General features: G+C 60.5%; 99 protein-coding genes, 1 tRNA gene and 1 pseudogene (1 of these 101 running past the window's edge). 41 read left to right on the top strand and 60 right to left on the bottom strand.

All coding sequences use genetic code 11. The features are described 5' to 3' along the window. The first annotated feature begins 48 nt into the window (after window positions 1–48). The 3 genes from JET17_RS07370 (at window position 49) to JET17_RS07360 (ending at window position 3,633) form a co-directional block, all read left to right on the top strand. Window positions 49–1,365, top strand: coding sequence for a dicarboxylate/amino acid:cation symporter (locus JET17_RS07370; protein ID WP_012313369.1), 1,317 nt, complete (start codon window positions 49–51; stop codon window positions 1,363–1,365). Between the two features lie 69 nt (window positions 1,366–1,434). After that, window positions 1,435–2,661, top strand: coding sequence for an OprD family porin (locus JET17_RS07365; RefSeq protein ID WP_012313368.1), 1,227 nt, complete (start codon window positions 1,435–1,437; stop codon window positions 2,659–2,661). A 75-nt stretch (window positions 2,662–2,736) separates the two neighbouring features. Further along, window positions 2,737–3,633: an NAD(P)-dependent oxidoreductase gene (locus JET17_RS07360; protein ID WP_012313367.1), complete on the top strand. Its 897-nt coding sequence runs from the start codon at window positions 2,737–2,739 to the stop codon at window positions 3,631–3,633. A gap of 112 nt (window positions 3,634–3,745) precedes the next feature. Here the strand turns inward: JET17_RS07360 and JET17_RS07355 are convergent. Further along, a tRNA-Ser gene (locus JET17_RS07355) sits at window positions 3,746–3,835 on the bottom strand. Window positions 3,836–4,125: 290 nt separating this feature from the next. Between JET17_RS07355 and JET17_RS07350 the strand changes: the two genes are divergently transcribed. From JET17_RS07350 to JET17_RS07340, 3 genes are all read left to right on the top strand, one after another. After that, the gene (locus JET17_RS07350; RefSeq protein ID WP_012313366.1) at window positions 4,126–4,815 is read left to right on the top strand and encodes a crotonase/enoyl-CoA hydratase family protein; all 690 of its coding nucleotides are present in this window, start codon (window positions 4,126–4,128) and stop codon (window positions 4,813–4,815) included. A 117-nt stretch (window positions 4,816–4,932) separates the two neighbouring features. Beyond that, a complete protein-coding gene (locus JET17_RS07345) occupies window positions 4,933–5,652 on the top strand; it encodes a lysophospholipid acyltransferase family protein (RefSeq protein WP_012313365.1) in 720 nt (239 codons plus the stop codon). 63 nt (window positions 5,653–5,715) lie between these two features. Next, complete coding sequence (locus tag JET17_RS07340) at window positions 5,716–6,687, top strand: magnesium and cobalt transport protein CorA (RefSeq protein ID WP_012313364.1); 972 nt, start codon at window positions 5,716–5,718, stop codon at window positions 6,685–6,687. A 32-nt stretch (window positions 6,688–6,719) separates the two neighbouring features. Here the strand turns inward: JET17_RS07340 and JET17_RS07335 are convergent, their stop codons facing one another. Then, entirely contained in the window at window positions 6,720–7,454 is a 735-nt protein-coding gene (locus JET17_RS07335) for an amidotransferase (protein WP_012313363.1), read from the bottom strand. A 526-nt stretch (window positions 7,455–7,980) separates the two neighbouring features. Between JET17_RS07335 and JET17_RS07330 the strand changes: the two genes are divergently transcribed. After that, window positions 7,981–8,781, top strand: a complete 801-nt coding sequence (locus JET17_RS07330) for a cytochrome c (RefSeq protein WP_012313362.1) — start codon at window positions 7,981–7,983, stop codon at window positions 8,779–8,781. Window positions 8,782–8,839: 58 nt separating this feature from the next. Here the strand turns inward: JET17_RS07330 and JET17_RS07325 are convergent, their stop codons facing one another. The 4 genes from JET17_RS07325 to JET17_RS07310 all read right to left on the bottom strand — a co-directional run bounded on the left by JET17_RS07325 (window position 8,840) and on the right by JET17_RS07310 (window position 12,215). Then, entirely contained in the window at window positions 8,840–9,172 is a 333-nt protein-coding gene (locus JET17_RS07325) for a ribonuclease E inhibitor RraB (RefSeq protein ID WP_012313361.1), read from the bottom strand. Between the two features lie 175 nt (window positions 9,173–9,347). After that, entirely contained in the window at window positions 9,348–9,584 is a 237-nt protein-coding gene (locus JET17_RS07320; RefSeq protein ID WP_012313360.1) for a hypothetical protein, read from the bottom strand. Between the two features lie 215 nt (window positions 9,585–9,799). Next, window positions 9,800–11,872, bottom strand: coding sequence for an LTA synthase family protein (locus tag JET17_RS07315; RefSeq protein ID WP_012313359.1), 2,073 nt, complete (start codon window positions 11,870–11,872; stop codon window positions 9,800–9,802). A gap of 148 nt (window positions 11,873–12,020) precedes the next feature. Further along, window positions 12,021–12,215: a PLDc N-terminal domain-containing protein gene (locus JET17_RS07310; protein WP_012313358.1), complete on the bottom strand. Its 195-nt coding sequence runs from the start codon at window positions 12,213–12,215 to the stop codon at window positions 12,021–12,023. Between the two features lie 126 nt (window positions 12,216–12,341). Between JET17_RS07310 and JET17_RS07305 the strand changes: the two genes are divergently transcribed. Further along, on the top strand, window positions 12,342–13,280 hold the full coding sequence (locus JET17_RS07305; protein ID WP_012313357.1) for a ZIP family metal transporter: 939 nt from the start codon (window positions 12,342–12,344) through the stop codon (window positions 13,278–13,280). Window positions 13,281–14,200: 920 nt separating this feature from the next. Here JET17_RS07305 and JET17_RS07300 read toward each other — a convergent pair. Beyond that, a complete protein-coding gene (locus tag JET17_RS07300) occupies window positions 14,201–14,731 on the bottom strand; it encodes a hypothetical protein (protein ID WP_012313355.1) in 531 nt (176 codons plus the stop codon). Window positions 14,732–14,790: 59 nt separating this feature from the next. Next, complete coding sequence (locus JET17_RS07295; RefSeq protein ID WP_012313354.1) at window positions 14,791–15,315, bottom strand: ankyrin repeat domain-containing protein; 525 nt, start codon at window positions 15,313–15,315, stop codon at window positions 14,791–14,793. 268 nt (window positions 15,316–15,583) lie between these two features. On the opposite strand from JET17_RS07295, the gene JET17_RS07290 reads away from it, so the two are divergent. Beyond that, window positions 15,584–15,856 (top strand): DUF3509 domain-containing protein, encoded by a 273-nt coding sequence (locus tag JET17_RS07290; RefSeq protein ID WP_012313353.1) that lies wholly within the window; start codon window positions 15,584–15,586, stop codon window positions 15,854–15,856. A gap of 117 nt (window positions 15,857–15,973) precedes the next feature. Here JET17_RS07290 and JET17_RS07285 read toward each other — a convergent pair whose 3' ends face one another. From JET17_RS07285 to aroC, 3 genes are all read right to left on the bottom strand, one after another. Next, on the bottom strand, window positions 15,974–16,510 hold the full coding sequence (locus JET17_RS07285; RefSeq protein ID WP_012313352.1) for an oxidase: 537 nt from the start codon (window positions 16,508–16,510) through the stop codon (window positions 15,974–15,976). Continuing rightward, entirely contained in the window at window positions 16,510–17,664 is a 1,155-nt protein-coding gene (locus JET17_RS07280) for an MFS transporter (protein WP_012313351.1), read from the bottom strand. Before JET17_RS07280 ends, JET17_RS07285 begins: the two co-directional genes overlap by 1 nt. Before the next feature lie 149 nt (window positions 17,665–17,813). After that, entirely contained in the window at window positions 17,814–18,905 is a 1,092-nt protein-coding gene (aroC, locus tag JET17_RS07275) for a chorismate synthase (RefSeq protein ID WP_012313350.1), read from the bottom strand. Window positions 18,906–19,077: 172 nt separating this feature from the next. Here aroC and JET17_RS07270 point away from each other — a divergent pair, with 172 nt between their 5' ends. Next, the gene (locus JET17_RS07270) at window positions 19,078–20,040 is read left to right on the top strand and encodes an alpha/beta hydrolase (protein ID WP_012313349.1); all 963 of its coding nucleotides are present in this window, start codon (window positions 19,078–19,080) and stop codon (window positions 20,038–20,040) included. An 81-nt stretch (window positions 20,041–20,121) separates the two neighbouring features. Then, on the top strand, window positions 20,122–20,910 hold the full coding sequence (locus JET17_RS07265; RefSeq protein ID WP_012313348.1) for a hypothetical protein: 789 nt from the start codon (window positions 20,122–20,124) through the stop codon (window positions 20,908–20,910). A gap of 82 nt (window positions 20,911–20,992) precedes the next feature. On the opposite strand, the gene prmB is transcribed toward JET17_RS07265, so the two are convergent. Next, the gene (gene prmB, locus JET17_RS07260) at window positions 20,993–21,901 is read right to left on the bottom strand and encodes a 50S ribosomal protein L3 N(5)-glutamine methyltransferase (protein ID WP_012313347.1); all 909 of its coding nucleotides are present in this window, start codon (window positions 21,899–21,901) and stop codon (window positions 20,993–20,995) included. Between the two features lie 179 nt (window positions 21,902–22,080). Between prmB and JET17_RS07255 the strand changes: the two genes are divergently transcribed. The 6 genes from JET17_RS07255 (at window position 22,081) to JET17_RS07230 (ending at window position 26,219) form a co-directional block, all read left to right on the top strand. Then, window positions 22,081–22,671, top strand: a complete 591-nt coding sequence (locus JET17_RS07255) for a cysteine hydrolase family protein (RefSeq protein ID WP_012313346.1) — start codon at window positions 22,081–22,083, stop codon at window positions 22,669–22,671. 89 nt (window positions 22,672–22,760) lie between these two features. Continuing rightward, window positions 22,761–23,081 carry a hypothetical protein gene (locus tag JET17_RS07250; RefSeq protein ID WP_012313345.1) on the top strand — a complete coding sequence of 107 codons (321 nt, stop codon included), beginning with the start codon at window positions 22,761–22,763 and terminating at the stop codon, window positions 23,079–23,081. A 96-nt stretch (window positions 23,082–23,177) separates the two neighbouring features. After that, window positions 23,178–23,738, top strand: a complete 561-nt coding sequence (locus JET17_RS07245; protein WP_012313344.1) for a Smr/MutS family protein — start codon at window positions 23,178–23,180, stop codon at window positions 23,736–23,738. Window positions 23,739–23,808: 70 nt separating this feature from the next. Next, on the top strand, window positions 23,809–24,354 hold the full coding sequence (gene folE, locus JET17_RS07240; protein WP_012313343.1) for a GTP cyclohydrolase I FolE: 546 nt from the start codon (window positions 23,809–23,811) through the stop codon (window positions 24,352–24,354). A gap of 57 nt (window positions 24,355–24,411) precedes the next feature. After that, window positions 24,412–24,783, top strand: coding sequence for a glutaredoxin family protein (locus JET17_RS07235; protein ID WP_012313342.1), 372 nt, complete (start codon window positions 24,412–24,414; stop codon window positions 24,781–24,783). A gap of 1,148 nt (window positions 24,784–25,931) precedes the next feature. Next, a complete protein-coding gene (locus tag JET17_RS07230; RefSeq protein ID WP_042111249.1) occupies window positions 25,932–26,219 on the top strand; it encodes a hypothetical protein in 288 nt (95 codons plus the stop codon). 466 nt (window positions 26,220–26,685) lie between these two features. Here JET17_RS07230 and JET17_RS07225 read toward each other — a convergent pair whose 3' ends face one another. Then, entirely contained in the window at window positions 26,686–27,288 is a 603-nt protein-coding gene (locus JET17_RS07225) for a glutathione S-transferase family protein (RefSeq protein WP_012313341.1), read from the bottom strand. A gap of 144 nt (window positions 27,289–27,432) precedes the next feature. Here JET17_RS07225 and JET17_RS07220 point away from each other — a divergent pair, with 144 nt between their 5' ends. Then, complete coding sequence (locus JET17_RS07220; protein ID WP_012313340.1) at window positions 27,433–28,623, top strand: benzoate/H(+) symporter BenE family transporter; 1,191 nt, start codon at window positions 27,433–27,435, stop codon at window positions 28,621–28,623. Window positions 28,624–28,746: 123 nt separating this feature from the next. Here JET17_RS07220 and JET17_RS27715 read toward each other — a convergent pair whose 3' ends face one another. The 4 genes and pseudogenes from JET17_RS27715 to JET17_RS07205 all read right to left on the bottom strand — a co-directional run bounded on the left by JET17_RS27715 (window position 28,747) and on the right by JET17_RS07205 (window position 32,095). After that, the gene (locus tag JET17_RS27715; protein WP_371928088.1) at window positions 28,747–29,610 is read right to left on the bottom strand and encodes a methyl-accepting chemotaxis protein; all 864 of its coding nucleotides are present in this window, start codon (window positions 29,608–29,610) and stop codon (window positions 28,747–28,749) included. After that, window positions 29,608–29,832 (bottom strand): annotated as a pseudogene (locus JET17_RS27710) (HAMP domain-containing protein); the annotation flags it as partial. The pseudogene JET17_RS27710 and the gene JET17_RS27715, both read right to left, overlap by 3 nt. Window positions 29,833–30,929: 1,097 nt before the next feature. Further along, a complete protein-coding gene (locus JET17_RS07210) occupies window positions 30,930–31,211 on the bottom strand; it encodes a hypothetical protein (RefSeq protein WP_012313338.1) in 282 nt (93 codons plus the stop codon). Between the two features lie 122 nt (window positions 31,212–31,333). After that, on the bottom strand, window positions 31,334–32,095 hold the full coding sequence (locus JET17_RS07205; RefSeq protein ID WP_012313337.1) for an SDR family oxidoreductase: 762 nt from the start codon (window positions 32,093–32,095) through the stop codon (window positions 31,334–31,336). A 216-nt stretch (window positions 32,096–32,311) separates the two neighbouring features. Here JET17_RS07205 and JET17_RS07200 point away from each other — a divergent pair, with 216 nt between their 5' ends. From JET17_RS07200 to kdsA, 3 genes are all read left to right on the top strand, one after another. Then, the gene (locus tag JET17_RS07200) at window positions 32,312–33,313 is read left to right on the top strand and encodes an NADP-dependent oxidoreductase (RefSeq protein ID WP_012313336.1); all 1,002 of its coding nucleotides are present in this window, start codon (window positions 32,312–32,314) and stop codon (window positions 33,311–33,313) included. A gap of 137 nt (window positions 33,314–33,450) precedes the next feature. After that, entirely contained in the window at window positions 33,451–34,290 is an 840-nt protein-coding gene (locus tag JET17_RS07195; RefSeq protein WP_012313335.1) for a lipopolysaccharide kinase InaA family protein, read from the top strand. Between the two features lie 36 nt (window positions 34,291–34,326). After that, on the top strand, window positions 34,327–35,169 hold the full coding sequence (kdsA, locus tag JET17_RS07190; protein WP_012313334.1) for a 3-deoxy-8-phosphooctulonate synthase: 843 nt from the start codon (window positions 34,327–34,329) through the stop codon (window positions 35,167–35,169). Between the two features lie 131 nt (window positions 35,170–35,300). On the opposite strand, the gene JET17_RS07185 is transcribed toward kdsA, so the two are convergent. After that, window positions 35,301–35,564 (bottom strand): DUF3077 domain-containing protein, encoded by a 264-nt coding sequence (locus tag JET17_RS07185; protein ID WP_012313333.1) that lies wholly within the window; start codon window positions 35,562–35,564, stop codon window positions 35,301–35,303. Between the two features lie 13 nt (window positions 35,565–35,577). After that, window positions 35,578–35,859, bottom strand: coding sequence for a hypothetical protein (locus tag JET17_RS07180; RefSeq protein WP_012313332.1), 282 nt, complete (start codon window positions 35,857–35,859; stop codon window positions 35,578–35,580). Between the two features lie 500 nt (window positions 35,860–36,359). Here JET17_RS07180 and JET17_RS07175 point away from each other — a divergent pair, with 500 nt between their 5' ends. Then, a complete protein-coding gene (locus JET17_RS07175; protein WP_012313331.1) occupies window positions 36,360–37,250 on the top strand; it encodes a glycosyltransferase family 2 protein in 891 nt (296 codons plus the stop codon). Here JET17_RS07175 and JET17_RS07170 read toward each other — a convergent pair. Together JET17_RS07170 and pyrF are read right to left on the bottom strand one after the other, a co-directional pair. After that, window positions 37,247–38,440: an O-antigen ligase family protein gene (locus tag JET17_RS07170; protein ID WP_012313330.1), complete on the bottom strand. Its 1,194-nt coding sequence runs from the start codon at window positions 38,438–38,440 to the stop codon at window positions 37,247–37,249. The genes JET17_RS07175 and JET17_RS07170 overlap by 4 nt on opposite strands. A gap of 117 nt (window positions 38,441–38,557) precedes the next feature. After that, window positions 38,558–39,259, bottom strand: a complete 702-nt coding sequence (gene pyrF / locus JET17_RS07165) for an orotidine-5'-phosphate decarboxylase (protein WP_012313329.1) — start codon at window positions 39,257–39,259, stop codon at window positions 38,558–38,560. 183 nt (window positions 39,260–39,442) lie between these two features. On the opposite strand from pyrF, the gene JET17_RS07160 reads away from it, so the two are divergent. Beyond that, window positions 39,443–39,610, top strand: coding sequence for a DUF2897 family protein (locus tag JET17_RS07160; protein WP_012313328.1), 168 nt, complete (start codon window positions 39,443–39,445; stop codon window positions 39,608–39,610). An 89-nt stretch (window positions 39,611–39,699) separates the two neighbouring features. On the opposite strand, the gene JET17_RS07155 is transcribed toward JET17_RS07160, so the two are convergent. The 11 genes from JET17_RS07155 to JET17_RS07105 all read right to left on the bottom strand — a co-directional run bounded on the left by JET17_RS07155 (window position 39,700) and on the right by JET17_RS07105 (window position 53,327). Beyond that, on the bottom strand, window positions 39,700–40,032 hold the full coding sequence (locus tag JET17_RS07155) for a ComEA family DNA-binding protein (RefSeq protein ID WP_012313327.1): 333 nt from the start codon (window positions 40,030–40,032) through the stop codon (window positions 39,700–39,702). 186 nt (window positions 40,033–40,218) lie between these two features. After that, entirely contained in the window at window positions 40,219–42,228 is a 2,010-nt protein-coding gene (locus JET17_RS07150; protein WP_012313326.1) for a polysaccharide biosynthesis protein, read from the bottom strand. 44 nt (window positions 42,229–42,272) lie between these two features. Continuing rightward, window positions 42,273–43,277, bottom strand: coding sequence for an MraY family glycosyltransferase (locus JET17_RS07145; protein ID WP_012313325.1), 1,005 nt, complete (start codon window positions 43,275–43,277; stop codon window positions 42,273–42,275). Beyond that, window positions 43,274–44,242, bottom strand: a complete 969-nt coding sequence (locus JET17_RS07140) for a UDP-glucose 4-epimerase family protein (protein ID WP_012313324.1) — start codon at window positions 44,240–44,242, stop codon at window positions 43,274–43,276. The genes JET17_RS07145 and JET17_RS07140 overlap by 4 nt, the downstream gene beginning before the upstream one ends. 59 nt (window positions 44,243–44,301) lie before the next feature. Next, entirely contained in the window at window positions 44,302–45,432 is a 1,131-nt protein-coding gene (locus JET17_RS07135; protein ID WP_012313323.1) for a glycosyltransferase family 4 protein, read from the bottom strand. After that, window positions 45,429–46,574: a glycosyltransferase family 4 protein gene (locus JET17_RS07130; RefSeq protein WP_012313322.1), complete on the bottom strand. Its 1,146-nt coding sequence runs from the start codon at window positions 46,572–46,574 to the stop codon at window positions 45,429–45,431. Before JET17_RS07130 ends, JET17_RS07135 begins: the two co-directional genes overlap by 4 nt. Further along, on the bottom strand, window positions 46,571–47,467 hold the full coding sequence (locus tag JET17_RS07125) for a GDP-mannose 4,6-dehydratase (RefSeq protein WP_012313321.1): 897 nt from the start codon (window positions 47,465–47,467) through the stop codon (window positions 46,571–46,573). The genes JET17_RS07130 and JET17_RS07125 overlap by 4 nt, the downstream gene beginning before the upstream one ends. Further along, complete coding sequence (gene gmd / locus JET17_RS07120) at window positions 47,467–48,498, bottom strand: GDP-mannose 4,6-dehydratase (protein ID WP_012313320.1); 1,032 nt, start codon at window positions 48,496–48,498, stop codon at window positions 47,467–47,469. The genes JET17_RS07125 and gmd overlap by 1 nt, the downstream gene beginning before the upstream one ends. A 267-nt stretch (window positions 48,499–48,765) precedes the next feature. After that, entirely contained in the window at window positions 48,766–50,181 is a 1,416-nt protein-coding gene (locus JET17_RS07115; protein ID WP_012313319.1) for a TolC family outer membrane protein, read from the bottom strand. Continuing rightward, on the bottom strand, window positions 50,178–51,503 hold the full coding sequence (locus JET17_RS07110) for an HlyD family type I secretion periplasmic adaptor subunit (protein WP_012313318.1): 1,326 nt from the start codon (window positions 51,501–51,503) through the stop codon (window positions 50,178–50,180). The genes JET17_RS07115 and JET17_RS07110 overlap by 4 nt, the downstream gene beginning before the upstream one ends. A gap of 12 nt (window positions 51,504–51,515) precedes the next feature. After that, a complete protein-coding gene (locus tag JET17_RS07105; RefSeq protein WP_012313317.1) occupies window positions 51,516–53,327 on the bottom strand; it encodes a type I secretion system permease/ATPase in 1,812 nt (603 codons plus the stop codon). Window positions 53,328–53,893: 566 nt separating this feature from the next. On the opposite strand from JET17_RS07105, the gene JET17_RS07100 reads away from it, so the two are divergent. From JET17_RS07100 to rfbC, 11 genes are all read left to right on the top strand, one after another. Next, the gene (locus JET17_RS07100) at window positions 53,894–54,775 is read left to right on the top strand and encodes a hypothetical protein (RefSeq protein ID WP_042111247.1); all 882 of its coding nucleotides are present in this window, start codon (window positions 53,894–53,896) and stop codon (window positions 54,773–54,775) included. A 17-nt stretch (window positions 54,776–54,792) separates the two neighbouring features. Beyond that, window positions 54,793–56,241: a DUF4214 domain-containing protein gene (locus JET17_RS07095; RefSeq protein WP_012313315.1), complete on the top strand. Its 1,449-nt coding sequence runs from the start codon at window positions 54,793–54,795 to the stop codon at window positions 56,239–56,241. Window positions 56,242–56,386: 145 nt separating this feature from the next. Continuing rightward, complete coding sequence (locus JET17_RS07090) at window positions 56,387–58,945, top strand: glycosyltransferase family 2 protein (protein WP_012313314.1); 2,559 nt, start codon at window positions 56,387–56,389, stop codon at window positions 58,943–58,945. Then, a complete protein-coding gene (locus tag JET17_RS07085; RefSeq protein ID WP_012313313.1) occupies window positions 58,945–61,371 on the top strand; it encodes a glycosyltransferase family 2 protein in 2,427 nt (808 codons plus the stop codon). Before JET17_RS07090 ends, JET17_RS07085 begins: the two co-directional genes overlap by 1 nt. Before the next feature lie 53 nt (window positions 61,372–61,424). Beyond that, window positions 61,425–62,480, top strand: a complete 1,056-nt coding sequence (locus JET17_RS07080; RefSeq protein WP_012313312.1) for a glycosyltransferase family protein — start codon at window positions 61,425–61,427, stop codon at window positions 62,478–62,480. Continuing rightward, a complete protein-coding gene (locus JET17_RS07075; protein ID WP_012313311.1) occupies window positions 62,477–64,285 on the top strand; it encodes a GT99 family glycosyltransferase N-terminal domain-containing protein in 1,809 nt (602 codons plus the stop codon). The genes JET17_RS07080 and JET17_RS07075 overlap by 4 nt, the downstream gene beginning before the upstream one ends. A 67-nt stretch (window positions 64,286–64,352) precedes the next feature. Then, on the top strand, window positions 64,353–66,512 hold the full coding sequence (locus tag JET17_RS07070) for a hypothetical protein (protein ID WP_012313310.1): 2,160 nt from the start codon (window positions 64,353–64,355) through the stop codon (window positions 66,510–66,512). Between the two features lie 379 nt (window positions 66,513–66,891). Next, window positions 66,892–67,968, top strand: a complete 1,077-nt coding sequence (rfbB, locus tag JET17_RS07065; RefSeq protein ID WP_012313309.1) for a dTDP-glucose 4,6-dehydratase — start codon at window positions 66,892–66,894, stop codon at window positions 67,966–67,968. Then, a complete protein-coding gene (gene rfbD / locus JET17_RS07060) occupies window positions 67,965–68,870 on the top strand; it encodes a dTDP-4-dehydrorhamnose reductase (protein WP_012313308.1) in 906 nt (301 codons plus the stop codon). Before rfbB ends, rfbD begins: the two co-directional genes overlap by 4 nt. Then, the gene (gene rfbA, locus JET17_RS07055; RefSeq protein WP_012313307.1) at window positions 68,867–69,757 is read left to right on the top strand and encodes a glucose-1-phosphate thymidylyltransferase RfbA; all 891 of its coding nucleotides are present in this window, start codon (window positions 68,867–68,869) and stop codon (window positions 69,755–69,757) included. Before rfbD ends, rfbA begins: the two co-directional genes overlap by 4 nt. Further along, window positions 69,757–70,305 carry a dTDP-4-dehydrorhamnose 3,5-epimerase gene (rfbC, locus tag JET17_RS07050; protein WP_012313306.1) on the top strand — a complete coding sequence of 183 codons (549 nt, stop codon included), beginning with the start codon at window positions 69,757–69,759 and terminating at the stop codon, window positions 70,303–70,305. Before rfbA ends, rfbC begins: the two co-directional genes overlap by 1 nt. 120 nt (window positions 70,306–70,425) lie before the next feature. Here the strand turns inward: rfbC and JET17_RS07045 are convergent, their stop codons facing one another. Next, complete coding sequence (locus tag JET17_RS07045; RefSeq protein ID WP_012313305.1) at window positions 70,426–71,358, bottom strand: KpsF/GutQ family sugar-phosphate isomerase; 933 nt, start codon at window positions 71,356–71,358, stop codon at window positions 70,426–70,428. A 254-nt stretch (window positions 71,359–71,612) separates the two neighbouring features. Between JET17_RS07045 and JET17_RS07040 the strand changes: the two genes are divergently transcribed. Beyond that, the gene (locus tag JET17_RS07040; RefSeq protein WP_012313304.1) at window positions 71,613–72,722 is read left to right on the top strand and encodes an acyltransferase family protein; all 1,110 of its coding nucleotides are present in this window, start codon (window positions 71,613–71,615) and stop codon (window positions 72,720–72,722) included. 52 nt (window positions 72,723–72,774) lie between these two features. Beyond that, the gene (locus tag JET17_RS07035) at window positions 72,775–73,719 is read left to right on the top strand and encodes an NAD-dependent epimerase/dehydratase family protein (protein ID WP_012313303.1); all 945 of its coding nucleotides are present in this window, start codon (window positions 72,775–72,777) and stop codon (window positions 73,717–73,719) included. A gap of 43 nt (window positions 73,720–73,762) precedes the next feature. Here JET17_RS07035 and JET17_RS07030 read toward each other — a convergent pair whose 3' ends face one another. The 18 genes from JET17_RS07030 to mtnA all read right to left on the bottom strand — a co-directional run bounded on the left by JET17_RS07030 (window position 73,763) and on the right by mtnA (window position 100,393). Beyond that, window positions 73,763–75,382, bottom strand: a complete 1,620-nt coding sequence (locus JET17_RS07030) for a glycosyltransferase family 4 protein (protein ID WP_012313302.1) — start codon at window positions 75,380–75,382, stop codon at window positions 73,763–73,765. Next, window positions 75,379–78,264, bottom strand: a complete 2,886-nt coding sequence (locus JET17_RS07025; RefSeq protein ID WP_012313301.1) for a glycosyltransferase family 4 protein — start codon at window positions 78,262–78,264, stop codon at window positions 75,379–75,381. Before JET17_RS07025 ends, JET17_RS07030 begins: the two co-directional genes overlap by 4 nt. A gap of 18 nt (window positions 78,265–78,282) precedes the next feature. After that, window positions 78,283–79,668 (bottom strand): class I SAM-dependent methyltransferase, encoded by a 1,386-nt coding sequence (locus JET17_RS07020; RefSeq protein ID WP_052293009.1) that lies wholly within the window; start codon window positions 79,666–79,668, stop codon window positions 78,283–78,285. A gap of 166 nt (window positions 79,669–79,834) precedes the next feature. Next, window positions 79,835–81,043: an ABC transporter ATP-binding protein gene (locus tag JET17_RS07015; protein ID WP_012313299.1), complete on the bottom strand. Its 1,209-nt coding sequence runs from the start codon at window positions 81,041–81,043 to the stop codon at window positions 79,835–79,837. 1 nt (window position 81,044) lies between these two features. Then, window positions 81,045–81,845: an ABC transporter permease gene (locus JET17_RS07010; protein ID WP_012313298.1), complete on the bottom strand. Its 801-nt coding sequence runs from the start codon at window positions 81,843–81,845 to the stop codon at window positions 81,045–81,047. Window positions 81,846–81,957: 112 nt separating this feature from the next. Beyond that, window positions 81,958–83,154 carry a glycosyltransferase family 4 protein gene (locus tag JET17_RS07005; RefSeq protein ID WP_012313297.1) on the bottom strand — a complete coding sequence of 399 codons (1,197 nt, stop codon included), beginning with the start codon at window positions 83,152–83,154 and terminating at the stop codon, window positions 81,958–81,960. Between the two features lie 125 nt (window positions 83,155–83,279). Beyond that, window positions 83,280–84,641: a phosphomannomutase/phosphoglucomutase gene (locus JET17_RS07000; RefSeq protein ID WP_012313296.1), complete on the bottom strand. Its 1,362-nt coding sequence runs from the start codon at window positions 84,639–84,641 to the stop codon at window positions 83,280–83,282. Between the two features lie 130 nt (window positions 84,642–84,771). Further along, on the bottom strand, window positions 84,772–86,214 hold the full coding sequence (locus JET17_RS06995; RefSeq protein WP_012313295.1) for a mannose-1-phosphate guanylyltransferase/mannose-6-phosphate isomerase: 1,443 nt from the start codon (window positions 86,212–86,214) through the stop codon (window positions 84,772–84,774). Between the two features lie 310 nt (window positions 86,215–86,524). Then, the gene (locus tag JET17_RS06990) at window positions 86,525–87,973 is read right to left on the bottom strand and encodes an MBL fold metallo-hydrolase RNA specificity domain-containing protein (RefSeq protein ID WP_012313294.1); all 1,449 of its coding nucleotides are present in this window, start codon (window positions 87,971–87,973) and stop codon (window positions 86,525–86,527) included. A gap of 104 nt (window positions 87,974–88,077) precedes the next feature. Next, window positions 88,078–88,341 (bottom strand): lipopolysaccharide assembly protein LapA domain-containing protein, encoded by a 264-nt coding sequence (locus JET17_RS06985; RefSeq protein ID WP_012313293.1) that lies wholly within the window; start codon window positions 88,339–88,341, stop codon window positions 88,078–88,080. A 20-nt stretch (window positions 88,342–88,361) separates the two neighbouring features. Beyond that, a complete protein-coding gene (gene ihfB, locus JET17_RS06980; RefSeq protein WP_012313292.1) occupies window positions 88,362–88,658 on the bottom strand; it encodes an integration host factor subunit beta in 297 nt (98 codons plus the stop codon). A gap of 256 nt (window positions 88,659–88,914) precedes the next feature. Continuing rightward, the gene (gene rpsA / locus JET17_RS06975; RefSeq protein WP_012313291.1) at window positions 88,915–90,591 is read right to left on the bottom strand and encodes a 30S ribosomal protein S1; all 1,677 of its coding nucleotides are present in this window, start codon (window positions 90,589–90,591) and stop codon (window positions 88,915–88,917) included. A gap of 123 nt (window positions 90,592–90,714) precedes the next feature. After that, on the bottom strand, window positions 90,715–91,401 hold the full coding sequence (gene cmk, locus JET17_RS06970; RefSeq protein ID WP_012313290.1) for a (d)CMP kinase: 687 nt from the start codon (window positions 91,399–91,401) through the stop codon (window positions 90,715–90,717). After that, window positions 91,398–93,638: a bifunctional prephenate dehydrogenase/3-phosphoshikimate 1-carboxyvinyltransferase gene (locus JET17_RS06965; RefSeq protein ID WP_012313289.1), complete on the bottom strand. Its 2,241-nt coding sequence runs from the start codon at window positions 93,636–93,638 to the stop codon at window positions 91,398–91,400. The genes cmk and JET17_RS06965 overlap by 4 nt, the downstream gene beginning before the upstream one ends. A gap of 160 nt (window positions 93,639–93,798) precedes the next feature. Then, entirely contained in the window at window positions 93,799–94,893 is a 1,095-nt protein-coding gene (gene pheA, locus JET17_RS06960) for a prephenate dehydratase (RefSeq protein WP_012313288.1), read from the bottom strand. Further along, window positions 94,893–95,978, bottom strand: a complete 1,086-nt coding sequence (gene serC / locus JET17_RS06955) for a 3-phosphoserine/phosphohydroxythreonine transaminase (RefSeq protein WP_042111243.1) — start codon at window positions 95,976–95,978, stop codon at window positions 94,893–94,895. The genes pheA and serC overlap by 1 nt, the downstream gene beginning before the upstream one ends. 252 nt (window positions 95,979–96,230) lie before the next feature. After that, entirely contained in the window at window positions 96,231–99,002 is a 2,772-nt protein-coding gene (gene gyrA, locus JET17_RS06950) for a DNA gyrase subunit A (RefSeq protein ID WP_012313286.1), read from the bottom strand. Between the two features lie 314 nt (window positions 99,003–99,316). Further along, window positions 99,317–100,393, bottom strand: a complete 1,077-nt coding sequence (mtnA, locus tag JET17_RS06945; protein ID WP_012313285.1) for an S-methyl-5-thioribose-1-phosphate isomerase — start codon at window positions 100,391–100,393, stop codon at window positions 99,317–99,319. 110 nt (window positions 100,394–100,503) lie between these two features. Here mtnA and ubiG point away from each other — a divergent pair, with 110 nt between their 5' ends. The 3 genes from ubiG to JET17_RS06930 are packed head-to-tail and all read left to right on the top strand — an operon-like array spanning window position 100,504 to window position 102,660. Then, window positions 100,504–101,202, top strand: a complete 699-nt coding sequence (gene ubiG / locus JET17_RS06940) for a bifunctional 2-polyprenyl-6-hydroxyphenol methylase/3-demethylubiquinol 3-O-methyltransferase UbiG (RefSeq protein WP_012313284.1) — start codon at window positions 100,504–100,506, stop codon at window positions 101,200–101,202. Between the two features lie 2 nt (window positions 101,203–101,204). Further along, the gene (gene mupP, locus JET17_RS06935) at window positions 101,205–101,876 is read left to right on the top strand and encodes an N-acetylmuramic acid 6-phosphate phosphatase MupP (RefSeq protein ID WP_012313283.1); all 672 of its coding nucleotides are present in this window, start codon (window positions 101,205–101,207) and stop codon (window positions 101,874–101,876) included. 43 nt (window positions 101,877–101,919) lie between these two features. Then, window positions 101,920–102,660 (top strand): YciK family oxidoreductase, encoded by a 741-nt coding sequence (locus JET17_RS06930; protein WP_012313282.1) that lies wholly within the window; start codon window positions 101,920–101,922, stop codon window positions 102,658–102,660. Between the two features lie 140 nt (window positions 102,661–102,800). Here JET17_RS06930 and JET17_RS06925 read toward each other — a convergent pair whose 3' ends face one another. The 7 genes from JET17_RS06925 to JET17_RS06895 all read right to left on the bottom strand — a co-directional run bounded on the left by JET17_RS06925 (window position 102,801) and on the right by JET17_RS06895 (window position 110,631). Then, entirely contained in the window at window positions 102,801–103,586 is a 786-nt protein-coding gene (locus tag JET17_RS06925) for a TenA family transcriptional regulator (RefSeq protein WP_012313281.1), read from the bottom strand. Between the two features lie 39 nt (window positions 103,587–103,625). Continuing rightward, on the bottom strand, window positions 103,626–106,082 hold the full coding sequence (locus JET17_RS06920) for an EAL domain-containing protein (RefSeq protein WP_012313280.1): 2,457 nt from the start codon (window positions 106,080–106,082) through the stop codon (window positions 103,626–103,628). 115 nt (window positions 106,083–106,197) lie between these two features. Beyond that, window positions 106,198–108,030 (bottom strand): ABC transporter ATP-binding protein, encoded by a 1,833-nt coding sequence (locus JET17_RS06915; RefSeq protein WP_012313279.1) that lies wholly within the window; start codon window positions 108,028–108,030, stop codon window positions 106,198–106,200. Further along, window positions 108,023–108,655, bottom strand: coding sequence for a DsbA family protein (locus JET17_RS06910; RefSeq protein ID WP_012313278.1), 633 nt, complete (start codon window positions 108,653–108,655; stop codon window positions 108,023–108,025). Before JET17_RS06910 ends, JET17_RS06915 begins: the two co-directional genes overlap by 8 nt. A gap of 4 nt (window positions 108,656–108,659) precedes the next feature. After that, the gene (locus JET17_RS06905; protein WP_012313277.1) at window positions 108,660–109,592 is read right to left on the bottom strand and encodes a rhodanese-related sulfurtransferase; all 933 of its coding nucleotides are present in this window, start codon (window positions 109,590–109,592) and stop codon (window positions 108,660–108,662) included. Between the two features lie 204 nt (window positions 109,593–109,796). Then, the gene (locus JET17_RS06900; RefSeq protein ID WP_012313276.1) at window positions 109,797–110,096 is read right to left on the bottom strand and encodes a BolA family protein; all 300 of its coding nucleotides are present in this window, start codon (window positions 110,094–110,096) and stop codon (window positions 109,797–109,799) included. A gap of 10 nt (window positions 110,097–110,106) precedes the next feature. Then, window positions 110,107–110,631, bottom strand: a complete 525-nt coding sequence (locus JET17_RS06895) for a DUF2059 domain-containing protein (protein WP_012313275.1) — start codon at window positions 110,629–110,631, stop codon at window positions 110,107–110,109. Window positions 110,632–110,786: 155 nt separating this feature from the next. Here JET17_RS06895 and JET17_RS06890 point away from each other — a divergent pair, with 155 nt between their 5' ends. After that, window positions 110,787–112,181 (top strand): class II fumarate hydratase, encoded by a 1,395-nt coding sequence (locus JET17_RS06890; protein WP_012313274.1) that lies wholly within the window; start codon window positions 110,787–110,789, stop codon window positions 112,179–112,181. Between the two features lie 166 nt (window positions 112,182–112,347). On the opposite strand, the gene JET17_RS06885 is transcribed toward JET17_RS06890, so the two are convergent. Both JET17_RS06885 and pap read right to left on the bottom strand, forming a co-directional pair. Then, window positions 112,348–113,310, bottom strand: a complete 963-nt coding sequence (locus tag JET17_RS06885; protein ID WP_012313273.1) for a DMT family transporter — start codon at window positions 113,308–113,310, stop codon at window positions 112,348–112,350. A 119-nt stretch (window positions 113,311–113,429) separates the two neighbouring features. After that, window positions 113,430–114,923, bottom strand: a complete 1,494-nt coding sequence (gene pap, locus JET17_RS06880) for a polyphosphate:AMP phosphotransferase (RefSeq protein ID WP_012313272.1) — start codon at window positions 114,921–114,923, stop codon at window positions 113,430–113,432. A 156-nt stretch (window positions 114,924–115,079) separates the two neighbouring features. Between pap and mnmC the strand changes: the two genes are divergently transcribed. Then, on the top strand, window positions 115,080–115,343 hold the start of the coding sequence (mnmC, locus tag JET17_RS06875) for a bifunctional tRNA (5-methylaminomethyl-2-thiouridine)(34)-methyltransferase MnmD/FAD-dependent 5-carboxymethylaminomethyl-2-thiouridine(34) oxidoreductase MnmC (RefSeq protein ID WP_012313271.1). It continues 1,710 nt past the right edge of the window; 264 of the gene's 1,974 nt are visible here — the first part of the coding sequence; the start codon lies at window positions 115,080–115,082; its stop codon lies beyond the right edge, outside the window.

Below are 115,343 nucleotides of genomic sequence, written 5' to 3'. Positions count from 1 at the left end.
AGCGCTCGACCACACCAACTCCAAAAACAATCAGGTAGTGGAATCGATATGAACACTTCGACCGAAGCGACGCACCCTGCCGCGCAACTGAAGCCCGCGGCCCGCACACGACAGCCCTTCTATAAAGCGATGTATTTCCAGGTTTTGCTGGGGATTGTCCTGGGTGGGCTCGTCGGACATTTCTGGCCAGATTTCGCCGCCTCACTAAAACCATTGGGTGATGCGTTCATCAAGCTTATCAAGATGATCATCGGCCCTGTGGTGTTCTGTACCGTAGTGACCGGCATCGCGGGCATGCAAGACCTGAAAAAGGTCGGTCGTGTGGGAGGCAAGGCACTGCTTTACTTCGAGATAATTTCCACCGTCTCGCTAGTCATAGGGTTACTCGGCGGCCACCTGTTCAACCCAGGCGCCGGGTTTCACGTAAACCCTGATTCACTGGATGCCTCTGCAGTGACAGGTTTTGCTGAGAAAGCGCAGCACCTGGGTATCGTCGAATTCCTGATGAGTATCATCCCGAATACGTTCGTCTCAGCGCTGGCAGATGGCAACATCCTGTGCATTCTGCTGATTTCAGTACTTTTTGGCTGTGCCTTGTCCGCAATGGGGGATAAAGGTAAGCCGGTGTACACCATGATCGAAGGCGTTTCGGGCGTGTTCTTCGGTATTGTCCATATCATCGCCAAGTTTTCAGCAGTCGGCGCATTTGGTGCAATCGCGTTTACCGTTGGCACGTATGGCGCCGCATCGCTGCTGCCGCTGCTCAAATTGATCGCAAGCTTCTATGTGCTTTGCATATTCTTCATCGTGCTGGTGTTGGGCTTCGTTGCAAGGCTTTGCGGGTTCAGCATCCTGCGGTTCGTCTCGTATATCAAGGATGAACTACTGATTGTACTGGGCACCAGTTCATCTGAAGTTGTGCTCCCCCAAATCATGGAGAAGATGGAACGACTCGGTTGTTCGAAATCGGTCGTCGGCCTGGTAATACCCACCGGCTATTCCTTCAACCTGGACGGCACCAACATCTATTTGACCATGGCTGTTCTGTTCATTGCTCAAGCACTCGACATTGAACTTACGTGGGGGCAGCAACTGACCTTGATCATTGTTGCCATGCTGAGTTCAAAAGGTGCCAGCGGGGTTTCGGGGGCTGCGTTCGTGATGTTGACCAGTACCTTGCTCGTCGTGCCCGTTGTGCCCGTTGCGGGAATGGTGCTGATCTTGGGCATCCACCGCTTTATGGGCACTGGCTTGGCGATGACCAACCTCGTCGGGAATGGTGTCGCAGCACTGGTTGTATCCGCCTGGGAAAAAGAACTGGATCGCGGCAAGCTGAACCAGCAACTGCACCCCACCAAACACTGATCCCCACTGCTTGACCTCCACGGCCCTGCCGACAGGGCCGAGGATTGCTGCGCCCTGGAGAAAACAATAATGAATTCCAAACTGCGCTACGCCGTAACGCTGGCGGGGATGACGTGTGTCACACCCCTGCTGGCCGCCAGCTTTATCGAAGACAGCAAGGTACGCCTGGATATCCGCAACTTCTATTACAACGCAGACTTTCGCGACGGTACGGGTGTATCAAAGCGGGAAGAATGGGCACAGGGATTTCTGCTCAACTATGAATCTGGATTTACCCAAGGAGATATCGGCGTTGGCCTGGATGCACTGGGCTATCTCGGCGTCCGTCTCGACTCCAGTGCAGATCGGACGGGAAGCGGGCTTCTGCCAACTACTGCATCGGGAGAGGCGGTTGAAGAGTACTCCAAGGGCGGTTTAGCAGCGAAAGTCAAAGTGTCGAGGACTGAACTGCGCTACGGCATCGCGCTCCCCAAGGTACCGGTTTTGCAATTCAATGGTAGCCGGCTTTTCCCGCAGTCCTTCCAAGGGACGCAGATCAGTTCCAGCGAAATTGACGGGCTGACCGTCAACATGGCGCAATTCAACCGCACAACCAGCCCCGACTCCACCGACCAACAACACATCATGCTGGCGGCAAAAAACGGCCGTTACTCAACCGCCGGCGTTGGTAATCACTTCCGGTACGCTGGCGCGAGCTACAAGCCCGACCCAACACTGACGCTCAGCTACTACCACGGTGGCCTCGAGGACGTTTACGCGCAGCACTTTCTCGGCGCGACCCAGCGCCGAAAGCTTGGCCGTGGGTGGCTCGAGTTGGACCTGCGGGCTTTCTTCAGCCATGAAGCAGGCAATGCCAAGGCCGGTCGTGTTGACAACGAGGCTTACTCCGCCCTGGTCAGTTACACACTCGACAATGGCCACAGCATGCTTGCCACCTATCAGCATATGGAAGGTGACACCGGCTTCCCCTACATCAATAACCCGTATTTGCCCAACTACGTTCAATACCACGACTTCGCAGAAGCAGGTGAGCGCAGTTGGCAGTTTCGCTACGGCTATGACTTCAGTCACCTGGGTGTGCACGGGTTGAGCTTTTATACCAGCTATACCCAGGGGACACATCTGGACAAGCGAGGCGGCGGCGGCGAGTGGGAGCGCGACGTGGATGTGACCTACGAGATTCCACACTTCAAAGGCTTTTCGATTCGCTGGCGTAACGCCCTTTACCGAAGCGATATCAACCGTGGCATCGACGAGAACCGCTTGATCCTCAACTACTCGCTTGCATTCAAGTAAACAGCCCCTTTCTCTCCTGAAACTTTGCGAACAGAACGTGTCGTTTTTCAGGCAACCGATTACGAGGAGCCCGTGATGTACATCAAAACGCTGGGGTTGATTGGTTTTGGCGAGGCCGGTGCGATACTCGCCCAAGATATTGCCCGCCAGGGTGTCCATGTGCAGGTATACGACAAGCTTCAGCAAGATGAAGCTTGTCGCGGCGCCCTGTTGACAAAGGCACAGGCATGTGGGGTCAGGCTTTGTGCTTCGGCTATCGATGCCAGTGACGGCGCCGACCTGGTCATGTCTGCAGTGACCGCCGGTGCCGCCCTTGAGGTCGCCCTGCACCTCATGCCACAGCTCAGATCCGGGCAAGTTTTCATGGATCTGAATTCTGTGGCGCCAGCAACAAAAAAAGCAGCGCACCAAGCCGCAACGCACCATGGTGTGGACTATGTCGATGCGGCAGTCATGGCACCGCTGCCGCCACAGCGCTTGAAAACCCCCATGCTACTGGGCGGCCCTCGGGCACTTGAACTCGAAACTGCGCTAAAGGGGCTCGGCTTGAATGTTCAAACCGTAGCAAACACCATTGGTGTGGCGTCTTCCATCAAGATGTGCCGCAGCATAATGATCAAAGGGCTTGAAGCGTTGACAACCGAGTGCATGGCCACTGCGCGGCAATATGGCGCAGAGGATTTCGTACTCGCTTCACTGCATGAAAGCTTTCCTGGCTCAGGCTGGGACGGAACACTTGCGCACTATCTCATCAGCCGAGTCGCCGAACATGGCTTCAGACGCGCAGAGGAGATGGAGGAAGTAGCGCGAACGGTATCTGACGTTGGCGTGGATGCGAATATGAGCTTGGCGACTGCCGCAACACAGCGCGCATTTGCACAAGCGATCCGTAACGCAGGGCTTGTATATGCCGACCTTCTGCCTTTTGACTGGGTTCAGGTAGTCGATAAACTACAGGCCACGCCCACCTAAGCGCCATAATCGCATGCTGGCCAGAATGGCCAGGCTGCAAAACGCCCACCGAGCGCAACCGTAAAAACAAAAATCCCCCAAACCTTTCGGCTTGGGGGCTCTTCGTAGAATGTGGCGGTGAAGAAGGGATTTGAACCCTTGATACGATTTCTCGTATACACACTTTCCAGGCGTGCTCCTTCGACCACTCGGACACTTCACCGTTTTCTCTTCAAGCCATTCAGCCTGTCGAGGCGCGCTAATTTAGTAGAAGACCTTTTCTTTGGCAAGCATTTTTTTCAGTTTTTTCATGCATTTAAGCCAAACCACGGAAAAGCCGAGGCTGCCAGGGCAAAGCCGCCAATCTCGCCAGCGCTTTTACCGCACCCGGCCGCCCTGCCCTGATTGCGCAAGGCATGAGGGCCAGTCGCTGACTGGCTGGTCAGCCTTGCTGCTTTACCTGGCCCGCAGCGCTGGGTAACGTCGTCGCCACGCCACCTAAAGGACTCTGTCATGAGCGAGCTGATTACCTACCACGCCGAAGACGGCATCGCCACCCTGACCCTGAACAACGGCAAGGTCAACGCCATCTCACCGGATGTCATCACTGCCTTCAACGCCGCCCTGGACCGCGCCAAGGAAGATCGCGCCGTGGTCATCATCACCGGGCAGCCAGGCATCCTGTCCGGCGGCTATGACCTTAAAGTGATGACCGCAGGCCCCAAGGAAGCCATCAGCCTGGTCACCGCCGGCTCCACCCTGGCCCGGCGCCTGCTCTCTCACCCGTTCCCGGTGATTGTCGCCTGCCCCGGCAACGCCGTGGCCAAGGGCGCCTTCCTGTTGTTGTCCGCCGACTACCGCATCGGTGTCGAGGGGCCTTACAAGATCTGCCTGAACGAAGTGCAGATCGGCATGACCATGCACCACGCCGGCATCGAACTGGCCCGCGATCGCCTGAACCGCGCAGCATTCCAGCGTTCGGTGAACAATGCCGAAATCTTCGACCCACATGGCGCGATGCAAGCGGGCTTCCTCGACAAGGTGGTGCCGGCCGAGCAGTTGCTCGACACCGCACTGGCCGCTGCGCGTGAATTGAAGAAGCTGAACATGCTGGCGCACAAGAACACCAAGCTGAAGGTGCGCAAGGGCCTGCTGGATGCCCTGGATGAGGCGATCGAGCTGGACCAGAACCCGCTCGGTTGACCCTGGAGGCCCTCTGGCCGGTACGCCGCCCTTAGGGCCATTACGGCGAACCCAAGGTTTGCCCAACCCAGTGCACAGCCGTACACTGCACCGCGACTGTCTGGTGTGAGTCGTACCATGCTTTACTGCCTTCGCATGCTCCTGCTGGCGCTGCACTTCCTGCTGGTCGGGGCCATTGGCCTGCTGATCGGCCTGCTGCGCCCCTTCAATCGCGACAACAGCCGCATCTTCGCCCGCCTTTACAGCCGGCCGGCCACTTGGCTGCTGCGCATCAAGGTCGAGGCCGAAGTCGGCCCGCTGTGGGACCAGCCACCCGGCTGCGTGATCATTGCCAACCACCAGTCCAACTTCGACCTGTTCATCCTCGGCCATGTGGTGCCCCGGCGCACTGTCGCCATCGGCAAGAAAAGCCTCGGCTGGATCCCGCTGTTCGGGCAGTTGTTCTGGCTGGGCGGCAATGTACTGGTGGACCGCAAGAACGCTTACCAGGCGCGCAAGGCCATGCAGGTGACCACGCGCATCCTGCGTGACGACACCTCGATCTGGATTTTCCCGGAAGGCACGCGCAACCCCGAAGACCAATTGCTGGCGTTCAAGAAAGGCGCCTTCCACATGGCCCTCGAAGCGGGCGTGCCAATCGTGCCGGTGTGCGTCAGCCGCTATGCGCGGCGCCTGGGCCTGAACAGCTGGCGGCGCCGCACAGTGATCGTGCGCTCACTGCCGCCGATCAACACCGAAGGGTTGACCCAGCAAGACATTCCAACGTTGATCGAGCAGTGCCGCGGGCAGATGCAGCAGTGCATCGACCACATGGAAGGCGAGCTGGCCAAACGCTAGGTTGCCCTCAAGGCCCATACAGCCCAAGCTGTAACCCGTGTGCAACCGGACAAGTGGATAACCATGGGTCGAGTCGTGGCATCGGCGGTGTACAGCGCCGGCAGAAAAGTCACCAACATCAGCATCGACGAGGGCAGCGAGTGGGCGCGCAAGCCCGGGCATTTCGTCTGGATCGGCCTGGAAGAGCCCAATGCCGAAGAACTGGCCAACCTGCAGTGCCAGTTCAACCTGCACGAACTGGCCATTGAAGACGCACTGGAGAAACACAGCCGGCCCAAGCTCGAAACCTTCGGCGACGCGCTGTTCATCGTCACCTATTCACCCGTGCGCCATGAGGGCAAGCTGGAGTTCATCGAAACCCACATCTTCGCCGGCAACGGCTACATCATTACCTGCCGCAATGGCCACTCCAAATCCTATGCCCTGGTGCGCCAACGCTGCGAGGCGCGCCCCTTGCTGTTGGAGCACGGCGAAGATTTCGTGCTTTACGCACTGCTGGACTTCGTTACCGAAAACTACCAACCGGTCAGCGAAGCCATCCATGGCGAGATCGAAGAGCTGGAGCAGAGCGTGCTCACCGGCTCATTGCTCGAAGACGACATTCGCCGCCTGCACAGCCTGCGCCGTGACATCTTGCGCCTGCGCCGCTATGTGGCACCGATGGTGGAGATAAGCGAGGAGCTGCAGCGCCTGAGTTTCCCCTTCATCGACAAGAACATGCGCCCCTACTTTCGCGACGTGCAGATCCACGTGACGCGGCAAATGGAAGATTTGGTCGGGATCCGCGACATCGCCAGCCAGACCATCGAGATTGGCATGCTGCTGGAGTCACGGCGGCAAAGCATCGTGCAGCGCAAGTTCGCAGCGTGGGCGGCGATTCTGGCTTTCCCCACGGCGATTGCCGGGATCTACGGGATGAACTTCCAGAACATGCCGGAGCTTGGCTGGCATTACGGGTATTTCGGGGTACTGGCGGTGATCGGGCTGGGATGCACCGGCCTGTTCGCCAGTTTCAAGCGCTCCGGCTGGCTTTAGCGTGTCGGGGCTGCTTTTGCAGCCCCTGTGGTTCAGGCAGCGCTGTCGCTGGCCTTGGCTGGCTGCTGGATGAAGCGCATCATCCACTCGCCGACCAGGTCGCCCTGGTGTTCAGTGGCCAGGCTAGCCACTGCCTTGTGGTAAACCTCATCCCCCAGGTATTCCTGACGCGCATCCAACAAGGCCCGCGAATAGTCGTGGACAAACTCCGGATGCCCCTGGAAGCACAGCACCTGGTCGCGAATGTGATACGCCGCATTCGGGCAGAAATCGCTCGACGCGATCACCGTGGCGCCTTCAGGCAGCTCGGTCACCTGGTCCTGGTGGCTGATCAGCAGGGTCAGCTCGGAAACCTCAGGGTCCATCCATGGCGCATGCGCCGCCAGCGAGTAGCGATGGATGCCAACGCCCCACCCCTTGTCGGCCCGCTCGGCCTTGCCACCCAGGGTCAACGCCAGCAACTGATGGCCGAAGCACACACCCAGCAGCTTTTCGCCGCGCTGGTAAAGCTTGAGCAAATACGCCTTGAGGGTCTGGATCCATGGATCGGTACCGAACGAGTCCGCCTTGCTGCCTGTCACAAGGTAGGCATCGAAACGTTCATCGTCGGCGGGGTAATCGCCGTTCATCACGTTGTACACACGAAACTCGGCTGCGATCGGCTGCCGCGAGAAGAGCTGCTCGAACATCCTGCCGTAGCCCTGATACTGCGCGGTCAACTCCGGTCGCAGGACATCGGTCTCAAGGATGCAGATGCGTAACGACATAGGGATAGTCCTGAACGACATGGGTGGGAATCAGCTGTAGAGACTGCCGTGAAAGGCACGTACAAGCAAGTAGGCTGCACTGACGAACGGTCACATTTTGTCGGGTAGGCGCAGGGTGTTGCGCCACTGTCTAGCCAGAGCGTGCCAGAGGGCTGGCTTTTTGCCTCATATCATCAAACAATCGATTTTCAGCTTTAATAGAACAAAGGGTTCTTAAACATGGATGACGTTCACCCTACTGTTGGTTGTATATCGATGCAAAGAGGTAAGTGGTAGGGCGTGCAGGCACGCTGCGGTGATCGACCCGAAGTGCGACAAGGAAGCCAACGGGTATTCAGGAATAACAACAAGAAGGCGGTCCGCCATGTTCAGACAATCGAAACTTCGCCAAGCTGGGCTCATTTTATTCGCCACGACGTTGCTGTTGATCTTGCCGAACCTGACACGTTTGTTCGGATGACGATGGCAGTGGCCTCAAGGGGCAACGCACAGGTAACCTGCCGGCCATGACGGTCGGAGCGTGCCCATGCGCCTAGGTTTTGCCCTGCTAGCCCTTCTTCTCAGCCTGCCCCTGTCGGCGGCCCAACTGCACCTGGAACTCGACGGCTCGTCGCGCACTCTGGACAGCGCAGATTTGCTGCGCATGCCGCAAGCACGCGAAATAAACATCGAGCAGGACGTCTCTTATAAACGGCCCATGCGTTACCGCGCGGTGCCTTTGGCCACGCTGTTGCAAGGCATAAAGGCAGATGATCACCTGCAGGCCGTGGCGCTGGACGGTTTCGCTGCCGAAATGCCGGCCGCGCCGTTGCTGCAAGAGGGCCCGGCACGCGCCTGGCTGGCCATCGAAGACCCCGCCGCGCCGTGGCCGGCACTGGGCAACGGCAAGCCAAGCGCCGGGCCGTTCTACCTGGTGTGGACCGCCCCACAGGCAAGCGGCATCCGCCCCGAGCAATGGCCGTTTCAGATCGCCACCATCCGCCGCCTGGCGGCGGTGGAACAACGCTTCCCGGCGCTGCTCCCTGACCCGAAGCTGCCGGCCGAAGACCCGGTGCGCCAGGGCTTTGCCCTGTTCCAGCAGAACTGCCTGGCCTGTCATCGGCTCAACGGTGCGGGGGATGCCCAGTTCGGCCCGGACCTGAATGTGCCGCATAACCCGACCGAGTATTTCCAGCCGGGGTTCCTGCGCCAGTACATTCGTGACCCGCAAAGCTTGAGGCAGTGGCCACAGGCGCGGATGCCGGGGTTTGCCGAAAGTGTTTTGAGTGAAGAGGAACTGGATGCCCTGCTGGCTTATCTGGGGCATATGGCCAAGCGTAGGCCTTGAAGGCCAATCGCCGGCTGGCCGGCGATTGGATCGGGCTGCAAGGCAGCCCCAGTGGGTTTCAGGCTATCGGCCGTTCCTGCTTGACGCCCCACCCCTCTACTTCGCCGCCATAGGGTGACACGACCTGCTCGAACGCCTCTTCGAAGTCCCCGATACCACCATAGGTGGCATACATGATCTTGCTCAGTTCCAGGTGCCACACACCATCACCCCGTTCTCGCACCTGAGCATTGAGCGACTCACCGCGAAACTGCCCGGCCGCGCGTCGCGCACCGGCTTCATCTGGAAATACCGCGTAGAACTCGATGGGATGGATACGGCTGAAATCGAAACCGCCAGCTTTCATCTGACGCAGGACATTGCTGCTGATATCGTCGTTCTGGCTGCTCATGAATCGTCCTCCTGAATAAAGCAATGGATAGACTTTCCGTGCACTACGCACCTGCCGGCATTGCCGTGCAGTTCGAGCTGATGCAAGACGCGAATTGACAGGTGCAGCCCCGCAGAACAGGCCAACACCTCCCACTAGCGTAGTGCCTGGCACGGCACCACGCCAACCGCGCGGGTCAGGAAGATTCCTGGATACGGGTGATGACCACGCCGTTCTGCTCCTTGAGCCAACGTGCCGTGGGGGATGGGGCCCGGTCCTGGAAGTCGTTGAGGTCCAGTTCATCCATGACCGGGAAAAGATGCGAACGAATGGCACGAGCTGCCTCTTCCTCGCTGGGGCACTGTTCGCCGTGCATCAGCAGCGTGATTGGCTCGCCTTTCTGGTCGGCAAAGATGACTTCCCACTCTTTCATTGAATAGCCCTCTCAAGCAGAGAACACCGGGGTGATGCCTGTTAATGCTTGACCGTGAGCCGGGGGTTTTGTTCAGTCAGTTGCAGCCACTGGTGACCGCAGGCCGGCGCCCTACCTTGTGGGAGCAACTGTCTTGCTCAACCTCTAAAAGCTGGCGCGATCCCTGTGGGAGCCGGCTTGCCGGCGATGGGCCGCCAGGCGGCCCTGTTTGCAAGTTACTTCGGTGTACCGTGCACCACACCGGCCGTGTTGTCGAGCAGGCTCTTGGTCGCGGTCTGGATATACGCTTCGAGCTGCTTGAGCATTTGCGGCTGGTCGGGGCTTTCGATCAGCTCGGCCTTGAACTCGCTGCCCAGCTGGTAGCGGTAAAGGCGCGGGGTCATGTCCTTGGACTCGATGAGGATGCGGTCACCCTGCACCAGGCCAACGATCTGCTCGCTGCCCGACGGCTTGATCATGCCAACGCCCTGGTCGCCCTCAGGCAGGTTGAGCAGGTCGCGGCCCCAGCACTGGTGCCGTGCCTGGCCACCCAGGCGGCCCATGATGGTCGGCACGATGTCGACCTGGGTACCCACGGTGTGGTTAAGCGCACCGAACTTCTCCTGGATACCCGGCGCGATCAGCAGCAGCGGCACGTTGAAGCGGCCCAGGTCCAGTTCGGTAACCTGCTGGTGGTTGCCAAAACCATGGTCGCCAACGATGACGAACAGGGTGTCCTTGAAGTACGGCTCCTTGCGCGCCTTCTCGAAGAACTGGCCCAGCGCCCAGTCGGAGTAGCGCATGGCGGTCAGGTGCTCGTCCAGGCGGCCCTGGCCGGTGACCTTCTCGACCGGCAGGTCCTTGGGCAAGGCATACGGGGTGTGGTTGGACAGCGTCTGCAGCAGCGCGTAGATCGGCTTCTTGCCATCATGCTTGGCCAGTTCTTCGTTGCCACGGTCGAACATGTCCTGGTCGGAAACGCCCCAGGTCGGGTCGGAGAACACCGGGTCGACGAAGTCGTTGCGGCCGATGAAGGTGGTCATGCCCTGGTTGCCGAAGAAGCCGGACTGGTTGTCCCAGGCGAAATCACCGTTGTAGACGTACACGTCGTCGTAGTCACGGGCGCTCAGCAGCGCCGGCAAGCCCGACAGCTTGTGGCCGCCTTCCGGGGTCTGCATCAGGTATTCGAAGCCCGGCAGGTTGGGGAAGCAGGCCATGGTGGCGAACATGCCCTGGTGGGTATGGGTACCGTTGGAGAAGAAGCGGTCGAACAACAGCCCTTCCTTGGCCAGCTTGTCGAAGTACGGGGTGATGTTGTTCGGGCTGCCCAGGGCGCCTACCGAATGGCCGGCGAAGCTCTCCATGAGGATCACCACGACGTTCTTGACCGGCAAGGTACCTTCGGCCGGCGGCACGAAGTCACGGCGCACGGCGGCCTCGTCGGTATCGACCAGCGTGTCGTAAGGGGTCAGGAGATGTTCACGCACGGTCTGCGTGGCCAGGTTCTGCTCCAGCACCGGCTTCCAGATGTTGGCACGGTCCTCGCCGAAACGGCTCTTGGCAGCGTCGATCAGGGTCAGGGTACCGTTGAGGCCCAGCTGGTTGACGAAGTTGGAGTCAGTGGTGAAGGCATCGCCCCAGCGCATGGGCGGGCCCTGGCGCAGGGTGCCACGGGCGGCAACCACAGCCACCAGCAGGATCACCATGAACACGGCCAGGCGGTGGTACCACGGCGCAATACTGCGCTGCACGGCAACGCCACTGCCACCGACGCCACGGGTCAGGCGGTCGATGCCCTTGAACAGCAGGCTCAGCAGCCAGGTGCCGAACAGCCAGGCCAGCAAGTAGCGGACCACCGGGAAGCCGTACCAGAGCATGCTCATCACGGTTTTCGGGTCTTCCTTGATGTACTGGAAGACCAGGCCGTTCAGGCGCTGGTGGAACTCGCGGTAGAAGTCCAGCTCCATCAGGCCGAGGAACATCACCACGCTCGAGGTGAGGGTCAGCCAGAGGCGGAACAGGCCGCGCCGGGCCATGGCCCATGGGCTCAGCGTTGCCAGCAGCAACGGGATGCTCAGGTACACCACCACGCGCAGGTCGAAGCGCAAACCGTTGAACAAGCCTTCGGCAACGGTGGAATAAGGGGTGTCGCCGATCATGTCACTGTTGTAGACCAGCAGCGCGAGGCGCACCAGGCTGAGCATCAGCATGATCACCAAGGCACTGAGCAGCGTATAGGCCAAGTGCGATTTCAAGGTCGGCGAGAAAGCTCGCGCGCCCTGTTGCTTCAAGGCATCCGTGTTAGCCATGAATGGGAAGATCCTAGGATTGCGTGTTTGCGGGATGGCGCCGGCGCTAGACCAACGCAGCATTGTGCGGGTGCGGATTCTGTTTAAACCAATGTGAAAATTTTGTCACGGCGCTGTTGCTGGTTTTGTCTGCGCGAGCAAAATGCCCCTATCCAAGGCGCACATTGCCCCTGGGACCGGCAATGGCCCAGATCACCAGGCCGACCACCGGCAGCAAGGCGATCAGCAGTATCCACAGCACCTTGACCCCTACCTCCCGGCCACTCTTGATCACATTGAGGATTGCCCAGATATCCAGCGCCAGAATGATCAGGCCAACCAGCCCATTGAACGTCGAACCCATGGCAACCCCCCCGTTGAAAGTCAGTGTGGCTGAGCATAGTCAGCTATCACGTCGATAGAAGGGAATCCTTGGCCTGCCCTGCCGGTCACTGGATAGACTGCAAGCATTCACAGATTCGAGGTTCGTATGCCCCCAGCCCATACCCAAACCCCCGCCTCGCCCTCCTTGTTGAGCGCCTGGCGCCAGCAGGCGGCCAATACCCCGTGGCTCAGCGCGGGCCTGGGCGTGAGCTTGTTGGCGGTCATCGTGCTACTGGCGGCGAGTTTCTGGAACGCCGTCAACGGCGAACATGCCGACAGCCTGCACCTGGCGCTGCTCGGCGGGCTGTCCGGTTTCGGCGCCACGGCCTTGGGCGCGGTACTGGCCGTTGTGCTGCGCGATGTCAGTGCCCGCAGCCAGGACGTGATGCTGGGCTTTGCGGCCGGCATGATGCTGGCCGCCAGTTCGTTTTCATTGATATTGCCCGGCCTTGAAGCTGCCCGCGAAATTACCGGCAACGGCCCGGCCGCCGCCTTTACCGTAGTGCTGGGCATGGGCCTGGGTGTGCTGCTGATGCTCGGGCTCGACCGCTTCACCCCGCACGAACACGAAAGCACCGGCCCCTGCGGCCCTGAGGCCGAGCGCATCAGCCGGGTATGGCTGTTCGTGCTGGCGATCACCCTGCACAACCTGCCCGAGGGCATGGCTATTGGCGTGAGCTTTGCCAATGGCGACATGAATGTCGGCCTGCCGCTGACCAGCGCCATCGCCATTCAGGACATCCCCGAGGGCCTGGCCGTAGCGCTGGCCTTACGCGCAACCGGGTTGTCCAACTTCAAGGCCGCGCTGGTAGCGATTGGCTCGGGCCTGATGGAGCCGTTGGGCGCGGTGATCGGGTTGGGGATTTCCACAGGTTTCGCCCTCGCCTACCCCATCAGCATGGGGCTGGCGGCGGGGGCGATGCTGTTCGTGGTGTCCCACGAGGTGATACCCGAAACCCACCGCAATGGGCATCAGACCGCAGCGACGCTGGGGTTGATGGGCGGGTTTGCGGTGATGATGTTTCTGGATACGGCATTGGGTTGAAACGACTTACCGACGCCGCTCTTGTAGGAGCGGCCTCGTGTCGCGAAAGGGCTGCGCAGCAGACCCAGCAATTTGTGTTGCGCTGCTGAGACCTGGGGCCGCTTTGCGGCCCTTTCGCGACACAAGGCCGCTCCTACAGGCGTGTGAGCTGCCTTGAGCGCTTTCAGTACCATTATCACCTGGCTTTGTTCAGCGCGGCCAGCTGCACCTTGCTGCAGGTAGGAGCGGCCTCGTGTCGCGAAAGGCTGCGCAGCAGACCCAGCAATTTGTGTTGCGCTGCTGAATCTTGGGGCCGCTTTGCGGCCCTTCGCGACACAAGGCCGCTCCTACAGGCGTGTGAGCTGCCTTGAGCGCTTTCAGTGCCATTATCACCTGGCTTTGTTCAGCGCGGCCAGCTGCACCTTGCTGCAGGTAGGAGCGGCCTCGTGTCGCGAAAGGGCTGCGCAGCAGACCCAGCAATTTGTGTTGCGCTGCTGAATCTTGGGGCCGCTTTGCGGCCCTTCGCGACACAAGGCCGCTCCTACAGGCGTGTGAGCTGCCTTGAGCGCTTTCAGTGCCATTATCACCTGGCTTTGTTCAGCGCGGCCAGCTGCACCTTGCTGCAGGTAGGAGCGGCCTCGTGTCGCGAAAGGGCTGCGCAGCAGACCCAGCAATTTGTGTTGCGCTGCTGAATCTTGGGGCCGCTTTGCGGCCCTTCGCGACACAAGGCCGCTCCTACAGGCGTGTGAGCTGCCTTGAGCGCTTTCAGTGCCATTATCATCTGGCTTTGTTCAGCGCGGCCAGCTGCACCTTGCTGCAGGTAGGAGCGGCCTCGTGTCGCGAAAGGGCTGCGCAGCAGACCCAGCAATTTGTGTTGCGCTGCTGAGACCTGGGGCCGCTTTGCGGCCCTTTCGCGACACAAGGCCGCTCCTACATCCGATTCAGCTGTGAACGGCCACCTTGAGCGCCTCTAAGGCCGGCTCTACCTTGATACGCAGTTCAGCACCCAGCTCCAGCACACGCGCCAGGTCGTTCTGGCCGACCATCACCACTTGCAACTCATCATCGAGCAACTGGCTGAAGTTGAGCAGCACATAACCACCGGCCTCTTTGTTCAGCGCCGCCATTTGCACCTGGATGCGGTTGAGCGCCGTCAACGGCTCGGTACGCGCCAGTTGCTTGGGCTTGAGGGTGAACGGCACGCTCTTGTCGAACGAATCGCTGATGTGCTGGAACAGCTCCTGATAGCTGTCGGCCTGGAACACAACGGTGTCGGGCAGGCTACCAAGCACCACCCACTCGCCCAGCGGGATGGGGAAGCTGTCGTCGTAGTTGATGTCCGGGTTGGCGGCGAGGAAGGCAGCGGGGTCGGCGTAGGCCTGCGCGGCCTCGTCGGCGATGCGCTCGATGTCTTCATCGCGCATGCAGCCGGCGCCGATGAGGCTGATGAATTCGAGCAACTGGTTTTTCATGAAGGGGGCCTGCGACGGGTGAAAAGTCGCCAAGGATAGCCGCAAACGCCCCCGGGCGGTTAGCCTGCAAGCGCCTGCAGGCGCGCTGCGGTATCGGCTGCGCCCATGGTGTGCGCCGCCATCAGCGCGGTGGCGCCGCGCGCATCCTGGTGTGCCGGGTCGGCGCCTTGGGCCAGCAGGTAGTCAAGAATCTCTACACGGTTGAACATGGCCGCCAGCATCAGTGCAGTACGCCCGTCCTGCGCAGCGGCGTCGACCGGCACGCCGTTTTCCAGCAACAGCCGGATCATCGCCAGGTCACCCTTGAACGCCGCACCAGCGATCGGAAGTTGGCCGTTGTCGTTGGCAACAAGCGGGTCGGCACCATGGCTCAGCAATACGCGAACCGCTTCATGGTGGCCATGGTAGCAGGCTAGCATCAGCAGCGTGTCGCCGTTGTGGTTGCGCAGATTGGCTGGCAAGCCACTGGCCAGAAGACGCTCGAGCATCTCGGCATCCCCCTGACGGGCACGCTCGAAGACCTGCTCGGCGAATGCCGCGGTCTCGTCATCGGTCATGGCGGCGGGTGCTTGTTGTTCAGACATCTGGAACCTCCTGTCAGAAAAGATTGCCCAAGTGTTTGTCAGGCAAGCCCAGCAGGTCAAAGGTTCAGAATCTATAGCGCCGATAGGCATTGGCCGGCTCGTGCAAATTGCACTGTGCAAAATGCACGACCATGCAGCCTGCACGGCACCACCCTCCAGGAAACAATGCTAAGGCATTGAAAATAAAGGATTTTTATAAGAACCGAGTTCTGGCACGTTCACTGCAACTATCAACTCACGTCTGCCCACACATCAGTCAGGAGTTGATATGGACCTCATTCAGGAAAAGTTCGTCTCGGTGTTCTCGGCCTATCAGGTCACCACCCAGCCTCGCCCCGACGGCGGCATCCTGCTGACGCTGCGTGCCACCGATGGCAGGGTTACCCGCCGTGTGCTGACCTACGGGCAACTGCACAGCGCCGAACAGCTGTCTTGGGCAATCAGCGCCATTCGCCGCGACCTGGCCGAGCAAGCCAGTGAACTGCCGGTGATTTCGATGCTGCAGAGCCAGCAGCGCTTCGCGTTGCCGACCTACCGTTGAGTTTTGTCTGCACCGGCCGCTTCGCGGGTAAACCTGCGCCCACAGGTACTGCATTGCCCATAGGGATGGCGGGGTACCTGCAGGCACAGGCTTGCCCGCGAGGGGCCGGAGCGGACACTAGAACTCGTCGATCCCGGCGTACGCACGCGCAGTATCATCCCCGGTAAAGCGCGCCTGCATGCCCTGTTCGCTGGCGTACAGCCGCAGCGCCAGGCAGAACGGGTTGTCCCCCAGCTCCACCCAGCGCCGGCTCCCTGCCGGAATCACCAGTTGGTCGCCTTTCTCACACACCAGCGCATACACATAGTCACCCAGGCGAAGCCCGATCTGGGCACGACCTGTGACTACGGCAAATACTTCATCAACCTCATGCACATGCTCATCGCGCAGGTCGACCTGTGCCGGGTCGGCACCGTCGCGGTTGAGCACACTGAACGCTGCGCAGCCCTGGGCAGTCATCAACCGGTCAAGGTGTTCGCGGCAGGCGCTCATTACTTCATCCTGGCTGCTGCCTGGCCGTATGCGCAGCTCCAGCGCAGCGTGGTCAAAACGCACGCCCTGCTCTGCCAGCGTTGCGGTGATGTCGTCGTGGTGGGTCAGTACCTTGTTCGGCAAGGCCGGGCTGGACGGGTGGAATACACAGAGGATACTCATCAGCGGCTGGTCCTGGTCGATTTCAAACGAGTGGCAATGATAACGGCTGCCGCGAGCGCTGCGGCGCTGGCCATACCAAAGGTGAAGGTGGGGCCCAGCAGCTTCCAGCTGTAGCCCGAATACAACGCCCCCAGCGCACCGCCGGTGCCAGACAGCGCGGCATACAATGCCTGGCCCTGGCCTTGCTGACGTGCGCCGAAACTGGCCTGGACGAAGGCGATGGAGGCAGCGTGGAAGCAGCCGAACGTGGCTGCGTGCAGCACCTGGGCGAAGATCAGCACACCCGGCTCGCCCGCCAGGTTGCCCAGCAGCAGCCAGCGCAGGGCGGCCAACAGGAAGCTGGCCAGTAGCACCTGCTGCACGCTGAAGCGCGTGAAGATGCGGCTCATGACCATGAAGATCAGCACTTCGGCCACCACCCCCAACGCCCACAGCAGGCCGATGGCGCCGCGGCTGTAGCCCAGGTGTTCCAGGTGCAACGTGAGGAAGGTGTAGTAAGGCCCGTGGCTGAGCTGCATCAAGGCCACGCACAGGTAGAAGCCAACCACCCCAGGCGCCCGCAACTGGCGCAGAAAGCCGCCCGCGTCGCGCCGCTCGCCCTGCTCCACCGGTTGGGCATTGGGCACCCACAGGCTGGCCGCGACAATGCCCGCCATGATGGTTACCAGGGCGACCGGGTAGATATCCAGGCTCAGCCATTCGAACAACCGCCCAAGGCCGACCACGGTGAGGATGAAACCGATCGAGCCCCACAGGCGCACCTGACTGTAGCGCGCCGTCTGCCCGTGCAGGTGGGCCAGGGTGATGACCTCGAACTGCGGCAGCACCGCGTGCCAGAAGAACGCGTGCAGGGCCATCACCAGCGCCAGCCAGGCGTAGCTCTTGCCGAAGAAGATCAGCGAAAAGGTGGCCAGGGTACACAGCGCGCCGAGGCGCACGATCAGCAGCCGCTGGCCGCTGCGATCACCCAGCCAGCCCCACAGGTTGGGGGCGATGCAGCGCATCAGCATGGGGATGGCTACCAGCTCGCCGATACGCGCCGGGGGGAAGCCGAGGTGGTCGAAGTACAGGGCCAGGAACGGGGCTGTCGAACCCAGCAGAGCGAAGTAGAAAAGGTAGAAGCTGGACAGGCGCCAGTAGGGGATCGGATTCATCAGGGCTCAGCCGGAATGGGGTATTGCCTGTACCGGCCCTATCGCCGGCAAGCCGGCTCCTACACTGCACCTGTGGAGCCGGTTCAAGCCGGCGCCCATGCTGCCCGTGTGGGAGCCGGCTTGCCGGCGATAGGGCCGGTACTTGCGAATCAGAGCTGGCCCAGAACCGGAGTTGCGACCTTCACCTCGGCATTCTGCGCCCGGTGACGCAACAGGTGATCCATCAGCACGATAGCCATCATCGCTTCGGCGATCGGCGTGGCGCGGATGCCAACGCACGGGTCGTGACGGCCCTTGGTGATGACATCGACCGGGTTGCCGTCCACGTCGATGGAGCGGCCCGGCACGGTGATGCTCGAGGTCGGTTTGAGCGCCAGGTGGGCGACGATCGGCTGGCCAGAGCTGATACCGCCCAGAATCCCGCCCGCGTTATTGCTGAGGAAGCCTTCGGGGGTCAGCTCGTCGCGGTGCTCGGTGCCGCGCTGGGCGATGCTGGCGAAGCCGGCACCGATTTCAACACCCTTGACCGCGTTGATGCTCATCAGCGCATGGGCCAGCTCCGCGTCCAGGCGGTCGAAGATCGGCTCGCCCAGGCCTGGCATCACGCCTTCGGCCACCACGGTGATTTTTGCCCCGACCGAGTCCTGATCGCGGCGCAGCTGGTCCATGTAGGCCTCAAGCTCCGGCACCTTGTCCGGGTCGGGGCTGAAGAAGGCGTTGTCCTGCACCGAATCCCAGGTCTTGAAGGGGATTTCGATCGGCCCTAGCTGGCTCATGTAGCCGCGCACCTGGATGCCCTGGGTGGCCAGGTACTTCTTGGCGATGGCACCGGCCGCCACGCGCATGGCGGTCTCGCGGGCCGAGCTGCGGCCACCGCCGCGGTAGTCGCGGATGCCATACTTGTGGTGGTAGGTGTAGTCGGCGTGTGCCGGGCGGAACAGGTCTTTTATCGCCGAGTAGTCCTTGGACTTCTGGTCGGTGTTGCGGATCAGCAGCCCGATCGAGCAGCCGGTGGTACGGCCTTCGAACACGCCGGAGAGGATCTCCACTTCGTCGGGTTCCTGGCGCTGGGTGGTGTGACGGCTGGTGCCGGGCTTGCGCCGGTCGAGGTCGTGTTGCAGGTCGGCGAGGGAGATTTCCAGGCCCGGAGGGCAGCCATCGACAATGGCGACCAACGCCGGGCCATGGCTTTCGCCAGCGGTGGTGACAGTGAACAGCTTGCCGTAGGTATTGCCGGACATGGACGCTCCGCGAGTCTGCCTGAGGTTGACGAAAGCAGCAGTATACAGATGGAATGGTGGTCTGTGAGCGCCCTGTCACCGGCTTGCCGGCGATAGGCGATCATGGCCAGGCCACCTGCCGAACCTTCCCATGAACGGTGGGTCAAACGCTCATCTCCCCATGTAGTACCGCATGATGCCGCGCCTCGTCGCCTTCTTCCTCCTGCTGTGCACCGGCCTTGCCCAGGCAGCCTCACCCACCGTCCTGCAACGCCCTATCGACCTGGACACCGGGCAAGGTGTGCTGCATGGCAGCCTGCTGTTGCCGCAACAGGCCACCCCGCCCCCTGTGGTGTTGATCATCGCCGGCTCCGGCCCTACCGACCGCGATGGCAACAACCCGGCCTCTGGGCGTATCGACAACCTCAAACGCCTGGCGCTGCTGCTGGCCAACGAGCACATTGCCAGCGTGCGCTACGACAAGCGCGGTGTGGCCGCCAGCCTGCCGGCCACGCCCGATGAGCGCAACCTCAGTGTCGAGCGCTACGTCGCTGATGTGGTGGCCTGGAGCCGCAAGCTCAAGGCCGACCCGCGCTTCGGCCCGCTGATACTGGTCGGCCACAGCGAAGGCGCCCTGATCGCCAGCCTGGCCGCCGAGCAGGCCGGCGCCAGCGCCGTCATCACCCTGGCTGGCAGCGGCCGGCCCATCGCCGATGTGCTGCGCGAACAACTGGCGCAACGCATGCCGCCAGCGCAACTGGCCCGCAGCAGCGCCCTGCTCGAACGCCTGCAGGCCGGGCAGACCAGCCTGGATGTCCCCGCCCCCCTGCGCCAGGTATTCCGCCCCAGCGTGCAGCCCTACCTGATCTCACTGTTCCGGCAAGACCCGGCCAAGGCCTTCGCCCGCCTGCCGATGCCTGCGCTGATCATCCAGGGCCGCAACGACGTGCAGGTCGATGTGGCCGACGCCGAGCGCCTGAAGGCGGCCAAACCCGATGCCCAACTGGTACTGATCGACGGCATGAACCACATGCTGCGCATCAGCCCCAAGGCCATGAGCGAGCAGCGCGACAGCTACCTGAACCCTGAACTGCCGCTGGCCCGTGAGTTGGGTGAGCGGGTGGTGACGTTCATTCATCAATTGCCCTCAGCCTGAGGAGATCGCCGCACAATGGCCTCAGGTCCTGGGCGATACGGCCGATAAGCTCGGTATTGGCTTGCATGTGAGAACGCCCTGATGACCGATGCCCCCGCCGCCGTAGAGCCGGCCGAAGAGCCGCAAGCCCCGGAAAGCCCAGTGCTGCCCTGGGCTGACCTGGCAGTAGAACACTTTCAGTTGCTGCGCCTGGCGCCGCTGCCTACCGACCGCAACAGCGGCGCACGGCCGCTGCGTTTCGTCGAGTTCGGCCATGCCGAGCGCCACGACAAGGCGCACAGCCTGCTGCGCATGGAAATCCGCCTGCCCGGGCAGAAGGTGCGCAAGGAGCAGAACCATCTGGATGTGCGGGTCGACCACCTTGAGCGGCGGGTGAGCATCGGCAGCGACAGCGGCCTGCAGCTGGAGCCACTGAACCGCGGCTTGGGGCGTTTCATGCTGGCCCAGGCCGTGCAATGGCTGCAGCGCAAGTGGTCGCACTACCACATCGAAGGCATGGCGCTACCGAACAAGGATGCCCTGAACGAAGACACGCGCCTGCGCCGTGACCGCTTCCTGAGCGCGACCGGCATCGAGGTGGAGTACGCCGACGGGCAGCACCTCAAAGGCCGTACTGTCGAAGCCACGGTGGGCCAGCTCAAGGGCGGCTGGAACAGTGAGAAGGTGCAGCGGGTGGCCATGCTCGAGGCGGCCGGGATGCTGCAGCAGGCCGAGCAAAACCTTCTGGAGAAGGAGGCGCAACTGCGCGAGCGCGATGAGCGGGTGGCCAAGTACCAGCGCGAGGACAGCGGGCTGCGCTTTACCATTACCTGCCTGGTGGCGTTTGCGGTGTTCCAGGCTGGGTTGTTGATCTGGATTGCCACCCGCTAGAGCAAGTGGGCGCATGCCATGGGTGTTACAGCGGTTTTGAGACCGTGCAACCAAGACATGCCCCCGCCCTGTCAAGGCCCTATCAAACGCGGGCCTTGAACAGCTCCTGATGCTGCCGGCACTGCTCCGCCGTCAGCATGAACACCCCATGCCCACCGCGCTCGAAGTCCAGCCAGGCGAAGTCGACCTCCGGGTACAGCGCCTCGACATGCACCTGGCTATTGCCCACCTCGACAATCAGCAGGCCCTTCTCGCTCAGGTGCTCGGCTGCCTCGGCCAGCATGCGCCGCACCAGGTCCAGGCCATCGTTGCCGCAGGCCAGGCCCATCTCCGGCTCATGGTGATACTCGGCCGGCATGTCGCCGAAGTCCTCGGCATCGACATACGGCGGGTTGGACAGGATCAAGTCGAAGCGCTGCCCCGGCAGGCCCGCGAAACCGTCGCCCTGCACCGTGTACACACGCTCGTCCAGGCCATGGCGCTCGATGTTCTGGTTGGCCACTTCGAGCGCTTCGAAGGACAGGTCGGCCAATACCACCTCGGCCTCGGGGAACACCTCGGCCGCCACGATCCCGATGCAACCGGAGCCCGTGCACAGGTCGAGAATGCGCGCAGGCTCGTTGGCCAGCCATGGCTCGAAGCGTTTTTCGATCAGCTCACCGATTGGCGAACGCGGTACCAGCACACGCTCGTCAACGATGAACGACATGCCGCAGAACCACGCCTCACCCAGCAGGTAGGCAGTGGGTACACGGTCTTCGATACGGCGCTTGAGCAGGTGCTGCAGGCGTACACGCTCGTCGTCCTCAAGCTGGCAATCCAGGTAGCTGTCAGCGATTTCCCACGGCAGGTGCACGGCGCCCAGCACCAGCAGGCGGGCTTCATCCCAGGCGTTGTCGGCACCGTGGCCGAAGAACAGCTCGTGCTCGTGGAAGCGGCTGACCGCCCAGCGGATATGGTCGCGCAAGGTGCGCAGACGAGATGTGATCACGGGGTACTCCTATTCAGATCTGGACAAAAGTCTAACAGCCCGCACCACACAAATGTTCCTGCGGATCGCCCAGCGGGTAGCCACAGGCCAGTAACTGCGCCGGTTTCGATGTCAACCATTCCCATTGGCGCCAAGGCAAGGGAGAATAGGTATACAAAAGCCCTTCCAAGGAGCCCTTGATGTCCGTTCCAACCACGATGTTCCGCCTCACTGGCCGCGATTACCCGCCGGCCAAGCTGAGCCAAGCCAGCCTGATCGTCATCGATGCGCAAAAAGAGTACCTCAGTGGTCCCCTCGCGCTGTCGGGCATGGACGAGGCCGTGGCCAACATCGCCAGGTTGCTCGACGCCGCCCGCAAGGCCGGCCGTCCGATCATCCACGTCCGCCACCTCGGTACCGTCGGCGGTCGCTTCGACCCGCAAGGCCCCGCTGGTGAATTCATCCCGGGGCTGGAGCCACGCGACGGTGAAATAATCATCGAAAAGCGCATGCCCAACGCGTTCAAGAACACCAAGCTGCACGAAACCCTGCAGGAGCTGGGGCACCTGGACCTGATCGTCTGCGGTTTCATGAGCCATTCCAGCGTCAGCACCACCGTGCGCCGGGCCAAGGACTATGGTTATCGTTGCACCCTGGTGCAAGACGCTTCGGCGACCCGCGACCTGGCCTTGAAAGACCGCGTGATTCCCGCTGCGCAGATTCACGAGTGCGAAATGGCCGTAATGGCCGACAACTTCGCCTGCGTCGCCCCCACCGCCAGCCTGATCTGAGCCTGGCGAGCTGACCACCGCCCGGCTGCCGGGCGGAACCCGGGGGCCGGTTGCGGGTCGAATTCCGGATATCCACAGAGGAAATCGGAATGAAGCTCAAAGGCAGTTTCGACGCCAAACGCCTGCGCCAGCGCGAGCCAAGCAACTGGGGCGCACGCTTGGCCGCAGGCCTGTCGGCGCTGCTTGCCACGTTCGGTGTGCTGCTGGCCATGGCCGGCATCGCCGGGTTGCTCGGTAATTACCCGGCCTTTGCCGAGCTCAATGCCAACCGCCCGCTTTCGATAACCCTGAGCGTGGTCGGGCTGTTGCTCCTGTACCTGGGCGTGCGCTTCTGGCGGCGCAGCCGCATTCGCCTGCGCCGTGGTCGGGAGCTGAACATGTCGCCGCACCTTATGAAGAAGCACGACTGAAGGCTTTGCTGAAGCCTCCTGGCCCTGCCGGCGGCAGGGCCATTGCTGACGCCACAGGGTTGATCGCGTAAACTACGCCGCCCACGTGGAGGCCCCATGCAAGACGACGATTTTTCCCTGTTCAGCGCCGAGGTGCGCGGCGTCAAGCCGATCAAGCACGACCGTGCCGAGGTCGGCAAACCCAAGGCTGACCGCAAGCAGCTGGCCGGCCTGCGCCAGGCGGCGACCGTGCGCAGTGACCAGCCGTTGGTGATTGACGGCCTGTCCGACCAGTTCGTCATCGACGTGGGTGCCGAAGACGAGTTGATGTGGCGCCGCGACGGCGTGCAGGAAACCCAGCTGCGCAAGCTCAAGCTCGGCCAGATCGCCTTCGAGGGCAGCCTCGACCTGCACGGCATGACTGTCGAGAAGGCCCGCGAAACCCTGTGGGCTTTCATTGCCGAGGCCACCAAGCTGGAAGTACGCTGCGTACGCGTGACCCACGGCAAGGCCGCGCGCCTGGATGGCAAGCGCCCGATGATCAAGAGCCACGTCAACACCTGGCTGCGCCAGCACCCGCAGGTGCTCGGTTTCGCCTCCTGCCAGGCCCGCCACGGCGGCACCGGTGCCGTGTACGTAATGCTCAAACGAACCATGATGGAAGGCCGCGACGAGTAACGCCGCGCTTGCAGCGCAGGCTTTGCCGCCGTAACCTTCGTTTTTGCGATTTTTTCCCACAGGTAGATACATGTCCCTGGAACAGAACTACACCGAGATCCTCAGCCAGATCGGCGAGGACGTCTCCCGTGAGGGCCTGCTCGACACGCCCAAGCGGGCTGCAAAGGCCATGAAATACCTTTGCCGCGGTTATGAGCAGACGCTGGAAGAAGTGACCAACGGCGCACTGTTCACCTCCGACAACAGCGAAATGGTGCTGGTCCGGGACATCGAGCTGTATTCGATGTGTGAACACCACATGCTGCCGTTCATCGGCAAGGCGCACGTGGCCTACCTGCCCAAAGGCAAGGTACTGGGCCTGTCCAAGGTCGCACGGATCGTCGACATGTTCGCCCGCCGCCTGCAGATCCAGGAAAACCTCAGCCGCCAGATCGCCGAGGCCGTGCAGCAGGTGACCGGCGCTGCGGGTGTGGCGGTGGTTATCGAAGCCAAGCACATGTGCATGATGATGCGCGGTGTAGAGAAGCAGAACTCGACCATGCTCACCTCGGTGATGCTCGGCGAATTCCGCGACAACCCGGCCACGCGCATGGAGTTCCTCGGCCTGATCAAATGATCGGCGCGTGACCCGAGCCGGCCCTGTGGGTCGGCTTTTTATTTTCAGGAGTTGCAGATGATCGTCAAAGCCTTGCGGGTTGGCCTCGGCCAGCTCATCGTGTTCGGCGACCTGATCAGCCGCCCGGCCAAGCGCAAGCGTGATGCCGCGGCCCAGGCGCATGTCGAGCAGCAGGCCAAGGGCCTTGCGCTGTACCAGTTCCATGCGTGCCCGTTCTGCGTGAAAACCCGCCGCACCCTGCACCGCCTGAACGTGCCAGTGGCATTGCGCGATGCCAAGAACGACCCAGAGCACCGCCAGGCGCTGCTCGAAGGTGGCGGCCGGGTGAAGGTGCCGTGCTTGCGCATCGAAGAGCAAGGCAACGTGACCTGGATGTATGAGTCCAAGGCAATCATTGCCTACCTGGACAAACGCTTCGCGAGTATCTGAGGCGGTTTTTTGTAGGAGCGGCCTTGTGTCGCGAAAGGGCCGCAAAGCGGCCCCAAGACTCAGCTGAGCAACACAAATTGCCGGGGCTGCTGCGCAGCCCTTTCGCGACACAAGGCCGCTCCTACCCGCAGCAAGGTGCAAATGGCCGCGCTGAATAAAGCCAGGTGGTGACGACACTGGAAGCGCTCAAGGTCGCGGTTCACGCCTGTAGGAGCGGCCTTGTGTCGCGAAGGGCCGCAAAGCGGCCCCAAGACTCAGCTGAGCAACACAAATTGCCGGGGCCGCTGCGCAGCCCTTTCGCGACACAAGGCCGCTCCTACCCGCTGCAAGGTGCAAATGGCCGCGCTGAACAAAGCCAGGTGGTGATGACACTGGAAGCGCTCAAGGTCGCTATTCACGCCTGTAGGAGCGGCCTTGTGTCGCGAAAGGGCCGCAAAGCGGCCCCAAGACTCAGCTGAGCAACACAAATTGCCGGGGCTGCTGCGCAGCCCTTTCGCGACACAAGGCCGCTCCTACCCGCTGCAAGGTGCAAATGGCCGCGCTGAACAAAGCCAGGTGGTGATGACACTGGAAGCGCTCAAGGTCGCTATTCACGCCTGTAGGAGCGGCCTTGTGTCGCGAAAGGGCCGCAAAGCGGCCCCAAGACTCAGCTGAGCAACACAAATTGCCGGGGCCGCTGCGCAGCCCTTTCGCGACACAAGGCCGCTCCTACCCGCTGCAAGGTGCAAATGGCCGCGCTGAACAAAGCCAGGTGGTGATGACACTGGAAGCGCTCAAGGTCGCTATTCACGCCTGTAGGAGCGGCCTTGTGTCGCGAAAGGGCCGCAAAGCGGCCCCAGGATATCAGCGGCGCCACAGATATCCTGGGGCTGCTGCGCAGCCCTTTCGCGACACAAGGCCGCTCCTACCCGCAGCAAGGTGCAAATGGCCGCGCTGAACAAAGCCAGGTGGTGACGACACTGGAAGCGCTCAAGGTCGCGGTTCACGCCTGTAGGAGCGGCCTTGTGTCGCGAAGGGCCGCAAAGCGGCCCCAAGACTCAGCTGAGCAACACAAATTGCCGGGGCTGCTGCGCAGCCCTTTCGCGACACAAGGCCGCTCCTACCCGCTGCAAGGTGCAAATGGCCGCGCTGAATAAAGCCAGGTGGTGATGAAACTGGAAGCGCTCAAGGTCGCTATTCACGCCTGTAGGAGCGGCCTTGTGTCGCGAAGGGCCGCAAAGCGGCCCCAGGATATCAGCGGCGCCACAGATATCCTGGGGCTGCTGCGCAGCCCTTTCGCGACACAAGGCCGCTCCTACCCGCAGCAAGGTGCAAATGGCCGCGCTGAACAAAGCCAGGTGGTGACGACACTGGAAGCGCTCAAGGTCGCGGTTCACGCCTGTAGGAGCGGCCTTGTGTCGCGAAAGGGCCGCAAAGCGGCCCCAAGACTCAGCTGAGCAACACAAATTGCCGGGGCCGCTGCGCAGCCCTTTCGCGACACAAGGCCGCTCCTACCCGCAGCAAGGTGCAAATGGCCGCGCTGAACAAAGCCAGGTGGTGATGACACTGGAAGCGCTCAAGGTCGCTATTCACGCCTGTAGGAGCGGCCTTGTGTCGCGAAGGGCCGCAAAGCGGCCCCAAGACTCAGCTGAGCAACACAAATTGCCGGGGCCGCTGCGCAGCCCTTTCGCGACACAAGGCCGCTCCTACCCGCTGCAAGGTGCAAATGGCCGCGCTGAACAAAGCCAGGTGGTGATGACACTGGAAGCGCTCAAGGTCGCTATTCACGCCTGTAGGAGCGGCCTTGTGTCGCGAAAGGGCCGCAAAGCGGCCCCAAGACTCAGCTGAGCAACACAAATTGCCGGGGCCGCTGCGCAGCCCTTCGCGACACAAGGCCGCTCCTACGGAACCTGTGAGGCCTGCTCAGCCCACCATCGGCACATGCCGAGGATGCGCGGCCACCCGGTCCAGCCAGGCTCGCACCCCCGGGTACTCGGCCAGGTCGAACCCACCCTGATGCGCCACATGGGTGTAGGCATACAACGCCACATCGGCAATCGAATATTGCTCACCCACCAGATACGGCGTCATCTGCAACTGCCGCTCCATCACCCTCAATGCCTTGTAGCCGCCCTTGTGCAGCTTGCGGTATTCGTCCACGCGCTCGTCAGGCAAACCCAGGTAAAACTGGATGAACCGCGCCACGGCGATGTACGGCTCATGGCTGTACTGTTCGAAAAACTGCCACTGCAGCACCTGGGTACGCAAACGCGGCTCGCTGGGCAGGTACTCGCTGCCATCGGCCAGGAAATTGAGAATGGCGTTGGACTCCCACAGGCAGGTGCCGTCCTCGAGCTGCAGCACCGGCACCTTGCCATTGGGGTTCATCGCCAGAAATTCGGGCGTTTCGGTCCCCCCCTTGAGGATATCCACCGGATGCCATTCATAAGGGCTGTCCAGCAGACTCAGCATCAGCTTGACCTTGTAACAGTTGCCCGACTGGTAGTCGCCATAGACTTTGTACATCGCCCCTCCCTCCCATGCAGTTGCGCATTCGTGCCCAATAGTTGGCGACTGTACGGCTAAAAGCAATGCCCGCTGTATGGCAAGAATCAACCCGGCGCGCGTTAGTCTGAAAAAACTGCTTACACATGGACAAGGACTTACCCCATGACCGATGCCACCTCCGCACGCCTGCGGCCCCTGGCAGACAGCTCAACGTCGGCCGTCGTCGCCGGCTTCATCGCCATGCTCACCGGCTACACCAGCTCGCTGGTGCTGATGTTCCAGGCTGGCCAGGCTGCGGGCCTTTCCACGGCGCAGATCTCGTCGTGGATCTGGGCCCTGTCCATCGGCATGGCGGTCTGCAGCATCGGCCTGTCGCTACGCTACCGCACGCCGATCACCGTGGCCTGGTCGACGCCCGGGGCTGCGCTGTTGATCACCAGCCTGGGCGGGGTCAGCTACGGCGAAGCGATCGGTGCCTATATCACCTGTGCCGTGCTGGTGATCATCTGCGGCCTGACCGGCAGCTTCGAACGCCTGGTCAAACGCATCCCGGCATCACTGGCCTCGGCATTGCTGGCTGGCATCCTGTTCAAGATCGGCAGCGAGATCTTCGTCGCAGCGCAGCACCGCACGCTGCTGGTGCTGGGCATGTTCTTCAGTTACCTGCTGGTCAAACGCCTGTCGCCCCGCTACTGCGTGCTGGCAGCTTTACTGGTGGGCACCGCGCTGTCCGGCGCACTGGGTTTGCTGGACTTCAGCGGCTTCAGGCTGGAAGTGGCCACACCGGTGTGGACCACGCCTAGCTTCTCGCTGGCCGCGACCATCAGCATCGGCATTCCACTGTTCGTGGTGGCCATGACCTCGCAAAACATGCCGGGCGTTGCCGTGTTGCGCGCCGACGGTTATCAGGTCCCGGCTTCGCCATTGATCTCCACCACGGGCTTTGCCTCACTGCTGCTGGCCCCGTTCGGCTCGCACGGCGTCAACCTGGCGGCCATCAGCGCAGCGATCTGCACCGGGCCGCACGCCCATGAAGACCCAAGCAAGCGCTATACAGCGGCAGTGTGGTGCGGGATTTTCTACGGCATTGCCGGGGTATTCGGCGCCACACTGGCGGCGTTGTTCGCTGCGTTGCCCAAGGAGCTGGTGTTGTCTATTGCGGCATTGGCGCTGTTCGGCTCGATCATGAACGGCCTGACGGTGGCCATGAGTGAGGCGCGCGAGCGGGAGGCAGCGCTGATTACCTTCATGGTGACGGCGTCGGGGTTGACCCTGTTTTCGATCGGGTCTGCATTCTGGGGGATTGTGGCGGGGGTGGTGACCCTGCTGATTCTCAACCCGCGCAGGGCCTGACCGAAGGGGTGCCGTACCGGCCCCATCGCCGGCAAGCCGGCTCCTACAGGTACACCACTGATTTCAAGGCATGCGGTGTAACTGTGGGAGCCGGCTTGCCGGCGATGGGGCCGGTACAAACGATCACAAACGAAAATGCCCCACCATCCCCTTAAGGTCACTGCCCAACTGCGCCAGCTCGATACTTGACTGCGCATTACCCTGCATTGCCAACGCCGCCTGATCGGCACTCCCACGAATCTGCGTGACACTGCGGCTGATCTCTTCGGCCACCGAACTCTGCTGCTCTGCCGCCGCGGCAATCTGCTGGTTCATCTGCTGAATCAACGACACCGCCGCCGCAATACTGCCCAGGGCGCTTTCGGTTTGCAGCGCATCGGCCACCGCCAGGCGTACCAGGTCGGTACTGCCACGGATCTGCGCCACCGACTGCTGGGCATTGCCGCGCAGGCTGGCAACCAACCGCTCGATCTCCTCGGTGGACTGGCGGGTACGCCGGGCCAGCGCCCGCACTTCATCGGCCACTACGGCAAAACCACGCCCCTGCTCGCCCGCCCGCGCCGCTTCGATGGCGGCATTGAGCGCCAGCAGGTTGGTCTGCTCGGCGACGCTCTTGATCACTTCCAGCACATCGCCAATGGTGTGGATCTCGGCGCTCAGGCTGTCGATACCCGCGCTGGCAGCATCCGCCGCCGCCGCCAGTTGCTCGATACGCTGCATGCTCTGGCGCACCACCACCTGGCCGGAATCGACCTTCTCGTCAGCGGCCTGGGCCGCCAGTGCCGCCTCTTCGGCATTGCGCGCCACATCGTGCACGGTGGCGGTCATCTGCTGCATGGCGGTCGCCACCTGCTCGGTCTCTTCCTTCTGGCTACCCACTTCGCGGTTGGTCTGCTCGGTGACCGCAGACAGGGCCTGGGCACTGCCAGCCAATTGCTCGATGCCCTGCTGCAGGCCGCTGACGATGCCTGACAGCCCGGCAGCCATCTGCTGCATGGCCTGCATCAACTGGCCCACTTCATCGTTGCGCGCAGCTTCCACGTCCAGGCTCAACTCCCCGGCAGCGATGCGCTGGGCACGGCCAATCACCCGTTTAAGCGGGCCGACCACCGCCCGCGTGATCAGCCACCCCGCCAGCACGCCCACCAGCAGCGCCAGGCCGGTAGCCAGGGCGATGGCCACGGCATTGCGCGTCAGCTCAGCCTGCATCGCCTGCTCGTCCGCCGCATAGGCCTGATCGACCCGCTGCGTAGCCTGCTCGGCACGCGCCTGCAGTTGCGCCTTGATACCGTGCTCTTTGCCGAGCAGGTCGGTGTATTCGTTGAGTTTGTCGGAGAAGCTGGTGATATGCCCCTGCACCTCGCCCAGCACGCTCTGGTACCCCGCATCGCCGACCGCCGCCTTGAGCTGCTCGACCAGCCCTGCCGCTTCAACTGTCTGGGCGATGCGCCCTGCGCCTGCACCTTCCTCACCCTTGCGGCTCTGGTCCAGGCGCACGCGTGCCTCGTCCATGGCCTGCAGCATCAAGCGTGATACCTGGGCCACCTGCGCGGCCTGCTCCAAAAACTCCCCGCCTTGCTGGCCTTGTGACTGCTTGAGCGTGTAGGTGCCGTCATCGGCCAGGCCAGCCTGCAATACATCAAGGTTGTTGGCCACGCTGGAGACCGACCAACTGGCCATGTCCAGCGCCAGCTCCTTGGCCTGCACCGCTTCGACAAAGGCTTCGAAGGCCTGGCCATACGCCGCCAGGTCCGCTTCGGCCGCCGCCAGTGCCGGCAGGCTACGGGCGCGTTCGCTGAGGTTGTGCAGGCCGCTGCGCAAGGCGTCGGCCTCCTTGATATCGGAGCGCAGGGCAAAGGCCTGTTCGTGCTGGCGCAGCTTGAGCAGGTCGGTATTGAACTGGCCCAGCTGGCGCAGGCCACCGAAATGCTGGCCGACGCTGTACAGCGCGGCAATGCCAATAGCGGCCACCGCCAGGGTCAGCAGCAATACCAAGGCAAAGCCCAGGCCTAGCTTGCGGGCCATGCCCAGGTTGGCCATAAAACCCTGCCTGCCCGTCTCCATACGCCGCCCCCTTGCTCTCAGGATTTGCAAAGGCCAAGCGTGGCAACGATTGCGTTGAACTCACAAGGGCTTGAGGCCGCAATAGTGTCAAATAGCTATGAGCGTGTCGTAATCAGCTTGCTGAAGGTCGCCCCGTATGCGAAAGAGACAACAGAGCGCGGGAACCCTGCCCATGAGCGACATTGATACGCAAACTGGTCGGGGCCGGTGGGCACGCCACCGGAAAATGACCCGCCCAGGCATCATTTGCAGATGACGATCATGCTACGGCTGGTATAACCCGCAGGGTTTATGCCGAACAGGAAGTCCCCTTCCTCCTCATCGTCACTGGTCGAGCGGGCGACAACTTTGTAACCACGGGCCCCACAGGACTGCGCCGCCTTGCTATAGCACTTGTCCCACGATGACGAGAGGCCCGAGCAATTGATATGCAAGCCCTTGCGGCCTTTTCTCATCTCAGTCTTGGCAGTTGCCGCGCACCCTGCGATCGCCACGATGGCCAAGAACAAAACTAAATGCTTCATTGCTGTCCTTAGATGAAGTGACTTCATCGTAAGACCGGTCACCAACGATCCAGTTCTTGCCCCAACCCTATCACAGAGAAATCAAACTCCGTACCATCGCCCCGTCGGCGCAGGGCCCCTTTTCAAATAGCCGTGGCCCCACCGTCCACCGTAAGGCTGTGCCCGGTAGTGAACGCAGCTCCATCACTGCACAGGTACAACACCGCACTGGCGATTTCCTCGACCTTGCCGATGCGCCCGACCGGGTGCATCGCGGCGGCGAACTCGGCCTTGCGTGGGTCGGCCTCGTAGGCGCGGCGGAACATGTCGGTATCGATCACCGCTGGGCACACCGCATTCACCCGGATGCGCTTCTTGGCATATTCGATGGCCGCCGATTTGGTCAGGCCGATCACCGCGTGCTTGGACGCGCTGTAGATGCTCATCTTCGGCGCCGCGCCCAAGCCTGCCACCGAGGCAGTATTGACGATCGCCCCGCCGCCCTGGGCCAGCAACAGCGGCAGCTGGTACTTCATGCACAGCCACACCCCTTTGACGTTGACGCCCATGATGGCGTCGAACTCAGCCTCGCTGCCCTCAGCCAGGCGGCCCTGCTCGATTTCGATACCGGCATTGTTGTAGGCATAGTCCAGGCGACCGTAGGCCTGGATGACCTGCTCATGCAGCCGGCGCACATCAGCGTCACGGGTCACATCACAGGCCACGAACAGCGCCTGGCCACCGGCATCTTTGATCAACGCCACGGTGCCCTCTCCACCGACCGGGTCGAGGTCGGCCACCACCACTTTGAGGCCCTCACGGGCAAACGCCAGTGCCGTCGCCCGGCCGATACCCGCCGCACCGCCAGTGACCAGTGCTACCTGGCCGGAAAAGGTCATGCTCATCGAATGCTCCAATCATGAGTGCAGGAAAGCGCGGCTACCACAAGGGGGTGCAGCAGCCTTTGGCTTCTGCGCTCAGAGTCTAGTCAGCCTGCCAACCCACTGGGCAGCATCATCAAGCCAGCGGTTGGGCTATCATGCTTACCAGTGATTTTGCAGACCTGCTGTCATCACCACGTTAAATTGACCTTTCTGCTCCCTGCCCACAAGGATCCCGCCATGACCCAGAACAACCGCCGCTTCCTGCTGGCCAAACGCCCGACCGGCGCCGTACGCCGTGACGATTTCACCTTCGAGACGGTGCCCGCCGATGCCCCCGGCGAGGGTCAGATCCAGGTACGCAACCTGTACCTGTCGCTGGACCCGGCCATGCGCGGCTGGATGAATGAAGGCAAGTCGTACATCCCGCCCGTGGCACTCGGCCAGGTAATGCGCGCCCTGGGCGTAGGCGAAGTGGTGGCCTCCAACCACCCCGACTTCAAACCCGGCGACCATGTCAGCGGCGCCCTCGGCGTGCAGGACTACTTCACCGGCGAACCCCAGGGCATGCACAAGATCGACCCCAACCTTGCCCCCCTGCCCCGCTACCTGTCAGCCCTGGGCATGACCGGCATGACCGCCTACTTCGCCCTGCTCGACGTCGGCCAGCCAAAAGAGGGTGACACCGTGGTCATCTCCGGTGCTGCCGGCGCCGTAGGCAGCATCGTCGGCCAGATTGCCAAGATCAAAGGCTGCCGCGTCGTCGGCATTGCCGGCGGCGCGCAGAAATGCCAGTACCTCAAGGATGAACTGGGGTTCGACGGCGTCATCGACTACAAGGCCGAAGACGTGCTGGCCGGCCTGAAGCGCGAATGCCCCAAGGGCGTTGACGTGTACTTCGACAACGTCGGTGGTGAGATCCTCGACGCCGTGCTCACCCGCATCAACTTTAAGGCCCGCATCGTGATCTGCGGGGCGATCAGCCAGTACAACAACAAGGAAGCAGTCAAAGGCCCGGCCAACTACCTGGCGCTGCTGGTAAACCGTGCGCGCATGGAAGGGTTCGTGGTGATGGACCACGCCAAGGAGTACGGCAAGGCCGCGCAGGAAATCGCCGGCTGGCTGGCCAGTGGCAAGGTCAAGAGCAAGGAGGATGTGGTGGAGGGGCTGGAGACGTTCCCAGAAACCCTGCTCAAGCTGTTCAGTGGGGAAAACTTTGGCAAGCTGGTGTTGAAGGTTTGAAAAAAAGGGGCCGCCTGTGCGGCCCCATAACATATTTCCATGTTAAGTATCGTTAAGAACTTGTAGGAAAAATGTGAAAAAACTGTAGTATTAAACGCCAATATGTATGGCTCTTTGATACTACAAGGAACGAGGGTGTGGTTGGCGATTCACAGATCTGGCAAAACGAATATCCCCATACCCTGCGCCATCGCAGCACCACCTTGCATCTTCAGGCCCCCATTGCCGCACACACCCGGCAAGCCTTCGAACGACTGATCGAGCAGACCGCCAGTGCCAAGCGGGTAAGCGCACCGCTGCAATGCTCCCAAAGCCTGCTGTTCACCAAACGTGAAAAGCTCGATTCGCTGAAAAAGAAGCTGCGCATGCAGCGTGGCCTGCCCAAGCGCAACGGCATGTATGACTGGTCCCTCGAAGAACTGATCAACACCCGCGAAGCAGCCAGGCGGGGTGCGCGGGTGCCCAGGCTGGTCGGCTATGGCTACAGCCGCTCCCGGTTCGGCCTGATGCAGGACTTTTTCCTCATCACAGAGTTGCTGAGCGGGCACGAGGATGGGTTGGCAACAGTGCGCCAAAAGCCCGAAACCGTGCACCGGGTGATCGCGGCCGCCTTCGAACTGCTGCATGCCCTGCACTGCCAGGGTGTCACGCACATGGACCTGTGGGCGGCCAACGTCATGCTCCCGGAGAAAGGACAAGCGCAGGCCATCGACCTGGAAAACAGCTTCTCCGGGCCCACGGCCTACCCGAGCGAAACCTTGGGTTTTCAGTTCGGCTTTTTCTACTACCGAGAAATTTATCGCTATATAACCGAAGCGGACTATGATGCTGCGGTAGAATGCGCACTGGCCGAGTACTTCCCTGATGTGCAACGCGCCGCCTTCAACCGGGTGTACGCGCTTGCCAAGCATGAGGAAATCGGGCGCCTGGAGCGCCGCGAAATCTTCACCAGCGGTGTACTCGAAAGTCGTTGGTAGAGCGCCATGGCTACCCCAGACTTCATAGAGTAGAAAATGATCAAGATTACCCAGAACATCGAATGTTCCAACGCCGCCCCGTTCGTGCTGTTCGGCGGTATCAACGTCCTTGAGTCCGAGGACCTGGCCCTTACCGCCTGCGCCGAATACGTGCGGGTAACCGAGAAGCTGGGCATTCCTTATGTGTTCAAGGCAAGCTTCGACAAGGCCAACCGTTCCTCGATCCACTCCTACCGTGGCCCAGGCATGGAAGAAGGCCTGCGCATCTTCGAGAAAGTAAAAGCCGAGTTCGGTGTACCGATCATCACCGACGTGCACGAGATCTACCAGTGCGCCCCAGTGGCCGAAGTGGTCGACGTGCTGCAGCTGCCTGCCTTCCTGGCCCGCCAGACCGACCTGGTGGTGGCGCTGGCCAAGACTGGCAAACCGGTGAACATCAAGAAGCCGCAGTTCCTGAGCCCTTCGCAGATGCAGAACATCGTGCAGAAGTTCAAGGAAGCAGGTAACGACCAGTTGATCCTGTGCGACCGCGGCACCTGCATGGGCTACGACAACCTGGTTGTGGACATGCTGGGCTTTGGTGTGATGAAGCGCACCTGCGATGACCTGCCGATCATTTTCGACGTGACCCACGCCCTGCAGAACCGTGACCCTTCGGGTGCTGCTTCTGGTGGCCGCCGTGAGCAGGTGGTTGACCTGGCCCGTGCCGGCATGGGCGTTGGCCTGGCTGGCCTGTTCCTGGAAGCTCACCCGAACCCGGACCAGGCCAAGTGCGACGGCCCAAGCGCCCTGCCGCTGGACAAGCTGGAGCCGTTCCTGGCGCAGATCAAAGCGCTGGATGACCTGGTGAAGTCGTTCCCGCCGCTGGTTATTGGTTGAGTCGCTTTTACGTGATTTGAATGGGCCGGTACGCGCGAGTGTACCGGCCCTTTTTGTTGGCATTCAGGGTTTGGCTTGGGTATTGCGGTGTAACGGAAACCGAGTGCCCGAAGATTCTGTGACAGGCAGCCTCAGCCCCTCATCCCCAACTCAGCATCATCCATCAGCGCCTTGGCCATCGCGCTCAGGTAATGCGAAGCCCAGATCATCATCGGCTTCTCATCCATCAGCCCAACGATGGTCAGCTCGCGCACATACCCCATCAACTCCGAAGCCTGCTCACGGGCATCCTGGCAAGGTATACCCGGCTCGATGCGGAACAAGGGATGGCTCTGGTGCTCACCCTGAAAAAACGTGGTCACACCTGCTGTGACATGGGTAACGTCTGTAGTCATTGCCGTATTCCCCTCAATGCAGGCCGTTAGTACGCTCCAAGGCCAGCGACAGCGCATCCGACTGCCCCCAGGCAATCTGCATGGCCCGCAGCCCGTTTACCATCAACTCACGGGTGGCCTCATCCTCGATTGCGTAGAGGGCCATGTGGCAGTGGTTGTAGGCCAGCATCAGGTAATGGGTGACGTTCATGACCACGTGATCGATTGGCACGATGCGCTCGCTGATGGCGCTGGAGAGGGTCTTGTCGGAGGGAAGGTCGAAATTATGGGGTGGATCGGGGACGATTTTTTTCATGAGCAACTCCTGAACGCTTGAGTCTGCCTCTTCCGTTTCCACAGGAAGGGTGGCAGCTGTACACGGAGTGGAAACCCGAGTGCATTCAGGAAAACTCGGTAGGCACGAGGCCTTCCGGGTACAGCCGCCATTACACGACAAACCCGAAATGCTTTTGGCGGGTTTCCACACCCGATCGCTGAACCGACAGCGACCCAAAGAGGCTAATGGGCAGCGGTTTCAGGAACAATCAGACGCGTGTCGACAGAACGTGTAGGGTATTTCCTCAGGCTGGGCGCCACCAGTCCTGATTCGTAGGAAACTTCTGAATTAACGAGTGGATCTATGCCTCTCCGTATCCATCGCACCCTGCTCCACGATGCCTGAAGTATCCCTCGCATCCCCCTTCCTTTAGAATGACAAATACCTGCATAAGATGCTGAATTGGCACCGTTTTGGAAAACGAGCAGCTAGTCTGCATAGAAGCGTCACACGACATGGATCAAAGCTAGGGGTTTGAAATGGTTTCTCAGAATCACGGCGTTACTGACACACCGTTGGTGACAGTGATCATCGCGTCCTACAACCACGCGCGTTACATCGAAGCCAGCATCAACAGCGTCGTCAACCAGACCTACAAGAACATCGAACTTCTAGTAGTGGACGATGGTTCCAAGGACGACAGCCCTGCAGTGCTCAAGCGGCTGCAGGCACAACACGGCTTCGATCTGCGCTTCCAGGCCAACCAAGGCCTGGCGCGTACCCTGAACGACGCGATTGCACGCGCCAAGGGCGACCTGATCGTGCCTTTCGGCTCAGACGACATCATGCTGCCCCACCGTATCGCCACCCAGGTGGAGTACATGCACGGCAAGCCTGAAGTAGGCATCTGTTCGGCCAACATCGAAACCATCGACCATGACGGCAAGGTGATGGGCGCGCGCGAACAGCGTAAACGCAACCTGCCCTTCCGCCGCCTGGACTTCGACGACCTGTGGCTGGACCGCAAGCCAGGCCCCATGGCTGCCACCCTGATGCTGCGCCGCGAAGCCCTGGAGAAGGTCGGTGGCTTCAATGCCGATATCCGCCTGGAAGACGTGTACATAGAACTGTCGATCGCACGGGCCGGTTACTACATCGACGTGCTGGGCGAGGTGCTGGCGCAGTACCGCGACCACCCGACCAACACCTTCAAGAACGGCCGCTTCATGGTCGACAACGTGCTCAAGACCTACGCACACTTCAAAGACCACCCGCAGTACGAGCAGGTGTGCATGAAGTTCCGCAACTCCATGGTGCTCAAGTACGCCAACCGCGACAAGCAACTGACGCGGGAGATCCTGGCTGATATCCCGCTCAAGTACTGGAACAGAAAGACCTTGCGTGGCCTGTGGCGGCTGCTCTGGTCTTAAGCGGGCTTTTTACCGGCCCGGTGTATCAGCCACTGGGCGTAGACCACGGCCATTGGCATCCAGATCAGGAACCAATGCTCTTTCGGGCGTGACATGAAGGCGCTGCCTTCGGTCAGCCCTGACGCAAAGCCGAAGATCAGCCAGGTTGCCGCAAGCGTAACCCCTGGGTGCTGGCGGTAAGCCCAGCAAAAGCGCATGGCCAGGCCGTAGAGCACCAACCAGAGCACCAAGCCCACGACCCCACCGGCATACAGCACGCCCAACTCGATGTTGTGCGGGTCGGCCAGCGTCTGCTCAAGGCCTGGAATGATCACCGTCATCGGGGCGTCGTAACCATGGCCAAGCCAGGGGTGTTCACCGATCTGGCGCAGCGATTCCATCCAGATTTCGGGGCGGTAGGACACGCCACGCTGGGTGATCGCTTCAGGGTAGAGCACCGCAACCCCGACCAAGGCCAGGGCCACGGCCGCCATTGCGATCAAGCCGTGGCGCCGGTCACCCACGATCAGCAACCAGCCCAGTGCAGCCGCCAGCCCGATCAACGGCGTGCGCGAGCCCGTGGCCAGGATGGCCATGCCCAGTACCGCCAGGCAGGCAAGTGCCAGGATGTTGAGCGCGCCGCGCGTCTGGAACCAGGTCGCCAGCCATATAGCAGCGAAAGCGCCGAACACATGGGCAGTCAGCAAGGGGTTATAGAGTGCGCCGTAGCCATCCAGGCGCCCACCCTCAGCCGCCTGCCAACCCAAGAAGTAGATCAGCGAACCACCAGCGGCCACTGCGGCAAACAGGGCAGCCAGGCGCACACACTGGTGAAGCTGCGACGGTGACTGCAAGCTGATGAGGCCGGCCGACAGCAACACCATGGCGATGTACAACGGCCGCTTGAGCAAGCTGCCGACCGAGTTTTCCGTGTCGGACCAGGCAATACTCAGCAGGGTGTAGGCAGAGAACACCAGGAAGGCAATGAACAGCGGGTTGCCAAACAACGCCTTGGCCTGCCGTGGCTGCAGGATCAGGACGATCAAGGTGGGCGCGGCAAGCAGCAGGTAAAAAAGCTTGTGATACAGCGAGCGGTCCCACGCCCAGAACATCCCGGTCAGCAGCGCCAGCCAGCCCAGCGGCAACACATAGCGCGTGATCATGCCTGCCCAGCGTTGAGCCGGCGACTGTATCGACACATCAATTGACATCTAGCATCCTCTGGCAAACGGGAATGTTCAGTGTGAGCCCTGCATTCCAATGTAAGGATCGTAGGGCTCGCTGAACGCCACCCATATTGAAAGGTTGCTTTGAAGCGGCTGCAGGTATCAGCTGCGGATCTCAGCCACCACTGCTGCCAAGGCTTGGGCGGGGTCTGCCGCCTGGCTGATCGGGCGGCCGATCACCAGGTAATCCGAGCCGGCATCCAAAGCCTGGCGCGGGGTCAGAATGCGGCGTTGGTCATCTTGCGCGCTGCCAGCGGGGCGAATGCCCGGGGTTACCAACTGCAGCGACGGGTGCGCAGCCTTGAGCGCCGGCGCTTCCAGTGCCGAGCACACCAGCCCGTCCATGCCGGCCTTCTCGGCCAGCGCCGCCAGGCGCAGCACCTGCTCTTGCGGTTCGATGTCCAGGCCGATGCCGGCCAGGTCTTCACGCTCCATGCTGGTCAGTACGGTCACGCCGATGAGCAGTGGCTGCGGGCCGCTACGCTTGGCCAGCACTTCGCGGCAGGCCGACATCATGCGCAGGCCGCCGGAGCAGTGCACGTTTACCATCCACACGCCCATTTCGGCGGCAGCCTTCACGGCCATGGCGGTGGTGTTGGGGATATCGTGGAACTTGAGGTCCAGGAACACCTCGAAGCCCTTCGCGCACAGGGACTCGACAATGCCGGACGCGCTGCTGGTGAACAGCTCCTTGCCAACTTTAACCCGGCACAGGGCAGGGTCGAGCTGGTCGGCCAGTTTCAGGGCGGCGTCACGGGTGGGGAAATCCAGGGCGACGATCAGGGGCGTCTGGCAGGCGGACATGGTCGGGGTCTCTTGGCAAGTCGTAAACGGCGCGCATTGTAAACGAAGTGGCCCAGGCTTTGGGGCCCGCGGGTCACGAGATTTGGCCAAGCCACGCCCGGCTCCTATAATTGAACCAACGAATACGGCCATTGCTCAACATGCATACACGCCACGTTGCGTGCGATCACAGGAGATAACCCCATGCCTTGGTACGCCTGGCTGATACTCATCTTAGCCCTTGGCTCGATCGTGGGCGGGCTGATGATGTTGCGCGATACGGCGAAGAAGCTGCCCTTGACCGATGAGCAGTTGAAGAAGGTACACGAGCGCAATGCCGAGGCGGATGCCAAGGATGCGCAGGACCGCTAGGGCTGGGGTATGGACCGAGCGCCGCGCGGGCGGCGCTCGAACTCAAGGGCGCTAGCACAATCAGGACGAGCTAGCGGAAGCCCACGCCCCTACTCCACCGTCAACTTGTCGCGATTGCGCTCGAGCAGCGCATTGCCGATGCCTTTGATCTCCAGTAACTCGTCCACCGACGCGAACGGCCCGTGGGCATCCCGGTAGGCGACGATCGCTTCAGCCTTGGCCTTGCCGATGCCGTTGAGCCCCTGCTGCAAGGTGATTGCATCTGCACGGTTCAAGTTCAGCCGGCCAGCCGCGGCCGCCGCTTGAGCCACCACAGGTGCCGGCTCGGCCATCATTACGTTGGCCGCCGGCGCGGCGCTTGCCGCCATGGAAAGACCAGCGAACAGTGGCAGGAACAGGTAGGAAAGAACGGTATTACGCATTGCGGACACTCCTTCGAGAAAGTTTACGAGGCAGCGTTTCCTTGGCTGCCCGGTAAAACTAACGGCTCGAAGGCCACTGAGAAAGCACGCTGATCAACCGATTGGTTACCAAATTCAACAGCTGACAGCACACAATGGCGTCAGCTGTAGGAAGGCGCCCAGCGCGTTGAAAGAGCAAGGCCAGGGCTAGCGGTCCCGACGCTGCTGCTGGTAAACCCAGTCGACAATGTCACCCTCTGGCGAGTAGCCGCTGACCAGTTCGCGCAGCAGTTGCCGCACGCGGGTGAAGTCATCTTCGGCCACGGCCTTGAACAGCATGGCCAAGCGCTCGCGCAATACGTCCCAGGCGATGAAGTCTTCGTTGGCCGCCATGATCATCGGGTGCGCCGTTGGGGAGACGTCATCGCCAATCAGCAACTCTTCATAAAGCTTCTCGCCGGGCCGTAGCCCGCTGAACTCGATGGCAATGTCACCGTGCGGGTTATCCGGGCTGCGCACACTGAAGCCCGACAGGTGGACCATCTTTTCTGCCAGCTCGACGATTTTTACCGGCTCGCCCATGTCCAGCACGAACACATCGCCGCCCTGCCCCATGGCCCCCGCCTGCACCACCAGCTGCGCAGCCTCGGGGATGGTCATGAAATAGCGGGTGATCTTGGGGTGGGTCACCGTCAGCGGGCCACCGGCTTTGATCTGCTGATGGAACAACGGAATCACAGAACCGGAAGAGCCCAGCACATTGCCAAAGCGCACCATGGTGAAGCGGGTTTTATTCACCCGGGAAATCTTGCTGCTGTCGCCATACATCACCGGCGCCGCTTCGCGGCTCAGCGCCTGCAGGATCAACTCGGACAACCGCTTGGAGCTGCCCATCACGTTGGTCGGGCGTACGGCCTTGTCGGTGGAGATCAGCACAAAGTTGGCCACCCCCGTCTGCAGCGCGGCCTGCGCCGTGCACAGCGTGCCGAACACATTGTTGAGGATGCCTTCGGCCACGTTGTGCTCGACCATTGGCACGTGCTTGTAGGCCGCCGCGTGATACACGGTGTCCACCCGCCAGGTGCTCATCACATCGGCCAGGTGCTGCTGGTTACGCACCGAACCCAGAATCGGCAACAACTGCACCGCCAGCGACTCGCGCGTAATGCGCTGCTCAAGCTCGGTGAGGATGCTGTACAGGTTGAATTCACTGTGGTCGAACAGCAGCAGGGTCTTGGGCTCCAGCCCGATGATCTGCCGGCACAGCTCGGAGCCGATCGAGCCGCCCGCGCCGGTCACCAGCACGGTACGCTTCTTGTTGCAGCGCCAAAGCAGTTCATCCTGCGCCGGCACCGGGTCGCGGCCCAGCAAGTCGGCAATGTCGACATCCTGGATGTCATCGACCTTTACCCGGCCACTGGCCAGGTCGGCAAACGCCGGCACACTGCGCACATGCAACGGGTACGGTTCGAGGAAGGCAAGGATCTCTTTGCGCCGCGCACGTGAAGCGGTTGGCAGCGCCAGGAGGATTTCCTGGGCGCCGGTTTCTTTGATCATCTGTTCAAGGTGCTTGGGCTTGTACACCTGCAGGCCGGAAATGACCCGGTTGGCCAGGTCGCCGTCATCGTCAATGAAGGCCACGGGGCGCATCACACGCCCCATGCGCAATGCCGCCAGCAACTGGTTGCCGGCCGTGCCTGCGCCGTAAATGGCAACTTTGACCTGGCCATCATCGCGGTTGGTAAAAGGGATTTGATGAGCACCGCTGAACCAGTCGCCCAGAAAATACTGGCGCATGATCAGGCGCAAGCCGCCCATGATGACCAGGCTCAGCCACCAGTAATTGAAAATGATCGAACGCGGCACGATGACCTGATGGTTGCTGTACCAATAGACCACCACAGCCAGTATCAAGGAGGACAAGGTGACCGCCTTGATGATGGCAACCAGCGCGTCATTGCCGAAGTAGCGCATCACCGCGCGGTACATGCCAAAGCGGATGAACAGCGGAATGGCCACGACCGGCGCAGCCAGGAACAGCCAGGTGTGTTCGATGATGGGGTTGTACATTTCATCGATGCCCAGGCGCACGATGAACGACAGCCACAGTGCAAACCAGATAAGCACGACGTCGGTGCACACCTGTATCAGGCGCTTCTGACGCCGGGACAGGTTCACCAGGTACTGGCGCACCCTGTCTTTGTTCGCGTCACTCATCCGGTTCTCCTAAGCCACATATGCCCCAGTCCATTCTGGCCATGTTATTCGCGTTTGCCTGCGCGATACTTGATCGCCAGCAGTGTAAGAGGCGCGTAGGCAATCAAGGTTCCCGTCGCGCCATCAAGCTTGAACAGCAGCACGGCTGCAGCCACGGGCAGCAACCAGCCGATATTGATGGCCGCCACCGCCAGGCTGACGGGCAGATGGCTGCCGTATTGCCGCGACGCATACTGGTAGGCATGGCTGCGATGGGCTTCATAGACTTTTTCGCCCCGCAACAGGCGCCGCCCCAATGTGAACGTGGCATCCACCACGAACACACCCATAAGTATTAACCACCCCCAGAATAATAGCGGGTTTATCCAGGCTGCCTGCAATGCCAGCAGGCCCAGCACGATACCCAGGAAACCACTGCCGGCATCGCCCATGAATATGCGCGCCGGGGGGAAGTTCCAGGCCAGGAAACCCGCCACCGTCGCTGCCAGCAGCAACGGCAAGGCAATCGCCTGTGGGTTGCCGGTAATCGCGTAGAGCAGGCAACCGCCCAGGCACACGCAAATGGCCTCGATACTGGCAATACCGTCGATGCCATCCATGAAGTTGTAGAGGTTCAGCAACCAGACCAGGTACAACGCGGCGAGGATGGCGCCTAGCCAGGCAATGCCCAGCGGCAGGCCGAACAGCGTGATGGCAGGCATGCCCCCCAACCAGTACAACCCCCAGGCGGCCGCCACAAAGTGGCCGAGCAAGCGCCAGCGTGCGGCGATGTGCCCGTGGTCATCCATGAAGCCGATCAGCGCAACCAGCCCCCCGGCCCCGAGCAGGCCGACCAGCAACCCGACTGCGACCACCCCGCTCCACCCCAGCACCAGCAGGGCGGCCAGGAATGTGATGACGAACGCCAGGCCGCCACCGCGTGGCGTGGGCAAGGTGTGCGAACTGCGCGCATTGGGGATGTCCAGCAAGCTGCGCGCCAGCGCGTAACGCCGAAGCCCTGCGGTCAGGGCTAGGGAAATGAGACCAGCAGCGATAATCAGCCAGATCATGGGCGGTGGGTTTCCAGAAAAGAGCGGGCGGTGGCGTCAAGCCCCTGCTGCAAGGTAAACGGGGGGCGCCAGCCCAGCAGCTGCTGATTCTTGGCAATGTCCACCTGCAACGACCCGAGCAAACGCTGGGCCAGGTCGTGCCGGCCGAGCAGATTGGCGGCGCGCTGGAGCAAGGCCGGGGGCACCGGCAACAGCCGCGCCGGGCGGCCGAGCGCACGCCCCAGGGCACGCAAGAGCTCGCTCAAGGAAACATCCTCACCATCGCTGGCCATGAAGGTCTGGTTACGGGCCTGTGGGTGATCGATGCAGGTAACCACAAGATCCACGAGGTTTTGCACCGAGACCAGGCTACGCCGGTTGTCGACAGCCCCCAGCGGCAAAGGCACCCCGCGCTGCACCCAGCGCATCATGCTGTGGAAGTTGGCTTTGACCCCAGGGCCATAGACCAGCACCGGCCGGATAATCACAACCTCCATCCCGGTGGCCACGGCTAGCTGGCACAACGCCTGCTCCGCTTCATGTTTGGAAATGCCGTAGGCATCCAGTGGCATGGCCGCGTCATCGGCGCGCAGGGGCCGGCCTGCAATACTGGCCTCGCCGTTGACCTTGACCGAGCTGATGAACACGAAGCGCCGTACGCCTGCCGCGGCGGCTTGCCGGGCGAGGTTGAGCGTGCCCTCGACATTCACCCGACGGAACGCGGCCAGGCTGTCAGCGGCGGTTTCTTTCATCACATGCACGCGCGCGGCGGCGTGCACCACGGCATCGACGCCGGCCAGAGCTTCACGCCAATCGGTCGTGGCGGCCAGGTCGCCTACGGTGACCGCCGGTATGTCCGCCGGCCCCGTCCCAGCATGGCGCAAAGCCGCCCGAGGGGCGTAAACACCTATTGACGCCAGCCTGCGGCAGAGCGCGCTGCCGACAAAACCGCTGGCGCCGGTGACAAGAATGGTTTGTCTATCCATGAGTGAACATCCAGCCCGCAGGCGTAACATTAGTGCACGGGCAGCCGGCCCCCTGGGAATCAGGCGTGGCCTTGCCTGCCTTGTAACAGGCTACGGTAAAGTTCGGCGTAAGAGGCGGCCATCAAAGGCGCGGTAAACACCTCTTCATAGCGCTGCAACGCCTTGGCCCCCATGGCCTGGGCCATGGCTGGGGCGTCCCACAGGCGCTGCATGGCCTGTGCGAGCGCCGTGGCATCCCGGGGCGGCACCACCAGCCCGGTCTGATCGGCCAGGTTGATGAACGTGGTACCCGAGCCCATTTCACAGGAAATCAGCGGCTTGCCATACATGGCAGCCTCCAGCAGCGAAATGCCGAACGACTCGGAGCGCAGGTGCGACGGGAACACGAAGCCGTAGCACAGCTCCAGCAGCGCGGCTTTGTCTTCATCGGGCAGCCCGCCGAGAAAGTGCACATTTTCCAAACCCAGTTCGGCTGCCTGCTGCTTAAGCTGCCCTTCAAGGAAGCCCCCGCCCATGATCGCCACTGGCAAGCCATTGAGTTTTGCGGCCTGCAGCAAATAGTCAAGGCCCTTGTAGTAGCGCAACGCGCCGACGAACAGGAAAAACCGCTCACCCAACCGCGCGCGCCAGTACGCCAGCTTTTGCGCGGATGCCTTGGGGTAGGTCGACCGGTCCAGGCCATAGGGGATGATCGAGACCTTGTCTTTGAAGCGCGTCAGCACCGGGCTATGCGCGGCATAGTTGGGCGATGAGGCGACAACCCGGTCCACGCTCTGGAAAAACCGGTGCATCAACGGCTGGTAGAGTTTGAGCAACCACTTCTGCTTGACGATATCCGAGTGGTAGCTCACCACAGACGGCTTGTTCACCCGTGCCATGAAATGCACAAGGTCCATGTACGGCCAGGGGAAATGGTAATGCACGATATCCGCCTCCCTGGCCAGCTCGGTGAAGTCTTTGAGCGCCGACAGCGAGAAGCCGGTAGAGGCTAGGTGCAGGTCAAGCTTGGCGCGGTGGGCCAGGTGGTTGGCCACCGGCTGGTTGCGCGCCGCCCCGCGGTTGCTGAGGTAGAGCACTTGCGAATCGATACCTTCGGCTCGGCAACCTTCGGCGATCTGGAAAATGACCTGCTCGATACCGCCCATGGAGTCGGGGTAGTAGGTCTTGAAAAAATGCAGAACCTTGATCATTGCCCTTCCCTGACTTTGCGGTAAACCTCGAGGGTGGCTTGCGTGCAGCGCTCCCACGAAAACCCGCCGGCATGGCGCAGCCCCTGCTCTACGGCGGCCGCGCGCCAGGCTTGATCCTCAAGCCCGCGCTGCAACAGCGCCGTCAGGCCGTCCACGTCATCGGGCGCGCACATCAAGGCGGCCTGGCCTGCCACTTCAGGCAGCGACGAGCTGTTGGAACACACCACTGGCACCCCGGAGCTCATGGCTTCGAGCACGGGCAAACCGAACCCTTCGTAATGCGAGGGGAAGGTGAACAACCGGGCCCCGGCAAACAGCAACGGCAGGTCTTGGGCGGCAGCGAAACCCAGGTAACGGGCCCAGCCCTGCTGCTGCGCCTGGGCGATGCGGGCGTGGATCGCTTCGCTGCGCCAACCGTGGTAGCCGGTAAGCATCAGCGGCCAGCGCTGGCGCAGCGCCAGCGGTAACCTGCCGTAGGCGTCCAGCAAGGTTTCGATGTTCTTGCGTGGCTCGATGGTGCCCACGAACAGGCTGTAACCGCCTGGCTCCAGGCCATGACGGGCAAGGGTTTCGCGGAGCATTTCGGGGCTACGCGGGTAGAACTCCGGCGAGCTGGCCAGCGGCACCGCATGGATGCGCTCGATGGGCCAGGCAAAGTAATCGGCCAGCTCCTGACGGGTGTAATGCGAATCGGTGATCAACGCATCGGCGCGCTCCAGCGTAAGCATGAGCTCTTTTTGCAGGTAACGCGCAATCTGCGGCGCATGGCAGTGCGCCCAGGTGAACGGTGACAAGTCGTGGAAGGTCGCCACACTGCGGCCGGCGAAGGGCGGCAGGTAGTAATTGGGGCTGTGGTAGATGAATTCTTCATAGCCCTGCAACGCCCGCTTGCGCAAAAAGGGCATCAGCCGGCGATACGCTTCGACCGCCAAGGCGTTCTTCTGCACGAAACGCTTGAGGCCATGCACGGCATCGGACTGGTCCGAAGGCTGGGGCAGGCCTGGCAGGAAGCGCCGCCCGGCAAACAGCTGCAGGTCGGTGATCTCGCTACTTTTCTGCAGCCGCGACGCCAGTTCGTAGGTATAGCGCCCAATGCCGGTCAGCGGGAAGCGGATCGGCTCGACGGAAAGGATGAGCTTCATTTACCCGCAAGCATCCAACCCAGGGTTTCATCCAGTGTCGGGGTTTGCCAGCCGGGTACCAGGCTACGCAGCAGGCTGTTGTCGCCGCACAAGGTCTTGACCTCGTTGGCGCGGACAAAGGCCGGGTTCACCTGCACGTCGATCTGGTGCCCGGTAATGGCCGAGCATTTAGCGATGACTTCGCGCAGCGAATGGGTTTGCCCGGAGCTGACGTTCACCGTCTGCCCCAGCGGGCGCGCTTCGATCAGCCCGCGGTAAGCCTGCACCACCGCACGTACGTCGCTGAAATCGCGCCATACGTCGAGGTTGCCCAGTTCGATGGTGCCTGCCTTGCGGCTGAAGTGCGAAACGATCTTGGGCAGCAGGAAGTTTTCTGCCTGCCCAACACCTGTGTAATTGAAGGGGCGCGTGATGACGATTGGCAGGCGGTCGAACCACAACCGCGCCATGTATTCCATGGCCAGCTTGCTGACCGCGTAATCATTGGCGGGCGCCGGCGGCGTCTGCTCGCCCAGCATCCCTTCGGAAACATTGCCATATACGTTGGCACTGCTGGCAATCAGCACACAGTCCGGTGCCTTGCCGCAGGCTGCGATGGCTTCGAGCAGGTTGCGCGTGCCTACCAGGTTGACCTGGTAGAACGCATCGGCTGCGCCGTGCCCGACAAACGCAATGGCAGCCAGATGCACGATGACATCCGGCTGCACTTCGGCCAGCAACGCACGCAGGCCCGGGCCGTCGGTAAGGTCGACCTGGTGGTAGTCCGGGGCATCCAGCACCTGGCTGCCCGTACCGACTACTTCATAGCCACTGGCTCGCAACTCGGCCGCCATGTAGCGGCCGGTGAAACCCTGAATCCCTGTGATAAGCGCGCGTTTACTGGCCATTTGCATCAGAACGAGAACCCTTTTTCGTTACGACGCAGGTCGGCTTCGACCATCATGCGGCACAGCTCTTCCAGGCTGGTTTTTGGCTCCCAACCCAGTACTTCCTTGGCCTTGGCCGGGTTGCCGATCAGCAGCTCCACTTCGGCAGGGCGGTAGAATTTCGGGTTGATCACGACCAGCACCTTGCCGGAAGCGGCGCAGGTACCCTGCTCTGCCTCGTCCTTGCCGCTCCAGTTGATTTCGATGCCGGCGGCCTTGAAGGCCATGGTAACGAAGTCACGAACGGTTTCAGTACGGTTGGTGGCCAGTACGAAGGTGTCTGGCACCTCAGCCTGCAGCATGCGCCACATGCCTTCGACGTATTCCTTGGCAAAGCCCCAGTCGCGCTTGGCGTCGAGGTTGCCCAGTTCCAGCTTGTCGAGCAGGCCGAGTTTGATCTTGGCTACCGAATCGGTGATCTTGCGGGTCACGAACTCACGGCCGCGCAGGGGCGACTCGTGGTTGAACAGGATGCCGCTGGTGGCGAAGATGTTGTACGACTCACGGTAGTTGATGGTCATCCAGTGAGCGTACAGCTTGGCCACGCCGTAAGGGCTGCGCGGGTAGAACGGGGTGGTTTCTACCTGCGGGATTTCCTGCACCTTGCCGAACATTTCGGAGGTGGAGGCCTGGTAGAAGCGCACTTTCGGGTTAACGATGCGGATGGCTTCGAGCAGGTTGACCGCGCCCAGGCCGGTGATTTCGGCGGTGGTCAGCGGCTGTTCGAACGACACGCCAACGAAGCTTTGCGCAGCGAGGTTGTACACCTCGGTGGCTTCGGTGGTTTGCAGCAGGCGGATGCTGGCCGACAGGTCGGTGAGGTCGTACTCGACCAGGTGCAGGTTGGGGTTGGTGTGGATCCCCAGTTCCTCAATGCGCCAGAAGTTGACCGAGCTGGTGCGACGGTAGGTGCCATAGACCGTGTAGCCCTTTTCCAGCAGCAGTTCCGCCAGGTAGGCGCCGTCTTGACCAGTGATCCCAGTGACGATTGCTTTCATGCGACTTAACCAACTCCGATAGTGCCGTGCGGGCATGTGTGATTATTAGACCGGCGCGGGCTGTTCCTGCCGCGCGCACGTTAAGGTTCGATGACGGAGTATACATCTGTTGGGCGAAGTGCTCGACTCAGAAAAAGCTTGTGTTGGGTAGCGGGTAATTTTTGCCTCGGCGGTAGGCGTGGTTGGTGGGCGCAGGTGCCTGGCGAGGGATTTTGCAGGGCCTGTGAGAGCGAGCGCCGCGCGGGCGGCGCTGGCCCCCTCCACCGTTCAATTCAGCGCAGCCGCGCCATCAACACGCGCCACATCGCCACCAGGCAGGCTGGTCTCAGGCACCGGGCTCAACCACACGTTGACGTTGTCCACGCTTTCCTGGTTCAACTCCCCTGCCCAGCGATTGAGCAGGAACAGGTTAGTGATGAAATCGTATTGCGACCTCAACAGATCACGCCGCGCCTTGAACTCGTTCTGTACGGCCGTCAGCACATCCACGGCGTTGACCACGCCGTAGGTGAACGCCTTTTGCGCGGCAACGCTGGACTTCTGCGCCGAGGACAAGGCATTACGGTTGGCGCGGATCTTCTCGACACTGGACTGGGCAGTGAGGTACGCCGTGGTGGTTTCTTTAACCACTTGGCGGCGCACACCTTCCATCTGCTCTTCGGCCGCCAGTTGCTCGTCATACAGCCCACGCACCCGGGCAGAGGTGGAACCGCCGCTATAGATCGGGATTTTCACCCCGAACGTGGCCACATAACTGTCGCTGCGCGGCGCCTGGGTATTGTCGTAACCCTGGTCACTCTGCTGTGCACTCAAGCTCAGGGACAGCTGAGGATAATGCTCGCCCTTGCCCTCGCGCACCGCAGCATTGGCGGCCTCGGCGCCGCTTTGCGAAGCCTTGAGCATCGGGTTGGTTTCAACCGCCTGGGTAATCCAGCTTTGCAGCGGGCGCGTCGGCGCCTGCAGTGCCACATCATTACGCACCCGACTCAGCGGTTCGTTGATCGGCCGCCCGACAATTTCGGCCAGTGCCTCACGGCTGACCTGCACCTGGTTGCGTGCGTCGACCTCTTGCGCCGCCAGCGAGTCGACACGCGCCTGCATGTCGAGCTTGTCGGTGATCTTGGCCATCTGCCGGTCGAACATCATGCTGACGCGGTCGAGGTTCTTTTGCGTGGCGCGGCGCTCGGCCTGCACCAGCGCCAGCTCATCGTCTGCCGCCAAAGCAACGAAGTAGCGCTTGGCCAGGTCGACGGTCGCTTCGGCCAAGGTATCCTCGGCCTGCTGGCCTTTCTGGGCCTTGACGCTCTTGGACTTCTGGTAACGCTCCCAGGCCGGCTTGTTGTACAGGTACTGGGTCAGGCTGAGCGAGTAACTTTCGTTGTTATAGATGTCGCGCGACAGTTCATTCTTGCGCAACACGCGGCTGGAGTTAGCGTTGGCCGACACCTGCGGCAGCAAACCACCCAGGGCTTCACGCTGCTGCTCAGCCGCCGAACGCGCCCGGGCGTAGGCGGCCAGCACGCGGGGGTCTTCCAGGCGGGCCTCGCGGTAGAGCCCTGCGAGGTCCAGGGCGTAGGTCGATGCGGCGACACCTTTTGGCATTTCGCCCTGGGACTCCACCGCCATCGCCTGCCAGGCGGTCATGCAAATCAAAACACCAGGTAGCAAACGCAGCACAATCATTCCTCGATCAGCGATTCAGCGAACATGTTGCGCGCCGGTTTCAGCAGGTACTGCAGCATCGTGCGGTCGCCTGCGTTGATCAGGACATCAGCTGGCATGCCGGGTTGTAGCTTGCGGTTGCCGAGTTTTTCCATGCCGTCCTCCGTGACCTTAACCCGGACCAGATAGTACGGGTCACCCGTACGTTCCTCAGTCAGGCTATCCGCGGAGATACGGATCAGCGTGCCTTCGATAACCGGGGTTGTCGCTTGGTTGAAGGCACTGAAACGGATATCCGCCGTTTTGCCAAGCTCAAGGCGGTCGATGTCTTTGGTCGCGACCTTGGCTTCGACCACCAGCTCCGAAGAGGCCGGGACGATATCGAGCAGTGGTGTGGCCGCACTGACCACACCGCCGATGGTGTGCACCTTCATGTCCAGCACCATGCCGCTTTCGGGTGCGCGGATCACCACCCGCGACAGGCGGTCACGCAGCGCAGCTTCTTTTTCCTGCAGGTCGAACACCTGGGCCTGTACTTCGGAGAGTTCGTTGGCCACATCCGAGTCGAATTTCTTCTTCAACTGCACGATCTGCAGCTCGGTTTCGCCGATCTGCAGCTTGGTCTTGGTGATGGTCGACTCATGGTCGGCCACTTCGGTCTTGAGCAGGTCGAGCTTGCGCTCCTGCTCAAGCAGGCGCTGGTTGTCGACGAAGCCTTCGGCCAACAGCTCTTTGAGCTGCTTGATTTCACCGGTGTAGGACTTTTCCAGGTTGCGCTTGGTGCGGATCATGTCGTTGAGGCCAGCGATCTGCTGCTTCATCTGCTCGATGCGCTCGCGGTTGACCGAGATCTCGCCTTGCAACGCATCGTGCCGCGCCTTGAACACCTGCTGCTCACCGGCCAGGGCTTCCATGGCCCGGTCCGAATCGGTGCCGTCCATGGTTACAGGCGGGATAGCCTGTAACCCATCGCGCTCGGCGCGCAAGCGCGCTTCTTTATAGCGAGCCACGATCAGCTGGTTACGGGTGGACTCGTACTCGGAGCTAAGCTGAGCTTCATCCAGCACGATCAGCGGGTCGCCCTGCTTGACCATGTCACCGTCACGGGCCAACAGTTCCTTGACGATACCGCCTTCCAGGTGCTGCACGGTCTTGCGGTAGTTTTGCACAGTGACAACGCCGGAACCGTGTACGGCATTGCTCAACGGGGCGACGGCAGCCCAGGTGCCAAAAATGCCGAAAGTAACGAAAACGATGGTCAGGCCGATGCGGCGAATACCGCGATCGGAGGTGGGCATGTCATCGAAATTGTGGTCGAACGTGGTGATTGCTTTGCTGCTCATCAAAAAATCCTTTTATGCGCCAGTGCTGGTCGTGGTGACGGGCGCAGCGGCAGGAGCCGCAGGGGGAGCCGGGCGAGGTGCGGTGGGCGCGACGGCCGGAGGTTGCGGCGCGGCCGGTTGGGCGACGCGCTGCTGGCCCTTGGCCTGCTGTGCGGCCAGCTCGGCGATGACGCGATCACGCTCGCCATACATCGAGATGGTGCCGCCAGCCATGACCAGGACGCGGTCCAGGCGCGTGAGGATGTTGGGGCGGTGCGACACGATGAACACCGTGGCGCCGGTTTCCTTGAGCTTTTGCAGGGCTACGCCCAGTGCGCGCTCGCCCACATCGTCCAGGTTGGAGTTGGGCTCATCGAGCACGATCAGGCGCGGGTTGCCATAAACGGCACGGGCAAGGCCGATGCGCTGGCGCTGGCCGCCTGAAAGGTTGACGCCGTCCTTACCAATCACGGTGTCGTAGCCGTCCGGGAGCATCAGGATCATTTCGTGCACACCGGCCATCTGCGCCGCCTGCACCACCTTCTGCGGGTCGACTTTGTCGAAGCGGGCGATGTTTTCGCTGATGCTGCCTTCGAACAGCTCGATGTCCTGCGGCAGGTAGCCGACGTAAGGGCCGAGGGCCTGCTTGTCCCAGGTCGAGATGTCGGCGCCATCCAGGCGCACCACGCCGTGCTGGGGTGGCCAGATGCCCATCAGGGCGCGCACCAGCGTGGACTTGCCCGCAGCGCTCGGGCCAACGATGCCGACGACGGAGCCGGCTGGCGCCACGAAGCTGATGCTGCGCAGTACCGGGGCCTTGGCGCCTGGGGGCGCGACAATCAGGTTTTCCACCTGGATGTGGCCTTCCGGGGCAGGCAGTGGCATGCGCTCCGGCTCTTTGTTGAGGTCGTCCATCACCTTGCTCAGGCGGTCGTACTGAACCTTGGCGGCGACGAAACCTTTCCAGCTACCGATCATCTGGTCGATGGGTGACAGCGCTCGGCCCAGCAGCAAGGAACCGGCCATCAGCAGGCCTGGGTTGATTTCGTGAGTCACTACCAGGTAAGCACCGATGGCCAGCATGATCGACTGCGACCAGGTGCGGAACGTCTTGGAAATCGAGGTGACCACGCCGCCCTTATCGCTTGCCTCTGACTGCAACAGCATGATGTTGCGCTGGCGCTTGGCCCAGCGATTCATCAGCGTTTCAAGCATGCCCATCGACTCGATGACTTCGGCATTGCGCAGGGTTTTGGTGGTGATGACGTTAGAGGCGACGTTCTCTTTGTTGGCAGTGGCCAACGCCTTGCCGGTCACGCGGTGGTTGACCACCGCCAAGACCGCGAGTGCTACACCGCACCCAAGCGTCATCCAACCGAACCAAGGATGGAACAGGAACATTACCGCTGTATAAATGGGAAACCATGGTGCATCGAAAAACGCAAAAAGCCCCGTACCGGTGAAAAACTGACGCAATGCGGTCAAATCGTTCAACGACTGCGCAGTGGCGTCCGAACCACCACTGTTCAGTGCGCGCTTGAAGCTGGCCCGATACACATCGCGGCTGAGCATCACATCCAAACGGTTGCTGATACGCACCATGATGCGTGAGCGCACCCACTCCAGCGCACCCATGGTGGCGACCAGAATGGTAAGAATAAGGGTAAGCATCAACAACGTGGAGGTGCTGCTGGAAGGTACGACGCGCCCGGACACCTGAATCATGAAGAAGGTGGGCACCAGCATCAGCGCATTGACGAAGAAGCTGAAGAAACCGACCGAAAGGAAGCTGCTTTTACAGGCTTTGAGTGCGGTTTGCAGGTTATTTTCGGATTGTGAACTCATGGTATCCATACTGAGAAAGACAAAAGCGGCCGGCAGTGTAACACCCAGCGAGAAGAACGCAGCCTGCCTTATCTGCAAGCGCGGCGCATGCACAGCCGATGAACAGTACTATTTATGAAAAAACGATGACATTCGTCAATAAACCGGCATAAAAAGGTTCATAACTGTTTACTTACGCAGCAGAAGGCCATCACTCATCATGAAGCCGACCAACGGCCCCCCGGTTCTGCGACAGCCTGCCGCACCTTAATTTTGACCGATATTAAATTGACTAACCGATAAACGGGCAAGATAAATCCTTGTTTTTACGAGAAAAAAATCATAACTCAAAGCTCATCACTACTCGCGCAGTCCCTTACCATACGCGGCCTGCGATCCTTAACCCGAGGATTTAGTTCAGTTTTTCGATGAATTTTTTTTTAGCTTTGTGAGTTGACAACATTTCCACATCCCTTCATCTTCGCCCCTCGCAAGGAGCCTTTACCGGCCGCTTCAGGTGTACGCACGGGTTTGAGCAAGTTAGCTACCGGTGTTTCGTTTAAAAGGAGCTTAACAACGCCATGTCTATGCCTTCCCAGCCCCTCGATGGCTTGAAGATCAGTTCCCGCGTTACATTGCTGGAACCGGGCATGTACATTTTTCGATATGCCTCGCAGCCGCCTGCCGACAAACCTGTGTGCATCGCGCTTCAACAAGCACCGCTAGGCAAAGGCTCGATCGATTTCTTCCCTGCAGAGGGCGTCAGCAAGAACATGCTGACCAAACTGGGCGACACCATTGTGGCCCGGGTCAAAGGTGGCGTGACCACCGTACTGATCACCGAATACCACATGTTCGACGACGTGATCGACCCGGTCGACCTGCGCATCGACCGCATCGACACCTCGCCCGCCATCATGCGCACTTTTGCCGTGGTGGCCAGCAGCGAACCAGCCCCAACCCTTACCGCAACCGCTGGCCCCACCGCTTTCGAGCTCACCGCGCACCTGCAACACACAGGCGAAGTGGTTTCCAGCGAAGGCCGCATCGGCACGCCCGGCAGCGACGAATTCATCGAGAGCTTCGCTATCAACTGGCCGAACAAGCCGGATGGCGTCGACCTGCTCTACACCTGCATGGTGGCCGGCTCCGGCCCCAGCCGTAATGTGTCCACCGGCACCTTCGTTGGCGCGCGAGGCGAAGGCCTGCCGCTGATCTGCGTGGGCTTCAGCCTGGTCGGGCCACAACGCAAACACTACGAATTGACAGGCCATATCGTGTTCGGCAATGCCGAGCCACAACGCCTGCTCGCCAATCAGATGATGCATGGCCCCACCGGCAACGAGCCGTTGGTGGCGCTGCATATCGCCGTTACTCCCGTTACGAAGATGAACGCTGCCCGCTCTAAGTCTCCGTGGGAAAACTCTGCGCAACCGCAGAACCTCAGTGCAACAAGCCAATTGGCTTGAAGTAACAGGAATACACCATGCAATACGATAGCCCCGTCTCGTCCACCGAGTTCCAGACCTTCCTGGCCGCTACCACCCTGTCCGACAGCACTGTTGACGCGATCAGCTCCCTGCTGGGCCTGGAAGCCGAAGGCACAACCGTTAACGTTGCAAGCTTCGACGGCGTGAACCTGGAGCTGCCAGCTGGCGGCGCCGTAGACGTTGTTACCGGCGAAATCGCTGGTGTTGCCGCCGACCTGCTCACTCTGGACCTGTCCGCAGCTGAAGCTGCCGGCGCTCGCGCTTACATCCTGGAAAGCGATGCCAGCCTGAACGTCACCCTGCAAGGCCAGTCGGGCAACGTTGCTCCAGCCGCTTTCGCTGCCCTGGCAGCCGACGTAGCTGTAGCCGCTGACGCCAACGCCGAAATCGGCCTGGTTGTCACCACTGGCAACGGCAACGACGTAATCACCGTCAATGGCGACCAGAACACCTTCATCGACGGCGGCGACGGTAACGACACCATCGTGACCGGCAACGGCAACAACACCGTTATCGCTGGCGCTGGCAACAACAACGTCAAAACTGGCTCGGGCAACGACACTGTCGTGCTGAGCGGTGAAGAGCACACCGACATCGTCGACACCGGCGCTGGCTACGACGTGGTTCAGCTGGACGGCTCGCGTGATGACTACGCGTTCGCCACCAACGCCAACTTCAACGTTACCCTGACCGGCAACCAGACTGCCTCGATCTCGAACGCCGAGTTCCTGACCTTCGTCAACGGCGAAGAAGTCGAGACCGTTGCTCTGGCCTACAGCGATGCTGAAGCCGCTGCACTGCGCCTGTTCCAAGGCGTACTGGACCGTGACGCAGACCTGGAAGGCGCCAAGTCCTTCGTTGGCCAAGTCAACAACGGCACTTCGCTGACCGACATCGCCAACGAGTTCCTGAACTCGAACGAATACGCCGGCGCCAACAACGCTACCGACGTGAACGAGCTGTATCAGGCGCTGCTGGGCCGTGCTGCTGACGATTCGGGTGCAAGCACCTGGACCGACATGCTGGCCAACGGTGGTTCGCTGGCTGACGTGGCTGCTGCTATCGCTGTTTCCAGCGAAGCTCAGACCCTGGACGCTTCGAACGGCGACTTCATCCGTGACCTGTACACCAACGTACTGGGCCGCGAAGCTGAGCAACAAGACCTGGACTTCTGGGTATCCTCGCTGTTCAACGGCGCAAGCCGTGCCGATGTTGCCAAAGACATCGTCACCTCGGACGAAGCTGGCGTTAAAGCCAACAACGACTTCATCGAGTCGCTGTACCAGTCCGCTCTGGACCGTGCTTCGGAAGAAGGCGAGAAGGACTACTGGTCTGCCCAGATCGCCCAAGGCGCTTCGCACGCCGACGTGGCCATCGGCATCGTTGGTTCCAACGAAGCTGTTGCAAACATCGACAACGTCGTTGTACTGCACGGCCAGGTGTAACTAGCCCTGCTGTAGCCAGGCATTCACTCCGCCGCAAGGCGGGGTGCATGCAAAAGGGGGCGACTTTCGGGTCGCCCCTCTTTTTATTTTTTGTAGCCAAGCCAAGCTTATGTCCAGACACCTCGACCATGGGCGAGAAACGCTCATGGACATGTTCCACCGCCATCGCCAAGCCAACGAGCAGGGCCTAGCGGCTGCTGCACTCGAGCGTGCCATGCAAACCGCCGAGTACCGGCCGGAAGCATTGGTGTGGAAAGGCATCGCGGCATTGCCGCAAACGCCTGAGCTGGCCTTTTTATTCTTTGCCAATGCCGCCAAGGCACTACCCGACCGGGCGGACATCCACGCCCTGATCGGCCGCAGCCTGCTGGCGCAAAAGCACTTCCAACTCGCCACGCGCTACCTGACCACGGCCTGGAAAACCCAGCCCAACGACCTCGCCCTGCGCATGACGCTGTGGCAAGCACGCAGCCAATCGGAAACTCCCGCCGAACTGCGCCGCATGGTGCTTGCCCACCTGCCTGACATTCACACCGGCCAGGAACTGGCACAAGTGCTTAAGCTGCTGGCCGCGCAACCTGACGCGCCCGGCACGGTCGGCGTGGTGCGCTACCTGCCCGAGCAGCGGGAGATACAAGGTTGGGCCGTAGACCTGGCCAACCTGCAGGCACCGGCAGCACTGAAAATCGAAGCCAACGGCAAGCAGTTCGACACCCAGGCCACTGCCCAGCACCCATTGCTGAGCGCCGCCGGGCTGCCTGCCACCCATGGCGGCTTGCGGGTGAGCGTGCCGAACCCGACTGCGGCCGTACACCTGCGCTTCGCCAACGGCACTGCACTGCTCGGCAGCCCCGTCTTCGCGATGCCGGCATTCGTACCGCCCGCCAGCGTGAACGGCGGCGGCGAACAGCAGCCAGTCGACGTGCTGATCCCCGTGTATGACGGCCTCAACGAAACCCTGGAATGCATCAACAGCGCACTGGAGGCGCGCAAGCTCAACCGCACCGCGCACCGGCTGGTGGTGATCGAAGACCAGACCCCCGTGCCCGCCCTGGCCAAGGCACTCAAAGTGCTGGCCGCCAAAGGTAAGATCACCCTGGTGCACAATGCCGTGAACCTTGGGTTCATCCGCAGCATGAACCGCGCCATGGCCCTGAGCCCGAACAAGGACGTGGTGTGGCTGAACGCCGATACCCGCGTGCATGGCGCCTGGCTCGACCGCCTGCGCCAGGTGGCCTACAGCGATGCCAGCATCGCCTCGGTCACCCCGTTCACCAACAATGGCGAGTTGATGAGCTTCCCGCAGAGCCGGGTGAGCCACGCCATGCCCTGCCCCAAAGCGCAAGCCGAACTGGATGACCTGGCCCGCCAAACCGACAGCCCGCCAATGGAAATAGAAACCGGTTGTGGCTTTTGCCTGTACATTAAGCGCGAGGCATTGGACCAGGTGGGCTATCTGGACGAAGTCCACCTTGCGCGTGGCTATGGCGAAGAAACCGACTGGTGCCTGCGCGCCCGCGAGCACGGCTGGCGGCACATGGGCGCGCCCAATGTGTTCGTGGCGCACCAGGGCGGCATCTCGTTCGGCGCCGAAAAGGCCCTGCGCGTGGCGCACAACAACGCCATTTTGCGCAAACGCTACCCAGACGCCTCCGCCCGCTACAACACCTTCTGCCTGCGCGACCCGATCAAACCGGCCCGCCAAGCATTACAAAAAGCGCGCCTGGCCAAGCTGGCCAGCCTGACCCCCGATGCCCGCCAAGCCCACTGGCCAACCCAACCCCGCCAGCCCACTATAGAAGCCGGCTTGCCGGCGATGAGGCCCTCAGCCGCCCCATCCCCCCTCAAGCAATGCGCAACATCCAGCCCCGGCGAAACGCTGCACATCCACAACGGCTCACACAGCGACGCGGCATTCAACCTCGCCTGGCGCCATGAGCACCATCGCACCTGGGCGACCCTGCAAGCCCCACTGCAGCCACTGCCCTTGACCCTCGACTTCGAACTGCCGGGCGAATACCCCCAGTTGGTCGAGGCACTGCGCCTGCTGCCGCTGAACGGTATCGCTTACCAGCAACTGGCGCGCTGCCCCGTTACCCTGTGCGAGCTGCCTGCCCTTCTGGGCATGCCCTACAGCATCATCTGCCGCGATAGCCGGCTGCTGAGCCAGGATGAAGCGTTCGACTGGCAGCACTTCGCTCACAATGCCACAAGCGTACAACTGCCATGGCAAACCTTGCACCGCGACTACGCCAGGGCCCTACCCAAGGCGAACCTCGTATTGCCAGGCCCTACCGAACACCCACCAGTCTCGGCAGATACGCCACGCGTGCTGCTGATTGGCGACAGCCTGAGCAACCCAGCAATTGCCCAACGCTGGCTGGCCCTGGCACGGCAGATCATCAGCGACCAGTTGCCGCTCGTACTACTGGCCAAAGACGACAGCCCTTGGCTTAAGGCACTCCAGGCTACGGGCGCCGTCTACCGGCTGCCGGGCCTGCACGGTTTCAGCCTGGCCGAACGCGCCGTAGCTGCAGGCTGTGGCGGCGTGCTAAGCCTGGATGACGCCCCCGGCGCCGACTGGCAGGCAGCGCTGCTGGCCGACGAACTGGCCGCCCCGCTGTTTGCGAGCCCAAGCCCGCTGGCCGCCGAAGCCGGGGCGAGCCCAACCACCTCCCTACCCTTTTCACTGAGCCAAGCCTGATGACTCAAGACCTCTTGGAAAAGCCCCAGGCGGGCCAGCAACCCGTCCAACTTAACGGTTACACCGGGGCCATCATTGGCCTGCAGGGGGACGTGCTGCAAGGCTGGGCAATCGATACCGCCCACCCGGAACTGCGCCCGGTGGTGGAAGTGTTCATCGACGGCGCGACCGTCGCCTTGGCGCGTGCAGACCAATACGAACCACTCGCCCCAGTGGGTGATCAGTTCCATGGGTTCACCGTTCAGCTGCGCAAAAGCTGGCTGGACGAAGCGCGACTGATTACGGCACGCATCGCCAACCAGGCATTCGAGCTGGAAGGCCAGGTACATTTGCCTGCTGCTCCCAGCCAGGAAGCTTCGGCCATTACCTCGCAGGTGTGGCACACCGGGGGTCTACGCGTAGGTGGCTGGTCATGGGACCCGCAATCACCACGCCGTCATGTTGAAGTGACTGTGCGCGAAGGGAATCAGGTCATCTGCACTGCGACTTGCAATGTGCATAACCAGGCACTGGCGTATCGCGATACCAGTGATCACGGCTTTGCCATTGACCTGCCGTGGGAGATGGCCGATGGCAAGGTACATGTGCTGGATGTAGTCGATGATCGCGGGCAACCGCTTGCCGGCAGCCCGATTCGCCTGTGCTGCTGGCCGGAAGGGGTAGAGGGTTTGATTCGGCAGCTGGATGCGAAGCAGGATCCGGCAACCATCGCCCTGCTCACTGAAGTGGCCAAAGAGCAGTCAATGCGCTTGCCCAAAAGCGCAGGGTGGCATCTTTACCCGCAGTGGTTCGAGGCGTTCCAGCGCTTGGAAGGCCTGGAAAAGCCTGCCATGCAAGGCAAGGTCGGCTTGCTGATCATCAGCGCAGGGGATTGCGAGCAGGAAAAGGCCAGCCTTGAAAGCCTGGGTGCAGACCGTGCAGACGTACATCAAGTCGCCATCGCCTCCCCTACCGATTTGGCACCCGCCGTGCAGCAATTGTTGGCAGAGGGTTGTGATCGAATTCTACCTTTGGCGGCAGGTGATCGCTTGGCCCCGTTGGCCCTCGCGCACCTTTGTGCGTTGCTGGACGATGGCAGTGCCTGGGCATTTGCAGACTGCGATCGTGACGGCCCACAAGGTGAGCGCAGCCTCCCTTGGCTGAAGCCAGTGTGGGACATTGACCTCTTCATCGGTGCGGATATCTTCACTCCAGGAGCAATATTCGGCGCAGACATCATCAAGCAGGCATTGAATCTGTTGACAGCGCGTGCCGAACAATCTGCGGTAGGCTGGCATGACTTGGTTGCCGCGATTGCATTGGCCACCCAAGAGAGCAACGCGAGTGTGGTGCACTTGCCCCGAGTGCTTTACCACCGTACCAACAACGCGCCAGCCAGCCCCGAGCAGGCAGAGCCATCGTCCGAACGACTGCGTGCCATCGAGTGGCTCTGCCAAGAATTGGCCCCCGGCACGACAGTGAGCCCTGTGGAGGACTACCCCGCACTGCTCAGGGCGCATTGGCCTCTGCCAGAGCAACTGCCGCGGGTGAGCTTGATCGTACCCACCCGGGACCAATTCAAGCTGTTGCACGCGTGTATTGAAGGGTTGTTAAACGACACAGATTATCCAAACCTGGAGATCATTGTTGTCGACAATGAGTCGAGCGACCCCGACACCTTGTCTTATTTCGAGGATATCAAGGCACGCGGCGTGACCGTACTGGCACACCCCTACCCGTTTAACTATTCGACCATCAACAATCGTGCGGCGAGCATTGCCACGGGTGAAGTGATCGGCCTCGTCAACAATGACATCGAGGTTAAAAAAAGTGCCTGGCTGAAAGAAATGGTAGCGCAACTTTACCGACCGGGTGTCGGCGCTGTGGGCGCGAAACTACTTTGGCCGAATAGCATGGTCCAACATGGTGGAGTTGTTGTCGGCATTAACGGCCTGGCGGCGCACACTGGTAACAATCTCGAACAGCGTGACGCTGGTTATCTCGGGCTGAATCAAATCACTCGTAAGCAAAGCGCAGTTACTGCGGCATGCATGTTAGTGCGCAGAGAGATTTTCGAAGAAGTGGGTGGTTTAGACGAAAGAGCCTTTCCGGTAGCGTTCAATGATGTGGATCTGTGCTTACGCATCCGACAGTTGGGCATGCACGTGGTTTGGACCGCGTTCGCGCAATTGATTCATGCTGAGTCAGCCAGCAGAGGAAAGGACCAAACACCAGAAAAAATGAATAGAGCTCAGCGTGAGCAGCGTAATTTTATAGGCCGCTGGACCCAAGCTGGATACTCGGACCTTTTTTATAACTGCTCACTTAGCACAGACTATCTAAGCGGCCCCTATGGCGGGCTTGCCATGCAGCATTATTCAGTAAAAAAACGCAAACAGCATTTAACATCAAAAGCTCTATTAGTCAGCAGAACTTCACTCAAGTGAAGCTTCGCAGCCAGAACACTAATGAGCCTCCTTGGACGTAACGTTAAAAGAAAATGAAAAATCCATCAGTACTTTTCGTATCAAACACTTCAAGACATGCGAGACCTTATTACGACCCGTCAACACGATATCGGTGTTTTAATTTCGCTCAAAGTCTTTCGGCGAAAGGCTTTCCTACTGCGTGCACCACACAAGCCATATTCCAAAAACAGCCATCATTGTTTTCTAACTATGATTATTTTGTATTTCACCGACCGGCTCTGACAGCTGAACTGGCTGAATTCATTTTATCGATGCCTACAGAGAGGCTTATTGCTGACTTCGACGACCTGAATTTCAGCGTAATTCATGCCATCGAAACCCCAGCAGTTAGAACTCGCTCAGAAAACGTCTCAACCGTAAGTAAGAGCCTAGCCAAGATTGCTGGTGCGGCCTCTCTATTCACTCAATTTAGCTCGTCCACTGTCCCGCTAGCCGACTATCTGTCCAGGCTTTTCTCTGCAAAAAAATCTGTTGTTATACATAACGGTGTGGATCCAACTTTTGCCGGCATTTCAGAAATGGTGAGGGAGCGAAACCCAATCTCTCATCGTCCTTACACATTCGCCTACTTTCCCGGCACAGCCTCACACAACCCTGATTTGCAGATGATTGAGGAGCCTCTCCAAAGGGCACTGGCATCTGACTCATCATTTAAACTTATGATAGCCGGCCCGGTAAAAATTCCAAATTCCTTAACTAGATACGCGGATCAAATATATAAGGCTGATTACGTCGCATTTCACGAACTCCCCAACCTAATGGCCAAAAGCAAATTTGTTCTTGGCCCTTTGGAGGAGACTGAATTTAATCAATGCAAAAGCGGCCTCAAGTTTTTTGAGGCGGCCTTATCTGGTTGTACAGTGATTGGCAGCCCGATTCCCGACATTGATCGATTCGAATCCATCCTTTTGAGAAAGTGCAGGACCTCAGCAGAATGGCAACAAGCTCTTCTAGAGCCTATTACTCATTCCGAGAATGAATTAGAAGACGCAGCCAGGTCCGTAGATACTGAAGTTTCTTCGGACAAGCAAACTGCCAAATGGATCAGCGAGTTTATTGAGCAATGAAAATCCTCCTTTACATCGAGCCCCATCCTGTCCGCGATAGCTTCGAAGAATTTTCGGGTATAGGAACATATTTAGCCGAATCACTGTTAAAACAAATTGATTCAAGCTCTTTCGACCTGCGCGTTTTCTCCAATAATGCTGTTATCGATCTGATCTGTAGCAAAGTTTCTCAGGGCTCAATGATCTGCGAGCGACCTACAGGCATCGAATCGAAAGAGATCGAAAACTACAAATCAGCCTGGGGAAAAGATAACATCAGTGCCTGGATAGAGCTAACAAAAGGTATTGGCGAGGCTTCAGAGCTTTATTTATCAATACTAGAAAGAATCTACAAAAAATACCCCTTCGAGGCGATAGTTTTATGGTCAGAGAATGGGGCTGTCCGCAAGTTCTGCACAGCAAATGACATTATAGTATTACATGGCGAGTTAGGCCCAACCCGAGGCCCATTCGTTGAAACAATGTACTTCGATACTGCAGGCACAAATGGCAACGCTGCAGTGAGACAGGCTAACATTGACAATTTGCCCCTGAAAAACTACCCCGTACAAACTTGGCTGGGCCCTAAGAGCAGATTCGAGAACAATCCTGATGGCATTGGCATTATTGATGTGCCATACACCGCGGTACCTGACGAAATAAGCGCATCAACAAAGTTCCCCTACATCTATATTCCATTACAACTCGCGGACGACCTCAACACCATCAAAAACTCAGACTTCGAGGGACCTCTTGATTTCCTCGAAAAAGTCCTACCAGCGTTTACCGAACAAGGTTATCACGTAATCATCAAGCCTCATCCTGGGTCACTAAGCCGCCCTTATAATCTGATTGAAGAAACAAAAGCGCTAATTTACGCCCGTACATTCGTTGAAAATGTGACAATCTTGGATCGTGCAGTCACAATCACGCGATCACTTCGCCTCATATCACAAGCGGCGTTTGTATGCACCATCAATAGCTCAGTAGGATATGAAGCTCTACTTTTAGGAAAAAGAGCGCTAATTCTAGGGGATGCGATGTATGACATCAACGGCAGACTTAAAGTCAGCCTGGCAGATATTCGCAAACTTGCAGACATCCCTGACAATACAAGCCATGCAAGACGACTTTTCAACTTCATGTCCGGCCATTTCCTTATTAATAAGGATGCTATTGGCACAGGCAAACCCATTATTGATATTTTGTACTTCCTGAAGGAAATGAAGCAGCTTCAGATCACTCCCACCCAAGAAACCTACTGGGAGCACTGGGTTAAAAAATTCAAACACGGCATTAACTGGCTTGGCGAAAACATACACGAAGAGATTTCAGACCTAGTACCTGGTGACATCTTCGGAAACCTCCAGTTATTGGCCGCTTCAAACAAAAATATCACCATCAAAAACGGCGTGGCTACTATCACGGCACAAGAGGCAGGACGACCTCTGATTGCCGGCTCCGCTAAAGTTCTTGAAAAACTATTCATAGGCAATATTGACGTAATATCTCCTAATGAAGAAAAGAAAGACACGAAAATTGAAGGCTGGGCGATAGATGACAAACTAAGGCAGGCAGCCTTAGTACTCGTCTTCAAAGATAATTTAGTGCTATCGCACAAGCATATAGTAGTCCCGCGGCTTGACACCGCCGATTACCTGCGCAATCTTGCAAATTCCTCTATTCGCACGTTCCCGACTAATTGCGGATTTAGGATTGAATTGCCGGGAAACCTTACATCCAACTCCGGCTACAACATAGCACTACTAACATCCGACAATACAATGTTCGTCATTAACGGTAAGTTGGGTTCAATTACAAAATAATCGATCAGATATCCCGTTGCCCTGTAGCGCTCAGGCAACGGGACGAGTGCTTTAGCGAGACGTCAAAATGGCATCCACATCACAGACCGAAAAATATCTAATCCACAATGATGTATTGCTAACCACCTGTGGATTAGCTTATTTGATCGGAGGCAATCACACAGTACTAGACTATATAACTGAAAAGACCACTCCGACGATCGAGTCCTTTGAAAACTTCAAACTCAACATCTCCCGGCGCGCATATATCTCTAGCTTGGCAAAATGCAAATACCTGCATGTCATTTTCCCGGACAAGCAGTCAGTATTAGCATCAGAATTCCCAATAGAAACGATGTCCAGGCTAGGCGACAAGTATTTAGAGTTCTTGAGAAAGGACGGCCTTCAAGGCCTCGTTCTTTATCCTGCGGATTTTCTGAATGAAACGCTCGGTCGCTTGTCATACGACAAGCTTGATACTCACCTATCAGACTCTGGCACCCTCGTTGTGCTTGCGCGAATCTTAGACATCATTGGCTTAGCCGCACCTGTTGCACTACGAGAAATCCAGGAGTGCATCAATCTAAAGACAAAGACAACCGGCGACCTCGGAAATAAATTTTCACCCCCGCTCTACCAAGAGTCCATTAGAATCAACCCCTATTGGAACCACACTAAATTCAACAGCAATGGCACATCCAATAATGGTCAAATTGATATTTATTTCAGCCCCGAAGCCACAACCGACAAGAAAATTCTAATATTTGGCGACTCTTTTTTCCGACTGATGCTGCCACACCTTTCCAAAATCTTTCAGCAAGTTGTATTTCTGCGTACGCCTTACTACCATGCAGAAATGGTCGAACTGATACGTCCCGACATAGTTCTGACGGGCAACGCCGAACGTTACCTGGCAAATGTTGCGTCAGATATAAACGCACCAGCCTTTCAACTCTACTCATACACCCATAATGCCGTTTCGAGGCCGTCCCCTCTCTTCCTAAACGCCTTCAGAACGATAACCTCACCCAGCGCTATATCATCTAAAAAGTTCCTCAACTATCTCTTTAATGATACTGCACAAGCCAAGAAAATCGTCGGACCATCACATATGGTCAGGTGGGGTCAGCATGTCAAGAACGGGCTTTTGACAAGGCCTCCTCAGGAAAGTGACCTGATTGGCTTCGGGGGCGCACCGGTCTGGTCCCAGCGACTACTAGAATCAACAAAGAAAGCGTGCTCCGACGATACCAAAATATTGCTTATGGTCGGGGACTTTCGGTTCGGCAACGAAATATCGCTTCATCCTGCAAGGGACTCTTTACCCCTTTTCTTGCCCAACCACTCTGGAATTAATGCAAAAGCCATTAAACCAGAGAACGATGAATTCATGCTAAAGCGAAGCCTCGCAGCCATATCTGCTTGGGACAAAACATTCAACAATAAAATACATTTTATTTTTTGGGACCTTTTTTGCAGGCAGGTACAGGACCGCTTAGCCGGACGACATATCAAAGCTAAAGCCTACAATCATCCGCACTGGAATTTGGCTGATATTCAAGCAAATGTATCCACTGCGAAACTTATCGACCTCTCACCGCTACTGAAACTACCAATGCATGAAGCAATGCGACTATTTATCGATCCTAGCTCGCATCCATCGCACATTGGTTACCTCATGATCACCAATTGTTTTTACTATAATACTGACGCCCGCACTTCCTTCAACAAAGCAGTTCGCGACGTAGAGCGTATAATCTTCGACTCTGCCGCCCAGCTGGTCAGACGCAAAAATACTCCAATACTAATTTTTGGCCAGAGTGTGTGGCTTGATACTCTACTTCGCTATTTAGGCCCATCAGGCCTTGAGAAGATTGAAAAAATCGGCATCAAAATAGTTAGTATCAACCCTCAAATCGGCCACGCCCAAAGTGTCAATGTTGCAGCAATCTCACATCACTCACACTTCAAGGTTTTTATCTCCGACGATGGTAAACAGCCCACAATTCCGCTCGCGCTGGAGCAATTAGTAAACTGGAGCCATGGCGCTGCGAGTCATATTGTCTGGGAAGCTAGTTGTGCGCAGACCATCATCAACAGAAGAGAAACCCCTCAGTCTCTACACAACAAAAACTACTCAGCAACCCGTACGTCGCATACCATTGATATTTCTGACTCGGACATTGAGCTTGGTCCCTTTGGGTATCCGACCATAACAGGTTTAACGAAGGTGTTTGATATAATTTAGGGTACTTATTTCACAGCCAGCATCCGCTCTGGTGGCAGCTTCAAGCCAGCGTTGGGATCACTAAATAAGCCTTTACCCCAGAAAATAACGAGGTAAAAATAGCTATGAACGGTTTGAATTATTCCTCATTCGCGTGTATCTGCTTTTCAAGCCGGGGCCATACAGACTCAAGCTCATCGCTCACGGCTGTAATTCTCAGTGCCCTCTCAAATAGCCGCACTGACCAGAGCGCACAAAAAAATATCAATAATTGACAGAACTTATCGAATACCGGAGTCTATCGAGCACACTTAGAAAACGCGTCTTGTATGACGGCTTTTAAGCATTGACTCAGACAAAGCTTGTAGACTCTGTCAGAACCTCAAGGTAGAAAACTCTCGTGAAGATCTTAGTAACCGGTGGTGCCGGGTTCATTGGCTCGGCAGTTGTACGTCACATCATCTCGAACACTGATGACTCGGTCATCAACGTCGACAAGCTGACCTATGCCGGCAACCTGGAGTCGCTCCAGTCGGTCGACCAAGACACGCGCTATGCATTCGAGCGCGTCGATATCTGCGACCGCGGCGAACTCGACCGGGTGTTCCGCGAGCACCAGCCTGACGCTGTGATGCACCTGGCCGCAGAATCCCACGTCGACCGCTCGATCAGCGGCCCGTCCGAATTCATCCAGACCAACATCATCGGCACATACAACCTGCTGGAAGCAGCGCGTGGGTACTGGAATTCCTTGGATGAAACGCGCAAGGCGGCATTCCGGTTCCACCACATTTCCACTGACGAAGTGTACGGAGACCTTGAAGGCCCGGAAGACTTGTTCACCGAGACCACACCGTACCAGCCAAGCTCGCCCTACTCAGCCAGCAAGGCCAGTTCCGACCATTTGGTCCGCGCCTGGGCCCGTACCTACGGCCTGCCGACCTTGGTTACCAATTGCTCGAACAACTATGGCCCGTACCACTTCCCCGAGAAGTTGATCCCGCTGGTCATCCTCAACGCACTGGAAGGCAAGCCGCTGCCTATCTACGGCAAAGGCGACCAGATCCGTGACTGGCTGTACGTCGAAGACCACGCCCGGGCGCTGTACAAGGTAGTTACCGAAGGTGAAGTAGGCCAGACCTACAACATTGGCGGCCATAACGAGAAGCAGAACATCGAGGTGGTGCGTACCGTTTGTGCATTGCTTGACGAACTGCGCCCTGAGTCGGCATTCCGCCCGCACGTCGACCTGCTGACCTACGTGCAAGACCGCCCGGGCCATGACCTGCGGTATGCCATCGACGCCAGCAAGATCCAACGTGAACTGGGCTGGGTGCCTGAAGAAACCTTCGAGTCGGGCATCCGCAAGACGGTGCAGTGGTACTTGGACAACCCAGAGTGGGTCGCTCACGTAAAAAGCGGCAGCTACCAGCAATGGATCGACACAAATTACAACGCACGTGCGGGTAAGGCATGAAGATTCTGCTGCTGGGTAAAAACGGCCAGGTCGGCTGGGAACTGCAGCGGGCGCTCAGCGTGTTGGGCGAAGTCGTAGCCCTCGATCGACATCGGGCGTCTACCCCCTACGGAGAATTGGCAGGCGATTTGTCGGATCTTGAAGGCCTGCGCGCCACCATCCGCAGTGTGGCACCCCAGGTAATCGTCAATGCAGCCGCTTACACGGCCGTCGATAAAGCCGAAAGCGAGCGCGAGCTTGCTCACACGGTCAACGCCTTGGCGAGCCAGGTAATGGCAGAAGAGGCCAAGCGTCTCGACGCCTGGCTGGTGCACTACTCCACCGACTACGTCTTCGACGGCAGTGGCTCGGCCCCTTGGAAGGAAACCGACCCTGTTGCGCCGGTCAACTACTACGGTGCAACCAAGCTCGAAGGCGAACAGTTGATCCAGGCATCAGGCTGCAAGCACCTCATCTTCCGTACAAGCTGGGTGTACGCCGCCCGCGGCAACAACTTCGCTAAAACCATGCTCCGCCTTGCGAAGGACCGGGCAACCCTCAACGTGATCGCTGATCAGGTTGGCGTACCGACCGGTGCAGACTTGCTGGCCGACGTTGCGGTAGCCGCATTACAGCAAGCATTGCACAAGCCCGAACTGGCTGGCATCTACCACCTGGCACCAGCGGGCGAGACAACCTGGCACGCTTATGCCAGCGATGTGATCGCGTTTGCCCGCGACCAAGGTGAAACGCTTGCCGTTGAAGCAATCAACCCGATTGCTACAACCGAGTACCCCACTCCGGCGAAGCGCCCGTTGAACTCTCGGCTGTCGACTGCGAAACTTCGGAACTCTTTCTCTCTGCACTTGCCGGATTGGCAAAGTGGTGTCACCCGTATGCTTATGGAAGCTCTTAACAAATGAACACGACCAATCGTAAAGGGATCATTCTGGCTGGTGGTTCTGGGACGCGGCTGCATCCAGCGACGCTGTCCGTTTCCAAGCAACTCTTACCCGTTTATGACAAGCCGATGATCTACTACCCGCTGAGCACGCTGCTGCTTGCGGGTATTCGCGACATCCTCATCATATCGACCCCCCAAGATACCCCGCGCTTCGAACAGCTGCTGGGTAGCGGCAGTCAGTGGGGCATCAATCTTTCGTACGCTGTGCAGCCAAGCCCGGACGGTTTGGCGCAAGCCTTCACCATTGGCGCGGATTTCATCGGTAACAACCCATCAGCACTGGTGCTTGGCGACAATATTTTCTACGGCCACGACTTCCAATCGCTGCTGCTAAGTGCCGGCGAGCGTGAAACGGGTGCATCGGTTTTCGCGTATCACGTTCAAGACCCAGAGCGTTATGGGGTTGCCGAGTTCGATGACAGCGGACGTGTGCTTTCGCTTGAAGAAAAACCCAAGGTGCCGAAGTCGAGCTACGCGGTCACCGGCTTGTACTTCTATGACAAACAGGTCGTCGATCTGGCACGCGGGCTTAAACCGTCGGCCCGTGGAGAACTAGAGATCACCGATCTCAACAATCTCTATCTGCAACAAGGTCAACTGCAGGTCGAGATCATGGGACGCGGCTATGCATGGCTCGATACCGGCACTCACGACAGCCTGCTCGATGCCAGCCAGTACATTGCAACCATGGAGCGCCGCCAAGGGCTGAAGGTCGCCTGCCCTGAGGAGATTTGCTACCGGGCCGGCTGGATCAACGCCGAACAACTCGAACGCCTTGCTCAGCCATTGCTCAAAAACGGTTATGGTCAATACCTTAAAAACTTGCTTAAAGAAAAGGTCTTCTGATGCACGCTATTCCTTTGGCCATCCCGGATGTCTTTCTGTTCACTCCCAAGGTCTTCGGTGACGAGCGTGGCTTTTTCTTCGAAAGCTTCAACGCCAATGTCTTCAAGGAAGTCACCGGCCTGCAACCAGACTTCGTTCAGGACAACCACTCCCGCTCTGTGAAAGGCGTGCTACGCGGCCTTCACTACCAGCTGCCGCCACATGCCCAAGGCAAATTGGTGCGTGTAGTACAAGGTGAAGTGTTCGACGTGGCGGTGGATATCCGCCGCTCCTCCCCTACTTTTGGCCAGTGGGTTGGTGCGGTGCTTTCCGCCGAGAACAAGAACCAGCTGTGGATTCCGCCAGGCTTTGCCCACGGCTTCGTGACTTTGAGCGATACAGCCGAGTTTCTCTACAAAACGACCGATTTCTACTCACCTAGCAGCGAGCGCTGCCTTGCTTGGAATGATCCAGAAATCGGTATCGAGTGGCCAATCGACTTTGTGCCTAGCCTATCTGGAAAAGACCAACTTGGTTTGGCATTAAGCGACTCGGACTTATTCGATTGATAAAAGGCTGGGGGCTCTACGGACTTCGTAGAGCCTCTGCGCCTGTGTGATAAGCGCTTGAGCTAAGTCGCTATCAAAAGCACTGAATTCATTCAGCAGGCGTCTTTCCTGAAGACAGGATCAATCGAAAATTTCAACAACCCCTACCACCCCACCCTGACTATTCGTAACCGCGAGTGCTCTAATTTTATTTTCGCGCATGTATAGCTCCGCCTCGGACAACTGCGCATCTTCCATTATGGTGTGCGGTTTAGCGGTCATGAATTGCGCAACTTTTTCCCGAACAATCCGTTCGTTCTCAAGCAGTGCACGGCGGAGGTCGCCATCCGTCACGATACCAACCAACCGCTGCTCTTCCATCACAATCGCAAGGCCTAGCCTGCTTTGCGTCATTGCCAGCAGACAATCATGAAAACTCGTTTCCCGCCCCACAATTGGGGCTGGAGAGTGCATAACATCTTTTACGCGAGTTAGCAATTTACGACCGAGGCTGCCGCCCGGGTGGTAACGAGCAAAATCCATAGGCTTGAACTGAATAGCTTCAATCAACGCAACAGCAAGTGCGTCGCCCATGGCCATGGTCGCTAGCGTGGAGGTGGTAGGCGCCAAGTTGTTCGGACACACCTCGCGCTCCACGGAAATATCCAGCCAAATATCCGAATGTTTGGCAAGTGTGGAAGTTCCATTGCCAGTTATTGAAATTAATTTATTACCAAATGACTTTAGGCTGGGGATCAGCTTGATTAGCTCTTCGGTCTCACCGCTGTAGCTAATGAGTATCAGCACATCGACTGGCTTCAGCATACCTAGGTCGCCGTGGAACGCCTCAGCCGGGTGGAGAAAAAAACTGGGCGTGCCTGTCGAAGCAAAAGTAGCGACCATTTTTTGGCCGATAAGCCCTGACTTACCCATCCCGCATACAACGGCTCTACCCTTGCAAGAGAGCAGCAGTTCGACGGCGCGTTGAAAACTTTCATTCAGTCGCTCAGCTAATGTCTCTACAGCTTTAGCTTGTGCAAGCAGTGCTTCTTTAGCAATGGAGAGGTGATTCATATTCTTCCATGAAGGAGAGGGTTGATCCGAAGTGACAATGGTAAGGTTTTCTCCTCGCGATGCAAAGCGCTGGCGTTTGAACATTGCTTATCAGAACGCTGTCTGGATCAGTGAACACCAGAACTACTCTCACAGGGCGGGGGCTTGGTGTACCATGCAAAACTCAATGGGCGAGGTCCTGATTCTTGCCCCCAGATTGACAGCCTCCCGCTGGCAGTGACAGCATTCTTTTTTGCCCGCCTGTGATTCCGCAAATGCATGCTTCCTTGCCCCCAGCCGTTCGACTTTATACTCTGGATACCTTAAGAGGTATCGCCGCGCTTTGTGTCGTGTTCTGGCATTGGCAACATTTCTTCTACGTCGGCGACAGCCCGGCGGGCTTCGAGGGCACACGCCAGCCTTTTTTCGCGGCACTGACACCGCTTTATCAATATGGCGGCCTGGCCGTGCAGCTTTTTTTCTCGATCTCGGGGTTTGTGTTCTTCTGGCTGTTCGCCCAAGGCATCGCCACGGGTAAAGTATCGCTGCGCAGTTTCGCTGTGGATCGCTTCAGCCGGCTCTACCCGCTACATTTGCTTACGTTTGCCGGGGTGGCGGCGCTTCAGTGGGCCTATTGGGCTAGCCACGCCAGCTATTTTGTCTACCCCTTCAACGACAGCTATCACGCCCTGCTCAACTTGCTGCTTGCGCCGGCATGGGGCTTGGAGAAGGGCTGGTCGTTCAATGCGCCGATCTGGTCGGTCTCGGTAGAAGTACTGCTATATGCGTCATTCTTCGCCATCTGCCTGGCGGGCCGTTGGCGCTGGTTGCTGGCTGCTGCGGCCTGTACTTTGGGCCTGCTGCTCTACCCCGGCAGCTACAAGATTGGTAGTGGGTTATTGTGCTTCTATGTCGGTGGCATCGCCTACGCCATGCTTTGGCAATTGCGGCGTTGGGCCGGTAGCGGCGTCGCACTGTTGGTGTGTACCAGCGTGGCACTGGGAGCTTGGGCGTTGCTACTCCTCGCCAAATCGGTGAACGCTTACCTAGTCATGTGCCTCTGCTTGCCTGCCACCTTGGCCATGCTGGCCGCCGCTGGCCTGCACTGGCCAGGGTTGTTGCGCAGCACTGGGTGGGTGGGTGATATCAGCTATGCGTCCTATCTACTGCATTTCCCGCTGCAAATAGCCTTTGCCCTTACGTTCGACAGTCTGGGTTACTCCCGCGAAATTTTCTATCAGCCGTGGATGATGCTGCTGTTCTTCGCTTTGCTGATACCCATGAGCCTGGCCTGCCACCGGTGGTTCGAGCGGCCCGCTCAACGCTATTTGCGCGCCAGCCGGTTGTCAGGCACTGGACAATCGGGCATGCGCGCACCCGCCTGAGGCCGCGCCTGGCACCTATAACGCTTTCTCTCATTCGAGCCTGGAACCTAGTATGTCGACAACCTTGACGCCTGAAGCACCGATCCTGATCACGGGCGGTGCCGGTTTTATCGGCTCTCACCTGACTGATGAACTGCTTGCCAAAGGGTATGCAGTACGAGTGCTGGACAACCTGTCCACGGGCAAGCGCAGCAACCTGCCGCTGTCACACCCTAACCTGCAACTGATCGAAGGCGACGTGGCCGACGCCGCGCTGGTGGCCCACGCCGTAAAAGGCTGTGCGGGTGTCGTACACCTGGCGGCGGTCGCTTCAGTGCAGGCTTCTGTTGACGACCCGGTCCGTACTCATCAGAGCAACTTCATTGGCACCTTGAATGTGTGTGAAGCAATGCGCCTTTGCGGTGTGAAACGGGTGGTGTTCGCCTCCAGTGCCGCAGTGTATGGCAACAATGGTGAAGGGGCCTCCATCGATGAAGACACGCCCAAAGCGCCGTTGACGCCTTATGCCTCCGACAAGCTGGCCAGCGAGTACTACATGGACTTTTACCGCCGCGAGCACGGGCTGCTCCCTGTGGTATTCCGCTTCTTCAATATCTATGGCCCACGCCAGGACCCGTCCTCGCCTTACTCGGGCGTCATCAGCATTTTCGCCGAGCGCGCACAAAAAGGCCTGCCGATTACGGTATTCGGGGACGGCGAGCAGACCCGTGACTTCTTCTTCGTCAGCGATCTTGTGAAGCTGCTGGTACAAGGGCTGGAGTCGGGGCCGGTGGCCGAAGGGGCCATCAATGTCGGCTTGAACCAGGCGACTTCTTTGAATCAGATCCTGGCAGCATTGGCGCAGGTCCTGGGCAAGCTGCCAGAGGTCAGCTATCAGCCAGCACGCGCAGGCGACATTCGCCATTCAAGGGCCAATAATCAGCGTTTGCTCAGTGGGTTCGAAATGCCTCGGGCTACCGCCATCGAGGTGGGGCTGGCGCAACTGCTCAAAGGCTAGGCGGGGCCAGCGGAACGTGCCTGTTGGCACGTTCCGCATGGGGTCAGGCTTGGGTTGGGGCAGTTTGTGCCTCAGGATCCCTCGCGTACTCCAAGAGGTATTCCAAGCTTAACGCTACCTGCGCGCCGCCGCGCGCCAGCAAGGCTGACTCCGTGTTGCGCGCAACCAGCAGATGGCGCTCATCCACCACAACCTGTTTGCCCAAGGCGCGGTAAGCTTCGATGAGCTTCATCGCGGCGTCCGGGTCTTGGGCTGTTGGCCCCGCCACCCACAGTACATCTGCTTGCTCTGGCGCAATCCAGTTCGAGGGAATGCAGCAGGGCTGGCTGGCAGGCTGCGGCCGGTTGGCAGGAACCGGGCACAGCGCCTTGAGAACGCTCTGGAAGGTTTCAGCCGATGGAGCGCCATGGCATGCGATCAGTTGTGGGGCCTCGCTACGTTCGGCGCCAGGGCCGGCCAGCAAGGCTTCGATACGGTCGATCTGCAGCTCGAAGGCATAGGCCTGGATGCGCTCACGACCCGCCTTGCCATGGGCTTCCAACACCGCCGGCTCTTCGATGTAACGGAGCAAGCAGCGCGCCAGCGCTTGAGCGTCGCCGTGGTCGAACAACTGACCGGTCACGCCTTCATCCACCAGCTCGGGTATGCCGCCTATCCGTGAACCCACCACCGCCAGGCCACAGGACATCGCCTCGGTAATGGTCACAGGTTGGTTTTCCGGGCACACCGATGGCAGCACGAACACATGCGCCTGGGCGAAGCGCTCGGCGATACGCGCATTGGGCAGTCTGCCCCAGAACTTGGCAGAAACCTTCGGCGCATTGTTGCGCAGTTCGGCTTTGTAGGTTTCAAGCATATGGCCGTCACCGACCATGTCGACATGCACCCGCTCTGGCGGCAGCAATGCCAGCGCCTTGAGCAAGGTAGGTACGCCTTTATGGCCACCCATGTAGCCGGTGAACAGCACATTCAGGCGCGGCCCGGGCGGTGGCGGTGAGGTGTGGCTGAACCGCTCGAGTTCGATACCGTTGGCGATAACATTCATACGCGCGGCAGGCAGGCCGTTGGCGATGTAGGTGTCGGCCAGGTAACGGCTGGGTGAAATGAAATGATCAACAGCATCCAATTGCCAGCGCAGGTAGTCCTGGCGCATCCGTTGCGGCAGCAGCAGGTCACCGTTGTAGATGTGCGAATGACATTTGTGGCATTGGGTGCTGTCTTGGCACAAGGTGTCCTGGGTGGTGATGCGCGTGCTGTTCATGCAGAACCCCCAGTGGTCGTGCAAGGTCAGCGCAATGCGGATCCCATGCTCACGCGCCAACTGCAGGATGCCCAAGGACAACCCGGCCATGTGGTGCGCGTGGATCACATCGGGGCGCCATTGAGCGATCAGGCGCAGAAAGATACGTTCGACGCCGGGGTGCGCGACGTTGTTGCCGGTTGGGGCAAAGTCCAGATAGGTCAACGACACCCGGGTAACCGGCATGCCGTCGAAAACCTCCTGCTCCACTGGGTAGCCAGGCAGCCCACGGCTGTTGTCCCCTGCCAGCACGCGCACTTCATGACCACGCGCAGCCAGCGCGCGGGCCTGGTGGTGAGCGATGATTTCTGCACCGCCGATCACATGGGGCGGGAAGAAATTGGATATGACAAGAACCTTCATTGAACAAACCCTGGCGCCGCAGGCGGGTAAGTATGAACATTGTAACCTGGTAGTTCAGTAGCAGGCTCTTCGGTCAGGCCCAGCGCTGTTAGCGTTGCGGCTGGGGCGCCCTGTTCAACCAGCAGCAGGCCTTCGACACGGCCATTGATCAGTGAACGCAACGCATCGATTGACGCTGGGTCAGCTGCCTGTGCTGCCGACAGCACGATGAGGTCGACGGCGATTTCGTTATCACGCAGCTCTGCCTGGAGGACAGGCACTGCAACACCTACCGGCGCATCGATGCGGCTGAGGTTGGCGTGGCGGCTCACCTCACCAGTCAGCTCACCCTCCGCGATTTGCCAGGCACGCGTGGCTTCGTGGCCTATCAGGTCACGCAACCAAGGCGCGTGCTCCCCCAACAGAAGTGCGCACTGAGCCGGGCGTTCCGCCAGCAGGCAAGCCAACGCAAGTTGGCCAGGCTCATCTACCAGCGCCACTTCGGGGTCGATAAGCAGGTGCTGCCACTGCCGCGGCAAGGGTTTGCCAGCATGGCGAGTGGTGTGGCTGGCTAACTGCCGCAACAAGGCACGGGCATAGCTGCGCCACGTCAGGATAGGACGAGCAACCGCTTCAGCAGCCAGTTGCAGATAGCCTTGTGGGTCACTCGCCAGTGCGTGGATTTGCGCAGCCAGTGCATCGGGGTTGGTCATGTCCACTGTGCGGCAGCCACCTTCGGCTGCCAGCTCCGCCATCACGCCGCCGGCATGGCACACGCAAGGACGGGCATGCCAGAGCGACTCGACAATAGGCATGCCATAGCCTTCTACCAACGAGGCGTAAACGCTGACGTGGGCCTTGGCGTAGTAGTCATTGAGGGTGGCGTCGTCTACCACACCATGCCAGGCAATGCGCGGGTCGGCCGCACTGGCCGCGCGCACGGCCTCAACGATGTAGTCAGCACCGGCGTAGCGATTGCCGATGAGGTCCAGCTGCCAGTCGAGGTCCGGATAATCACGGGCCAATCGGGCAACGGCTTCAAGTAGCACTTTATGGTTCTTGCGCGGTTCCAGGGTAGATACACAGAGGATACGCAGCGGCTCGCCCGCACGCGGCACCGAGGCCGGGGTGGTGGCGCGCGGGGAAGCAGTCAGCTCACCCGGGATCCAGCAGGTTTTCACCTGCGCGTGAGGCGTGATGCCTTCACGCGCCCAGAATGCCTGCAACTGGGTGCCCGCATCGGGGGAAATCGGCAGGACGCGGTCGGTTTCGGCCAAGCCTCGCATGTAGGCTGCGTGGTTGTCCCGGATGATGGTATCGGCAACCCACTCAGGGTGGGTGACCGGGATGGCATCATAGAATATCGCCGCGACGTTCAGGCCCGCCTGGCGGGCAGCGGCGCGGCGCGCCGGCCCTTGGCGTTCGAAGACGATTTCACTTTGCAGCAGCCAGCCACCGCGCAAGGTGCGAGCGCCAAGACTGGCCAAGGTCTGCCGGCGGTGAGCAGGCGAACGCGGCAGCTCGTAGTGTTCTGGATAGGGCTTGGGCCCGCCATACAACGCCAGATTGTTGTATTCACCTTCAGTGGGCAGCACATACTCGCGCAGCGTCTCGTCCCAGGTCACGAACAGAGGTTCGCCAAAATCCTGCAGCTTGCGCGTCAAGCTGCGCACTACCCTGGCTACGCCGGTATTGGCGGTATCGCGCAGGCAGGCACTGGTGTCGATCACCAACCGGGGGGCAGGCAGGTCCCGGATCGGGCTCAACGTGCCGAGCAGGAACTCGTAGGCCTTGATGGTACGTTGCCAGGTGAACGTCTGTTGGAAGGTATCCAGATGGCTTTCCCATTCGGGCCCTGCCAACGCTTCACCGGCCAGCACCTGCAGGGCCTTTTCGGCCATTTCCTGCTCGTCGACGCACAGTTGACGGGGGTCGGCGACCACTTCAGGGTGCGCACCGATGTTCAGCACCAGCACTGGCTTGCGAAGCTGTTGCATCTCGGCCAGGGGCAAGTTGAACCCTTCCCAGTGCGACACGCTGAGCCCCAACTGAGCGCTGGCCATCAACGCGGACAACTCGGCATCGCTGGGGTGGCCCAACGGCAGAATATGCTCAACCAGGTCTGCCGGCAGTTTGAGTTCGTCTGCAGTGGCCAAGACGCAGAAGCGCGCCTTGGGATGCACAGCGATTATCTGCCGGGCGATGGGGTAAAGCCCTTCGCTGTTTTTGTAATTGCCCGTTTCCCAGCGACCAAGGTTGATGATCACAGGGCCTTCAACCGCTTCATCTGCGGTTTCTACACGCGCAACCTGGTGCCCCTGCTGCCAGAGGCTCTGGTTGACACCACCTGTCAGGTGGTCTGCGCCCAGGTGAATCATGGCAATTTCCACATCCGGGCCGGCGTCTGGCAGGCTTTGGGTGCGGGACACGAAATGGCTGATAGGCGTGACCACCCGTGCTTCGGGCAGGTATTCGCGGCGTTGCGCGCGCAGCCGCTCCTGTACCAAGCGCGCCGGGCCAGTCATGTCTTCATAAGGAACACCGCCGCAGTCGAGCGCCACCGTTGGCACTCCCCATTGGCGCAATACCGCGATGGACGCATAGAACGGCCAGCCGCCAATCAGGGCTACGGTCCCCGTCACGTCTCGCCCTGCGGGGGCGAACAGTTGGCGATTGTCGCGCATCCACTGGGCAGTTACTTGGTCGAGCTCTGTATACGGGCCCAGATGCTCAGGCGGCGTGTGGATGTCGTCGGTGATGCGGCGCAGCACGTCATGGTTGGCGCGCTGGGCCACGAAGGTAATGTGCCAGCCTGCGGCCTTGAGCCCTTGAGCCAGCAATAGCAATACACGGTCGACGCCGAACCGGAACAGCAGGCGCTCGTTACAAATGATCAGATGCATGGGAGCACTCCAGCCCTATCAAGGCGCATAACCAATGGCTGCGTAATCCTGCGGCCCGAACAGCAAGCCGTTGAGCGGGCCTGTGATGGCTTCGTCACTCCCCTTGAGCAGGAGCGCGGGGTCGGCTGGGTGTCGGCGGTCGATTTCAACGCGCTCAAAACCACGGGCCTTCAGCAGAAACGCCACCAGCGCCGGCGGCAACGGGTTGCGGTGCGTTGGGTCGACATAGAAGTTGCAGGCCCCGGTGATCAGGTTTTCTGGGTTCGGGGTTTCGAAGAGTACCGCGCCACCCGGGCGCACAACCCGAAGTGCTTCATCGATCAGGCGGATGAAAACGTCAAGCGGCAAGTGCTCGATGATGTGGAAAGCTGTCAGCCCCGACAAACTGTGGGCTGGCATGGCAGCCAGATAATCCAGGGCATCGCCCATGTAAACCTCAAGGCCGGCCTGCTTGCAGCTGTCGATCATGGCGCTGTTGGAATCGACGCCGATCGCAGGGATGCCCTGCTCTTTGAGCAGTTGCAGCCATTCACCGCGCCCGCAACCGAGGTCCAGCACAGGGTGCGTTAGCCATTGCGGGTCGACCGGGAAGTAACTGAGGTTGTGCTTGAGCCGTTCGCGGATCATTTCCGGCGAGCCGCGGAAGTTGGCTTCGAACTCCAGATAGAGCTCAGCCGGCATGCCCGGTGCTTCAGCCACCGCAGGCAACGTTGCACCGCTTGCACTGGCTTGTGGCCTGGCCTGCAGCTCAGCGATGGTCATGGTCTGCTGGCGCACCAGTTGTTCCAGGCGCCGCATGCGTTCGATCAGGTACTGCTCGTTCTGCTGGATGGCCAGGCCGTAGGTGTAAAGGCTCTGGTTGGTCTGGTCCTGCACCTGTACGCCGACATTGCGCAGGCGGGTACTCCCGTCGGCAATATGCCATTCCAGCGCATTCAGCCGCTCGGGCAGATGACGCGTCACGGCCAGCACATGCATCAGGCGCAGCGCACCGGGGATACGCACGACCACTGCACGAGCCAGGGTGATGAAAAGGTTTTTCAGAGTGGCGCCACCCGGACGCTGACGCGCACGGGTAAGGAAATTCATGACTCGCGGATGGCCGAAGTACCTGCCCACCACCGGTAAGGCCCGCAGTTTGCGGTACAGGCTAGGAGGTGGCGTCTGGGCTTGCGGGGCCTCGTCATTGGCGGGTGCGGTGGCCGCCACTTCCGGCTCCACTGGCGCCTGGGGGCGAGCCGGCAGCACGCCTTCGAGGTCGATCAGTTCGAAGCTGCGCACGATGTCGGTGGGCACGTCACTGGGCAGGTTGGCACTGCCGGCACTGGCCGTGACACGCTCGTACTCCCGACGGTTGACTTCAGCTTGGATCGTTTTCTGCAGTTTTTTAAGATCGATAGTCATTATGCATACGTGTTCAAACGGGTTAAGTGGCCAGTACCAGCGGTTCATCGCCCGGCACTGGCTGCGTACGTTACGGGAACACCAGAGGCGGGCATTCTACGCAGGTCATCTGGCCACCGTCGACGGCGGCCAGTTCCTGACAGCGATGCGGCTGCCCTCTACCCGGTCAGTCAAGCTTGAACTCTGCCTGCATGGCGCACACGCCGGCGAAGTGCTTGTAACTGCTGTTGGCGATCACATTGAATACCACCGCCTTGTCCCACCAGTCGAAGTTATCCTCGATATGGTCGGCACCACCGTGCAAGGCCAAAGTCAGGCTGTAGCTGCCAGGCCCTACGTTGAATGCCGGAATGGTAACGGTCAGGTGCTGTTCCTTGCCGGCCTCGACACCCAGGTCGCGCAGCTCGCCACGCAGCCAGGTGTTGGTCCCGAAGATGTCGTAACCCGTGCGGTCTTTGAACATGAAGCCCAGCGACAAGTCGTAAATGGGCTCGTTAGAGCGGATTTTCAGGTTCAACGTCAACGGCGCACCCACTTCAAGCATGGTAGCCGCCCGGCCATTGCTGCTGAGGGTAAGCTCTTCGATACGCGCTTTTCCGTTGCCAGAGCGCCCTGCGTAGGGCGCGTTGACAGCCTGGGCCTGCAAGGAGCCTTCTTCTTTTTTGGCAATCAGCGCGTTGTAATAATCCAGCACTTCATCCGGGCGGCCATCCATCAACATTTTGTGATCACCCAGCAGGATGGCACGGTCACACAGGCTCTTGATGGCGCCGGGATCGTGGGAAACAAACAGCAAGGTTGTGCCCTGCTCGCGGAAGTCACGGATCCGCGCAAAAGACTTGTGTTGGAAGTAGGCATCGCCCACCGCCAGGGCCTCGTCCACGATCAACACTTCCGGGCGCACCGCAGTCGCCACGCTGAACGCCAGGCGCACAAACATACCGGAGGAATAAGTGCGCACGGGCATGTCGAAGTAATGACCGATTTCCGCGAAGGCTTCGATCTCTGGCATCAACGCGACAATCTCGGCCCGCTCCAGCCCCTGCATGCGCCCAGCCAGCGCGACGTTCTGGCGGCCGGTGAATTCGGGGTGAAAGCCCATACCCAGCTCCAGCAACGCGGCAATGCGCCCTGTGGTGGTAATGGTGCCTTCCGTCGGCATGGCGGTACCGGTAATCATCTTCAGCAGCGTACTCTTGCCTGCGCCGTTAACCCCGATGATACCGACCGACTCACCCTGCCCCACCTGGAAACTGACGTTCCGGATGATCCAGTTCTGATCGCGCTTGCACAGCCCAAGCCATGTACCCAGTGCGTGCCAGCGACCTTTGAGTTTTGGATAGGCCTTGCCTACCTGTTCTACGAGAATAGTCATATCAGATCTGATCAAGCAGGTCGTTGTAGCTGCGCTGATAAAGCACAACAGCCAGAAGGAAAACGATGACGGCAAAGCCAAATGGGTAGGCCAGTTGCGACAAGCCTACCGGCTCGCCCAGCAACGCCTTCTGCGCCGTCAACACCAGGGGGAAGATCGGGTTCCACGAAAGCATCGCCTGTACATGTTCGGACAGAATACTGAGGGGGTAGACGATAGGCGTTGCCCAGAACAGCGCCTGGAAGATCACGTCACTCAGCTGACCGATATCACGGAAGAACACGTTCAGGGTGGCGAGAAAAGCACCCAGCGCGATTCCCAGCAGCACAGTGGTAAGCAATACCGGTATCAAAACCAGGGCGGTGGTCATCAGCGGGAAACCTGATATGACCATGAACAGCACTACCAATATCAGCAGGATCAGGCTGTTGAGCGCTGCAGTGGCGATGACTGGAATGAACAGGATGAACTTCGGAAAGCTTGATTTCTTGATCAGGTTGGCATGTTCGAGGAAAACCCCCTTGCCGCGCTGCACCAGCTCCAGCAGCAGGTTCCAGGTGATCAAGCCTGCGCACAAATAAATGCTGTAGGCGTACTGGTGCTCGATACCGGGCATACGAGCCTGCATCAGGCGCGAGAAAATTACGGTATAGATGAACACCATGAAAATAGGCGGCACCACCAGCCACAAAGCGCCGAAGGTCGACCCTGCATAGCGGCTTTTGATCTCCCTCAGGGTGATCGCGAATATCAGACCGCGGTAACGCAGTACGTCTTTCATTAGCGACAGCGGCGTATTCATTGTTCTGGACTCACCATGTACATAAGGCTTCCTGTTTGAAACACCCTCGCGATGCGTAAGCAATGCAGGGCATGGGACATAAGGGCTAGAGAAGGCATATCGAAAGCTCCTCTCACGGGCTGACGGCCCGATAGACTGCTAATGTTTCCTGCGCGCAGCGCTTCCATGAAAACGCGGTGGCGCGAAGCTGGCCGGCATTGGCTACCTTGCTGCGTAATGGCTCATCACTCAGAAGCTCAGCCAGTTGCACAGCCAACTGGTCAGCATTGCCACGCTCAACCAACACCGCACTACCTTGGCAGAACTCGGCCATGGACGTATCGGCGGTACATATCACCGGTACCCCGCACTGCATCGCCTCAAGCACCGGCAGGCCAAACCCTTCGTAGAGCGATGGGTAGGAGAAAACCGCTGCACCAGCGTACAGCGTCGGCAGGTCATCGCCTGAGACAAAGGATAACTGACGCAGGCCATGAGTGACTGTCAATGTCTTGATACGTTCATTCAGCTCATGGTTATGCCACCCAGGCGCACCCGCCAAGACCAACGGATACTCTTCGCGTAACCCCTGCGGCAGCTGGCACCAGGCATCGATCAGGGTATCCACACCTTTGCGTGGCTCCAGGGTGCCGACAAACAACACATAACGACCGTGCTGCAAACCATGGCGCTGCAGCGTTGCACTCGTCTGCTCGGGTGTCTGCGGGTAATAGCGCGCGGATGCACCGAGATAAACGGTTCGTACCTTGTCTGCACTGACGCCGAAATCACCAATCAGCTCATCGCGGATCAAGTCCGAATCAGTGATCAGGAAATCAGCGCGTTTGAGGGTGTGCGGTAACTGCGCCGTCAGCCATTCGACGCGTTTGCGTGGATGGAACTGCGGGTAGTGGAGGAACGATAAGTCATGAATCGTCGCGATACTGGGGCCTGGGTGCGGCTTGAGAATGAAGTTGGGCTCGTGGTAAAGGTAATGCCGGCGCTCACCGGCATGGTAGCGGCGCCTGGCATCGACCAAGGCTTCGCGGGCGCGATAAGTGAACGTCCAACGCTTCAACAACTCTCGCAACTGCAACGCCACCTGCTGGCCTGCGCCTGGTTTCACGTCCCCACCATCTTTCTGCGAGTAGCAGGCACTGGCCTCGATGCAATTGGCTAGAGCCTGTTCGGCGCTGTAAAAACGTGCACCCAGGAAGCAATCGATAACCTCGATATCCTCAAGCAGCAACTGCTCAAGCAAATTGAACGTGTAATTACCAATTCCGGTAAGTGGCGGTAAAAGCGATTGGGTGTTGAACAGGAGCTTCATCGAGTCGGAGTTACCTGGCTGCGCGGGTCGACGCGCACGTTTTCAAGAGTGCCGCCAGAGCGCTGAACTGCCCTGACGGGGGTGGCCGCCAACAAATCGCCGGCTACAGACTGATCAGTACGAAATCAGCCTCTGATCAACCCGGCAATTTCCGCTACGCGCTGATCCACCAGCGCGGTATCACCACGAGATTCCACATTCAGGCGCAGCAACGGCTCTGTGTTGGAGCCGCGCAAGCTGAAACGCCAATCGGCGAATTCGACGCTGATGCCATCGGTACGGTCAACGTTCGGGTTGTGCGGCAGGTAGAACGCCAGGATCTTCTCGATGGTGCCCTTGACGTCGGCCACTTCGTAGTTGATCTCGCCACTGCACGGGAAGGCGGCAATGCGCTCGTCTACCAGTTGGGCCAGGCTCTTGCCGGTGACGCTCATCAGCTCGGCGACCAGCAACCACGGGATATTGCCGCTGTCGCAGTAGGCGAAATCGCGGAAATAGTGGTGCGCGCTCATTTCGCCGCCATACACCGCGTCTTCGGCGCGCATGCGCTCCTTGATGAAGGCGTGGCCGGTCTTGCTCTGGATGGCGATGCCGCCCGCTGCTTCGACTTGCTCGATGGTGTTCCAGGTCAGGCGCGGGTCATGGATGATCTTGCTGCCGGGGTGCTTGGCCAGCAGCATTTCAGCCAGCAGGCCGACAACATAGTAGCCCTCGATGAAACGGCCCTGGTTGTCGAAGAAGAAGCAGCGGTCGAAGTCGCCGTCGAACGCGATACCCATATCGGCGCCGGTGTCGAGCACGGCTTGACGGGTCAGGTCGCGGTTTTCTGGCAGCAGTGGGTTGGGAATGCCATTGGGGAAGTTGCCATCCGGCTCACCGTTGATGATGGTGATGTCCAGCGGCAGGCGGGCCTTGAGCAGCTCCAGCACCGGGCCCACGGCGCCATTGCCCGGGTCGGCCAGCACCTTGAGGGGCTTAAGGGCCGACAAGTTGACGTAGGTCAGCAGGTGGTCGATGTAAGCGGTCTTGTCGAACGCCTCGCGCACGCTGCCAGGGGTGGTGGCCTGGGTGCCGAGGTCGCCGGCTTCGACACGCTGGCGGATGTCGTTCAGGCCGGTGTCGCCGCTGATCGGACGCGACTGCTCGCGCACCAGTTTCATGCCGTTGTAACCCTTGGGGTTGTGGCTGGCGGTGACCATGATGCCGCCATCGGCCTGGTAATGGCTGGTGGCGAAGTAGACTTCTTCGGTACCGCACAGGCCGATGTCGATCACATCGGCGCCGCCTTCGGTCAGGCCCTTCATCAGGGCACGGGACAGGCCGGGGCTTTCCAGGCGCATGTCGCGGCCGACCACGTAACTGCGCCCGCCCAGCTGGGCCACCAGGGCACGGCCAATGCGGTAGGCAATGTCGTCGTTGAGGTCGGTCGGCACTTGGCCGCGGATGTCATAGGCTTTGAAACAGCGGGTCTGGATAGGTGCGTACATACATCTCTCTCGATGCGGCGCCGCCTGGGCAGCCACCGTCTGGAAGGGGATGGTCGGCGATTGAATAGCCGCATGAAAATCGGCCCGTGGCCTCGGCGAGGCGCTCACGGGCCGACGGGAAGGCCTGCTATCAGGCGTTGCAACGACCGTATTTGTCCTCGAAGCGGACGATGTCGTCTTCGCCGAGGTAGTCACCGCTCTGCACTTCGATCAGGACCAGGTCTATGACACCTGGGTTTTCCAAACGGTGTTTGTGGCCGGCACGAATGAAGGTCGACTCATTGGTGTTGAGCATCAGCTCCTGGTCATCGTTGACCACTACTGCCATGCCGCTGACCACGATCCAGTGTTCGCTGCGGTGATGATGCATCTGCAGCGAAAGCGACGCCTTGGGCTTGACCACGATGCGCTTGATCTTGAAGCGCTCGCCGTCTTCGAGCGTGGTGTAGGTACCCCACGGGCGATGCACGGTCTGGTGCAACAGGTGGGCAGCGTGGCCGTCGCTTTTCAGGCGCTTGACGATGTGTTTGACGTCCTGGGCGTGGTCCTTGTGCGCAATCAGCAGCGCATCGGGGGTATCGACCACCAGCAGGTCCTGAACGCCGACCAGGGCAGCCAGGCGGTCTTCGGTGCTGACGTAGTTGTTGCTTGCGCCATAGGCCATCACTTCGCCTTCGAAGCGGTTGCCGTTCTCGTCCGGGGGGGTCAGCTCGCTGACCGCGTTCCACGAGCCGATGTCGCTCCAGCCGATGTCGCACGGGATGGTTGCGACCTTCTGCGAACGCTCCATGAGGGCGTAGTCGATGGAGATGTCGGGCACATTGGCAAAGCTGTCGGCATCAAGTGCCAGGCAGCTGTAACCCTTGGAGGTCGAGCGGCGGGAGGCTTCGAGGGTTTGCGCAACGGCATCGAGCACGTCCGGGGCGTGGGCCTTGAACTCCTCGATCACGGCACCGACCTGGAAGCAGAACATGCCCGCGTTCCAGAAATAGTTGCCGGCCTTTACATAGGACTCTGCGGTTTTAAGGTCAGGCTTCTCAACGAAGCGTTCGACCTTCAGGCCACCTTCCAGCGCGCCACCAGCGGCGGCTTCGATGTAGCCGAACCCAGTCTCCGGATACTGAGGTTTGATACCGAACGTCACCAGCCAGCCTTGCGAAGCAAGGTTCATCGCCTTGGCTACTGCTTCGCAGAAGGCTTCTTCGTTCTGGATCAAGTGGTCGGCAGCCAGGACCAACATGTGGGCCTGCGGGCCGTGGCTCTGGTGCAACTGCAAAGCTGCGGCAGCTACCGCTGCAGCGGTATTGCGACCGAAGGGCTCAAGGATATAGCCTTGTGCATGGCCTTGGGTATTGATGGTCCGGTATTCGTCTTCAGTCTTGAACAGCAGTTCACGATTGGTAACGGTGAGCACTTCAACCACGCCGTCTAGGCGGGCAGCACGCAGAAAAGTCTTCTGAATAAGATTTTGCCCGTCGGGCAGCGTCATGAACGGCTTGGGGTGAGCCTCACGGGATACTGGCCACAGACGGCTGCCAACGCCACCGGATAAAATTACCGGGATCAATTCCATATTCGAGTCCTTAACGGCCACTTGAAGTTATCAACCTCAGGGAACCTGCATGTGTCTTATTTCTGACCGCCGTCACGAACGAGCGCGACGGCGCTAAAATGTACGCCTAGCGTGTTAATTTCCTGGCCATCCATAGGCTCAAGACGCAAGCATCGGCCTGTAGAATACCAGAGATTTTTCGTTGTAGCTCCCCTTGGATCTAGCGAGCCATCGCCGCCCAGAGCACATTGCCAGCCCCTGTAAACGCCAAGAAACACGCTGCGCGACGGCATGAGACAACACACAGCGTCAATGTTTCGTGAAGGCTCGTTTATTCTGGAATAACCATATCGGGTGAATGCATAAGGTTACTGAAGCGATGCCTTAAAGCATCAGACAGTGCAGTTTTTGCGCGACTTTCACCATGCACTAATACAATTCTTTGCGGGGCATCGGGTATGCCGACAGCATATTCAATCAAACCCGTCTGGTCCGCATGCCCTGAATAACCACCAAGGCTAAATACCTTGGCCCTGATTTCATACATATGCCCATCCAGATCAACCTGGACAAATCCTTCTCCACCTTCACAGGCCTGGATAACCGCTCCCGGCGTACCTTTTGCCTGATACCCCACAAACACCACCTCATGCCGAGGATCACCAAGCATCGCCTTGAGGTAGTTAACGATTCGCCCGCCGGAACACATGCCGTTCCCGGCAATGACAATGGCTGGCCGCCCCGTACTCTTGAGGTAGTTGACCACCTGCTGATGCTTGGCATGGGTATCAACGCACAGCAGCTGACCGAAGCCGAGCGGGTCCCTGCCCTCCCCGAGCCGCTGCCTGGCTTCGGCATTCCAGTATGCGTGCAACTCCGAATAGGCCTTGGTTATGCGCTGCGCCAGTGGCGAATCGAGAATGATGGGTAAGCGGGACCAGTTCACCCCCAGCTCTGGCGCGCTCGCCTCGTTCACTTTGCCTTGATTGAGCAGGGACTTGCGATGGAGGATGTCCTCTATCTCATACAGCAGCTCTTGGGTACGCCCCAGGCTGAAAGCGGGAATGAGGATGGTGCCATTGTCCGCCAGCGCGCGGTCGATAACCGCCTCCAGCCGCTGCTGCCTGTCGTCGCGGGGCGCATGCAGCCTGTCGCCATAGGTGCTCTCCAGCACCAGAACGTCCGCGCGTTCTGGCGGCTGAACGGCGCGCAATAACGGATTGCAAGGGGCGCCTAGGTCGCCCGAGAACACCACCCGCGTGCTGGGTTCTACGCCCGGGTAGCGCACATCGCATTCAACATAGGCTGAACCGAGCAGGTGCCCGGCACGCTGAAGGCGCACGGAACAGGCCACGCCCTGGCCTTCGACCACGGTGTGCCACTGTTCGAAAGGCAGGGCGACCACCAGCCGCTGCAACAAGGCGAGGTAGCGGTCTACCTGAACCGGGTCCGAGCTGATACCGAGCTTGTAGGCATCCTCGAGCACCAGGGGCAGTAGCTTGGCCGAGGGTTCGCTGCACAGGATTGGGCCACGAAAACCTGCAGCCAGCAAGGCGGGGATGCGGCCGACATGGTCGAGGTGGACATGGGTAATGATCAGCGCCTGAATACCGCCGATATCGAAACCGATCGGTGCGAATTCGGCGCCTGGCGCAGCATCTGCACCTTGCTCCAGACCACAATCGACCAGCAGGCTATGCGCCTCATCAAGGTGAAGCTGGTGACAAGAACCGGTTACACCGCGGGTGCCACCGTGATGGGAAAGGATGGGATATTCCATACTGCTGCACACTCGCCTGAGCTGGGAAAATGAAGTGGGTATTACTTCATTTCCTAAGGCGTATGCACAGGTGACTGATTCTTAGATGAACGTCGGACTTTTCATCACTTACCTTCTAACGCTGCCTCCCTGGCCGAGGCGCGAATCTTGCGCTTGCTACGTTGTACGCCATAGGCGCCCAACAGCGGGCCAATCGCCAGGCCTACCACCAGGGCGGCCAGCACCGGCACAGCAACCGGCAACTCGGGCGCCGACCAGCCGAACAGCACGAGTGCCACGGCCTGCTGGTTCTCCAGCACGAAGAACAGCACCACCGCCGCCAGCAGCAGCACGAACAACGCCGCCAGGGCGCGCTTGAGGTTACGCATCAGACTGGCTCCTTCATCGGTCAGGGGTGCTCGTGCTCTTCTTCATTGACGCGATCACGCAGCTCCTTGCCGGGCTTGAAGTGCGGAACGAACTTGCCTTCCAGCTCGACCGACTGGCCGGTCTTGGGGTTGCGCCCTACGCGTGGAGCGCGATAGTGCAAGGAGAAGCTGCCAAAGCCGCGGATCTCGATGCGATCTCCGGTGGCCAGGCATTGGGACATCTGTTCAAGCATGGTCTTGATGGCCAGCTCCACATCCTTGGACGAGAGCAGCCCTTGATGGGTGACAATACGTTCGATCAGCTCCGACTTCGTCATATTTTTCCCTTCGTTATCAAGCAGCTAGATCATTGCTTAATCAGTTTGTAGCACGCTCGGAGGGATTTGAACAGGGTGGTTCTTGACTTAATAAAAAAATTCAAGATAGGCTCTTCGGGAAATAAGAGCGGGCCGCGCTGCAGCCCATCGCCGGCAAGCCGGCTCCTACAGGGGATAGCGTTAGGCTTGGGGGAATTGTGGGCATAAAAAAAGGGTGGCCCGAAGGCCACCCTTTTTTACACCGATCAAACAGAACTTAGTTCTGCTTGGCCATTGCTTCGCGCAGCAGCGCAGCCATGGTGGTATCGGCAGCCGCTTCCGGAGCGTTTTTCAGGCTCTGGATGGCTTCACGCTCTTCAGCGTCGTCTTTCGACTTGATCGACAGGCTGATCACGCGCGACTTGCGGTCAACGCTGATGATCTTGGCTTCGATCTCTTCGCCTTCCTTCAGAACGTTACGCGCGTCTTCAACGCGGTCACGGCTGATTTCGGAAGCTTTCAGAGTGGCTTCGATGTCGTCGGCCAGAGTGACGATGGCGCCTTTGGCGTCAACTTCTTTCACGATGCCCTTGACGATAGCGCCCTTGTCGTTGACAGCAACGAAGTTGGAGAACGGATCGTCTTCCAGCTGCTTGATGCCCAGGGAGATGCGCTCGCGCTCTGGGTCAACCGACAGGATGACGGTTTCCAGCTCGTCGCCCTTCTTGAAACGACGTACGGCTTCTTCGCCGGTTTCGTTCCAGGAGATGTCGGACAGGTGAACCAGGCCGTCGATGCCGCCGTCCAGGCCGATGAAGATACCGAAGTCGGTGATCGACTTGATGGTACCGGTGATCTTGTCACCCTTGTTGAACTGGCCGGAGAAGTCTTCCCATGGGTTGGACTTGCACTGCTTGATGCCCAGGGAGATACGACGACGCTCTTCGTCGATGTCCAGAACCATGACTTCCACTTCGTCGCCAACCTGAACGACTTTCGACGGGTGGATGTTCTTGTTGGTCCAGTCCATTTCGGAAACGTGTACCAGACCTTCAACGCCTTCTTCCAGCTCAGCGAAGCAGCCGTAGTCGGTCAGGTTGGTAACGCGAGCCTGTACGCGGGTACCTTCTGGGTAACGCGCAGTGATAGCAACCCACGGATCTTCGCCCATCTGCTTCAGACCCAGCGAAACGCGGTTGCGCTCACGGTCGAACTTCAGAACGCGTACGTCGACTTCGTCGCCAACGTTAACGATTTCGGAAGGATGCTTGATGCGCTTCCAGGCCATGTCGGTGATGTGCAGCAGGCCGTCGATGCCGCCCAGGTCCACGAATGCGCCGTAGTCGGTGAGGTTCTTGACGATACCTTTGACTTGCTGGCCTTCCTGCAGGGTTTCCAGCAGGGCTTCGCGCTCGGCGGAGTTCTCGGCTTCCAGCACGCTGCGACGGGAAACGACAACGTTGTTGCGCTTCTGGTCCAGCTTGATGACCTTGAATTCCAGCTCTTTGCCTTCCAGGTGGGTGGTGTCGCGCACAGGGCGGACATCAACCAGGGAGCCCGGCAGGAACGCACGGATGCCGTTAACGTCGACAGTGAAGCCGCCCTTAACCTTACCGTTGATAACGCCCTTGACCACTTCTTCGGCGGCGAAAGCTGCTTCCAGAACAATCCAGCACTCGGCGCGCTTGGCTTTTTCACGGGACAGTTTGGTTTCGCCAAAGCCGTCTTCGACCGCGTCCAGCGCAACGTGAACTTCGTCACCGACCTTGATGGTCAGCTCGCCAGCTTCGTTGTAGAACTGCTCGAGCGGGATGACGCCCTCGGACTTCAGGCCAGCGTGTACGGTAACCCAGTCGCCGTCGATGTCGACAACGATACCGGAGATGATCGCACCCGGCTGAAGATTGAGGGTTTTCAGGCTTTCTTCAAAGAGTTCTGCAAAGCTTTCGCTCATTTTAATTCCTGTAGATTCGGGCGAAACAAACGCCCATCGCCACACTCCAGACAATGTGGGTTTCGTTAAGTAAAGGAAAGCGGGCAGGACGTTGACTGGTGCCCCTGCCTGCTTTCCTGACGATCAGACCAAGTCGCGCTGGGCGAGCTCGCTCCTGATACGGTGCAGCACCTGCTCGATGGACAGCTCCGTGGAGTCCAGCTGAATGGCATCGGCCGCCGGCTTGAGCGGGGCCACTGCGCGCTGGGTGTCGCGCTCATCGCGCGCACGAATCTCATCTAGCAGACTCGACAGACTAACATCTTCGCCTTTGCCCTTCAACTGCAGGTAGCGGCGACGGGCACGCTCCTCGGCACTGGCGGTCAAAAACACCTTAAGCGGCGCGTCCGGGAACACCACGGTGCCCATGTCGCGGCCATCGGCGATCAGGCCGGGTGTTTCGCGGAAGGCGCGCTGGCGCTGCAGCAGGGCTTCACGCACTGCCGGCAGGGACGCGACCATCGAGGCCCCGGCACCGACCGTCTCGGTGCGGATGACATTGCTGACGTCCTCACCCTCCAGAATGATCTGTTGCAGCTTACCCGGCTCGGCGGCGATGAATTGCACATCCAGATGGGCGGCCAGGGCCTTGAGCAGCTCTTCGTTGGTCAGGTCGACACCGTGGTTGCTGGCGTTGAACGCCAGCAGACGGTAAAGCGCGCCGGAATCCAGCAGCCGCCAGCCCAGTTCACGCGCCAACAGGCCTGCGACCGTGCCCTTGCCCGAGCCGCTCGGGCCATCGATGGTGATGACCGGCGCTTGAGAGTTCACGACTTGCCCTCTTCTGCCACGCGGATACCCACTTCGGCACACAGCGCGAGGAAGTTGGGGAACGAGGTGGCGACGTTGGCGCAATCATGGATGCGGATTGGCGCGCTGGCGCGCAGCGAGGCGACGCTGAAGGCCATGGCGATACGGTGGTCGCCGTGGCCATGCACTTCGCCACCGCCAATCTGGCCGCCGTCGATGATGATGCCGTCGGGGGTCGGCTCGCACTTCACGCCCAAGGCGATCAGGCCGTCGGCCATCACCTGGATACGATCGGACTCCTTCACCCGCAGCTCTTCGGCGCCACGCAGCACGGTACGCCCTTCGGCACAGGCGGCGGCCACGAACAGCACCGGGAATTCGTCGATGGCCAGCGGCACCAGGTGCTCGGGGATATCGATACCCTTGAGCTTGGCACCGCGCACACGCAGGTCGGCCACTGGTTCGCCGCCGACTTCACGCTGGTTTTCCAGGGTGATGTCGCCGCCCATCAGGCGCAGGATGTCGATGACACCGGTGCGGGTCGGGTTGATGCCGACATGCTCGAGTACCAGCTCGGAGCCCTGGGCAATGGATGCTGCCACCAGGAAGAACGCAGCCGAGGAGATGTCTGCGGGCACTTCGATGTGGGTGGCAGTGAGCTTGCCGCCGGACTGCAGCGAGGCAACCGGGCCGTTGGACTCCACCGCATAGCCGAAGCCGCGCAGCATGCGCTCGGTATGGTCACGGGTGGGCGCAGGCTCGGTAACGGTGGTTTTGCCTTCGGCGTACAGGCCGGCCAACAGCAGGCAGGATTTGACCTGGGCACTGGCCATCGGCAGCGTGTAGGTCAGTGCCTTGAGCGTGTGGCCACCACGGATGGTCAGCGGTGGGCGGCCGTCCGGGCCGGTTTCGACCACAGCGCCCATTTCGCGCAGCGGGTTGGCCACGCGGTTCATCGGGCGCTTGGACAGCGACGCATCGCCGGTCATGGTCACGTCGAACGACTGGCCGGCCAGCAGGCCCGAGAGCAGGCGCATGGAGGTGCCGGAGTTGCCCACGTAGATCGGCCCGGGCGGTGGCTTGAGGCCGTGCAGGCCAACACCGTGAATGGTCACGCGGCCGTGGTTCGGGCCTTCGATGACTACCCCCATGTCACGGAAAGCCTGAAGGGTCGCCAGGGCGTCCTCACCTTCGAGGAAGCCTTCGACTTCGGTCGTGCCTTCGGCCAGGGAGCCGAGCATGATCGAACGGTGGGAAATCGACTTGTCGCCCGGTACGCGGATTCGCCCGGTCAGGCGGCCACCCGGTTGGGCCAGGAAAATCAGATCGTTGGCGTTCATAGCGTCCACATAGGCCCGGCGGGCCAAGATTTTACTGAAATGCTCGCGGGCAACCCGAGCGCGGGTGAACACACCCAGCAACTGGTGCCCGTCCCCTGCATCGACCGCGTCGCGCAAGGCGTCGAGGTCGCTGCGAAAAGTGTCCAGGGTGCGCAGGACAGCCTCGCGGTTGGCGAGGAAGATGTCATGCCACATGGTCGGATCGCTGCCAGCGATTCTGGTGAAATCGCGGAAACCACCGGCAGCGTACCGGAAGATCTCAAGGTTTTCATTGCGCTTGGCCAACGAATCGACCAGGCCGAACGCCAGCAGGTGCGGCAGGTGGCTGGTGGCGGCCAACACTTCGTCGTGGCGCTCGACCGGCATGTGCTCCACGTCGGCCTCCAGCGCACGCCACAGGCGGTCGACCAGGGCCAGGGCGGCGGGGTCGGTTTCGGGCAGCGGCGTGAGGATGACCTTGTGGCGGCGGAACAGGGTGGCGTTGGAGGCCTCCACCCCGCTCTGCTCGGAGCCGGCGATGGGGTGGCCGGGCACGAAGTGGCGCAGGCGGTCGCCGAATACCTCACGCGCAGCCCGCACCACATTGCCTTTGGCGCTGCCGACGTCGGTGATGACGGCGCTGCCCAGGTCCAGTTGCGCCAGGCGCGCCAGCAGCTTTTCCATGGCCAGGATCGGTACCGCCAGCTGGATGACGTCGGCGCCGACACAGGCGGCGGCGAGGTCTTCTTCGCAGCGGTCGACCACACCCAGGGCCACGGCCTGCTTGCGCGAAGGGGCGTCCAGGTCGACGCCGACCACTTCGCGGCACAGGCCGCTTTCACGCAGGCCTTTGGCGAAGGAGCCGCCGATCAGGCCCAGGCCTACGACGACGAGGCGGCCGATGAGCGGTGCGGGGTTGTTTTTTGCTGCATTTACCACTGGTACGAACCCTGTTCAGAAATCAGGACAGTCTTTGGGACCGCAGGGGGCTGCTTTGCAGCCCATCGCGACACAAGGCCGCTCCTACAAGGGATTGCAGACTCCTGTAGGAGCGGCCTTGTGTCGCGATGGGGCGCAAAGCGCCCCCAACAACCTTGAATCAAAGCACCGCCTTTGGATACGAGCCCAGTACCTTCAGCGCCACAGCCTCTTGGCTGATCTTCTCCAGCACGGCCTTGATCAGCGGGTCGCGGTGGTGGCCAACGAAGTCGATGAAGAACACGTAGGTCCACTTGCCACTGCGCGAAGGGCGGGTCTCGATGCGGGTCAGGTCGATGCCGTTGTCGTGGAACGGCACCAGCAGTTCGTGCAAGGCACCTGGCTTGTTGCTCATCGAAACGATGATCGAGGTCTTGTCGTCCCCGGTCGGCGGCACTTCCTGGTTGCCGATCATCAAAAAGCGCGTGGAGTTGTCCGGGCGGTCTTCGATCTTCTCGGCCAGGCGGGTCAACCCGTACAGGTTGGCGGCCATATCACCGGCGATCGCCGCCGAATTCCACTCGCCCTTGACCCGCTTGGCGGCCTCGGCATTGCTCGACACCGCCACGCGCTCCACGTTCGGGTAGTGCGCGTCCAGCCACTTGCGGCACTGGGCCAGCGACTGGGCGTGGGAGTAGATGCGGGTGATGCTGTCGGTCTTGGTGTTTTCGCCCACCAGCAGGTGATGGTGGATGCGCAGCTCGACTTCACCGCAGATCACCATGTCGTGCTCGAGGAAGCTGTCCAGGGTGTGGCTGACCGCACCCTCGGTGGAGTTTTCCACCGGCACCACGCCGAAATTGACAGCGCCGGCCGCCACTTCGCGGAACACTTCATCGATGGCAGCCATCGGGCGGCTGATCACGGCGTGGCCGAAGTGCTTCATGGCCGCAGCCTGGGTGAAGGTGCCTTCAGGCCCCAGGTAGGCGATTTTCAGCGGCTCTTCCAGGGCCAGGCAGGACGACATGATTTCGCGGAACAGCCGCGCCATCTCTTCGTTGCCCAGCGGCCCCTTGTTGCGCTCCATCACGCGCTTGAGCACGGCGGCTTCACGCTCAGGGCGGTAGAACACCGGCTGCTCGCCTTCGGCCAGCGAGGCGGTCTTGACCTTGGCCACTTCCTGGGCGCAACGGGCGCGGTCGCTGATCAGCTCGAGGATTTTCTCGTCGAGGCTGTCGATGCGCACGCGCAGCGCCTTGAGCTCATGTTCGGACATCAGCCGTGCTCCTTCTCGAATTCGGCCATGTAGGCCACCAGCGCCTCGACAGCGTCCAGGCCCAGGGCGTTATAAATGGAGGCACGCATGCCGCCCACCGAGCGGTGGCCCTTGAGGTTGAGCAGGCCACGGGCATCGGCGCCGGCCAGGAAGGCCTTGTCCAGGCGCTCATCGGCCAGGCGGAACGGCACGTTCATCCACGAACGGGCGTTGTGGCTGATCGGGTTGGTGTAGAACTCGCTGGTGTCGATGAAGCCGTACAGGCGGTCTTTCTTGGCGCGGTTGCGTTGCTCCATGGCGTCGACGCCACCCTGCTCCTTGAGCCACTCGAAGACCAGGCCCGAGAGGTACCAGGAATAGGTGGCCGGGGTGTTGTACATCGAGCCGTTGTCGGCCGAGACCTTGTAGTCGAGCATGGTCGGGCAGCTGCTGCGGGCGTGGCCCAGCAGGTCTTCGCGGACGATCACCACCACCAGGCCGCTCGGGCCGATGTTCTTCTGCGCGCCGGCGTAGATCAGGCCGTACTGCGACACGTCGATCGGGCGCGAGAGGATGTCGGAGGACATATCGACCACCAGCGGAACGTCACCGGTTTGCGGCACCCAGTCGAACTGCAGGCCGCCGATGGTCTCGTTGGAGGCATAGTGGACGTACGCTGCGTTCTTGGTCAGCTGCCACTCGTTCTGGCCAGGGATGGCCAGGTAGTCGTATGGCTTGGCGCTGGCAGCGACGTTGACGTTGCCGAAACGGCGCGCTTCTTCGATGGCCTTTTTCGACCAGATGCCGGTTTCGACGTAGTCGGCAGTGCCGTTCTCCGGCAGCAGGTTCAGCGGGATCTCGGCGAACTGCTGGCTGGCGCCGCCCTGCAGGAACAGGACTTTGTAGTTGGAGGGGACGGACAGCAGGTCACGCAGGTCCTGCTCGGCCTTTTCGGCGATGGCCACGTAATCGTCGCTGCGATGGCTCATTTCCATCACCGACAAGCCCTTGCCATGCCAGTCCAGCATTTCGGCCTGGGCGCGCTGCAGGACAGCTTCAGGAAGCGCGGCAGGGCCTGCGCAGAAGTTAAAGGCTCGTTTGCTCACATCCACTCTCGCTCTGCCAAATAGAACAAAATCGTTTGTTGCAGGCCGCGCACCCCTGTAGGAGCGGCCTCGTGTCGCGAAAGGGCTGCGCAGCAGCCCCCGCGATAGTTGTTGCGCTGCTTAACCCTGGGGCCGCCAGGCGGCCCTTTCGCGACACAAGGCCGCTCCTACAAAAGGCAGGCCCTGCTGTTGCCTGCTGTAATCAGTCAAACGGGGCGACCTTGGTCGCCCCGTTCGGGTTGTTGCGCTTGCTTACTCTTGCGGTGCCTCTTCGGCGCCCGCATTGTCATCGTCCGCCGCTTCCGGCGCATCGAGCTCCACGCCCTCCTCGTCCGCCCCGACCAGCTCGTCGAGCTCTTCCTCGGAAGGCTCCTGGATACGCTCCAGGCCTACCAGCGTTTCGTCTGCAGCCAGCTTGATCAACGTCACGCCCTGGGTGTTACGGCTCAGGCTGGATACCTCACCAACCCGTGTGCGCACCAGCGTACCCTGGTCGGAGATCAGCATGATCTCTTCACCTTCCTGCACCTGGATAGCACCGATCAGCAGGCCATTGCGCCCCTTGGTGCCCATGGCGATCACGCCCTGACCACCACGGCCGCGGCGCGGGAACTTGGACAGCGGCGTACGCTTGCCGAAGCCGCGCTCGGAAGCGGTAAGGATCTGCGCACCAGACTCCGGGATCAGCATCGAGATGATCTGCTGCCCCTTGCCCAGTTTCATGCCGCGCACACCACGGGCGGTACGGCCCATTTCGCGTACCACGCTCTCGGCGAAGCGGATCACCTTGCCGGCGTCGGAGAACATCATGACTTCCTTGGCGCCGTCGGTGATTGCTGCGGCAATCAGGGTGTCACCTTCCTTCAGCTTCAAGGCGATCAGGCCATTGGAGCGCGGACGGGCGAACTGCACCAGCGGGGTTTTCTTGACGGTACCGGAAGCGGTGGCCATGAAGATGTACGCACCAGTCGGCTCAGCCACCCATTCAGGGGTGTCGCCCTCTTCTTCGTCGATTTCTTCAGCCTCGACCACTTCGCCTTCGATCACGCCCTCGTCGCCGTCTTCCAGCTCTTCATCCGGATCGGCGCTCTGCTGCAGGGCCTCGAGGTCGATCTGCAGCATGGCGGTGATGCGCTCACCCTCCTCCAGCGGCAGCAGATTGACCAGCGGGCGGCCACGCGCAGCGCGGGATGCCTCAGGGATCTCGTAGGTCTTCTTCCAGTACACCTTGCCCTTGCTGGAGAACAGCAGCAGGGTGGCGTGGCTGTTGGCGACCAGCAGGTGCTCGATGTAGTCCTCGTCCTTCACGCCGGTCGCCGACTTGCCTTTACCGCCACGGCGCTGGGCCTGGTAAGCGGACAACGGCTGGGTCTTGGCATAGCCACCGTGGGAGATGGTCACCACGCGCTCTTCTTCCGGGATCATGTCGCCGTAGTTGAGGTCGTGGCTGGCGTTGAGAATCTCGGTGCGGCGCGCATCGCCGTACTCGGCGCGGATCGCTTCGAGTTCTTCGCGGATCACTTCCATCAGGCGCTCGGCGCTGCTGAGGATGCGGATCAGTTCGCCGATCTGCTCGAGGATTTCCTGGTACTCGGCCAGCAGCTTCTCGTGCTCCAGGCCGGTCAGGCGGTGCAGGCGCAGGTCGAGGATCGCCTGGGCCTGTTCCGGCGACAGGTAGTACTTGCCATCACGCAGGCCGTACTGTTCCGGCAGGTCTTCAGGGCGGCAGGAATCGGCGCCGGCGCGCTCGACCATGACCTGCACGGCACTGGATTCCCAGGCAGTGGCAATCAGCGCTTCCCGGGCTTCGGACGGCGTCGGCGAGGCTTTGATCAGCGCGATGACCGGGTCGATGTTGGACAGCGCGACCGCCTGGCCTTCAAGGATATGGCCACGTTCACGGGCTTTGCGCAGCTCGAATACGGTACGGCGCGTGACCACTTCACGGCGGTGACGGACGAACGCTTCGAGCAGGTCCTTGAGGTTGAGCACGCGCGGGCGGCCGTCGATCAGTGCCACCACGTTGATGCCGAACACGCTCTGCAGCTGGGTCTGCTGATAGAGGTTGTTGAGCACCACCTCCGGCACCTCGCCGCGGCGCAGCTCGATGACGATGCGCATGCCGTCCTTGTCGGACTCATCGCGCAGCTCGGTGATGCCTTCGATCTTCTTGTCTTTGACCAGCTCGGCGATCTTCTCGATCAGGCGCGCCTTGTTCAGCTGGTACGGCAGCTCGGTGACGACGATCTGCTGGCGGCCACCGACCTTGTCGATGTCTTCGATCTCGGAGCGCGCGCGCATGTAGATGCGGCCACGGCCGGTACGGTACGCCTCGATGATGCCCTGGCGGCCGTTGATGATGCCGGCAGTCGGGAAGTCGGGGCCGGGGATGAACTGCATCAGCTCGTCGACGGTGACTTCCGGGTTGTCGATCAGCGCCAGGCAGCCGTCGATGACTTCACCGAGGTTGTGCGGCGGAATGTTGGTCGCCATGCCCACGGCGATACCGCTGGAACCGTTGACCAGCAGGTTGGGGATGCGGGTGGGCATGACCGCCGGGATCTGCTCGGTGCCGTCGTAGTTGGGCACCCAGTCGACGGTTTCCTTATGCAGGTCGGCCAGCAGCTCGTGGGCCAGCTTGGCCATACGCACTTCGGTGTATCGCATCGCCGCAGCGTTGTCGCCGTCGACCGAACCGAAGTTGCCCTGGCCGTCGACCAGCAGGTAGCGCAGCGAGAATGGCTGGGCCATACGCACGATGGTGTCGTAGACCGCAGTATCGCCGTGCGGGTGGTACTTACCGATCACGTCACCGACCACACGGGCGGATTTCTTGTACGGCTTGTTCCAGTCGTTGCCCAGTTCGCTCATCGCAAAGAGAACGCGACGATGCACGGGCTTCAAGCCGTCACGTGCATCGGGCAGCGCTCGCCCGACAATCACGCTCATCGCGTAGTCGAGGTAAGACTGTCTCAGTTCGTCTTCGATATTGACCGGGAGGATTTCTTTGGCCAGTTCGCCCATGAGAAGCCTGATTCCTTTTTCTGGTGAAACTTCGCAGCTCCATCAAGGGCCGAACGAAGCTCGCCGCCGCAGCGCATAAGGGTGCGACGACTTACGACAAATCAATGAGTTGTAACATGGATCTGCGCAATGAAGGCCGCCGTCATGGGCGGTCTTGGAAACTGCCGGATGTTATCACAAAGGCAGTAGCGGTGGGGAGATATGGCGCAGGGGGTGGAGGGGGTTTTGTGGGAATTTGTTGACGTGATTGGCGCTGATGCCGTATTGCCGGCGCTCGACCTCCCGCACTCCCTCTCCCCCCCCACCCCAAACGATCAATGCAGGCGTTTGCGGCACATCAATTGCGCCAGTTTGGCTGTATCCGGGCGCTCGATGACACCTTTCTCAGTCACGATCACATCGATCAGGTCAGCCGGAGTCACGTCGAACACCGGATTGAACACCTCCACCTGCGGCGCCACGCGGGTGCCGGCGTAATCCAGCAATTCGTCGGCATCACGCTCTTCCAGCGGGATGTCTTCACCCGTGGCCAGATTGAGATCGATGCTGGTGCTGGGCGCCACCACCATGAACCGCACACCATGGTGCATGGCGTTCACCGCCAGCTGGTAGGTGCCGATCTTGCTCGCCACGTCACCGTTGGCGGCAATGCAGTCGGCGCCGACCACCACCCAGGTAATGCCCTTGCTCTTCATCAGGTGGGCCAGCGCCGAATCGGCACACAGGGTTACCGGAATGCCTTCGTTGGCCAGCTCCCAGGCGGTAAGGCGCGAACCCTGCAGCCAGGGCCGGGTTTCGCCGGCATAGACGCGCTCGACCATACCCTCGAGAAAGCCTGCGCGGATCACCCCCAACGCCGTACCGAAGCCTCCACTGGCCAGGGCACCGGCGTTGCCGTAGGTCAGCAGGGCCTGCTCGCTACCCTGGTGGCGGCGGATCAGCTCGATGCCTTGCTGGGCCATGGTCAGGTTGGCCTCACGGTCGCTTTCATGAATGGCCACAGCCTCGGCCTCCAGCGCTGCCAGCACATCCTCGCCGGGGCGCAGGCGCTGCAGGCGATCACGCATGCGGTTGAGTGCCCAGAACAGGTTGGCGGCCGTAGGCCGCGCTTCGGCCAGGCTGAGGAAGTCCTCTTCCAGGTCCATTTCCCAGTCGCCGCCCTCGGCCAGGCGCTCTTCCAGGGCAAGCACCAGGCCATAGGCGGCAGCAATGCCGATGGCCGCCGCACCTCGCACGGCCATATCGCGGATCGCCGCCGCCACCTGCGCGACATTGTCGCAGGCCAGCCAGCGTTCTTGCGAAGGCAGCAGGCGCTGGTCGAGCAGGTGCAAGGCGCCGTGGTGCCACCGGATACCGGTCACCTTCTCCGCCGCCATAAGTCGCTCGCGCATCACCTCTCCCTGACTTTCGCATATCAAAAGCGGACGATTATAGCGACCAACAGCCTTGGGCGCTCGGGTATACTCCGGCGCAATTCGTAGAAGTTTCAGAGGACTGTTCAATGAGCAACGTCGACCACGCCGAAATCGCCAAGTTTGAAGCCTTGGCGCACCGCTGGTGGGACCGCGAGAGCGAGTTCAAGCCGCTGCACGATATCAATCCGCTGCGCGTCAACTGGATCGACGAGCGCGTCAGCCTGGCCGGCAAGAAGGTGCTGGACGTAGGCTGCGGCGGCGGCATCCTCAGCGAGGCAATGGCCCTGCGTGGCGCCACCGTCACCGGCATCGACATGGGCGAGGCGCCCCTGGCCGTGGCCCAGCTGCACCAGCTGGAGTCCGGCGTGGAGGTGGAGTACCGGCAGATCACCGCCGAGGCCCTGGCTGAAGAAATGCCCGAGCAGTTCGATGTGATCACCTGCCTGGAAATGCTCGAGCACGTGCCCGACCCGTCTTCGGTCATCCGCGCCTGCTACCGCATGGTCAAGCCGGGTGGCCAGGTGTTCTTCTCGACCATCAACCGCAACCCCAAGGCCTACCTGCTGGCCATCATCGGCGCCGAATACATCCTCAAGATGCTGCCGCGCGGTACCCACGACTTCAAGAAGTTCATCCGCCCTTCCGAGCTGGGTGCCTGGAGCCGCGTGGCCGGCCTTGAGGTCAAGGACATCATCGGCCTGACCTACAACCCGCTGACCAAGCACTACAAGCTCAGCAGCGATGTGGACGTCAACTACATGATCCAGACACTGCGCGAGGAATGAGCATGCGTTTGCGAGCAGTACTCTTTGACATGGACGGCACCCTGCTCGACACGGCGCCGGACTTCATCGCTATTTGCCAGGCCATGCTCGCCGAGCGCGGCCTGCCGGCCATCGACGACAAGCTGATCCGCGACGTGATTTCCGGCGGTGCCAGGGCGATGGTCGCCGCGACCTTCGCCATGAGCCCGCAGGACGAGGGTTTCGAGGCCCTGCGCCTGGAGTTCCTCGAGCGCTACCAGCGTGACTGCGCGGTGCACAGCAAGCTGTTCGACGGCATGGGCGAATTGCTGGCCGACATCGAGCGGGGCAACCTGCTGTGGGGCGTGGTGACCAACAAGCCGGTCCGCTTCGCAGAGCCGATCATGCAGCGCCTTGGCCTGGCCGAGCGTTCTGCACTGCTGATCTGCCCGGATCACGTGAAAAACAGCAAGCCCGACCCGGAGCCGCTGATCCTGGCCTGCAAGACCTTGAACCTGGACCCGGCCAGCGTGCTGTTCGTCGGCGACGACCTGCGCGACATCGAGTCGGGCCGCGATGCCGGCACCCGCACGGCGGCCGTGCGCTACGGCTATATTCATCCAGAAGACAACCCGAACAACTGGGGCGCCGACGTGGTGGTGGACCACCCGCTGGAACTGCGCAAGGTGCTCGACAGCGCCCTGTGCGGGTGCTGATCTTTTAGCGGCAAGCTGCAAGCTTCAACTCAAGGACAAACGCATGTTCGACTATACCGCCCGCCCCGACCTGCTCAAGGGCCGCGTCATCATGGTCACCGGCGCTGGCCGTGGCATCGGTGCAGCCGCCGCCAAGGCTTATGCCGCCTTGGGCGCCACTGTGCTGCTGCTGGGCAAGACCGAAGCCAACCTGAACGAGGTCTACGATGAAATCGAGGCCGCCGGCCACCCGCAGCCGGTGGTGATCCCGTTCAACCTGGAAACCGCCCTGCCCCACCAGTACGACGAACTGGCTGCGATGGTCGAGGAACAGTTCGGCCGCCTGGACGGCCTGCTCAACAATGCCTCGATCATCGGCCCGCGCACCCCGCTCGAGCAGCTCTCGGGCGACAATTTCATGCGGGTGATGCACATCAACGTCGATGCCACGTTCATGCTCACCAGCACCCTGCTGCCGCTGCTCAAGCTGTCGGAGGACGCCTCGGTGGTGTTCACCTCCAGCAGTGTCGGGCGCAAGGGCCGGGCTTACTGGGGCGCTTATGGCGTGTCCAAATTCGCTACCGAAGGCCTGATGCAGACTTTGGCAGACGAACTGGAAGGTGTGGCGCCGGTGCGCTCCAACAGTATCAACCCGGGGGCTACCCGCACGGCCATGCGGGCCCAGGCCTATCCGAGCGAGAACCCGCAGAACAACCCGCTGCCTGAAGAGATCATGCCGGTGTATCTGTACCTGATGGGGCCGGACAGTACCGGGGTGAACGGGCAGGCCTTCAACGCTCAGTAGGGCTTGAAACCGATGGGGCCGCTTTGCGGCCCTTCGCGACACAAGGCCGCTCCTACAGGATAGCGGTGCCGTTGAATCCGGCATCAAATCTGTAGGAGCGGCCTTGTGTCGCGAAAGGGCTGCAAAGCAGCCCCAGGCATTCAGCCAGCAGCCAAGGTCGGGCGCAGGCGCCCTTGCTGGCGGCCTTCCAGCTGCATGCACCGTTCCAGGAACAGGTACATGCAGTCATAACTTTTGCAGATCGCCTTGCGCAGCTCATTGCGCAACCCCAAGGTCGGGTTTTCGCCAGCCAGCGTACAAATGATCTCCAACGCCTCCCACGGGTGGGCGTCGTCATACTGCGCATGCATCTTCAACCACTTCATGGCGCGTTTACGCTGGTCCTCCGGGAAGCCCATGGCGTAGGTGTCTTCAGCGCAGACCACCGCCGACCACTCACCCGTCGCCCCTTCAATGGCATAGTTGGTAGCAGCCATGGCAATGGCCAGCGACTCGGTGGTACACACTCGCCAGCACCAGTCATTGAGGCCATTGAGCTCGACGGGCACTTCCTGGGACTGCAGCTCGTGCAGGTGAATGCCATGGGCATGGCACCAATGCACCCAGTAATCGGCATGGTGGAGCTCCACGCGGATATTGCGCATCAGCCAGCGCCGCGCCATGTCTTCGCCCGGGTGGCGGGCATAGCGGGTCTTGGTCAGGTTGTGGGCCATGTACAAGGAAAACTGCTCAACCACCGGCCAGCCACCGATCAGGTACTGGCGAATGGTGGCTTGGCGCAGCTGGCCATCGCGCAGGCGCTGGTAGAATTCATGCTCCACCACCCGACGCTTGCTCTGGCGGCAATCTTCGATCAGTTGCTGGGCCCATTGAGGGTAACTGGCCGGGTCCATCAAAGGCCCGATACGGACGAATGCATCAATCACTTTTCAGCTCCTTGATCCCTGTGATTTACCAACGCTACTTCAGCGAAAGGTTCCAGGCGCCCGATGCAGCAGGGGCCGTGCGGCAATCCGTTGGCGCTGCAGGCTGTCGCAAGTGAATACCTGCGGTCTTTCGATCAGATAGCCCTGGGCGTAGTCCACGCCGATCTCCTGCAAGGCCTGCTCGATCAACGGAGTTTCAACGAACTCGGCAATGGTCCGTTTACCCATGACGTGGCCGATGTGATTGATGACTTCGACCATGGCCCGGTTGACCGGATCATCAAGCATATCTTTGACAAAACTTCCGTCGATCTTCAAGAAGTCGACGGGTAAATGTTTCAAATAAGCGAATGACGACATTCCGGCACAAAAGTCATCCAGCGAGAACTTGCAACCCAGCCCTTTCAATTCATTGATGAACCGGATGGCACTGCCGAGGTTGGCAATGGCACTGGTCTCGGTGATCTCGAAGCAGATCAGCCGTGGCGGAATCGAATATTCGACGAACAGGCGCTGCAGGTACTCCAGGAACTTGTCGTCACCGATACTCGAGCCCGACAGGTTGATGGCACACATCGACAGCGGGCCCTCGCGCCCCTCATCCAGACACTGGCGAATGACCTGAAACACATTGCGCACCACCCAGCGGTCGATAGCGGTCATCAGGCCATAGCGCTCGGCCGCCGGGATGAAGCTGTCAGGCAGGATGGTGCGGCCGCTTTCGTCTTGCAGGCGCAACAGAATCTCGACATGCCCCTGCCCTTCAAGGGCGGTGAGTGCGGCGATTTCCTGGGCGTACAGGCAGAAGCGGTTCTCCTCCAGGGCGACGTGCAGGCGCTGTATCCAGGCCATTTCACCAAACCGCATCGACAGTTCACTGTCATCGGAATGGTAGACCTGGATGCGGTTACGGCCCTTCTCCTTGGCCATGTAGCACGCCATGTCCGCTGCCCGCAGGGAGGCTTCCAGCGTGGCCGGGGCTTGTGCCATGTGCACCAGGCCGATACTCACAGTGGTGACGAACGGCCTGCCTTTCCATACGAAGTGCAGGCTTTGCACCGCCTGGCGCAGGTTTTCGGCAATGCGCTCGGCCTGTTCGCCCGGGCAGTTTTCCAGCAGCACGCCAAACTCATCCCCCCCCAGCCGCGCCAGGGTATCGCCTTCGCGCAGCACCGATTGCAGCACGGCGCAGATGTGCCGCAGCAATTCGTCACCGGCGGCATGCCCACAGGTATCGTTGACCAGCTTGAACTGGTCGAGGTCAAGGAACATCAGCGAATGCCGCCCGCCCTGGCGCACGAGGTCGTTCAGTGCCTGCTCCAGGCGGTACTCGAATTCACGGCGGTTGGCCAGGCCGGTCAGCGCGTCATGGGTAGCCTGCCAGGACAGGTTGGCTATGTATTGGCGCTCCTGGGTCATGTCATGCAGCACCAGGACAATGCCAGCCACCTGCCCGTCACTGATGATGGGCGACCCCACCAGGTTGATCGCAACCGTGCTGCCATCCAGGCGCTGGATCAACCGTGCATGCTCGGCGCCCCCCTTGAGGCTGCCGCTGAGCACCTGTTCGAGCAGGGTGCTGCTGTCGTTCTGGGCCTGCTCGTCCACCAGGCTGAACAGTGCTGTCAACGGCAGCCCCAGGGCCTGGCCTGCCTGCCAATGGGTAAGCTGCTCGGCCGCCGGGTTCATGTAGCCGATGCTGCCATCGACATCGGTGGTGATCACAGCATCGCCAATCGCCTGCAGGGTAATCTGTGCGCGCTCCTTTTCTTCCTGCAGGGCGCTGGCGAAGGCCTGGCGCTGGGCCAGCAGTTTGCTCGAACGGCGCCAGGCAAAGGTGATGAGAAACAGTGCGGTGAGCAGGTTGGTGACCAACAACACCCGCAACAGCATGCGCGACCCTTCACCCAGGGCATCGCTGAAGGCTTTGGCCGCCGGTGTCACGCCTTCATTGATAGCGACGATGCGGGCGCGCCATTGGCTGACCTGGCGCGGCCCGACCTGGCCTTTGGCAAAACCCTCGCGCATCTCGTTGGCCAGCACATCCAGCTGGTTGAGGAAATCATCACCGACATTCCAGTAGGCGATCGCCGCCTGCACGTAGCTGATCTGGCTGAAATTGCGGTAGAACCAGATGATGCGGTCGACGTCGTCGGGGTGATTGCCGCCTTGCAGTACGGCTTGGCGCGCGACGTCAAGGTCTGGATCAGGCTGGTCGAGCACCTCGCGCATCTGCCGGTCACCGTGGGGCACAGTGATGACCTGGCGATAGCGCTGGTAGGTGCGCTCATCGCCAGTTTCGGCATACAGGTTCAGGTAATAGATAGCGTCTTTCTGGGCCTTGGACCACAGGCTTTCGCCGGCGACATAGGCACGCACAGCCGAAAGCGCGTAAAGGCTGAGGCTGCCCAGCAGGACCTGGAAGACTACAACGGCGACGAAGGGCCAGATGATACCCAGCAGCCTTGGCGCCTCTAGTGTGCGATGTCCCTTCATGAAGTCCCTGTCACAGAGCAGATAAGGCTCGAATCAACCCAGACAAGCTCAGCGTAGGCCATCTGCCATCTGTGTGGAGGGAATTTTGAGCTGCAAGCTGCAAGCTGCAGCTGGATCAAGTCTGCTGCAGATGCCCGTACAGCTTGGCATACAAGCCGCCCTCGGCGATCAACTGCTGGTGCCCGCCATCCTCGGCTACGTGCCCGCCATCGAATACCAGCACACGGTCGGCCTGCTTCACCGCCGAAAGGCGGTGGGCGATGATCAATGTGGTACGGCCACTGAGGAAACGCGCCAGAGCCTGGTGCAGGTTGTACTCAGTGGCGGCGTCCAGCGCTGAAGTGGCCTCGTCGAGGATCACCACCTTCGGCTCGGCCAGGACCATGCGGGCAATCGCCAGGCGCTGGCGCTGGCCGCCGGACAGGCGCACACCAGAGCGGCCAACCACGCTGTCCAGCCCTTGCGGCAAGGCGGCAATGGTGGCGTCCAGCTGGGCGATGCGCAGCGCCTGCCAGCAGGCCTCGTCCGTGCAATCACGGCCCATGGTCAGGTTGGCGCGTACCGTATCGTTGAACAGTGAGGGGTGCTGCAGCACCACCGCCACATTTTCACGCAAGGTCTCCAAGCCGATTTCCTGCAGGCTGGCACCGCCAAAACGGATAGTCCCGGCCTGGGCGCTGTACAGGCCCAGCAGCAACTGCACCAGGGTACTTTTGCCGCCGCCACTGGCGCCGACAATGGCGACTTTTTCGCCCGCAGCGATGGACAGATCCAGGTGCTCGAGCACCGGCTCGTCGGCATAGGCAAAGCGCAGGTCGCGCACCTCGATGCCAACCGTTTCACGGCCGGCGAACGGGTCGCGGGCAGCCGGGTATTGAGGCTCGTCAGCACGCGCCAGCAACTCGTTGAGCCGGCTCAAGGCCCCCCCGGCGGCGTAGTAGGCATATTGCAGGTTCAGCAACTGCTCGACCGGGCCGATCATGAACCACAGGTAGCTGAACACGGCCAGCATCTGCCCGATCGACAAATCGGAGAACAGCACCGTGAGCATGGCCGCAGCACGGAAGATATCGATACCGAACTGGAACAGCAGGCCACTGGCACGGCCACTGGCATCGCTTTTCCATTGCGAATCCACGGCGTAATCACGCACTTCGCGGGCACGCAGGCCCAGGCGGCCGAGGAAGTAACCCTGGCGATTGCTGGCGCGGATTTCCTGGATGGCATCAAGGGTTTCGGCCAGCGCTTGGGTGAACCGCGAGGTGCTATCGTTTTCGAGCTTTTTAAGGTGTTTGACGCGCTTGCCCAACTGCACGGTGAAGTAGATCACCAGCGGGTTGAACAACAGGATCAGCAAAGCCAGCTGCCAGTGCATCCAGATCAGGATCGCCGCCGTGCCGGTCAGGGTCAGCATGGCCACCAGGAAGCGGCTCAGGGTTTCGCCGACAAACTTGTCGAGGGTCTCCAGGTCGGTGACCAGGTGCGTGGTCACGGTGCCGCTGCCCAGGCTTTCGTACTCCTTGAGCGAGATACGCTTGAGCCGCTCGATCAGGCGGATGCGCAGACGATAAACGATGTCTTTGGCAAGGCCGGCGAACAGCTTGGCCTGCACCACGTTGAACCCCAGCGCGGCCACGCGCAGGCACAGGGTAACGACCAGCATCAGGCCGATATACCCGGCCGCCACCTGCCAACCGCTGGGCAGCAGGTGGTTCATGAACTTCAAAGCGCCATCGCCGTGGCCCAGCAGCACTTCGTCCACCAGCAAGGGCAGCAACAGCGGAATCGGCACGCTGCAGCAGGCCGCCAGCACGGCCACCAGGTTGGCGGCCCAGAGGTGTTTCTTGTGGTGCAGTGCCAAGCGGCGTATTTGCGCCCAGCTCAGCCGGTCAGGCACAGCAGCTGGCTTCCCTGGCACCGGGTCGGGCGAGCCTGGCAGGTCAAGCACAGGCGGCCTGCTGTAGCCAGCGGCCAAGCAAGGGCTGCAGGCTTTGCAGTGGCTGGTAGCCGTTGGTCAACAGGGCGAGCTGGCCGTTGCGTTCAGCCAGCAGCGTTGGAAAACCGGCAATCCCCAGGTCCTGTACCCAGCTGAAATCGGCTGCAGTGGCAGCGCGCACTTCGGCACGCAGCAAGGCATCGGCAAAGGTTGCGCGATCGAACCCGGCCTGCTCGGCCAGCTCGACCAGCTGCGGCGCGGTGGTGACGTCCAGGCCCTGCTGGTAGAACCCACGCTGAATCAGCGCCAGCAGCGGCCAAACGCGCTCGGCGTCCAGTTCGCGGGCGGCCACCAGGGCGCGGCAGGCCGGCTCCGTGTCGTAGACGAAGCCATCGGGCATGGCACCTTCGAACGCGAACGGCTGCCCGGTGGCCTCGGCCACCGCCTGCCAGTGTTCGAGGATGTACTTGCGGGTCGAGGCGTCCAGCGGGCTGGCACCGCGACGCAACCCACCCGGTACCACCCGGGTGGCCACGCCCGCTTCACGCGCCTGGGCGATCAGGGCCTGGGCCACCGGTGCAAAACCCCAGCACCAGGAGCACATCGGGTCCATCACATAGAGCAGGCGGGCATTCATGCAATCAGGCCTCGGCTTTGTAGTTGTAACCGATCGGGTGCGGCAGGTTGCGGGCCTTGGCCAGCTCGATCTGCTTCTGCCGGTCGATGGCGCTGCGCCGGGTCTTTTCGCTCAGGCTGTCCCAGCAGTGCGGGCAGCTCACGCCTGGCGAATAGTGCTCGGACGCGCGGTCCTGGGCGTTGACCGGGTGGCGGCAGGCATGGCACTGGTCGTACTCGCCTTCGGTCAGGTCATGGCGCACCGTGACGCGGTTGTCGAAGACAAAGCAGTCGCCGTCCCAAAGGCTTTCTTCCTGGGGTACTTCCTCGAAGTATTTCAGGATGCCGCCCTTAAGATGATAGACCGCCTCGAAGCCTTCACCGAGCATGTAGCTGGAGGCTTTTTCACAACGGATACCGCCGGTGCAGAACATGGCGACCTTCTTGTGCTTGCTGGGGTCGAAATTGGCCTTGATGTACTCGGGGAACTCGCGGAAGGTCTCGGTCTTGGGGTCGATTGCGCCCTTGAAGGTGCCGATGGCCACTTCGTAATCGTTGCGGGTGTCGATCAGCAGTACTTCCGGGTCGCTGATCAGCGCGTTCCAGTCTTTGGGCTCGACGTAGGTGCCAACGGCATTGTTCGGGTCCACGCCCGGCACGCCGAGGGTGACGATCTCTTTCTTGAGCTTGACCTTGGTGCGGTAGAACGGCTGCTCGTCGCAGTACGATTCCTTGTGGTCGACATCGACCAGGCGCGGGTCGCTGCGCAGCCAGGTGAGCAGGCCATCGATGCCTTCGCGGGTGGCCGAAACCGTGCCGTTGATACCTTCGTTGGCCAGCAGCAGAGTGCCTTTGACGCCATTGTCGAGCATGGCCTTGAGCAAGGGCTCGCGCAGCTCTGCGTAGTCTTCAAGGGTGACGAACTTGTACAGCGCCGCCACGACGATCGGTTGGGTCATTGCGTTGAATCTCCAGGTGGTTGCCCTCGTAAGGGGCGGACCGGGTTTGACAAAAAGCTGGGGGGCGCTCTGCGCCCCTTTCGCGACACAAGGCCGCTCCTACAGGTGAATACATAACCCCTGTAGGAGCGGCCTTGTGTCGCGAAAGGGCCGCAAAGCGGCCCCCCCGGATGTTGCGAATTGTACCAGAACGACAAAAAGGATTCAGTGCTTGCCGCCACCTGCACACACCGGCGACGCGGGTGCAACACCCACCTTCGCCCACTCCTCGTTGGTATAGGTGTGGATGGCCAACGCATGGATCTGGCCCATCAGTTCACCCATGGTGGCGTACACCTTCTGGTGGCGCTTGACGCTGTTGAGCCCGGCAAACTGCTCGCTGACGATCACCGCCTTGTAGTGGGTTTCCTGGCCACGGCTGTGCATGTGGCTTTCGTTGAGCACTTCAAGGTGCTGCGGCGCCAGTGCGGCCAGCTGCTGCTCGATGCGTTGCTGCATGGTCATCGGGTGTTACTCACTTCTTGGCAGGGGCGGCGGCCTTGCCGGCGTTGGGGTCAAGCTCGTTGGTCATGTCTTCGAGCAGTTTGTTGACCACCGGTACTGCCGGTTCCAGGCTTTGCTGGGTCAGCTGGGCCGACTGCTGGGTGACCTTGGGCATCTGGCTGAGGACTTTCTTGCCCAGTGGCGACTGGTAGAACTTGACCAGGTCCTTGAGCTCCTGCTCGGTGAAGGTCTGGGTGTACAGGTCGACCATCTTCGGCTTGAGCTTGTTCCAGCCGATGGCGCTGTCCAGCGCGGCGTTGGCCTTGGCCTGGTAGCTCTCCAGCACCGACTGCTTGGTGGTCGGGGCTTTGGTCTGGGCGAAGCGCTGGGCGAACATCTGCTGGACCTGCATGTACACCGGGGTACCCAACTTGTCAGCGTTGGCCAGGGTCAGGAATTTCTCGGCGGCAGCGTTGTGGCTGGCAGTGGCAGCGAGTACCTGGCCGCTGGCACAGGCCAGGGCGACGGCAGCACAGAGGGCACGGAGACGGGTCATTGCATATCCTTCAAGGAGGGGGAGGCGGTACCTCAGAGATGAGCATTCTGCTCCCGCCAGGGGGCAGCGCTCAAGTGGCACGACGAGCGATTGAACCGCTCGATCGCATGGGGGCCTAAACTGCTGATTCTGACTGACAAGGGAGTGAACGCAGCATGAGCCGTATCGAAACAGACAGCCTGGGCCCGGTCGAAGTTCCGGAGCACGCCTACTGGGGCGCACAGACCCAACGCTCGCTGATCAACTTTGCCATTGGCAAGGAACGCATGCCGCTCGCGGTGCTGCACGCTCTGGCGCTGATCAAGAAGGCCGCGGCCCGGGTCAACGACCGCAATGGCGACCTGCCAGCCGACATCGCCCGGCTGATCGAGCAGGCCGCCGACGAAGTGCTCGACGGCGAGCACGACGACCAGTTCCCGCTGGTGGTGTGGCAGACCGGCAGCGGCACGCAGAGCAACATGAACGTTAACGAGGTGATCGCGGGCAGGGCCAACGAGCTCGCCGGCAAAGGCCGCGGCGGCAAGGCGCCAGTGCACCCCAACGACCATGTCAACCGCTCGCAGAGCTCCAACGACTGCTTCCCTACCGCCATGCACATTGCCGCAGCGCAGGCGGTGCACGAGCAGCTGCTACCGGCGATCGCCGAACTGTCTTCGGGGCTGGCCGAGCTGTCGGGGCGCCACCATAAACTGGTCAAGACTGGCCGCACGCACATGATGGACGCCACGCCCATCACCTTCGGCCAGGAGGTGTCGGCCTTCGTGGCCCAGCTCGACTACGCCCAGCGCGCCATCCGCGCCACCTTGCCAGCGGTATGCGAACTGGCCCAGGGGGGCACTGCCGTGGGCACCGGGCTCAATGCACCGCAGGGTTTCGCCGAAGCCATTGCTGCTGAACTGGCCGCCCTCTCCGGCCTGCCGTTCGTCACCGCGCCAAACAAGTTCGCTGCCTTGGCCGGCCACGAGCCGCTGACCAGCCTGGCGGGGGCGCTCAAGACCTTGGCGGTGGCCTTGATGAAAATCGCCAACGACCTGCGTTTGCTCGGCTCCGGCCCCCGCGCCGGCCTGGCCGAGGTGCGCCTGCCGGCCAACGAGCCGGGCAGCTCGATCATGCCGGGCAAGGTCAACCCGACCCAGTGCGAAGCGCTGTCGATGCTGGCCTGCCAGGTACTGGGCAATGACGCGGCCATCGGTTTCGCCGCCAGCCAGGGGCACCTGCAGTTGAATGTGTTCAAACCGGTAATCATCCACAACCTGCTGCAATCGATCGAGCTGCTAGCCGATGGTTGCCGCAACTTCCAGCAGCACTGCGTGGCCGGCATCGAGCCGGATGCCGAACAGATGGCGGCGCACCTGGAGCGCGGGCTGATGCTGGTGACCGCGCTGAACCCGCATATCGGCTATGACAAAGCGGCGGAAATTGCCAAGAAGGCCTACAGCGAGGGCAAGACCCTGCGTGAGGCGGCGCTGGAATTGAAGTACCTGACCAATGAACAGTTCGATGAGTGGGTGCGGCCGGAGAACATGCTGGCACCGGGTGGCAAGGGCTGATTGATTGGCTGGTACTTATGGCCCTATCGCCGGCAAGCCGGCTCCCACCGGTACCCCACAGTCTTCAGGTTTGGTGGGAACCTGAGGGAGTGTCTTGCTCAACTTCTAAAAGCTGGCGCGATCCCTGTGGGAGCCGGCTTGCCGGCGATGGGGCCGGAACAGGCTCTCAACCAACCTGAGCCAGGCGCGCCCTCCTCGCCCGCCACCCGGCCACCAGCGATGGCCCCAAGGCCACCAGGGTCGACCCCAGTACCACCGTCACTGCGCCCACATAGCCCAGGGCATTGATGTCTTCGGCCTGCACATACGCCGGCCACATCCAGGCCGCCAATGCCACCGCAACAAAGGTCACCAGCGGTGTCAGCGCCAGCGTGGCGCTCACCCGCGATGCCTCCCAGTGCGCCAGTGCCTCGGCAAAAGCACCATAGGCCACCAGCGTGTTCAGGCAGCAGGCCAGCAACAGCCAGCCTTGCAGGGGCGTCAACTGCAACGCCTCCAGAGGGTGCACCCAGGGTGTCAGCAGCGCGGCGCAGCTCAGGTAGATCACCATCATCACCTGTTGCGAATGCCACACCGTCAGCAGTTGCTTCTGGCTCAGGGCATAGAACACCCAGATGCTGGTGGCCAGCAGGATGGTCAGCACGCCCGTGGTGTAGGTGCCCAACGAGGTCAGCAGCTCTTCAAGGCGTTGATTGAAGAACAGGCCGAAGCCGGCAAGCAGCACCAGTAGCCCCAGGCCTTGGCCCAGGCTGAAGCGTTCCTTGAACACGAACACGCTTGCCACCAGCAGCAGCACCGGGCCGATCTGCACCACCAATTGCGCAGTGCCGGGGCTCAGCAGGTTGAGGCCGATCAGGTACAGCACGTAATTGCCCATCAGGCCGCACACGGCCACGGCCACCAGGCCTTTGCCTTTAGCGCCGAGCTTGCCGAAAGAAGGCAAACGGCGCTTGGCTGCCAGCCAGGCGAACAGCAGGCCGCCGGACACTAGCAGGCGGAACCAGGTGACGGTCACCGGGTCGACCACCTGCAGCACCTGCTTGAGTTTGATTGGCAGGATGCCCCAGAGCAGTGCGGTCAGAAGCGCCAGGGCCAGTCCATAGCTCCGGCGTCCGGATGTGATGTGCATAAAGTCCTCGGTCGAGCCCGTTGTGGGGTGCCTCGATTCTAAAGGCTTGCTACCTGCCAACGGGGGAAAAAGGCGGGAAAAGAATTCATCAGGTCATTCCCTTGAGGCATGGCGGCTGACTATTTTTTGTGTTTGGCAAACGCCGCTTCCAGGGCTTCATTGATGGTGCGCAACACTTTCACCCGCGCCCAACGCTTGTCATTGGCCTCAACCAGAGTCCATGGCGCGATCTCGGTGCTGGTGCGGTCGACCATGTCCCCCACTGCATCCACATACAGGTCCCACTTGTCGCGGTTGCGCCAGTCGTCCTCGGTGATCTTGTAGCGCTTGAACGGGATCTGCTCGCGCTCTTGAAAACGCTCCAGCTGGGTCTGCTGGTCGATCGCCAGCCAGAACTTGACCACTACCGCGCCGGCGTTCACCAGCTGTTCCTCGAAATCATTGATCTCGCCGTAAGCACGCATCCAGTCGGCCGGTGTGCAGAAGCCTTCGATGCGCTCCACCAGCACCCGGCCGTACCAGGAGCGGTCGAAGATGGTGAACTTGCCGCGTGCCGGAATGTGCCGCCAGAACCGCCACAGGTACGGCTGCGCACGCTCATCTTCGCTAGGGGCGGCGATCGGCACGATACGGTACTGGCGCGGGTCCAGCGCTGCAGCCACACGGCGAATCGCCCCGCCCTTGCCTGCAGCATCATTACCCTCGAACACGGCCACCAGCGAGTGCCGGCGCATGTGCTTGTGGCGCAACAGGCCGGCCAGGCGAGCCTGCTCGGTCACCAGTTGTTCCTCGTAGTCCTGCTTGTCCAGGCGCAGTGTCATGTCCAACGCGCCAACCAGGCTGCGCTGATCGATGCTGCGGCCCAGGGGCGCGATGTTGCCCTGGTGCTTGCCTTTGGGGTTGACGGCCAACGCGGCCTGCAGGCTTTCCAGCAAGATGCGCCCTACGGCCAGGCTGCGGTAGTTGGGGTCGACACCTTCAACTACATGCCACGGTGCATAGTCACGGCTGGTACGGCGCAACACCCGCTCGCCAAAACGCACGAAACGGTCGTAGGTCTGCGACTGTTGCCAGTCCAGCGGGCTGATGCGCCAGCTGTGCAAGGGGTCGTCCTTGAGCGACTTGAGCCGCGCTTTCATCTGTTTCTTGGACAGGTGGAACCAGAACTTGATGATCAGCGCACCTTCGTCGCAAAGCATCTGCTCCAGGCGCTCGGCGCCGGTGATTGCCTGGTCGAGCACCGCATCCTTGAACTGCCCATGCACCCTGCCCTGCAGCATCTGGCTGTACCAGTTGCCGAAAAAAACGCCCATGCGCCCCTTTGGCGGCAGCGCCCGCCAGTAGCGCCAGGCGGGCGGGCGGGCCAGCTCTTCGTCGGTCTGCTGGTCGAAGGTGAGCACGTCGATCATGCGCGGGTCCATCCACTCGTTGAGCAGCTTGACCGTCTCACCCTTGCCGGCACCTTCGATGCCATTGATCAGCACGATCACCGGGAAGCGCGCCTGCTGCTTGAGTTCGTACTGGGCTTCGAGCAAAGCCTCGCGCAGCGCGGGCACTTCTGCCTCAAACGTATCGTCGTCGATGCTGTGACCAATTTCGGCGGATTCGAACATGCATTGGCTCCTTCAATGGATAAGCAAGATTAGCGGAATCCTGGCTGCAAGCGGCAAGCTTCAAGCTGCAAGAAAACGCGGGCCGTGCCACCATCTGCTTTTTCTTGCAGCTTGCAGCTTGCCGCTTGCAGCTCCCCACCTCCAGCGAAACCAGCCATGCCCGCATCCACCCTCCTTCAGCATGCCCAGATCGACTGGGACGACCAGGGCCGCCCCCATTCGCGGCAATACGGCGATGTGTACTTCGCCATCAACGAGGGCATTGCCGAAACCCAGCATGTGTTCCTCGAACAAACCCGCCTGCGCCAGCGCTTCGCCAACCTGGCCCCCCACGGCTGCCTGGTGATCGGCGAAACCGGCTTTGGCACCGGCATGAATTTTTTCTGCGCCTGGCAGCTGTTCGCCGAAACAGCCCACGCC

The sequence above is a fragment of the Pseudomonas putida genome, assembly GCF_016406145.1.
GTDB classification, from domain to species: domain Bacteria; phylum Pseudomonadota; class Gammaproteobacteria; order Pseudomonadales; family Pseudomonadaceae; genus Aquipseudomonas; species Aquipseudomonas putida_E.
The sequence above is the reverse complement of the archived record's forward strand: the minus strand, read 5'-3'. Positions and strand labels throughout refer to the sequence as shown.

What these genes read in the sequence shown, in the direction of transcription:
- JET17_RS07370 (WP_012313369.1), top strand. Translation starts at nt 49, where the DNA reads ATGAACACTTCGACCGAAGCGACGCACCCTGCCGCGCAACTGAAGCCC.
- JET17_RS07365 (WP_012313368.1), top strand. Translation starts at nt 1,435, where the DNA reads ATGAATTCCAAACTGCGCTACGCCGTAACGCTGGCGGGGATGACGTGT.
- JET17_RS07360 (WP_012313367.1), top strand. Translation starts at nt 2,737, where the DNA reads ATGTACATCAAAACGCTGGGGTTGATTGGTTTTGGCGAGGCCGGTGCG.
- JET17_RS07350 (WP_012313366.1), top strand. Translation starts at nt 4,126, where the DNA reads ATGAGCGAGCTGATTACCTACCACGCCGAAGACGGCATCGCCACCCTG.
- JET17_RS07345 (WP_012313365.1), top strand. Translation starts at nt 4,933, where the DNA reads ATGCTTTACTGCCTTCGCATGCTCCTGCTGGCGCTGCACTTCCTGCTG.
- JET17_RS07340 (WP_012313364.1), top strand. Translation starts at nt 5,716, where the DNA reads ATGGGTCGAGTCGTGGCATCGGCGGTGTACAGCGCCGGCAGAAAAGTC.
- JET17_RS07335 (WP_012313363.1), bottom strand. Translation starts at nt 7,454, where the DNA reads ATGTCGTTACGCATCTGCATCCTTGAGACCGATGTCCTGCGACCGGAG.
- JET17_RS07330 (WP_012313362.1), top strand. Translation starts at nt 7,981, where the DNA reads ATGCGCCTAGGTTTTGCCCTGCTAGCCCTTCTTCTCAGCCTGCCCCTG.
- JET17_RS07325 (WP_012313361.1), bottom strand. Translation starts at nt 9,172, where the DNA reads ATGAGCAGCCAGAACGACGATATCAGCAGCAATGTCCTGCGTCAGATG.
- JET17_RS07320 (WP_012313360.1), bottom strand. Translation starts at nt 9,584, where the DNA reads ATGAAAGAGTGGGAAGTCATCTTTGCCGACCAGAAAGGCGAGCCAATC.
- JET17_RS07315 (WP_012313359.1), bottom strand. Translation starts at nt 11,872, where the DNA reads ATGGCTAACACGGATGCCTTGAAGCAACAGGGCGCGCGAGCTTTCTCG.
- JET17_RS07310 (WP_012313358.1), bottom strand. Translation starts at nt 12,215, where the DNA reads ATGGGTTCGACGTTCAATGGGCTGGTTGGCCTGATCATTCTGGCGCTG.
- JET17_RS07305 (WP_012313357.1), top strand. Translation starts at nt 12,342, where the DNA reads ATGCCCCCAGCCCATACCCAAACCCCCGCCTCGCCCTCCTTGTTGAGC.
- JET17_RS07300 (WP_012313355.1), bottom strand. Translation starts at nt 14,731, where the DNA reads ATGAAAAACCAGTTGCTCGAATTCATCAGCCTCATCGGCGCCGGCTGC.
- JET17_RS07295 (WP_012313354.1), bottom strand. Translation starts at nt 15,315, where the DNA reads ATGTCTGAACAACAAGCACCCGCCGCCATGACCGATGACGAGACCGCG.
- JET17_RS07290 (WP_012313353.1), top strand. Translation starts at nt 15,584, where the DNA reads ATGGACCTCATTCAGGAAAAGTTCGTCTCGGTGTTCTCGGCCTATCAG.
- JET17_RS07285 (WP_012313352.1), bottom strand. Translation starts at nt 16,510, where the DNA reads ATGAGTATCCTCTGTGTATTCCACCCGTCCAGCCCGGCCTTGCCGAAC.
- JET17_RS07280 (WP_012313351.1), bottom strand. Translation starts at nt 17,664, where the DNA reads ATGAATCCGATCCCCTACTGGCGCCTGTCCAGCTTCTACCTTTTCTAC.
- aroC (WP_012313350.1), bottom strand. Translation starts at nt 18,905, where the DNA reads ATGTCCGGCAATACCTACGGCAAGCTGTTCACTGTCACCACCGCTGGC.
- JET17_RS07270 (WP_012313349.1), top strand. Translation starts at nt 19,078, where the DNA reads ATGATGCCGCGCCTCGTCGCCTTCTTCCTCCTGCTGTGCACCGGCCTT.
- JET17_RS07265 (WP_012313348.1), top strand. Translation starts at nt 20,122, where the DNA reads ATGACCGATGCCCCCGCCGCCGTAGAGCCGGCCGAAGAGCCGCAAGCC.
- JET17_RS07255 (WP_012313346.1), top strand. Translation starts at nt 22,081, where the DNA reads ATGTCCGTTCCAACCACGATGTTCCGCCTCACTGGCCGCGATTACCCG.
- JET17_RS07250 (WP_012313345.1), top strand. Translation starts at nt 22,761, where the DNA reads ATGAAGCTCAAAGGCAGTTTCGACGCCAAACGCCTGCGCCAGCGCGAG.
- JET17_RS07245 (WP_012313344.1), top strand. Translation starts at nt 23,178, where the DNA reads ATGCAAGACGACGATTTTTCCCTGTTCAGCGCCGAGGTGCGCGGCGTC.
- folE (WP_012313343.1), top strand. Translation starts at nt 23,809, where the DNA reads ATGTCCCTGGAACAGAACTACACCGAGATCCTCAGCCAGATCGGCGAG.
- JET17_RS07235 (WP_012313342.1), top strand. Translation starts at nt 24,412, where the DNA reads ATGATCGTCAAAGCCTTGCGGGTTGGCCTCGGCCAGCTCATCGTGTTC.
- JET17_RS07230 (WP_042111249.1), top strand. Translation starts at nt 25,932, where the DNA reads ATGAAACTGGAAGCGCTCAAGGTCGCTATTCACGCCTGTAGGAGCGGC.
- JET17_RS07225 (WP_012313341.1), bottom strand. Translation starts at nt 27,288, where the DNA reads ATGTACAAAGTCTATGGCGACTACCAGTCGGGCAACTGTTACAAGGTC.
- JET17_RS07220 (WP_012313340.1), top strand. Translation starts at nt 27,433, where the DNA reads ATGACCGATGCCACCTCCGCACGCCTGCGGCCCCTGGCAGACAGCTCA.
- JET17_RS27715 (WP_371928088.1), bottom strand. Translation starts at nt 29,610, where the DNA reads ATGGCTGCCGGGCTGTCAGGCATCGTCAGCGGCCTGCAGCAGGGCATC.
- JET17_RS07210 (WP_012313338.1), bottom strand. Translation starts at nt 31,211, where the DNA reads ATGAAGCATTTAGTTTTGTTCTTGGCCATCGTGGCGATCGCAGGGTGC.
- JET17_RS07205 (WP_012313337.1), bottom strand. Translation starts at nt 32,095, where the DNA reads ATGAGCATGACCTTTTCCGGCCAGGTAGCACTGGTCACTGGCGGTGCG.
- JET17_RS07200 (WP_012313336.1), top strand. Translation starts at nt 32,312, where the DNA reads ATGACCCAGAACAACCGCCGCTTCCTGCTGGCCAAACGCCCGACCGGC.
- kdsA (WP_012313334.1), top strand. Translation starts at nt 34,327, where the DNA reads ATGATCAAGATTACCCAGAACATCGAATGTTCCAACGCCGCCCCGTTC.
- JET17_RS07185 (WP_012313333.1), bottom strand. Translation starts at nt 35,564, where the DNA reads ATGACTACAGACGTTACCCATGTCACAGCAGGTGTGACCACGTTTTTT.
- JET17_RS07180 (WP_012313332.1), bottom strand. Translation starts at nt 35,859, where the DNA reads ATGAAAAAAATCGTCCCCGATCCACCCCATAATTTCGACCTTCCCTCC.
- JET17_RS07175 (WP_012313331.1), top strand. Translation starts at nt 36,360, where the DNA reads ATGGTTTCTCAGAATCACGGCGTTACTGACACACCGTTGGTGACAGTG.
- JET17_RS07170 (WP_012313330.1), bottom strand. Translation starts at nt 38,440, where the DNA reads ATGTCAATTGATGTGTCGATACAGTCGCCGGCTCAACGCTGGGCAGGC.
- pyrF (WP_012313329.1), bottom strand. Translation starts at nt 39,259, where the DNA reads ATGTCCGCCTGCCAGACGCCCCTGATCGTCGCCCTGGATTTCCCCACC.
- JET17_RS07160 (WP_012313328.1), top strand. Translation starts at nt 39,443, where the DNA reads ATGCCTTGGTACGCCTGGCTGATACTCATCTTAGCCCTTGGCTCGATC.
- JET17_RS07155 (WP_012313327.1), bottom strand. Translation starts at nt 40,032, where the DNA reads ATGCGTAATACCGTTCTTTCCTACCTGTTCCTGCCACTGTTCGCTGGT.
- JET17_RS07150 (WP_012313326.1), bottom strand. Translation starts at nt 42,228, where the DNA reads ATGAGTGACGCGAACAAAGACAGGGTGCGCCAGTACCTGGTGAACCTG.
- JET17_RS07145 (WP_012313325.1), bottom strand. Translation starts at nt 43,277, where the DNA reads ATGATCTGGCTGATTATCGCTGCTGGTCTCATTTCCCTAGCCCTGACC.
- JET17_RS07140 (WP_012313324.1), bottom strand. Translation starts at nt 44,242, where the DNA reads ATGGATAGACAAACCATTCTTGTCACCGGCGCCAGCGGTTTTGTCGGC.
- JET17_RS07135 (WP_012313323.1), bottom strand. Translation starts at nt 45,432, where the DNA reads ATGATCAAGGTTCTGCATTTTTTCAAGACCTACTACCCCGACTCCATG.
- JET17_RS07130 (WP_012313322.1), bottom strand. Translation starts at nt 46,574, where the DNA reads ATGAAGCTCATCCTTTCCGTCGAGCCGATCCGCTTCCCGCTGACCGGC.
- JET17_RS07125 (WP_012313321.1), bottom strand. Translation starts at nt 47,467, where the DNA reads ATGCAAATGGCCAGTAAACGCGCGCTTATCACAGGGATTCAGGGTTTC.
- gmd (WP_012313320.1), bottom strand. Translation starts at nt 48,498, where the DNA reads ATGAAAGCAATCGTCACTGGGATCACTGGTCAAGACGGCGCCTACCTG.
- JET17_RS07115 (WP_012313319.1), bottom strand. Translation starts at nt 50,181, where the DNA reads ATGATTGTGCTGCGTTTGCTACCTGGTGTTTTGATTTGCATGACCGCC.
- JET17_RS07110 (WP_012313318.1), bottom strand. Translation starts at nt 51,503, where the DNA reads ATGAGCAGCAAAGCAATCACCACGTTCGACCACAATTTCGATGACATG.
- JET17_RS07105 (WP_012313317.1), bottom strand. Translation starts at nt 53,327, where the DNA reads ATGAGTTCACAATCCGAAAATAACCTGCAAACCGCACTCAAAGCCTGT.
- JET17_RS07100 (WP_042111247.1), top strand. Translation starts at nt 53,894, where the DNA reads ATGCCTTCCCAGCCCCTCGATGGCTTGAAGATCAGTTCCCGCGTTACA.
- JET17_RS07095 (WP_012313315.1), top strand. Translation starts at nt 54,793, where the DNA reads ATGCAATACGATAGCCCCGTCTCGTCCACCGAGTTCCAGACCTTCCTG.
- JET17_RS07090 (WP_012313314.1), top strand. Translation starts at nt 56,387, where the DNA reads ATGGACATGTTCCACCGCCATCGCCAAGCCAACGAGCAGGGCCTAGCG.
- JET17_RS07085 (WP_012313313.1), top strand. Translation starts at nt 58,945, where the DNA reads ATGACTCAAGACCTCTTGGAAAAGCCCCAGGCGGGCCAGCAACCCGTC.
- JET17_RS07080 (WP_012313312.1), top strand. Translation starts at nt 61,425, where the DNA reads ATGAAAAATCCATCAGTACTTTTCGTATCAAACACTTCAAGACATGCG.
- JET17_RS07075 (WP_012313311.1), top strand. Translation starts at nt 62,477, where the DNA reads ATGAAAATCCTCCTTTACATCGAGCCCCATCCTGTCCGCGATAGCTTC.
- JET17_RS07070 (WP_012313310.1), top strand. Translation starts at nt 64,353, where the DNA reads ATGGCATCCACATCACAGACCGAAAAATATCTAATCCACAATGATGTA.
- rfbD (WP_012313308.1), top strand. Translation starts at nt 67,965, where the DNA reads ATGAAGATTCTGCTGCTGGGTAAAAACGGCCAGGTCGGCTGGGAACTG.
- rfbA (WP_012313307.1), top strand. Translation starts at nt 68,867, where the DNA reads ATGAACACGACCAATCGTAAAGGGATCATTCTGGCTGGTGGTTCTGGG.
- rfbC (WP_012313306.1), top strand. Translation starts at nt 69,757, where the DNA reads ATGCACGCTATTCCTTTGGCCATCCCGGATGTCTTTCTGTTCACTCCC.
- JET17_RS07045 (WP_012313305.1), bottom strand. Translation starts at nt 71,358, where the DNA reads ATGAATCACCTCTCCATTGCTAAAGAAGCACTGCTTGCACAAGCTAAA.
- JET17_RS07040 (WP_012313304.1), top strand. Translation starts at nt 71,613, where the DNA reads ATGCATGCTTCCTTGCCCCCAGCCGTTCGACTTTATACTCTGGATACC.
- JET17_RS07035 (WP_012313303.1), top strand. Translation starts at nt 72,775, where the DNA reads ATGTCGACAACCTTGACGCCTGAAGCACCGATCCTGATCACGGGCGGT.
- JET17_RS07030 (WP_012313302.1), bottom strand. Translation starts at nt 75,382, where the DNA reads ATGAAGGTTCTTGTCATATCCAATTTCTTCCCGCCCCATGTGATCGGC.
- JET17_RS07025 (WP_012313301.1), bottom strand. Translation starts at nt 78,264, where the DNA reads ATGCATCTGATCATTTGTAACGAGCGCCTGCTGTTCCGGTTCGGCGTC.
- JET17_RS07020 (WP_052293009.1), bottom strand. Translation starts at nt 79,668, where the DNA reads ATGACTATCGATCTTAAAAAACTGCAGAAAACGATCCAAGCTGAAGTC.
- JET17_RS07015 (WP_012313299.1), bottom strand. Translation starts at nt 81,043, where the DNA reads ATGACTATTCTCGTAGAACAGGTAGGCAAGGCCTATCCAAAACTCAAA.
- JET17_RS07010 (WP_012313298.1), bottom strand. Translation starts at nt 81,845, where the DNA reads ATGAATACGCCGCTGTCGCTAATGAAAGACGTACTGCGTTACCGCGGT.
- JET17_RS07005 (WP_012313297.1), bottom strand. Translation starts at nt 83,154, where the DNA reads ATGAAGCTCCTGTTCAACACCCAATCGCTTTTACCGCCACTTACCGGA.
- JET17_RS07000 (WP_012313296.1), bottom strand. Translation starts at nt 84,641, where the DNA reads ATGTACGCACCTATCCAGACCCGCTGTTTCAAAGCCTATGACATCCGC.
- JET17_RS06995 (WP_012313295.1), bottom strand. Translation starts at nt 86,214, where the DNA reads ATGGAATTGATCCCGGTAATTTTATCCGGTGGCGTTGGCAGCCGTCTG.
- JET17_RS06990 (WP_012313294.1), bottom strand. Translation starts at nt 87,973, where the DNA reads ATGGAATATCCCATCCTTTCCCATCACGGTGGCACCCGCGGTGTAACC.
- JET17_RS06985 (WP_012313293.1), bottom strand. Translation starts at nt 88,341, where the DNA reads ATGCGTAACCTCAAGCGCGCCCTGGCGGCGTTGTTCGTGCTGCTGCTG.
- ihfB (WP_012313292.1), bottom strand. Translation starts at nt 88,658, where the DNA reads ATGACGAAGTCGGAGCTGATCGAACGTATTGTCACCCATCAAGGGCTG.
- rpsA (WP_012313291.1), bottom strand. Translation starts at nt 90,591, where the DNA reads ATGAGCGAAAGCTTTGCAGAACTCTTTGAAGAAAGCCTGAAAACCCTC.
- pheA (WP_012313288.1), bottom strand. Translation starts at nt 94,893, where the DNA reads ATGTCCGAACATGAGCTCAAGGCGCTGCGCGTGCGCATCGACAGCCTC.
- gyrA (WP_012313286.1), bottom strand. Translation starts at nt 99,002, where the DNA reads ATGGGCGAACTGGCCAAAGAAATCCTCCCGGTCAATATCGAAGACGAA.
- mtnA (WP_012313285.1), bottom strand. Translation starts at nt 100,393, where the DNA reads ATGCGCGAGCGACTTATGGCGGCGGAGAAGGTGACCGGTATCCGGTGG.
- ubiG (WP_012313284.1), top strand. Translation starts at nt 100,504, where the DNA reads ATGAGCAACGTCGACCACGCCGAAATCGCCAAGTTTGAAGCCTTGGCG.
- mupP (WP_012313283.1), top strand. Translation starts at nt 101,205, where the DNA reads ATGCGTTTGCGAGCAGTACTCTTTGACATGGACGGCACCCTGCTCGAC.
- JET17_RS06930 (WP_012313282.1), top strand. Translation starts at nt 101,920, where the DNA reads ATGTTCGACTATACCGCCCGCCCCGACCTGCTCAAGGGCCGCGTCATC.
- JET17_RS06920 (WP_012313280.1), bottom strand. Translation starts at nt 106,082, where the DNA reads ATGAAGGGACATCGCACACTAGAGGCGCCAAGGCTGCTGGGTATCATC.
- JET17_RS06910 (WP_012313278.1), bottom strand. Translation starts at nt 108,655, where the DNA reads ATGAATGCCCGCCTGCTCTATGTGATGGACCCGATGTGCTCCTGGTGC.
- JET17_RS06905 (WP_012313277.1), bottom strand. Translation starts at nt 109,592, where the DNA reads ATGACCCAACCGATCGTCGTGGCGGCGCTGTACAAGTTCGTCACCCTT.
- JET17_RS06900 (WP_012313276.1), bottom strand. Translation starts at nt 110,096, where the DNA reads ATGACCATGCAGCAACGCATCGAGCAGCAGCTGGCCGCACTGGCGCCG.
- JET17_RS06895 (WP_012313275.1), bottom strand. Translation starts at nt 110,631, where the DNA reads ATGACCCGTCTCCGTGCCCTCTGTGCTGCCGTCGCCCTGGCCTGTGCC.
- JET17_RS06890 (WP_012313274.1), top strand. Translation starts at nt 110,787, where the DNA reads ATGAGCCGTATCGAAACAGACAGCCTGGGCCCGGTCGAAGTTCCGGAG.
- JET17_RS06885 (WP_012313273.1), bottom strand. Translation starts at nt 113,310, where the DNA reads ATGCACATCACATCCGGACGCCGGAGCTATGGACTGGCCCTGGCGCTT.
- pap (WP_012313272.1), bottom strand. Translation starts at nt 114,923, where the DNA reads ATGTTCGAATCCGCCGAAATTGGTCACAGCATCGACGACGATACGTTT.